Source organism: Caballeronia sp. LZ019 (assembly GCF_031450825.1).
Taxonomy (GTDB): domain Bacteria; phylum Pseudomonadota; class Gammaproteobacteria; order Burkholderiales; family Burkholderiaceae; genus Caballeronia.
This window is the reverse complement of the sequence record NZ_JARTVZ010000005.1, coordinates 227,979-343,061: the sequence shown is the minus strand read 5'-3', so window position 1 is coordinate 343,061 and position 115,083 is coordinate 227,979. Positions and strand designations below refer to the sequence as shown.

The window sequence follows — 115,083 nt, the reverse complement described above, 5'->3', positions numbered from 1 at the left end:
CCAGCGCCGCGCCGGCGAACGCGTAGCCGTCCATTGCGGAGTTGTCGAAAGCGGGGACATCGATGGGGGAAATAACGTCTTCCGCGAGCACGCGATCCAGCGCATCGAAGAGACCGACGCGCTCCACGCGCCCCTCCTGGCCCAGCGGCAGCGCCCATTGACGCACGATGTCCTGCGCTGCTTCGACGGGCAACGCGTTCGGATCGTAGTGGGCGACGCAACCGGTGAGTGGCTTCAACGTGATCATGAATCGGAGTGAGGCGCGACGAACGCGGGCGAGGGACTAGCGGCGAGGGTGCGAAAACAAGCGGGTGACGAGCGCGCAGCGATCCGTTCGGATTACCGACGCTCCAGCTCCGCTAGCTGGCGCAAATCATTGATATTGTAAAACGCACGGTCATCGTCAAATGGCACTTGCACCGCCTTGTGGCGTGCGTACCACGCACGCACTTTGCGCTCGCCGGATGCGAGCCAGGCGTCGAGATCGTCGGCGAGCGAGGCGCGCACGAGCGCGAAAACCGGATGCGCGACACGCTCGCCCGAAGGCTCCGTCGTCGCGGCATAGGCGATGTCGGCCTGCGCCCGATCGAGTGCGTCCGCGAGCAGGAGCCCGAGCCGTTCATCGACGAAAGGGGCATCGCACGGGGCCGTCAGCACGAATTCCGTCTGCGCGACACGCAGGCCCGCCGCGATTCCGGCGAGGGGGCCGGGATAATCGCCGAGCGTATCGGCGACGACGCGGGCATCGAACGGTGCGGCTAGCCGCTGATACGCCTCGATGCTGCGGTTCGCGCTGACGAGCATGGCGCCGGCTTGCGGCGCGATCCTGCGCAGCACGTGGAGCGCAAGCGGCTCACCGCGATACGACTGCATGCCCTTGTCGACGCCGCCCATGCGCGAGCCGCGTCCGCCCGCGAGAACGAGGCCGGTGATATCGGAGCGGGAAGCGCGGGCAGTCACGAGCGACGCATTCCTTCAGCCGCCGATGTACGACATTTCGACGCGCGGCCCGTCCTCCCGCATTGGCGCGGACGCGCTGCCGCGCAACTGCGAGTAGCGGTCGCCGCGCGCGTCCCAGATTCGCGCGATGGCGGTCGCGACCACTTTATCGCTCGCACCGCCGCGGATGAGTCCGCGCAAGTCGTGGCCGGTCGTCGCGAAGAGGCAAAGGTACAGCTTGCCTTCGGTCGACAGCCGCGCGCGCGTGCACGACCCGCAGAACGCGCGCGTCACGCTCGAAATAACGCCGATTTCGCCGCTGCCGTCGCGATAGCCCCAGCGCTGCGCCGTTTCGGCGGCCGTGTGCGCTTCGAGCGGCACGAGCGGAAAGTGCTCGGCGATGCGCTCGACGACTTCCGCCGATGGCAGCACTTCGTTCATGTTCCAGCCGTTGGACGCGCCGACATCCATGTATTCGATGAACCGCAGAATCGCGCCGCTTCCCTTGAAGTGCCGCGCCATCGGGACGATTTCCTGGTCGTTCGTGCCGCGCTTCACCACCATGTTGACCTTGACCGGCGCAAGCCCCACGGCCTGCGCGGCCGCGATGCCGTCGAGCACGTCGGCGACGGCGAAATCGGCGTCGTTCATGCGGCGAAAGAGGGCATCGTCGAGCGCGTCGAGACTGACCGTGACGCGCGACAAGCCCGCATCCTTCAGCGATTGCGCCTTGCGCGCAAGCAGCGAACCGTTGGTAGTCAGCGTGACGTCGAGCGGGCCGCCTTCCGGCGTGCGCAGCATCGCGAGGCGTTCGACCAGGAATTCGAGGTTCTTGCGAAGCAGCGGTTCGCCGCCCGTCAGCCTGATTTTCTCGACGCCGTGCGCGACGAACACGCGCGCGAGCCGTTCGATTTCCTCGAACGACAGCAGCGCGGAATGCGGAAGAAACGGGTAGTCCTTGTCGAACACTTCGCGGGGCATGCAATAGACGCAGCGGAAGTTGCACCGGTCCGTCACCGATATGCGCAAGTCGCGCAACGGGCGCGCGAGCGTGTCCGTCAGCACTCCGGAAGGCGACGACGCATCGCCGGTGTAGTCCGGAATCGCGCTGACATCGGCGAGGGGGATGATGCGTCGGGACATAAGGCGTGGTGACTCGGTTGGATCGATGCGGGAATCGCCTCATTTTAGCGGAAGCGCGCAAGCCGGGTCGGCGCCGCCCGCGATGCCGCGGCTCGGGCTTTCCATTAGCGATGCGCAAAAAAACGCCATCGACCGGAATCGATGGCGTTTCCACTACTGGTCGCGCAGCCGGCATTGCCGGCCACGCGCTTGCACTCACTGCGCGCTCTTGCCGGTTTCCACTTGCTGCATCGGCGCGGTGTCGAGCGGCGGAAGCGGCTTGCGCTGACGGGGCGCGCGCGCCGGCTGCGGCTCGCGCTCGGCTGCGGCGCTCGCTTCACGCAGTTTGTCCGCGTCCGTATTCACCCACACGAGGCCGGCGGTTTCGAGCATCGGCTTCAGCGCGTCGGTTCCGGTCGACGTTGTGGGCGTCGCGGGCGTCGCCGGCGTCGCCGGCGTTTCAGCCGTTGCTGCGGATACCGCCGTTGCCGCCGGCGTCGGTGCGACCGCTTCGGTTTTCACCGGTTCCGCTTCCATCGCGACGGGCTCGGCGCTCGGCGTCGCCGCCGCTGCCGGTTCGGCCTTGACCGGCTCGACAGCGGTTGCATCCGGCGTGCTGGCGATGGCCGCCGGCTTCAGCGGCTGCGACAGCTCGGCCGCTTCCGGCTCGGCTTCGGCGGCCGCCTGAGCGGGGACGGGCGCTTTCGCTTCGGTTTCCACCGGAGCGGGCGCGAACGGATCGGCGGGCTTCGTCTCCGAAACCGTCGGCGTCGGGCCGAACGGATTCTGGACTGCCGTTGCGGGCGCGGGCTTCGCGAAAATGTCCACTTCGGGAGCGGCGGCTTGCGGTGCTGCTGCTGCTTCGGGCTTGGCTTCAGGCTTGGCTTCGGCGTTCACTCCGGACGACTCGGCCTGCGCGGGCGGCACTTCTGCCGCGACCGGCGCGGGTTGCACCGGCTTCTCGTCGCGGGTTTCCGTGACCGGCTTGTCGACGGCGACCGGACGCGTTTCGCGACGAGCGGACGCTTCCTGCGCGGCTTCCGCGTCGAACACGCCGGCTTGCGCCGACATGCTGTCGACAGCGCCTTCCGCTTCGGCGACATCGGCGGCGTGGTTCACCGTCGTGCCTTCCTCGTCGCGATCGCGGCGGCCACCGCGACGGCCACGGCGACGACGGCGGCGTTCTTCGCCATCGCGCGCGGCGGCCTGATCGGCGGAAGCGGCGTCGATGCCTTGCTGCTCGGCATCGGCGTTGAACGGCGCTGCATCGACGATATCCGATTCGACCGGTTCCGACGGCGTCAGCGCCTCGACGGCTGCTTCGGGTTGCGGCTTGCGGCGCTCGCCGCGTTCCGGACGCTCGGCGCGCGGAGGACGTTCCGCACCTTCTGCACGTTCCGCGCGTTCGACGCGCTCACCGCGCTCCGCACGTTCGGGACGCTCCGCACGCTCGCGGCGTTCCGGACGCTCGGCGGCTTCCGGACGCGCTGCGCGCTCGGCATTGCGATCCTGTCCGCGTTCGCGGCTTTCACGCGGCTCGCGCGCTTCACGCGGCTCGCGGGTTTCGCGCGGCTCTCGGGCTTCGCGCGGTTCGCGCGCTTCACGGGGCTCTCGTGCTTCACGCGGCTCACGTGCTTCGCGCAGCTCGCGGCCTTCGCGCCCGCTGCGGACTTCGCGGTCTTCACGACGCGCACCCTGACGGCCCGCGCCATTGCCACCGGTCGCGGCGCCGGCGGTAGTCGCCGCTGCGCCCTCACGTCCCGCGCCGCCACGACGATTGCGATTGCGATCGCCACCGCCCGCGCGCTCGCCACGCTCGGCGCGTTCCGTGCGCTCACGTTGCGGACGCGCCGCCGGTTGCGCTTCGACCGGCGCCGGAACCGGCTTCGCTTCCGGCTGAATGCCGAACAGATTCTTGATCCAGCCGATGAACCCGCCGCTCGCCGAAACCGGCGCGGGCGCAGGGGCGGGAGCCACGGCTTCGACAGGCGCGGGCTTCACCGGCGCGCTCGGCGCCGGCTTCTCGGGCGTGATGCCCTTGACCGCCGCTTCCTGCTTCGGCTTCACTTCTTCGGTGCGCTTGCTGTAGCCGGTCTCGGATTCGAGCTCGCTCGCTGCTTCGACGGCCATCTTCCACGACGCGCGCGGCTCGTCGAGGCGGGCGTCGTCGTGACGCAGACGCTCAAGCTTGTAATGCGGCGTCTCGAGGTGCTTGTTCGGAATCAGCACGACGGCGACCTTGAAGCGCGACTCGATCTTGTTGATTTCCGAGCGCTTCTCGTTGAGCAGGAAGGCGGTCACTTCGACCGGCACCTGGCAGTGGATCGCCGCGGTGTTTTCCTTCATCGCTTCTTCCTGAATGATCCGCAGCACTTGCAGCGCGGACGATTCCGTATCGCGGATATGGCCCGTTCCGTTGCAGCGCGGGCAGGTCACGTGGCTGCCTTCCGACAACGCCGGACGCAGGCGCTGACGCGACAGTTCCATCAGGCCGAAGCGCGAAATCTTGCCCATCTGCACGCGTGCGCGGTCGTGCTTGAGCGCGTCTTTCAGGCGCTGCTCGACTTCGCGCTGGCTCTTCGCCGACTCCATGTCGATGAAGTCGATCACGATGAGACCGCCCAGATCGCGCAGGCGCAACTGGCGCGCGACTTCGTCGGCGGCTTCGAGATTGGTGCGGGTGGCGGTCTCTTCGATATCCGCGCCCTTGGTCGCGCGAGCCGAGTTCACGTCGATGGCGACGAGCGCCTCGGTGTGATCGATCACGATTGCGCCGCCCGACGGCAGCGGCACCGTGCGCGAGTACGCCGTTTCGATCTGATGCTCGATCTGGAAGCGCGAGAAGAGCGGCACGTCGTCGTGATAGCGCTTCACCTTCGAGAGGTTGTCGGGCATCACGATGTCCATGAAGGCGCGCGCCTGGTCATGGATCTCGGTCGTGTCGATGAGAATTTCGCCGATGTCCGGCTGGAAGTAATCGCGAATCGCGCGGATGACGAGGCTCGATTCGAGATAGATCAGCATCGGCTGGCCGGCGATGCCGCTCTGCGACGCGGCTTCGATCGCGCGCCACAGTTGCATCAGGTAGTTCAGGTCCCACTGGAGCTCTTCCGCCGAGCGGCCGATACCCGCCGTCCGCGCGATGATGCTCATGCCTTCCGGCAGGTCGAGCTGCGCCATGGTTTCGCGCAGTTCCTGCCGCTCGTCGCCCTCGATCCGGCGGGACACGCCGCCGCCGCGCGGGTTGTTCGGCATGAGGACGAGATAACGGCCGGCCAGCGAAATGAACGTGGTCAGCGCCGCGCCCTTGTTGCCGCGCTCTTCCTTCTCGACCTGAACGATGAGTTCCTGGCCTTCGCGCAGCGCGTCCTGAATGCGCGCGGAGCGCATGTCGACGCCATCGCGGAAATACTGGCGGGCGACTTCCTTGAACGGCAGGAAGCCGTGGCGATCTTCGCCGTAATTGACGAAGCACGCTTCGAGCGACGGCTCGATGCGGGTGACGACTCCCTTGTAGATGTTGCCCTTGCGCTGTTCGCGCCCGGCGGTTTCGATGTCGATATCGATGAGCTTCTGCCCATCGACGATGGCGACGCGGAGTTCTTCCTGCTGCGTCGCATTGAACAGCATGCGTTTCATTGAACGGCTCCAGTGCAGCTCTGCCGTCCCTCGTCTTGCGAATCGCCGCCGGTGAGTCGACATCGGGCGCGCGAAGCGGGAGGGCGTGCATGCCACGCTTATTGTGTGTTGTCACAAAGCACGCTGGAGCGGAACCTCTGGCGGGAGAATTGCCGAAAGCTGGCTGCGGCGCCGGAAAAGGGCGGCGCAGCCATGGGGCACATGCGACAACAGAGGCGCACAGGGCGATGCGGCCCGCGCGAGGATGACGGCGGCGCTGGGGGCTCCGCGTCTCAAAATGGACGCGCCGAACCCGCTGCGCTCTTGATACAGAGCCTTTTTTCCTCCCGACGGCAACCGCGACGCGAAGAGCGGCCGAGGCAGTCCCGCGCGAACCGGCGCGATGCTTCGTTGCCCATCTTCACCATCGCGGTCATGCCGCGCCGGCCGCCGCAGGCCAGGTGCTCCCGGCGGCTTGCCGTGTCTCGCCTCATGCGACGCTTATTTCGCCTCTCGCGCTTCGCCGGAATCAGCGCAGCAGCGGGTTGCGTCGTCAGTTGTTCGCAAACCGGCGAGCCGCGATGCGCCGTTTTCGCCCCATGCGCGATGGCAGGGCTGAATCGGGCGGGCGTCCGGTTATACGTCCGGACGCCAATCGCTTCTCGCCGATGAAATTCTTTTTGACCAGAAATCCGTTACCGTCGGCGATCGACCCGACCGAACGCGCCTGTGGGCTCCGTCCCTGCCGGTGATCTCGCCGTGCGTGCAACTCGTCGCTCTATTTTCCGGGCGAGCAACCGACCCTGGGCGCAAGTAAAATGATGATTTATTGCTTGCACCTGAACAGTCTGATCAATCGCGGTCACGGTATTCGTCTACCGCAACCTTTTCAGGCTGCTCGCAAATTATATTCAGAATGAATGAGTTAGGCAAAACATCCCATAAAAAGGTCGCAAGCGAGCAAGTGTCGATGATCGAAATCGACGAAACGGCCGCCGGTCAGCGCATCGACAACTTCCTTTTACGCGTCTGCAAAGGCGTCCCGAAGAGTCACATTTATCGCATTCTGCGCAGCGGGGAAGTGCGCGTGAACAAGGGCCGCATCGACGCCGCGTATCGCCTGGAACTGGGCGATCTCGTGCGCGTGCCGCCCATCCGCGTCGCGCAAGCCGATGAAACGCCGGTATCGTCGAATGCGCCCGCCGCCGAATTTCCGATTCTTTTCGAAGACGAGCATCTGATCGTCATCGACAAGCCGTCGGGCGTCGCGGTGCACGGCGGCAGCGGCGTCGCGTTCGGCGTCATCGAACAACTGCGCAACGCGCGGCCGCACGCGAAGTTCCTCGAACTCGTGCATCGGCTGGATCGCGAAACGTCGGGCGTGCTGATGCTCGCGAAAAAGCGCCTCGCGCTCGTTAATCTCCATGAGCAGATCCGCGAAAATCGCGTGGACAAGCGGTATTACGCGGCCGGACACGGCGACTGGCCGAGCGACTGGGGACGGCGGCGCATCGTGAAGGCGCCGCTGCACAAGTATGTCGCGGCGGACGGCGAGCGGCGCGTGCGAATCCAGGAAAACGGCCTGCCGTCGCACACGGTCTTCAACCTGATCGAGCGATGGGACGACTACGCCTGGGTCGAGGCCGAGCTCAAGACCGGGCGCACGCACCAGATTCGCGTGCACATGGCGAGCATCGGGCTGCCGATCGCGGGCGACGCCAAATACGGCGACTTCGCGCTGAACAAGGAACTTGCGCGGCCGAGCGCGAATCCGTCGCTCAAGCGCATGTTCCTGCACGCGTATCGCCTGAAAATCACGCATCCGGCGACGGGCGCACCGCTTCAATTCGAGGCGCCGCTTCCGGCGGAATGCCGGCGCTTCATCGAACAACTCAAAAACCGAGAGACATAAATGGCGCGGCAGCAATTCGATTTGATCGTATTCGACTGGGACGGCACACTCATGGATTCGACCGTCCATATCACGCGCAGCATTCAGGCGGCCTGCCGCGACCTGGGACTGCCCGTTCCCGCCGATGAATCCGCGAGCTATGTCATCGGCCTCGGCCTCAAGGACGCGCTGCAAATCTGCGCGCCGACGCTCGATCCGAAGGACTATCCGCGCCTTGCCGAGCGTTATCGCTTCCACTTCCTGACGACCGGCCAGCAGACCGAGCTTTTCACGGGCGTGCGCGAACTGCTGCAGGAGTTGCGCGACGAGGGGTATTTTCTCGCCGTCGCCACGGGCAAGAGCCGCGTCGGGCTCAACCGCGCGCTGGATCAGTCGCGGCTGACGAGCCTTTTCGACGGCACGCGCTGCGCGGACGAAACCTTCTCGAAGCCGCATCCGGCGATGCTGCACGAACTCACGCGCGAACTCGGGCAGGACCTGACGCGCACGGTGATGATCGGCGACACGACGCACGATCTGCAAATGGCGATCAACGCGGGCGCGGCGGGCGTGGGCGTCGCGTATGGGGCGCATCCGGCAGATTCGCTGACGGCGCTGCAGCCGCGCTTCTGCGCGGATAGCGTCGCGTCGCTGGCGGGCTGGCTGCGGGAGCACGCATGAGCGAATCTTTGCAGCCTGATCGCGAGGCGGTGCGCGTGTGCGCATCGGACGAACTGGTCGATGGCGGCGCGGGCGTGCGCGTCGGGGCGAAGGAGGCGAGCGGCGAAGCCGTGGTCTTCTTCGTGCGCTACGACGGCAAGCCGTACGGCTATCTGAACCGTTGCGCGCACGTGCCGATGGAACTGGACTGGAACGAGGGCCAGTTCTTCGAAAGCTCGGGCCTATACTTGATGTGCGCGACGCACGGCGCCATCTACGAGCCCGACAGCGGCAAGTGTGTCGGCGGACCGTGTCGCGGCGCGCGTCTTCGGCCCGTGAACGTCGAAGAGCGCGAGACGCCGGAAGGCCGCGCGGTCTTCTGGCTGCCGGACGACACGCTCCGCCCCGCCTGACTTTCTTCTTTCCATATTGACCATTGACGCGGCTGCACGCCCGGAAGACCACGCATGTCCGATAACCTTTCCCCCAACCCGCGCGGTGACGACCGCTGGGAACGCGACGCGCTCGAGCGAATCGCGCTCGCCGCCATTCGCGAACAACGCGCGGCGCGGCGCTGGCGCATCTTCTTTCGCTTCGTGTTTCTCGCGGTGATTCTTTTCATCGCGTGGGGCGTGTTCGATTTCACCGGCGATCACGTTTCGAAGACCGCGAAGCACACGGCGCTGATCGACCTGCAAGGCGAGATCTCCGCCAACAGCGACGCGAGCGCCGACAATATCGGGGCGGCGCTCGAAAGCGCCTTCGAGGACGAAGGCACCGCCGGCGTGATCCTGCGCATCAACAGCCCGGGCGGCAGTCCGGTGCAGGCAGGCATCGTCAATCGCGAGATCGGGCGCCTGCGCGCGAAGTATCCGAAGACGCCGCTTTACGTCGTCGTCGACGACATGTGCGCGTCGGGCGGTTATTACATTGCAGCGGCCGCGGATCGCATCTACGTCGATCGCGCGAGCATCGTCGGGTCGATCGGCGTGCTGATGGACGGCTTCGGCTTCACCGGCCTGATGAACAAGCTGGGCGTCGAGCGCCGCATGCATACATCGGGCGCGAACAAGGGCGCATTCGATCCGTTCTCGCCCGAGACGCCGCAGATGACCGCGCACGCGCAGGACATGCTGAACGCGATCCACGCGCAGTTCATCGACGCCGTGAAGCAGGGCCGCGGCAAGCGTCTGAAGGACGATCCGGACCTCTTCTCCGGCATGTTCTGGACGGGCGAGAAGAGCGTCGAACTCGGTCTCGCCGATGGCTTCGGCGACGCCAACTACGTCGCGCGGGAAGTCATCAAGCAGCCGGATATCGTCGATTACACGCAGAAGGAAAGCATCGGCGAACGCGTGGTGCGGCGCTTCGGGGCGTCCGTCGGCGATGCCGCCGTGCGCGCGCTGACGCTCGGCGGCAGATTGCAACTGCGCTGAGACTTACGACGCGAGCAGCAGGAAGATCGCCGGGCGCTTGTGCAGATCGGGCGCGGCGGCATTCTTCCAGTCCGCCGCCGTGCGCGTGACGATGGTTTCGCCCGGCAGCGTCAGATCGACCGCCACGGAAATGAGCGTCGACGGCGCGCAAGCGGCGATCAGCGTATCGAGCATCGCGCGATTGCGGTAAGGCGTCTCGATGAAGATTTGCGTCTGGTTCGCCTTGCGTGACAGCTGCTCCAGCTCACGCAGGCGCTTGCCGCGCTCGCCGGGATCGACCGGCAAATAGCCGTTGAACGCGAAGCTCTGGCCGTTCATGCCCGACGCCATCAGCGCGAGCAAAATGGAACTGGGACCGACGAACGGCACCACTTTCACGCCGCGTTGATGCGCGCGCCGCACGAGCAATGCGCCCGGATCGGCGACGGCGGGGCAGCCCGCTTCCGAAACCAGGCCGGCGTCCGCGCCCGCGAGGATCGGCGCGAGCAGCCTGTCGATCTCGGCAGGCGGCGTATTGACGTTCAGCTCGCGAATTTCGATTTCCTGAATCGGCCGCTCGGTGCCGACCTTCTTCAGAAACGCGCGCGTGGTCTTCGCGTTCTCGCCGATGTAATAACCGAGCGCGGCGGCGCGCGCGCGCACCGGCTCAGGCAAGACCTGCGCGAGCGCGTCGGCGTCGCCTTCGCCGAGCGTGTTCGGGATCAGATAGAGGACGCCGCTCATGCCGCCTCCAGCATCGGGAAACCGGCGGCGCGCAGCATTTTCGTCAGCGCGATGAGCGGCAGGCCGATGAGCGCGGTGGGGTCGTCGGACTCGATCGCATCGAGCAGCGCGATGCCGAGCCCCTCCGATTTCGCGCTCCCCGCGCAGTCGTACGGCGTTTCGGCGCGCAGGTAGGTTTCGATCTCGTCGTCGGTGTAGTCGCGAAAGCGCACCCGCGTAACGATGTCGGCGGATTGCACGCCGCCGGTGCGGGCGTCGAACACGCAAAGCGCGCTGTGAAAATCGACGGCGCGGGCGCGCATCGACCGAAGCTGCGCGACGGCGTTTTCGTGCGTGCCGGGCTTGCCGATCTGGCGGCCGTCGAACGTCGCAACCTGATCTGAACCGATCACGATCGCATCGGCCGTATCGCCGATGCGTTGCGCCGCCGCCCGCGCCTTCGCGATGGACAGCCGCACGGCCGTCGCCTCGGGCGTTTCGGCGGGGAGCGGAGTTTCGTCGATATCGGGCGACATGACGTCGAAGGGAATGCGCAGGCGTTCAAGCAACTCGCGCCGATAAGGCGAACTCGACGCGAGCACGAGACGCAGGGGGCGTTTCGGCGAAAGGGTAGGCGAATGGGTAGCCGGCATGAGCGGAATTAACGTAAAACGGAAAAAGCGGTCGGACGCCGATGCAACAGCGGCGCGCCCTTAAGTGTTTGACTCGAAAGAACAAAGCCTATATGATTTTGGGCTTTTCATCGGCTGGCGGGTAAGCCTTGCTCGAGCACCGGGATGGTTGCCCGGGTTGAGCGTTGCATGAAAGCTGTCTGAGTGTGGTCTGAGCGTTGCCTGACTGTTGCCTGAGCGTTGCCTATTCGGGCAAGCCAGGCCTGCCTTCCGGTTGCGGACAGTGCATACTGAGCGCCGCGGCATGTCTGGCGCACCCGTTACACCCGGCACGCCGGCAAACGAACCCACGCAAGATTAACGAACGGCATAGGCAGGAGCGCACATGACTCAGAATCCTGGCAAACCTGCGAGCCCCGCCGATCTGCGCGCGCTCGACCTTTACGACTTCGCCGAGAACAAGCGGCAGGCGGCGGGCGCGCTGCGTGTATCGCAGTTGCCGCGCATGTTAGCCGAAGTCCCGGCGGATGCGCCAGATCGCGACACGGTGTTCACCTGGCAGGGCGAGGGTTCGACCCAGCCGGAATTGCAGGACGACGGCACGGAAGCGCCGCAGCCGTATCTGCGCCTCGCGGTGCACGGTTCGGTGTGGCTCATGTGCCAGCGCTGTCTTACCCCGTATTCGCAACATCTCGACGTCGATGCGACGTATCGGATCGTCGCGACGGAGGAAGAGGCGGACGAATATCCGCTCGACGACGATGAAGTGGAAGTGATCGTCGGCTCGCGCCAGTTCGATCTCGTCGACTTGGTCGAAGAGGAGTTGTTGTTGTCGTTGCCGCTCGTGCCGAAGCACAGCGTCTGTCCGGAAGTGCACGAGAGCCTGCTCGCGGGCAGTGAGGACGACGAGGCGGCCGAGGGCGGCGAGAACGAAGTCGAGAAACCGAATCCGTTTGCCGTGCTGGAAAAGCTCAAGAAGAGCGATCCGGACGACAAGAAGCATTGATGTGGCGGTGCGGCGAAGCAATGGCCGCGCGGCGACCTCCCGCTTCAGGCGGTGGGCCAGACGGCCCGGAAGTTCCTTCGCGAACGCGAAGTTGGGCCTGTGTTAGAATTCGCAAAATTTTTCTGGAGTAATCATGGCAGTTCAGCAAAACAAGAAGTCGCCGTCGAAGCGCGGCATGCATCGTTCCCACGACTTCCTCCCGTCGGCTCCGCTGGCTGTCGAGCCGGGCACGGGTGAAGTGCATATGCGTCACCACGTGAGCCCGAACGGCTACTATCGTGGCAAGAAAGTCGTCAAGACGAAGAACGACTAAGCGTTCGTTCTACGCATTGCTGCATGCGCGCCACCGTTTTGCGGTCGTGCGCGCCTGGCATGCTTTGACACTTTCCCGGTATGACAAGAAGGCGGCATTTCACTGCCGCTTTTTTGTGCCTGAAATTCGTCGCTTTCCATGACCGTAAAGATAACCATTGACTGCATGGGAGGCGACCACGGTCCGGCCGTGACCGTTCCCGCCGCCGTCAATTTCGTGCGCTCGCATCCCGACGCGCACCTGATGCTCGTCGGCATCGAGCAGGCCATCCGTGCGCAGCTAAAGAAAGCCAAGGCGGTCGACGAGCCGCGGCTGACGGTGGTTCCCGCGACCGAGGTGGTCGCCATGGACGATCCCGTCGAAGTCGCGCTGCGCAAGAAGAAAGATTCGTCGATGCGCGTCGCGCTGAATCTCGTCAAGGACGGCGAGGCGCAGACCTGCATCTCCGCCGGCAACACGGGCGCGCTCATGGCCGTGTCGCGCTACGTGCTCAAGACGCTGTCGGGCATCGAGCGCCCGGCCATCGCGTTCGCGATGCCCAGCCAGAAGGGCTATACCACCGTGCTGGATCTGGGCGCGAACGTCAACTGCGAGCCCGAGCACCTGCTGCAGTTCGCGGAGATGGGGCACGCGCTCGTATCGGCCATCGAAGGCCGCGAGCGGCCGACCATCGGGCTGCTCAATATCGGCGAAGAAGTCATCAAGGGCAACGAGACCATCAAGCGCGCCGGCGAGCTGCTGCGCGCGAGCACGCTCAACTTCTACGGTAACGTGGAAGGCAACGACATCTATAAGGGCACCACGGATGTCGTCGTGTGCGATGGCTTCGTCGGCAACGTCGCGCTGAAGACCTCGGAAGGTCTTGCGAAGATGCTCTCCGACATGATCAAGGAAGAGTTCACGCGCTCGCTGTCGAGCAAGGTGATGGCGCTCGTCGCGATGCCCGTGCTCAAGCGCTTCCGCAAACGCGTCGATCCGGCGCAGTACAACGGCGCGGCGCTGCTCGGTTTGCGCGGCCTCGTGATCAAGAGTCACGGTTCGGCCGAGGCCTACGGTTTTGAGTGGGCGATCAAACGCGGGTATGATGCGGTCAAAAATGGCGTGCTCGAACGCCTGGTGCGTGCGATGGAAGAGAATGCTCAGCCCGCGCGCGACGCCGGACCGAGCGCAACGGCTCCCGATGCCGCCCGTCCCGCCGATTCAGCGGGCGGCGCGGCGACTCAGCCGAACTCCCTGCCAAACCCGCCGGACGCGTCCGGCACCGCGCTACCCACGAAGGCATAATGGCTCAATCCAATCTCTACGCTCGCGTGCTGGGCACCGGCAGCTATCTGCCGTCCGAGCGCATCACGAATCAGGCATTGGCGGATCGTCTCGCGACGCAAGGTGTCGAGACCAGCGATGAATGGATCGTCGCGCGCACGGGCATCCACGCGCGCCACTTCGCGGCCCCGGACCAGACGACGAGCGATCTCGCGCTGATCGCATCGCAGAAGGCGATCCAGGCTGCGGGCATCGATCCGCAGTCCATCGACCTGATCATCGTCGCGACGTCCACGCCGGACTTCGTGTTTCCCAGCACTGCCTGCCTGCTGCAGAACAAGCTCGGTATCAAAAACAACGGCGCGGCGTTCGACGTGCAGGCCGTGTGTTCGGGCTTCGCGTACGGCATGGCGACGGCGGACAGCTTCATTCGCAGCGGGATGCATCGCACGGCGCTCGTCGTCGGCGCGGAAACGTTCTCGCGCATTCTCGACTTCAAGGATCGCACCACTTGCGTGCTGTTCGGCGACGGCGCGGGCGCGGTCGTGCTCCAGGCATCGGAAGAGCCGGGCGTGCTGGCGAGCGCGTTGCACGCCGACGGCAGCTACGCGGACATCCTCTGCACGCCGGGCAACGTGAACGGCGGCGTCGTGGCGGGCAGCGCCTTCCTGCACATGGACGGCCAGGCGGTGTTCAAGCTCGCGGTCAACGTGCTGGAAAAGGTGGCCATCGAGGCGCTCCAGAAAGCGAAATTGACGCCGCAGGAGATCGACTGGCTGATTCCCCATCAGGCCAATATCCGCATCATGCAGAGCACCTGCCGCAAGCTGCACCTGCCGCAGGAGCGCATGGTGGTGACGGTCGGCGATCACGGCAATACATCGGCAGCGTCGATTCCGCTCGCACTCGACGTCGCGGTGCGCGACGGCCGCATCAAGCGCGGACAGAACGTGCTGATCGAAGGCGTGGGCGGCGGCTTCACGTGGGGCGCGTCGGTCTTCCGCTACTGATCGGTTCATCCATCCCCTCTACTCATTCGCAACTGATCCCCTTCACGACAGCCGCCGCGCGCCGCAGGAGCGCGCGGTTCGTGCGCAGGCCGTGAAGACATCCGGATCATTCCAATTCAACGAGGACGACATGAAATTCGCGTTCGTATTTCCGGGCCAGGGCTCGCAATCGATCGGGATGCTCAACGCATTCGCCGATCACGCCGTGGTGCGCGAAACGGTGCAACAGGCATCCGACGCGCTCGGCCAGGATCTCGGCAAGCTGATCGCCGAAGGCCCGGCGGAAGAACTCAATCTCACGACCAACACGCAGCCCGTCATGCTGACCGCCGCCTACGCGATCTATCGCGTGTGGCAGACGGAAACGGGTCTCGTGCCGGCGCTCGTCGCGGGCCATAGCCTCGGCGAATACACGGCGCTGGTCGCGGCGGGTGCGCTCGCGTTCTCCGATGCCGTTCCGCTCGTGCGCTTCCGTGCCCAGGCCATGCAGAACGCCGTCCCGGTCGGCGAGGGCGGGATGGCTGCAATCCTCGGTCTCGACGACGACACGGTGCGCGCGGTGTGCGCCGAGGCCGCGTCGGCCGGCGTGGTCGAAGCGGTCAACTTCAACGCGCCCGCGCAGGTGGTGATCGCCGGCGCGAAGGCCGCAGTCGAAAAGGCGTGTGAAGTGGCGAAGGCGAAAGGGGCAAAACGCGCGCTGCCGCTGCCCGTGTCGGCGCCGTTCCATTCGTCGCTGCTCAAACCCGCTTCGGACCAATTGCGGGAATATCTCGCCAACGTCGAGGTGAAGGCGCCGGCCATTCCGCTGATCAATAACGTCGATGTCGCGATCGTCTCCGATCCCGCCGCCATCAAGGACGCACTCGTGCGCCAGGCCGCAGGTCCGGTGCGCTGGGTCGAATGCGTGCAGGCGATGGCGCGCGAAGGCGTCACGCACGTCGTCGAATGCGGGCCGGGCAAGGTGCTCGCCGGGCTGACCAAGCGCATCGACGGCAACCTCGTCGGCGGCTCGATCTTCGATCCGACTTCGCTCGAGGAAACGCGCAAACTGATCGCTGGATAAGAGAGAGAACGACATGAACTTGGACAATCAGGTAGCGATCGTCACGGGCGCATCGCGTGGCATCGGGCGCGCGATCGCGCTCGAACTGGCGCGTCAGGGCGCGACGGTCATCGGCACCGCGACGAGCGAAAGCGGCGCGGCCGGCATCGGCGAAGCGCTGGCGCAGGCGGGCGGCAAGGGCCGCGGCGCGGTGCTGAACGTGAACGACGCGGCAGCCGCCGATGCGTTCATCGACGCAACCGTGAGGGAATTCGGCGGCCTGAACATCCTCGTGAACAACGCGGGCATCACGAAGGACCAGCTCGCCATGCGCATGAAGGACGACGAATTCGACGCCGTCATCGACACCAACCTGCGTGCAGTATTCCGTCTGTCGCGCGCCGTCCTGCGCCCGATGATGAAGGCGCGCGGCGGCCGCATCATCAACATCACCTCGGTGGTCGGCTCGTCGGGCAATCCCGGTCAGGCCAACTACGCGGCGGCGAAGGCCGGGGTCGCGGGCATGACGCGCGCGCTCGCACGCGAGATCGGCAGCCGCGGCATTACCGTGAACTGCATCGCGCCGGGCTTCATCGATACCGACATGACCAAGGTCCTGCCGGAAGAGCAGCGCACCGCGCTGACCGCGCAGATTCCGCTTGGCCGGCTCGGCAGCCCCGACGACATCGCACATGCGGTGGCCTTCCTGGCGTCGCCGTTCGCGGGCTATATCACGGGCACGACGCTGCACGTGAACGGCGGCATGTACATGTAATAGGCATTTCGCCGAAATTCGCTTAATATCCGCGCGGCAGACGGGCGCGCGAAATGCTTTCACGAGCATGCGCGCACGGTCGATAGCGCGACCGCAACACACGATGCAACCCGCCGCGAGCGCCTTGATGAAGCGCAGGAGGCGGTGGAGCACGGAACTGAAGCGCCGTATTTTGCGGGACCAAACCTGATAAAATGCGCGCACTCGTATTTTTGAACTTTTATTCCCTCGGAGGGTTGCATGGACAACATCGAACAGCGCGTGAAGAAGATCGTCGCCGAACAACTGGGCGTGGCTGAAGCCGAAATCAAGAACGAAGCATCGTTCGTGAACGATCTGGGCGCTGACTCGCTCGATACCGTTGAACTGGTGATGGCGCTGGAAGACGAGTTCGGCATGGAAATTCCCGATGAAGAGGCCGAAAAGATCACCACGGTTCAGCAAGCGATCGACTACGCTCGCGCGAACGTCAAGGCCTAAGGCCGGACGCGCCGGCGACTCGTCGCTCTTCAAGCTTGAAGCACCGTCGCTGCGAAAACCGATTCAACAGCCACAGGGCACACAGGGCGGTTTCCTGTGGCCGCTGTGGCTTTTGCTTTTCGTCATTCTATGGATAAGGGGTTACCGTGAGCCGTCGTCGAGTTGTTGTTACAGGCCTTGGGCTCATTTCGCCTGTCGGCAATACCGTTGCCGACGGCTGGGCCAATCTGGTGGCGGGCAAGTCCGGCATTGCCAATATCACGAAGTTCGATGCCACGAACTTCTCGACCCGTTTCGCGGGCGAGGTGAAGGGCTTCAACATCGAGGACTACATGCCCGCTAAGGAAGCGCGCCACATGGATACCTTCATCCATTACGGCTTCGCGGCGGGCGTCCAGGCCATGCAGGACAGCGGCCTCGAGATCACCGAAGAGAACGCGGAGCGCGTCGGCGTGGTGGTCGGCTCGGGCATCGGCGGCCTGCCGATGATCGAAGTCACCCAGACCGAACTGCTCAATCGCGGCCCGCGCCGCATCTCGCCGTTCTTCGTGCCGGCGTCGATCATCAACATGATTTCCGGTCATCTGTCGATCCGCTTCGGCCTCAAGGGGCCGAACCTGTCGATGGTCACGGCCTGCACGACCGGTCTGCACTGCATCGGTGAGGCGTCGCGTCTGATCGAATATGGCGACGCCGACGTGATGATCGCGGGCGGCGCGGAAGCAACGGTGTCCCCGCTCGGCATCGGCGGTTTCGCGGCGGCGCGCGCGCTCTCGCAGCGCAACGACGATCCGTCGACGGCCAGCCGTCCCTGGGACACGGATCGCGACGGCTTCGTGCTCGGCGAGGGCGCGGGCGTGATGGTGCTCGAAGAGTACGAGCACGCGAAGGCGCGCGGCGCGAAGATTTACGCGGAAGTGCTGGGCTACGGCATGAGCGGCGATGCGTACCACATGACCGCACCGCCCGAAGACGGCGACGGCGGCCGCCGCGCAATGGTCAACGCGCTGAAAAACGCGAAGGTCAACGCCGACCAGGTCAACTACGTGAACGCGCACGGCACGTCGACGCCGCTCGGCGACATCGCGGAGACCATCGGCATCAAGCGCGCGCTCGGCGACCATGCGAAGAGCGCTGTCGTGAACTCCACGAAGTCGATGACGGGCCACCTGCTCGGCGGCGCGGGCGGACTCGAATCGGTGTTTACGGTGCTCGCCGTGCACAACCAGATTTCGCCGCCGACCATCAACATCTTCAATCAGGACCCGCAGTGCGACCTGGACTACTGCGCGAACACCGCGCGGGAAATGAAGATCGATGTCGCGGTGAAGAACTCGTTCGGCTTCGGCGGCACGAACGGCTCGCTCATCTTCAAGCGTCATTGAGCGCCACGCGCTCGCCGGATCGGGGACCGTGATGACGGGCGCGCAGGAGCATCGGCCGCATCGGGAAGCAGGCACGCTGCCGCGCATCCCGATGCGGCCGTCTCGTTTTGTGCTCGCCGCGCTCGGTGTGTTCATCGCGGTGGCCGGCGCGGCGGTCTTCGAATGTGTCGCGGGGCGTTTCGGCGCATTCGATGGCGCCGTCGCGGCGCTCGTCGCGCTCGCGCTGCTCGGGGTGGCAGCGGCGCGCTGGCGGCGTCGGCAGCCGGTGGCGATCGCGCTGCACGCCGACGGCGTGACCGTCTGGGAACGCGCGGGCGGCACGCACTATCTCGCCATCGTCGGCTGTGCCCAGTGGAGCGGGCGGCTGCTGGCGCTGACCTTGTCCGCGGGGAAAGGCAGGCCGCGCACGCTGCTGGTCGCGGCGGACACCGTCGATTCCGACACCTTCCGCCAGCTTGCAGTACGCGCCCGCCGCGCCGCGAGCGCATACCTGTAAAGACTGTAACGGCGCATGAGCGTCGGGGATAACGCGAAGACGGTAACGCTACAATAGCCGTCCGCGAACAGCCCCCATGTCAAACGGATTCCCAGGTGAGCGAAAAAGAAATCGACCAAGTGCTGGTCGAGCGCGTGCAGAAGGGCGACAAAGCCGCGTTCGAACTGCTGGTCGCCAAATACCACCGCAAGATCATTCGACTGATCTCGCGCCTCGTGCGCGACCCCGCCGAGGTCGAGGACGTCGCCCAGGACGCCTTCATCAAGGCTTATCGCGCGCTGCCGCAATTCCGGGGCGAATCGGCCTTCTACACCTGGCTGTACCGCATCGCCGTCAATACGGCGAAGAACTACCTTGCCACGCAGGGCCGCCGCGCTCCCACTTCTACCGAAGCAGATGCCGAAGAGGCGGAAACTTTCTCCGACGCCGACCAACTAAGGGATATCAACACGCCCGAGTCGATGTTGATGAGCAAGCAGATCGCGGAAACGGTCAATGCTGCGATGGCGCTGCTGCCGGAAGAACTGCGCACCGCCATCACGCTCCGGGAAATCGAAGGGTTGAGCTACGAAGAAATCGCCGAGATGATGGATTGCCCCATCGGCACCGTCAGATCAAGAATTTTCCGTGCTCGCGAAGCCATTGCGGCAAAATTGCGTCCGTTGTTGGACACTCCCGAAGGCAAACGCTGGTAGGCGGCGAAATCCACGGGACAGGGACGCGATATCTGGGTTAGTTGGTGTCACTACGGGGTGGTATCACAGGATTGGGGAGCATCATGGGGTCGGTCTCGATGCAAGCGCACGGAAATTCGCAGACACATTCTCAGGCGGGCACGCGCGGCGAGCGCATGTCGGCGTTCGTCGACGGTGAATCGCTCGACGAGATTCAAAACATCAGCCAGTTCCTTGCGGGACTGACGAGCCAGGACCGCGCGGCGTGGTCCGACTATCACCTGATTGGCGACGCATTGCGCTCGGACGATCTCGCCGAAAGCCCGGTGCGCAGCAGCGCGTTCATGTCGGCGTTCTCCGCGCGTTTCGAAGCTGAAGCGCACGTGCTTGCGCCCGCAGCGCTTCCGGCGCAGAAGGCGCGCGGCGGCTTGCTGCGCCGGCGCGTCGTGCCGGCGTTCGCGGTAGCGGCGGCTGCGGCCACGCTGACGTGGATCGTCGTGCCGCAGTTGCAGGGCGTCGGCAGTCAGTCGGGTGCGCAGGTGGCGAGCGTCGCCCAGACGGAGCCGGTGCAGCGCGTCGCGCTCGCGTCGGTGCCGGCGGTGAGCACGGCGTCGCCGGTCGTGGAAGCGAACATCATCCGCGACGCGAATCTCGATCAATATCTCGAAGCGCATCAGCAGTTCTCGCAGCAGCCTGCGATGCCCGGCTCCATGCCTCTGATTCGCGCGGCCGTGACTTCGCAGGGCCAATAACCGAGGGCGAGTGTGCGGTTGAATAAAACTAGAACCTGGGGGCGGCTGCCGGCATTGATGTTGTGCGCAGCCGCATTGTTGTCGGCGGCATCGACTTCGTTTGCCGACACCGCCGACGCCGCACAGCGCAAGACCGCGGCCAGCCTGCTCAATCGCATCCACGAGGCGGCCCAGCAGCAGAACTACGAGGGCACCTTCGTCTATCAGCGCGGCACGACGGTGCAGTCGTCGCGGATCACGCACGTCGCCACGCGCGGCGACGGCGAATACGAATCCCTCGAAAGTCTCGACGGCGCACCGCGCCGCATGTTGCGCCACGACGACGACATGGTCACGTTCGTGCCGGAGCGCCATCTGCTCGTGATGGAGCATCGGCAGAGCCGCGACTCGTTCCCGTCGCTGCTCGCGACGAGCGGGGATCAGGTGCTGAACTACTACGAGCCGAAGCTGCTGGGTAACGACCGCGTGGCGGGCGTCGAAAGCCAGGTCATCGAGCTCGATCCGAAAGACGCGTATCGCTTCGCCTACAAGCTCTGGGCCGACGCGAAAACCGGTCTTCTGCTGCGTGCCCAGACGCTCGATCCGGACGGTCAGGTGCTGGAACAGCTTTCGTTCTCGCAAGTGCGCATCGGCGGGGCCATCGACAAGGCGGCGATTGCGAACGGCATGCGCAGCACGGCGGGCTGGACGATCGTGCGGCCGCCCGTGCAGCCGGTCGACATGGAAGCGCAGGGCTGGCAGATGAAGCCGAGCATTCCGGGCTTCAAAAAGATTCGCGAACTGCGCCGGCCGATGGCGTCGAGCCAGCAGGGCCAGGCGCCGATCCCCGTCGATCAGGCCGTGTTCTCCGACGGCCTCGCCGCCATTTCGGTGTTCGTCGAGCCGGTCGAGAAGAGTTCGCGCAAGGAAGGCGCGGGCAACAGCGGCGCGACGCATGTGCTCGTGAAGCGCCGTGGCGATTTCTGGATTACCTTGCTCGGCGAAGTGCCGCAAAGCACGTTGCAGCAATTTGCCTCTACCATAGAATACAAGCCTTCCCGGTAATCGAATCCCTCGCCTCCAGCCTATGAGCTACTACTCGCTGCGCAAGTTCATCGCGGCCGCGGCGCTCGCCGTGTGCCTGCCGCTCATCTCGCATACGGCGGCGGCGGCCCCGGCGGTGAACCTGCCGGATTTCACTGCGCTCGTCGACAGGGTCGGGCCTTCGGTCGTCAATATCCGCACGACCTCGCGTGTCGGCACTGCCAACGACTTGCGCGGTCTGCCGCCCGGCCTCGATGAAGGCGACATGTCCGAGTTCTTCCGCCGCTTCTTCGGTATCCCGATGCCCGGCCAGCCGCCACGCGGTGGTGGTGGCGGCGGTGGCGGCGGTGGAAGCGGCGGCGATCAGGGCAAGGGCGGCAGCCGCAGCCTTCCGCCGGATGACAGCCAGGACAATTCGGAACAGAGCAGCGGCGTCGGCTCGGGATTCATCCTGTCAACGGACGGCTATGTGATGACGAACGCGCACGTCGTCGATGACGCCGACACCATCTACGTCACGCTCACCGACAAGCGCGAGTTCAAGGCGCGGCTCGTCGGCGTCGACGAGCGCACCGACGTAGCGGTGGTCAAGATCAGTGCGTCGAGCCTGCCGGCCATCACCATCGGCGATTCGAACAAGGTGCGCGTCGGCGAATGGGTCCTCGCGATCGGCTCGCCGTTCGGCCTCGACAACACGGTGACGGCGGGCATCGTCAGCGCGAAAGGGCGCGACACGGGCGATTACCTGCCGTTCATCCAGACCGACGTCGCGGTGAATCCGGGCAACTCGGGCGGTCCGCTCATCAACATGGCGGGCGAAGTCATCGGCATCAATTCGCAGATCTATAGCCGCACCGGCGGTTTCATGGGCATCTCGTTCGCGATTCCGATCGACGAAGCGATGCGCGTGGCCGATCAGCTGAAGACGTCGGGCAAGGTCGTGCGCGGGCGCATCGCGGTGGCTATCGGCGAAGTGACGAAGGACGTCGCGGATTCGCTCGGCCTGCCGAAGGCGCAGGGCGCGCTCGTGAGCAGCGTCGAGTCGGGCGGTCCGGCGGACAAGGCGGGCATTCAGCCGGGCGACATCATCCTGAAGTTCAACGGAACGAACGTCGAGACGGCGACCGATCTGCCGCGCATGGTAGGCGACAGCAAGCCGGGCTCGAAGGCGACCGTCACGATCTGGCGCAAGGGTCAGTCGCGCGAACTGCCGATCACCATCGCCGAAATGCAGCCGGACAAGGTCGCGAAGGCCGAGCAGCGCCGCGCCCCGCAGCCGAAGGAGCGCGCAAGCAATTCGCTCGGGCTCGCGGTGAGTGATCTCTCCGCCGAGCAGAAGAAGGCGCTCAAGCTCACGAGCGGCGTGCTGGTCGACGCCGTCGAAGGACCGGCCGCGCGCGCGGGCTTCCAGAAGGGCGACATCATCATGCGCATCGGCGACACCGATATCACGAGCGCGAAGCAGTTCGAAGCGCTCGCGCAGAGCCTCGATGCGAGCAAGATGGTTGCGGTTCTCGTGCGTCGTGGCGACAACACGCAGTTCGTGCCGTTGCGCCCGCGCGTGCCGTCGCAGAAGTAACGCCCGACGATGAGTGAGAGGCACGGCGCGCCTTTCGTCCTGTACGGGCGCGCTTGGTGTCATCTGTGCGAGGAGATGCGCGCCGAACTGGAGCCGATCGCGGCGCGCTTCGGCGTGGCGATCGAGTGGATCGACATCGACGAAGACCCGCAGCTCGAAGCGCGTTACAACGAGCGCGTGCCGGTGCTGATGCTCGATGGCGTCGAGCTGTGCCATTACCGGCTGGACGGCGATGCCGTCCTTACGGTCTTGCAGAAACGCAGCCGTTGATCCGCCGAACGCCGAAAACGCCTGACCACCCCCCTTTTCGGCTAAAATGCAGAAGTTTTCCCCAAATTTTCAAGGCGTGCTCCGCGTGTGTGAGGGCGCGCCTTTTTCGCTTGATCGGCACTGAATGAATCATATTCGTAACTTCTCGATCATTGCGCACATCGATCACGGCAAGTCGACGCTCGCGGACCGCATCATCCAGTTGTGCGGCGGGCTGTCGGATCGTGAGATGGAAGCGCAGGTGCTCGACTCGATGGACCTGGAGCGCGAGCGCGGCATCACGATCAAGGCGCAGACGGCGGCGCTGACGTACAAGGCGCGCGACGGTCAGGTCTACAACCTCAATCTGATCGATACACCCGGACACGTCGACTTCTCGTACGAAGTCAGCCGCTCGCTGTCGGCATGCGAAGGCGCGCTGCTCGTCGTCGATGCGAGCCAGGGCGTCGAGGCGCAGACCGTCGCCAATTGCTATACGGCGATCGAACTCGGCGTCGAAGTCGTCCCGGTGCTGAACAAGATCGACCTGCCGGCTGCCAATCCCGAGAACGCGATTGCCGAAATCGAAGACGTGATCGGCATCGACGCGACCGACGCCGTTCATTGCAGCGCGAAGACGGGGCTCGGCGTCGAGGACGTGCTGGAATCGCTAATTGCGAAAGTGCCGCCGCCCAAGGGCGATCCGGACGCGCCGGTGCAGGCGCTGATCATCGACTCGTGGTTCGACAACTACGTCGGCGTCGTGATGCTCGTGCGTATCGTCAACGGCACGCTCAAGCCGAAGGACAAGATCAAGATGATGGCGACCGGCGCGCAATACCCGGTCGAGCATCTGGGCGTGTTCGCGCCGAAGTCGACCAACCTCTCGCAGTTGTCGGCGGGGCAGGTGGGATTCGTCATCGCGGGCATCAAGGAGCTGACGGCCGCCAAGGTCGGCGATACGGTCACCGTCGCGAATCGGCCGGCGCAGGAGCCGTTGCCGGGCTTCAAGGAAGTGAAGCCGCAGGTGTTCGCGGGCCTCTACCCGGTCGAAGCGAACCAGTACGACGCACTGCGCGAATCGCTCGAGAAGCTGAAGCTGAACGACGCCTCGCTGCAGTTCGAGCCGGAAGTCTCGCAGGCGCTCGGCTTCGGCTTCCGTTGCGGCTTCCTCGGCCTGCTGCACATGGAAATCGTGCAGGAGCGGCTCGAGCGCGAGTTCGACATGGACCTCATCACCACGGCCCCGACGGTGATTTACGAGGTCGTGCAGCGCGACGGCACGACCATCTCCGTCGAAAATCCGGCGAAGATGCCGGAGCCGTCCAAGATCGAGGAAGTGCGCGAGCCGATCGTCACCGTGAACCTCTACATGCCGCAAGAGTATGTGGGCTCGGTCATCACGCTGTGTACGAACAAGCGCGGCTCGCAGATCAACATGCAGTATCACGGCCGCCAGGTGCAGCTTACCTACGAAATTCCGATGGCGGAAATCGTGCTCGATTTCTTCGATCGCCTGAAGTCCACGTCGCGCGGCTATGCGTCGATGGACTACGAGTTCAAGGAATATCGCGCGGCGGATGTGGTGAAGGTCAACATGCTCATCAACGGCGACAAGGTCGATGCGCTCTCCGTCATCGTCCATCGTTCGCAAAGCCAGCATCGCGGCCGCGAAGTCGCCTCGAAGATGCGCGAGTTGATTCCGCGCCAGATGTACGACGTGGCCATCCAGGCGACCATCGGCTCGAACATCATCGCGCGCGAGAACATCAAGGCGCTTCGCAAGAACGTGCTCGCGAAGTGTTACGGCGGCGACATTACCCGCAAGAAGAAGCTGCTCGAGAAGCAGAAGGCGGGCAAGAAGCGCATGAAGCAGGTCGGATCGGTCGAGATTCCGCAGGAAGCCTTCCTCGCAATCCTGCGCGTGGACGAATAATGTCCGCGCGCCGCGAGGCGCAGAACAACAACAACCGACGATAACAACCGGAAGCGTTTGATGAATTTCGCACTGATTCTCTTGATCCTCGTCCTCGTGACGGGTATTGCATGGGTGCTCGACAAACTGGTCTTTCTGCCGGGACGCCGCCGCGCGGCGGATGCCGCAGTCGCCGAGTTCGACCGCCAGCAGGAACGCGTCGGCGAGCGCTTCGCCGACGAAAACGCGGCCGAAACGCGCGCGCGTCTGCGCGGCGAGCGGCTGCGCCAGCCGTGGTGGCTCGAATACACGGCTAGCTTCTTCCCTGTGATTCTCGCGGTGTTCGTGGTGCGCTCGTTCATCGTGGAGCCGTTCAAGATTCCCTCCGGCTCGATGGTGCCGACGCTGCTCGTCGGCGACTTCATTCTGGTGAACAAGTACGAGTACGGCCTGCGTCTGCCGATCACCAACACGAAGCTGACCGAGGGCAAGCCGCTCACGCGCGGCGACGTGGTGGTGTTCCGCTATCCGAAGGACGAGTCGGTCGACTACATCAAGCGCGTGATCGGCCTGCCGGGCGATACCGTTGCCTATGAGAACAAGCATCTGACCATCAACGGCAAGCCGGTGCCGGAAGCGGCGCAGCCCGACTATTTCGACGACGAGCGCATCGGCTATGCAAAGCAGTTCGTCGAAGATCTCGACGGCCGCAAGAACGCCATCCTCAACAATCCGCAAGTGCCCCCGTTCGTCGTCGGCGCGGACGATTTCCCGTACCGCGACAACTGCGTCTACAACGCGCAAGGCGTGACCTGCAAGGTGCCGCCGGGCCATTACTTCATGATGGGCGACAACCGCGACAACAGCGCCGACAGCCGCTACTGGGGCTTCGTCCCGGACAAGAACATCGTCGGACGCGCGTTCTTCATCTGGATGAACTTCAGCAACCTGAAGCGCATCGGCTCGTTCCAGTGATGCTTCGCGTGCGCCGCCGTCACTGCGCCGGCGCGCGCTTCGAAACGGCGTGAAGAAGCGCGGCTAACACCGTCTCGCCATGCGTTTTCCCGGCCCGCCGGGCGGAATCAGCCGCCTTGGCGGGCGCGTTATACTCTGTCCATGCCATCTTCTCCGTTGGAAAGCCGGCTGCGGTACGAATTTCGCAATGCGGAATTGCTGCGCCAGGCGATGACCCACCGCAGTCACAGCGCCACGCACAACGAACGGCTCGAATTTCTCGGCGATTCCGTTCTCAATTGCGTGGTGGCTGCGCTTTTGTTCCAGCGATTCGGCAAGCTCGACGAAGGCGATCTGTCGCGCGTCCGGGCGAATCTCGTCAAACAGCAGTCGCTTTATGAAATCGCTCAGGCGCTGAACGTCTCCGAAGGGCTGCGTCTCGGCGAAGGCGAACTGCGCAGCGGCGGTTTCCGCCGCCCGTCGATTCTCGCGGATACCCTCGAAGCCATCTTCGGCGCCATCTTTCTCGACGGCGGTTTCGACGCCGCGCACACCGTCATCAAGCGTCTGTACACGCCGGTGCTCGATCACATCGATCCGCGCACCATCGGCAAGGACGCGAAAACGCTGCTGCAGGAATATCTGCAGGGCCACAAGATCGCGCTGCCCACTTATACGGTCGTGGCGACGCACGGCGCGGCTCACAACCAGCAATTCGAAGTCGAATGCTCGGTACCGAAGCTCGACGTGAAAGTGTCGGGCTCGGGCGCGAGCCGTCGCGCGGCGGAACAGGCTGCGGCAAAGACGGCGCTCGACCAGGTGATGGCCGCTGCGCCGACGCTCGGCGTGAAACCGAAGCGCAAGGGCGCGCGAGCGGCGAAGCTCGCCCAGGCGGACGTGATGCCGAGCGGTATCGGCGTGCAGGCCGCGCTCGATCTGCGCTCGCCGGACCGGCGCGAGCGGGAACGGGAACGCCCGCGCAGTCATGCGGCGGACGAGCCGCACGACACCGCGCCGCTGGCCGTGATCCGCGCGACGCATGTCGAACCGTCCGCCGGCGCGTATGCTGCCGCCGACAAGCCGGAGCGGCACCTGATCCATCGTCCCGAAAAGGCGGAGAAGGCGGAAAAAGCGGCGAAGAGCGAAGCGGCTGAGGCATCCGCCGAGCGCGACGAGTCCGACACGAACAGCGGCGCGAGCGCCGACGCACCGGCCAGCCGCGTCGTGCGCGCCGCCGACGCCGGCCACTGACGCGCGCACGCGCATCGCGTCTCACGCTCGAGACGCCAACGAATCCAGGCTGCACAACACTATGAACGCTCCCACATCTTCCGGTTTCCGCTGCGGCATGGTCGCTATCGTCGGCAGGCCGAACGTCGGCAAATCGACGCTCATGAACGCGCTCGTCGGCCAGAAGGTGAGCATCACGTCGCGCAAGGCGCAGACGACGCGCCACCGCATCACCGGCATCAACACGATCGACGACGCGCAGTACGTCTTCGTCGATACCCCCGGCTTCCAGACGCGCCACAGCGGCGCGCTGAACCGCTCGCTGAATCGCGCGGTGACGTCGACGCTGACATCGGTCGATGCGATCCTCTTCGTGATCGAAGCCGGCCGCTTCGGCCCCGACGATCAGAAAGTGCTCGACCTCATTCCGACCGGCACGCCCACGCTGCTGATCGCCAACAAGCTCGACCGCGTCGGCGACAAGGATTCGCTCTTTCCGTTCATGCAGCAGATGTCCGCCTTGCGCGACTTCCGCGAGATTGTGCCGCTGTCGGCGAAGCACCCGGAAGACATCAAGCGCCTGATGTCGGTCGTGAAGCCGTATCTGCCGGAAGGCGAGCCGATCTACGGCGAAGACGACCTGACGGACCGCAGCGAGCGCTTCCTCGCTGCGGAAATCCTGCGCGAGAAAGTGTTCCGCTGGACCGGCGACGAGTTGCCGTACACGAGCACGGTGCTTATCGACAAGTTCGAGACCGAAGGCCGCCTGCGCCGCGTGTTCGCGACCATTCTCGTCAACCGGGACACCCACAAGGCGATGATCATCGGCCAGAAGGGCGCGAAGCTGAAGCAGATCAGCACCGAGGCGCGGCTCGACATGGAGAAGCTGTTCGACGGCCCCGTGTACCTCGAAACCTTCGTGAAGGTGAAGAGCGGCTGGGCTGACAACGAAGCTGGCTTGCGCGCCTACGGCTACGAATGACGCATGGACCGAACTCATGGACGCCGGCACCCGCGACGCGTGGATGACACCGCCCGCCGACAGTCGTCCTGACGACGACTTCGACGCCAGCGAGCGGCCCGTTCCCAAGCGCCGCCGGGCGGCTGCGTCCCCGACCGGCAGCGCGGCCAGGGCGAAACCGCGCGCCGCGCCGCGCTCAGATTTTCGCGTGAGCGAGCAGCCGGGCTTCGTGCTGCATAGCTATCCCTACCGCGAGACGAGTCTCGTCATCGATGTCTTCTCGCGCGATCACGGCCGCATCGCGCTCGTCGCGAAGGGCGCGAAGCGTCCGCATTCGGCGCTGCGCGGCGTGCTGCAGACGTTTCAGCCGCTCGGGCTCTCGTGGACGGGCAAGGGCGAAGTCCGCACGCTGACCACGGCGGAATGGGTCGGCGGCATGCTGCCTCTGACCGGCGACGCGCTTCTCTGCGGTTTCTACGTCAACGAACTGCTCGTGAAGTTCTGCGCGCGCGAGGACCCGCATCCGGCGCTCTTCAATCATTACGTGCTGACGCTTTCGCGCCTCGCGCACGGCGAACCGGCCGTGCAGGTGCTGCGCTCCTTCGAGCGCGTGCTGTTGCGCGAAACGGGCTATGCGATGGCGCTCACGCGCACGGTCACGCGTGAGAGCGTGGTCGCGGAAGGCCGCTACATGTTCGATCCCGAGCGCGGCGTGCTCGACGCGTCCGATGATCTTCCCGCGCAATGGCCGGTGATCGCCGGGCAGACGCTGATCGACATGGAGCGCGACGACTACAGCAGCGGCCAGACCGCCGTGCAGAGCAAGACGCTGATGCGCTTCCTGCTCAATTACCACCTGGGCGGCGCGCCGCTCGCCACCCGTCAGATTCTGATCGACCTGCAAAACCTATGAGCTTCTTTCTCTCATCGCCCGCGAGCGTGATCGATCTGGGCGTGAATATCGATCACGTCGCCACGTTGCGCAATGCGCGCGGCACGTCCTATCCCGATCCGATCCGCGCCGCGCTCGCCGCCGAGGAAGCAGGCGCCGACGCGATCACGCTGCATCTACGCGAGGATCGCCGTCATATCGTCGATGCCGATGTGCGCGCGCTGCGTCCGCTTCTCAAAACGCGCATGAATCTCGAATGCGCGGTGACGCGCGAAATGCTCGACATCGCGTGCGACATCCGGCCTCAGGATGTCTGCCTCGTGCCGGAAAAGCGTGCGGAACTGACGACCGAAGGCGGTCTCGACGTCGCCGGCCAGTTCGAAGCGGTGAAGGCCGCGTGCAGGCAATTGGCCGATGCGGGCATCCGCGTGTCGCTGTTCATCGATCCGGACGAGACCCAGATTCGCGCGGCGAAGGAAGCGCTCGCGCCGGTCATCGAACTGCATACGGGCCGCTATGCCGAAGCCCACGACGAAGCGGGGCAGCAGCGCGAGTTCGAACGCGTCGCGACGAGCGTCGATTTCGGCAATGCGCTCGGCCTCAAGGTCAATGCCGGCCACGGCCTGCACTATACGAACGTGCAGCCGATCGCAGCGCTCGATGGCATCGTCGAACTGAACATCGGCCATGCGATCGTCGCGCACGCGATCTTCGCCGGCTGGGACAACGCGGTGCGCGAGATGAAGGCGATCATGGTCGCATCGCGGCTCGCGTCGCAAACGAAACGCTGAGCGCGGCATCATGGCGATCTACGGAATCGGCACGGATCTCGTGCAAGTCAGCCGCGTCGCGGCGGTCATGGAGCGCACCAAAGGGCGCTTCGCCGAGAAGGTACTCGGCCCCGACGAACTGCGCATCTATCACGCACGCCGCGCGCGCTCCGAAGTGCGCGGTCTCGCGTTCCTTGCGACACGCTTTTCCGCGAAGGAATCGTTCTCGAAGGCGATCGGCCTCGGCATGCGCTGGCCGATGACCTGGCGCGCGCTGCAAACGCTCAACGAGCCGAGCGGCAAGCCGATGGTCGTGGCGTCGGGCGAACTGGCCGAATGGCTCGCGCAACGCGGCATCACCGCGCAAGTCACCGTCACCGACGAGCGCGACTATGCGGTGACCTTCGTCGTCGCCGAAGTCGCGGACAAGGCGTGACACCAATCAACCACGATAAGAACATCCATTGAATTCGATGAAACGCACTCCCGGCCCCGTCATGCTCGACGTCGCCGGCACGACGCTCTCCGACGCGGATATCGAGCGCATCTCGCATCCGATGACCGGCGGCGTGATTCTCTTCAAGCGCCACTTCGAGGACCGCGCGCAACTCGTTGCGCTGACCGATGCGATCCGCGCGGTGCGCGACGACATCCTGATCGCCGTCGATCACGAAGGCGGACGCGTGCAGCGCTTCCGCACCGATGGTTTCACGGTGCTGCCCGCGCCGGCCACGCTCGGCGCGTTGTGGGACCGGGACGTTCTCGCGGCCACCAGAGCGGCGACCGCTTTCGGCTATGTACTCGCGTCGGAATTGCGCGCGTGCGGCATCGACATGAGCTTCACGCCGGTGCTCGATCTCGAGTACGGCCAGTCGCAGGTGATCGGCGATCGCGCATTGCACAGCGATCCTCGCGTCGTGACGATGCTCGCGAAGAGCCTGAATCACGGCCTCGCGCTCGCGGGCATGGCGAACTGCGGCAAGCACTTCCCGGGGCACGGCTTCGCATCGGCGGATTCGCATGTCGCGCTGCCCACCGACGATCGCCCGCTCGACGACATTCTCGCCGCCGATGTGCGCCCCTACGACTGGCTCGGGCTGTCGCTCGCGTCGGTGATTCCGGCGCACGTGATCTACACGCAAGTCAACGACAAGCCCGCAGGCTTCTCGCGCATCTGGCTGCAGGACATCCTGCGGGGCAAGCTGGGCTTCAACGGCGCGATTTTCAGCGACGACCTTTCGATGGAAGCCGCGCGCGCGGGCGGCACGCTCACCGAAGCCGCGACTGCCGCGCTGACGGCGGGCTGCGACATGGTGCTGATCTGCAATCAGCCGGAAGAGGCTGGCAAGGTGCTGGAGCAACTCCGCTTCACGCCGGCGAAGGCATCGCAACAGCGCATCTCGCGCATGCGTGCGCGCGGCAAGGCGTTGCGCTGGAGCAAGCTGCAGAATCAGGCGGAGTACTGGGCGGCGCGGGAACTGGTCGCAAGCGCGTTGAGATGAACTCCGCGGGACGAAAAAAAACGCCACGGCATTTCGAATGCCGTGGCGTTTTTCAATCGACCGCACAACTTACGATTCGAGCTTCATCCGCTGCAGCTTGTTATAGAGCGTCTTCGGGCTGATGCCGAGCAGCGTCGCCGCGCGATGCCGCGTCCCGCCGACCGCTTCGAGCGTCGCGCGAATCAGCATGTCTTCGACGTCCGCCAGCGCGGTGCCGACGGTCACCTGCACGCTGCTGCCGTTCAGGCCGCGTCCGCCGGGGCCGCCTTGCTCGTCGGCACGGAGCGTTTCGATGGTTTCGCCCGATGCGTGATACGCGCGCCGCACGCGATCCCGCATTTCGCGCACGTTGCCGGGCCAGTCGTTCGCGATGCACTCGCGCAGGAACGACGGGCTGATGCGCTTCGGCGATCCGCTCGTGATCCCGGCGATGTGATTTTCGCGATTGAGTTCATCGACGAATTGCTCCGCCATCAGCGCGATGTCGTCGTCGCGTTCGCGCAGCGGCGGCAGCATGATCGACGATGCCGATAGTCGCTGGAACAGGTCCTCGCGCAGCGCGCCGCTCGTCACCGCGTCGCGTGCGGGCGTACGGGACGATGCGATCAGGCGGAAGTCCGTCATGATGCGGTTGCTGCCGCCGACGCGCATGAACGTCTGCGAATCGAGCGCGCGCAGCAACGCTTCCTGCTGCGCGGCGGGCAGGGAATCGATCTGATCGAGAAAGAGCGTGCCGCCGCCCGATTGCTCGAGCAGGCCCGGCTCGCGGTTCTCCGCGCCGGCGAACGCATTGCGCTCGTGGCCGAAGAGAATGCTTTCCATCGAACGCTGGGTGCCGTCGGTGCGCGCGGTCGAGCAGTCGAAACTGACGAACGGTCCCTTGCGGCGGCGGCTCAACTGGTGAATCGTGCGCGCGGCCAGCTTCTTGCCCGTGCCCGGCTCCCCACAGATGAGCACGGCGGCTTCGGTCGGCGCGGTATGTTCGATCTGATCGTAGACGTGCTGCATGACCGCGCTGCGGCCGAGCATGTCGCCGAAGTGGCCCAGTTCGCGCAGCGTCGAGCGCAGCGACTGCACCTCCTCCGTCAGCTCGTAGGGACGCGGAATCCGTGCGAGGAGGCTGCGCAGGCGCGGGATGTTCACCGGCTTCAGCAGGTAATCCCAGATGCCGTGCCGCAAGCCTTCGATCGCGCTTTCGACCGTCGCGTTGCCGGTCATCACGATGACGGGCAGCGCGCCGTCAGGCGGTTGCGAGGGCAGGCTCGGCAGCAGGTCGAGCCCGCTGCCGTCGGGCAGGTTCAGGTCGATCAGCACGACATCGGGAATGAAGCGCGTCAGCGCGGCGCGCGCTTCGGCGAGCGTGGTCGCGGTATCGACGGAAAAGCCGTCCGCCGACAGGATCGCGGACAGGCCGGACAGGCTATTGGGATCGTCTTCGACAATCAGTGCGTGTGGCATGGCAGACACAACGTATCAAAAGAGACTGTAATTGCCGTTGCAGCATGCGTCGCCGGGCAAAGGCGACGCTTGGAACTCGGGCGCTCGTGGGCGGGCTGCGGCGCCTTGTCGTGCTCGATGGCGCGGCGCGTTGGGTCCCGCTGCGGTTTGTTCTTGTCCTGCGCTTGAATTTCGACTACTGCGTCATTGCGGCTTGATGTGCAGATCGTTGCTGATGGATTGCACGCCCGACACGCTGCGGGTTACGGCGACGGCCTTCTGAATCTGTTCCTCCGAATTCACGTTACCGGACAACTGAACGACACCGCGATACGTCGCCACGCTCACCGCGAGCGACTTCAATCCCGGATCGGCGAGAAGCGCCGCTTTCACACGCGCGGTCACCGAAGCGTCCGACGCGTAATCCGCGGACGACTCACCGCCCGACGTGGACTGGCATCCCGGCATCGAAGCGAAGGCGGGCAATGCGAACGCCGCGACGATGATCCATCGGCCAGCGCGGGAACGCTGAGTTTGCATCTCGTGACATCTTCAGTCGGGATGTGCGGATCGAGCAGAAATCGTGCCAATTCGTCAGACGGTGCGCGCGCGGGGCGTGGTGTCGCATGTAACGCAACAAAAACAGTCACATAGAATGGATGCGAGGCCGGCTTGCTACACAAACTGTTTGCTTGCAAGCGGTAAAGTTTGCCTGAATTTGTCAAAAAATTCATGCAAAAGAAAAAGCGCCCGCGATGGGGCGCTTTTATCTAAGCGTGGACAGGCGGTTCCGTAACCGCCGTCCGCCGCCGGCGTGGCCGGCGTAAGGCTTACGCGATTGCCTGCTTTAGGCGCGGCTGCGGTATTCGTTCGTGCGCGTGTCGATTTCGATCTTGTCGCCGATGTTGCAGAAGAGCGGCACTTGCAATTCGAAGCCGGTGTTCAGCTTTGCGGTCTTCAGCACCTTGCCCGACGACGTATCGCCCTTGACGGCCGGTTCCGTGTAGACGATCTCGCGAACCAGCGTGGTCGGCAGTTCGACCGAAATGGCCTTCTCGTTGTAGAACACGACTTCGCACGCCATGCCGTCTTCGAGATAGTTGAGCGCGTCGCCCATCATTTCTGCTTCGACTTCGTACTGGTTGTAGTCGGCGTCCATGAAGACGTACATCGGATCGGCGAAGTACGAGTACGTCACTTCCTTGCGGTCGAGCACGACGACGTCGAACTTGTCGTCGGCCTTGTAGACCGTTTCCATGCCGGCATTGGTCAGCAGGTTCTTGAACTTCATCTTCACGACCGCTGCGTTACGGCCGGACTTGTTGTATTCGGCACGCTGCACCACCATGGCATCGCTGCCGATCATGACGACGTTGCCGACGCGGAGTTCTTGTGCGGTCTTCATAAAAACTGGGTCCTTACGATTGAATTTGGCTTGAGTGTTGCCGTGGATTGCTGATCTGCGGATTGGATCGATTCGGGCGGAGCGCCGTGCGTAGTCAGTGAAATTTGGCCCGCGCTCGGATAACCGCTTATTTTAACTGAGTTTTTGCTTATTTGGCCAGCCGGCGGGCGTGGCTTCAGCCGCCCATGCGTGCGGCCACGTGCGCGACGAGGTTGCCCGCCAGATCGCCGACGCCCGCCAGTTCGTCGGCCCATTGCGAAGCGCGCGCCGCGAATTCGCCCCGATGCCGCCAGAAATCCGCCCAGTCGGGCGTTCCCGCGCCGTTCCACGTGTGCCAGAAGCGATCGATCGCAGCGCGCGCCGTCGGCGAGAGTCCGCTCGTGTAGTGGGCGAGGGCGGCATCGAGTTTCGGGAGATGCGCGTCGTCGGCTTGCGGGTAGATGTGCCACACGAACGGTTTGCGCGCCCATTGCGCGCGCACGAACGAGTCTTCGCCGCGCACGAAGTTGATGTCGGCGGCCCACAGCAGTTCGTCGAAACGCGGCTGCTCGACGAAACCGAGCGCATGCGCCTGCAACGCGCCCGCATGCGCCGATGTCCCTGCGGCGAACTTCGGCAGGCCGAAGAAGCGCGCGACCGCGCCCGAAATGCGGCCTCCCGGCACGAGCAGCACGACCGGCGAAGTGCCATCGCGCCACTGCGCGAGCAGCGCATCGACGGCGGGGTTCTCGTAGGCGAAAAGCGAAATCACCGTCGATGCCGCCTCCGGCCGCTCGATGCCGACGCGCTCGCGCCACCACGCCGCGGCATCGAAACGTTCGCGGGCCGCATCGAGCCCGCGCTCCTTCAGCACGCCGCCCGTGCCCGCGCCGAGACCGGGGAAGAAGAAGCTCTTCTCGAGCGGAAAGCGCGGATGCGGCGACGGCCGCATGTGGAAGTCCGCAACCCAGTCTTCGCCGCTCAGATATTCGAGGTTGACCCAGACGGGCTTCGGCGCGCGACGCGCCATCGCGGCGACATAGGCATGGGGGATCTCACAGGCGAACGCTTCGATGACGACATCGGCGATAGCGAGCGCGTCGCCCGCATGCGCCGGCTCGCGCCAGTGCTCGATGACGACGCCCGCCGCTTCTTGCCGCGCGCGCGACGCATCGACGGCGGGACACAGCGCGTGGAAAGCGGTGAGATCGTCGACGAACAGCCGCACGCGCCAGCCGTGCTCCGCGCGCAACTGACGCGCGAGCCGCCAGCACACGCCGATATCGCCGAAGTTGTCAACGACCGCGCAGAAGATATCGCAGGCGAGTTCCTGGCCTGCTTGATGCGACAGGGGCGTGGACATGGCGGCATGAGCGGCGGCGAGACCGCGTCGTAATGTTCTAAACTGGCGATTCTAAGACACCGTCCGCCGCACGGTGCGCCGCCTCCCTTGTCCCTTCCGCGCATCGTCACGATATTCGCTGCATGACTCCGACCGACGCCCCCGACCCGACTTTCGACCCGAAGAAGACGCTCGCGCAGTTGCCGCATCTGCCCGGCGTGTACCGCTATTACGACGGCGACGGCGCCGTGCTTTACGTCGGCAAGGCGCGCAACCTGAAGAAGCGCGTGTCGAGCTACTTCACGAAGACCCTGCATTCGCCGCGCATCGCGATGATGGTCACGCGCATCCGCAAGATCGAGACGACCGTCACGCGTTCCGAAGCCGAGGCGCTGCTGCTCGAAAACAATCTGATCAAGGCGCTCGCGCCGCGCTACAACATTCTCTTTCGCGACGACAAGTCGTATCCGTTCCTCAAGCTGACCGGGCACGCGTTTCCGCGCATGGCGTACTACCGCGGCGCGGTCGACAAGAAGAACCAGTACTTCGGGCCGTTTCCGAGCGCGTGGGCGGTGCGCGAGAGCATCCACATCCTGCAGCGCGTGTTCCAGCTGCGCACGTGCGAAGACTCGGTGTTCAGCAATCGCACGCGTCCGTGTCTGCTGCATCAGATCGGGCGATGCACCGCGCCGTGCACCGGCCTCATCAGCGAGGAGGATTACGCGCGCGATGTGTCGAACGCGTCGCGCTTTCTGCTCGGCCGGCAGGGCGAAGTGATGAAGGAGCTGGAAGAGAAGATGCATGCCTTCGCGGCCGAGCTCAAGTTCGAACAGGCGGCGGCGGTGCGCAATCAGATGAGCTCGCTGTCGACGGTGCTGCATCAGCAGGCCATCGAGGTCGGCGGCGAGAGCGATGTCGATATCCTCGCGGTCGTCGCGCTGGGCGGCAAGGTATGCGTGAATCTGGCGATGGTGCGCGGCGGGCGCCATCTCGGCGACAAGGCGTATTTTCCGGCGCACGTGGAAAGCGCGATGCCGCTCGCCGAGGACGACGACGAAGCGGGCCTCGAAGACGACGAAGCCGTCGAAGCGGACGTGCAGGCACTCGTCGATGTACCCGCGCCGGAATTCGAAGCGATCGCGCACGCCGCGAGAGAAGAGGCAGCGGCGCAAGAGGGCGTGCCTTCGACAGAAGGCGATGCCGGCGCGGCGAGCGTCGAGGCCCAACTGGACGTCGAGGACCAGACCGAACCCGCCGTGCGCGAAGGCGCGCTCGAATCCGAAGTGCTGGAAGCGTTCATGGCGCAGCACTACATCGGCAACCGCGTGCCGCCGGTGCTCGTCGTGAGCCATGCGCCGGCGAGCCGCGAGCTCGTCGATCTGCTGATCGAACAGGCCGGGCACAAGGTCACGCTGCTGCGCCAGCCGCAAGGTCAGAAGCGCGTGTGGCTGTCGATGGCCGAGCAGAACGCGAAGCTCGCGCTCGCGCGTCTCCTGTCGGAGCAGGGCTCGCAGCAGGCGCGCACGCGCTCGCTCGCGGAAACGCTCGGGCTCGACATGGACGACCTCGCGCTGATGCGCATCGAGTGCTTCGACATCAGTCATACGATGGGCGAAGCGACGCAGGCGTCGTGCGTGGTGTATCACCATCACAAGATGCAGTCGGGCGAATATCGGCGCTACAACATCACCGGCATCACGCCCGGCGACGATTACGCCGCAATGCGCCAGGTGCTCACGCGCCGCTACGAAAAGATGGTCGCGCAGGCGGCGGCGAACGCGAACGAGGAAGCCGCGACGATGCAGCCCGACGCCGCCGCCGATCCCAACGTCACGCCCGATGCCGCGCCGGCCCTGGCCGCGGGCGGCACGCTGCCGAACATCGTGCTCATCGACGGCGGCAAGGGGCAGGTGGAAATCGCGCGGCAGGTTTTCTCGGAACTCGGGCTCGATCACGGCATGCTGGTGGGCGTCGCGAAGGGCGAGGGGCGCAAGGTCGGCCTCGAAACGCTCATCTTCGCGGACGGCCGTCCCGCGCTGGAGCTCGGCAAGGAAAGCGCGGCGCTGATGCTGGTCGCGCAAATCCGCGATGAAGCGCACCGTTTCGCCATCACCGGCATGCGGGCGAAGCGGGCGAAAGCGCGTCAGACATCGCGGCTGGAGGAACTCGAAGGCGTGGGCGCGAAGCGGCGTCAGCGCTTGTTGTCGCGGTTCGGCGGACTGCGGGGCGTGCAGGCGGCGAGCGTCGAGGACCTGGCGAGCGTGGAGGGCATATCGCTTGCGCTTGCGCAGCAGATTTACCGGCAGTTGCATTGACGGGAAACCCCGTCGCGCGGGTTGCGGCAGGCCGCGCGGTTGCATGAGCACGCGCCTTGTGAGCGTCGGATCGACGCGGCACAATGGCGCCTCCCACACCTCTCGCACTCGATCTCACTTTCGCCCATGCCGTTCAATCTACCGATCTTCCTGACGTGGCTGCGAATCGTGCTGATTCCGCTCGTCGTGGGCGTGTTTTATCTGCCGGACATGATGTTGAGCCTCGAGCATCGCAACCTGCTTGCGATGATCATCTTCGTGCTCGCGGCGCTCACCGATTGGTTCGACGGTTTCCTCGCGCGCAAGCTCGATCAGACGTCGGCGTTCGGTGCGTTTCTCGACCCCGTCGCCGACAAGCTGATGGTCACCGCCGCGCTGCTCGTGCTCGTGCAGAGCGCGCGGCTCAACGCGGTGATCGCCCTCGTGATCGTCGGACGCGAGATCACCATATCGGCGCTGCGTGAATGGATGGCGCAGATCGGCGCATCGAAGAGCGTCGCGGTAAATTCGCTCGGCAAGTTCAAGACGGTCTGCCAGATGATCGCCATCCCCATGCTGCTGTTCTACGGCCGCCTGAATATCCCAGGCACGCAATGGGTGCTCGATTCACGCGTGTGGGGCTTGTGGCTCATCAACGTGGCGGCGTTTCTCACCGTCTGGTCGATGTTCTACTACATGAAGCTCGCCTGGCCGCAGATTCGCGAGCGCGGCGGCATGCGGTGAAACGGTCGCGAGGAGAAGCGCAAAAAATTGCGTCGAAGCCGAAAAAACCGCAGACAAAACAGTTGACAGGTCGCTTTGGCTTCTACATAATCTCGTTTCTCTGATGCGCGACGCGAAGCAGTAACAAAGCGAAGCGAATCAGGCAAGCAGTCAATGCGGGAGTAGCTCAGTTGGTAGAGCGCAACCTTGCCAAGGTTGAGGTCGCGAGTTCGAGACTCGTCTCCCGCTCCAGTTTCAGAATTTCGGTGTGAGCAGCGCGAGCCGAATGGGTGGCGAAGCGGCATCGGAATAGCAGTAGCAGCGCAGGATATGCGGGAGTAGCTCAGTTGGTAGAGCGCAACCTTGCCAAGGTTGAGGTCGCGAGTTCGAGACTCGTCTCCCGCTCCAGTCAAAGGGGAAGCAACGCTTCCCTTTTTGTTTGGTAGTCTGGCCGGCTTTGATCGGCCAGCAAGCCACACCGCTTTTGGCGCGATAGCAAAGCGGTTATGCAGCGGCCTGCAAAGCCGTTTAGACCGGTTCGACTCCGGTTCGCGCCTCCACTTAAAAAGCCCTGACTTGTCAGGGCTTTTTCTTTTTCCGCGGCGTTTTGCTCGCGCTGCCTCGCGGCATAATTGCGGCACGCCGCAAGGCCCCCGATTCCTACAACGATGACCACCCAACTCTCCGACCTTGAATGGCGCTGGAAGCGCTTCGATGATCTGATCACCGCGGAGGTCTACGACATGCTCGCCGCACGCAGCGCGGTGTTCGTCGTCGAGCAGAACTGCGTTTATGGCGATATCGACGGGCTCGATGTCGATGCGTGGCATCTTCTGGCATACGGACAAGGCGAACCGCGCCCGAAACTCGCCGGCTATCTGCGCGTGCTGCTGCCGGGCCATCCGGATGAAAACGAGAAGGACGTCCGCATTGGCCGCGTGCTGACCACCGCCGGCTTTCGCGGCATGAAGCTCGGTAACGCGATGCTGCAGCGCGCGCTCGAAGAAATTCTCAAACAATGGCCCGACCAGCCGATTAGCCTGCATGCGCAGGCCCATTTGCAGCGCTTCTACGGCGCGTTCGGATTCGTCGCATCGTCGGGGGTGCATGACGAGGACGGCATCCCGCACGTGTGGATGCGCCGTCCCGGCTTCGACTCCTGACGCAGCCGCGCGCGCGCAGACAGCCGCAGCCAGTGACGCAGCGCGATCAGCGCGCCGACCACGCTCATCATCGAGCCGGGAATCCATAGCAAGAGTCCGCCGATCTGCTGATCGCGCATCGGCGTGATCCAGGTGAAGGCGCGGCCGCAAATCGAATAGATCGGATACAGCTCGTGCGGCGTGAAGAAGATGAACGCGCCGAGGACGATCTGCGGCGGAATTGCGGCAATCACGACGAGAATGCGTCAACCGGGCGCGAGCCGCGCGGGCGGCGCGGGACGCGGATCGAGCACGAGCCACCAGAAGAGCAGGCCGTCGATCACCATGCTCCAGTTCATCACGCGATAGAGGCGGTAATCGAGCATCGCCTTGAAGTGAATCGGCGATAGCAGCCAGAAGTAGATCAGCCCGACGAAAAGCGTCACCGCGACGAGCGGATTGAACACGATATCGAACGTCACGCGAGCGACGCGCGTCCGCCCGGCCGGACGCAGCCAGCGCCGCCGCCATTCGAACGGCACGCCCGCGCGCAGCGCCGCGCCCGGATACGACAGCGCGATCAGAAACGGCCCGAGGTGATGCAGCACCAGATGCTGCAGCCGGTGCATGAAAAACTCGTGCTCGAAGAAGTAATCGAGCCGCGTATGCAGCGCCACGTACAGCGCGCTCAGCCCAAGCCAGAATGCGATGCGGCGCGATACCGATACCCGCGCATGCCCCGCGCCGCGCGCAAAAAGCACGGCGGCGATGAGTATCGCGGCCACGACCGTCGGCGACGGCTCCCAGGGTTCGAGCCAGTAAAGCAGCGTCGTCATCGTCACGCGTCCTTCGCGTGGATGATGCGGCGCAGATCGGCGGCGATCGCGTCGATCGAATCGCGGTCCGTGGCGAGCAGGCGCGCGCGGCCGTCGCGATCGAAGATATAGACCGCCGAGCTGTGCGTCACTTCATACGCGCCGTTCGGATCGCGCTTTTCCATCTGATACGCCACGCGATACCGCTGCGCGACGGCCTCGATCGCGCGATCGCCACCCGTGAGGCCGACTGCGTGGCGGTCGTCGAACGCGCGGACGTATGCGTGCAGGAGCGCGGGCGTATCGCGGGCGGGATCGACGGAAACGAACACGACGCGCGCCGCGTCTGCATCCGGCCCGAGCTGCCGGAGCACCTGCATCAGACGCGCCATCGTTTCGGGACAGACATCGGGGCAGTGCGTGTAGCCGAAAAAGACGAGCGTCGCGCGGCCGGCGAACGAACGGCCGGTGACGTGCGCGCCGGTGTCGTCGGTGAGCGAGAAGTTCAGATCGGGCAGGTGGCCGGACACGTCGGTCAGACGCCACGGCTCGGCCGGACGCGAGCACCCGGCGAGCGCACACAACGAAATAAGCGCGGTGAGAACGCGCCAGCGGCTCGCGCGCAGGAACGGCAAAGTGGGGAACGAAGCGTGCATCGGAAGTGGTCGGAGCGGCGTGCGGCGGGGGTTTGAAGGCAGGAACATCTATCGCAAAATACACGCCTTCGAGGCCGTAGGTGGCGCATCATCTACCTTGCGGCTTATTTTTGAGACGATTTGCCGCATACTTCAGGCTCGCCGAAAGCCGGACGCACGCATCCGTAAGTCGAGCGGCTCCGCAATCGAAAGCCGACGCACATAACATGCGCGCCTTCGGCGTCGGCCCCGCCGCGACGAAGCAAGCCACGAGGCAAACCACAGGCCAAAGATCGATGCAAATTCTTCCCGATTCTCTGTCTCTTGCCGAGACCGCGTTCTTCTTCGATTTCGACGGCACGCTCGTTGAACTCGCCTCCACGCCCGACGGCATCTTCGTGCCGCGTTCGGTGCCCGACATCCTTGCATCGCTGCGGCGCGCGACCAATAACGCGGTCGCGGTCGTGTCGGGGCGCGGCATCGACAATATCGATTCGTTCCTGCAGATACCCGATCTGCCCGTCGCCGGGATGCACGGCGCGGAGCGGCGCGACGCCAACGGCGACGTGCAGCGCATCGGCTTCCACGACGAGCGGCTCTTGCGCATGGAGCACGTGCTCGAAGGCGTGGTCAACGCGAATCCGGGCATGCTGCTCGAAATCAAGGGCGCGGCGCTCGCGCTGCATTACCGGAATGCGCCCGAGCGCGAGCCGACCGCGCGCGCGGCCACCGAGCGTCTCGTCGCGGAATACGCCGATGCCTACGTGCTTCAGCCGGGCAAGATGGTGTACGAAATCAAGCCGAAGGGCGTCAACAAGGGCCGCGCGTTGCGTGCATTCATGGCCGAGCCGCCGTTCACGGGACGAAAGCCTGTCTTCATCGGCGACGATCTCACCGACGAGAAAGGCTTCGCGGTCGTCAACGAATTCGATGGCCTGTCGATCAAGGTCGGCGCGGGCGAAACCGTGGCGCGGGCGCGCATCGAATCGGTGGAACTGCTGCTCGACTGGCTCCAGGTGATCGCGGGCACGGCAGGGAAGCACGCCTGATGGGCCGCCTGATCATCGTGTCGAACCGGGTTGCGCCGATCTCGGAAGGCGGCCCGGCGGCGGGCGGGCTCGCGGTCGGCGTCTATGACGCGCTCAAGGAAACCGGCGGCGTGTGGTTCGGCTGGAGCGGCGACGTGCTGGCTGCGCCGCCCGAGGCGATCACGCTGGAAGAGCAGGGGCCGGTGACGTTCGCGACCATCGGTCTCGCGCGCCGCGATTATGACCAGTATTACCGCGGCTTTTCGAACGCGACGCTGTGGCCGGCGTTTCACTATCGCCCGGATCTGATCGAATTCGATCCCGAAGAATACGACGGCTATTGCCGCGTGAACCGCTGGCTCGCCGCGCAGCTCGTGCCGCTGCTCAGGCCCGACGACGTCATCTGGGTGCACGACTATCACCTGATTCCGTTCGCTCAGGCGTTGCGCGAACTGGGCGTGACGAACCGCATCGGCTTCTTCCTGCACATCCCGTTTCCGGCGTCGCAGATTCTGTTGAGCGTGCCGCGTCATCGAGAATTGATCGAGGCGCTGTGCGCGTTCGATCTGCTCGGCTTCCAGACCAGCCCCGACCTGCATGCGTTCTGCGATTACATCGAGACCGAAGCGGGCGGCGCGCTCATCCGGCACACGACGAAGCCGGTGGAAGTTCGCGCGTTCGGCAAGGTGCTGAAGGCGGCGGCGTATCCGATCGGCGTGTATCCCGATGAGGTCCGCGCGCTGGCGAAAGACGGCGAAAGCGGCCGCGACGTGCAGACCGTGAAGGCGACGCTGCACGAACGCAAGCTCGTGATGAGCGTCGATCGGCTCGATTATTCGAAGGGACTGGTCGAGCGTTTCCGGGCGTTCGAGCGCCTGATGGAGCACGATCCGCAGCAGCGCAACAACGTGTCGTTCCTGCAGATCGCGCCGCCGACGCGCTCGGACGTCAACGCCTACCGCGATATCCGGCTGCAACTGGAAGCGGAGTCCGGCCGCATCAACGGTCGATACGCCGAGCTCGACTGGACGCCGATCCGCTATATCCATCGCCAGTACGAGCGGCCGGTGCTCGCTGCGTTGTTCCGCGAGGCGCATGTCGGTTTCGTCACGCCGCTGCGTGACGGCATGAATCTGGTCGCCAAGGAGTACGTGTCGGCGCAGGACCCGGACGATCCCGGCGTACTCGTGCTGTCGCAATTCGCGGGCGCGGCGCGGGAACTGAAGGCGGCGTTGATCGTGAATCCGCTCGATATCGACGGCATGGCGGAAGCGCTCGCCACTGCGCTGGCGATGCCGCTCGACGAGCGGCGCGCGAGACATCGCGACATGTATGCGCTGCTGCGGGACAACAACGTGTCGGTGTGGCGCGATAACTTCCTGCGCGATCTGAAGGCGCGCTGAGCGCGTAAAAAAGCCGCGTTTCCTTTCAGGAAACGCGGCTCGATCTCGCTTTGCTTTCCTTACGCCGGCTGCTTGTGCGGCGTCGCGACGATCGAGGGCAGCTTGCCGTGCTGCTTCGCCAGCAACTCCCGATACAGCCCCGGACGTTCGCGCAGTTCTTGCGGCGAGCCGTCGTCGATGACCTTGCCCGCGCTCATCACGATAATGCGATCGAAGTTCTGCAGTGTCAACAGACGGTGCGCAATCGCGATGACCGTGCGGCCGACCATCAGCCGGTCGAGCGCCTGCTGAATCGCTTCTTCCGATGCGCTGTCGAGCGCCGAGGTCGCCTCGTCGAGCAGCAGGATCGGCGCGTTCTTGAGAATGGCGCGCGCAATCGCGATGCGTTGCCGCTGCCCGCCCGACAGCTTCACGCCGCGATCGCCGACGATCGTATCGAAGCCTTCCGGCATCGCTTCGATGAAGTCCGTGCAGCGCGCCTCGCGCGCGGCGGCGAGCACTTCCTCGCGGCTCGCATCGGGACGTCCGTACGCGATGTTCTCGAACACCGTGCGATGGAACAGCGAAATGTCCTGCGGCACCAGCGCAATCGCGTGGCGCAGGCTGTCCTGCGTGATCGCGGCGATATCCTGCCCGTCGATCTTGATGCTGCCCTTCTGTGTCTCGTAAAAACGCTGCAGCAGCGCGAGGACGGTCGATTTGCCCGCGCCCGACTTGCCGATCAGACCGACGCGCTGACCCGGCTCGATATGCAGATGGAAGTTGTCGAGAATCGGGCGGCGGCGCGGATAGGCGAACGTGATGCCTTCGAAATCGACGCGCCCGCCCTGCGGCACGAGTTCCGTCGCGTCTGAGCGATCCGGCATGCCGTGCGGTTCCAGCAACGTCTGCACGGCTTCGGCGAGGCGCGCGACGTGCTGCGTCACATCGACGAGAGCGACGGCGAGATCGCGCGTGCCGTGCAGGATGGTGAAGCCGAGCGAGCTGACGAGCACGATATCGCCCGAGGTCGCGCGGCCTTGCGACCACAGCCACAGGGCCCAGCCGAGGAGGCCAGCCGACAGAATCGCCGTCACGACCGCGTGAAAGAGGCGCAGCTTTTCAAGGTACAGCAGGCTTTGCTGACGCGCGACCATCTCGGCCTTCACGGTCGAGCCGAAGCGCTTCTGCTCGCGGAACGTCATGCCGAACGCGCGCACGAGCGACATGTTGCCGATCACGTCAACGAGCTCGCCGTCCACCGAGGCGGCCTTCGACGCGAAACTGTGATGCCGCGCCGAACCGCGCTTGGCGAGCCGATACAGGATGAACGCGAGCACCAGCGAGCAGCACATCAGCCCGGCGGCCATCAGCGGGTTCACCGCGACGATCATCACGATCGCGCCCAGCACCGCGATACAGGGCGGCAGGACGTTCCACGCCATCACGTTTTCGGACGTGTAGATGGCGTTCGATGTCGCCGTGATGCGGCTCGCGAGCATACCCGGCTGCTTTTCGGAGAAGTACGTGGGCGAGTGGCCGGAGAGATAGGAGAAGAGGTCCTTGCGCAAGTCGCCGGTGACGATCACGAACACGTGCGCGCCGACCCAGCCGCCGACCCGCCAGAGCAGGTTGTCGGCGGCGATCAGCCCGACCAGGATCATGAAGGCGCCCCAGAGCGGACCGGGATGGCCGCGCCCCTGGCCGAGCACGTCGATCAGATGCTTGATCGCGTATTGCGATGCGAGCGCGCAACCGACCGCGGCGAAAACGCTGCAAAGCACGATGGCATGGGCGACCGGATGCCGGCGGATGTAGCGCATCAGGAACGCGAGCGGGCGATTCGCGTAGCTCGCGAGCTTCGCGTTGTGCGCGTTACGCTGGGAGACGGTGAGTTGGTCCAATGGTCTTTTTTGGTCGTAAAGCGGTTGAGCGTGTGTTGCGTCTTCGGGCGATGCCATTCACATCACGTCTGTCCGATGCGCTGGACATCGAACCCGGCGACGACGCGCCGTCTCCACTGGCTGAATTGTAGCCAGTAACCGGAAAGGCGAACGTCATTCAGGCAAACGATGCGCGGCCCGTTCCGCCGGCTCTGCATCGAACAGTCGTTCATTCAGCCGGCGAGGCGGCGGCGCTGCGTCGATAGACGGCCGCACACGACCTTGGGCTTGGGCGCGCATTGTAAGCACAACGCGCGCATTTTTGCGATGGAGCGTGGCCGGACGCGGAATTCATCCACTGGAGGCCCGCGCTCGTGACCGGAGGCGCCTTCACGACAACGGGGAGAAAGCACGCGTCGCGCCAGCGTCTTGCTCGAAGCCGCCGCGCCGGGCGCGCGCGAAGCGGCTCCGGTGCGTGACCGAAGCACGTGCTCCAATGTAGAACAACCTTAATAAACAGGGGTTTGCAAAGTGTTTCCCCCGTGTAACAAGGTAAATAAGTTGAAATGCACCGCCTATTTGCGCCGTCGCAAGCTCCATAATGCGCCCCAGCTTCTCACCGGCTTTTGAACAAGCCGATAGCACGAAAATATTCGACAGCTTTCTGTAGGAAGCCGTCAACCTGCCGGGAGGAAGCGCGTTATTTCCATGCGTGGCGCTTTTTGAGATATGGTCTCGGACCTGCCCTGTTCCGAGTCGCGCCAAGCAGTGATCGGCGACCCCCGCTTCTTTCACTCGAGCACCAGCTTTCACGCCGCGGCGACTGCGCAGTGACTGCTTTCGCCCGAGGCGAGCGATTCGCTCCCGACGTCAACACGACAGCAGTACTTTGCCTGATCTTTCATTAGGAGTTTCACGACAATGCGAATCGCTCAAATCGCGCCCCTCCACGAGGCTGTTCCGCCGAAGCTGTATGGCGGCACGGAACGCGTGGTGTCATATCTGACCGAGGCACTCGTCGAGGCCGGACACGACGTCACGCTCTTCGCGAGCGGTGATTCGCAAACGTCCGCGAAGCTCGAAGCTTTCTGGCCGCAGGCGTTGCGTCTCGATCCGACGATCCGCGACACGATGGCTCCGCACATGCTGCTGCTCGAGGAAGTCCGCCGCCGCGCCGACGAATTCGACGTGCTGCATTTCCACATCGACTATTACCCGTTCTCGCTGTTCGCGCGCCAGCCGGTGCCGTTCCTGACGACGATGCACGGCCGCCTCGACCTGCCCGAGCTCCAGCCGATCTTCCGCACGTTCAACGACGTGCCGGTCGTGTCGATTTCGGACAACCAGCGCCAGCCGCTGCCGCAGGCGAACTGGCTGTCAACGGTGTATCACGGCCTGCCGGAAAACCTGCTGACGCCGATCCCGAACGTGAAGCCGGGCTATCTCGCATTCCTCGGCCGCATTTCGCCGGAAAAGCGCGTCAACCGGGCGATTCGCATCGCGCAGGCCGCGGGCATGAAAATCAAGATCGCCGCCAAGCTCGACAAGGCCGATCGCGCCTACTACGAAGAAGAGATCAAGCCGCTCTTCGCGCTGCCGCACGTCGAGTACATCGGCGAAATCAGCGAAGCCGAGAAGACCGAGTTCCTGGGCAACGCGCACGCGCTGCTGTTCCCGATCGACTGGCCGGAGCCCTTCGGTCTCGTGATGATCGAGGCGATGGCCTGCGGCACGCCGGTCATCGCGTTCAATCGCGGCTCGGTGCCGGAAGTGATCGAGAACGGCGTGTCGGGCTTCGTCGTGGAAGACGAGTTGTCGGCGATCGCCGCGGTGAAGCGTCTCGACACGCTGTCGCGCGCCAAGGTGCGTGAAGCGTTCGAAACGCGCTTCTCGTCGAAGGTCATGGCTGCGCGCTACGTGCAGAACTACGAGGAACTGCTGCGCCAGAAGCGCCGCACGGTTCTGCGCGAAGCCAACGCCTGAGCGTCGTTGCATCGCCCGTGCCGCAGCGATGCGGCATGACCGACGCCCCGCGTGCCGCAAGGTGCGCGGGGCGTTGTGCTGTCGGCACAGTCAAGTGGCAAATTGGAGCGCGGGGCCGCGTTCGCGTTGCGAAACCTCTGACGACATCCGCAATCTCCCTATAATGACCGGGCTTCGCGAGGCGAAGCGCATGGCCGCCCGACGGCGTGCATCATGTATCGATGGCAATCAATTGCATGGGACCGAATGCGGCGCAAGAACGCCCGCGCCGGTCGAGAGGAGCGCACGTTTTGGCGAGAACCAGGCAAACCAGCGCGGCGCCGGCACCGGGCGCAGGCACCGTTTTCGCGCTGCGGGCGATCGGAGTCGTACTTGCGGCGCGATGGGCGTTCTCCATGTCGCAGATGGGCTATTTGTCCTCGCTGCGCGCAATGACATCATCGCCGTGGGCGTGCCTCAACCTGGTGCTCATTTTTCTGCTGATTGTCCTGCCGGGCGCGAAGGCGCGCATGGACCGGCCGCTGCATCCGCTGCCGCAATGGCTTCGGCAGGCGCTGCGCTTTATCGCGCTGCTCACGTTCGGATTCGCGGTGTTCTCGGTCGGCGCGTTCGTCTGGACGGCGGGCTGGCGGCGGTTCTTGCATGCGCTCGCCGAGACCAACGGCTGGATGGCCGTCGGCCCGGCGCTGTATGCAGTCGTGATGTGGATCTGCCGCCCGCGCGCGCTGTGGCGCACGAACATCGCGGCGAGGCGCTTCGCCATCGGCCGATACGCCATTTCCCTCGATCCCGTCACCCGCACCGCGATGGTCTGGGCCGAGAGCCGCAAGCTCGGCCAATACGACGCGCGCGAGCTTTCGGTCAAATGGCCGACGCCGCCTGACACCCGCGCCGCATCGTCCCCGACGATACTGACGCCATCGACGCAGCCGGCTGCGCCGTCGGTGCAAGGGAACGGCATCGCGCGGCGAGGCTGGTTCACACGCCGTCCGAAAGTCGAGTTGCTCTGGGATTCGCCCGCCGCTGCCGGGCACAACCGCACGACGGTGTTTCGCGCGCCGCTCGCCACCGAAGGCGATCGCAGCGCGGCGCGTGCGCTGGATAGCACCCTGCATCAGGTTTGATGCCGTTGTAGCGAGCAGGTCTTTCTTGTCGATCGTGGGAGGAAAGGATGCTGATACGCTGGTTGCTTGCCGCACTTCATCTGCTTGCTTTCGGCTTCGCGCTCGGTTCGGTGCTCGGGCGTGCGCGCGCGTTGCGGAGGCTCGACGCCGTGCAGTCGGTGCAGGCGAACGCAACGCGTCTGCGCGACGTGTTCCGCTCCGACTCCGTGTGGGGCGTGACGGCAATCGTGCTGATCGTGACGGGCGTGATGCGCGCGTTCGGCGGCTTCGAGAAGGGCGGCGCGTACTACCTGCATGAGCCTCTCTTTCACTTGAAGATGACCGCGCTGGTGGCGATCCTGCTGATCGAAGTGTCGCCGATGCTCGCGCTGATCCGCTGGCGTATGGCGCTCGCGCAGGGCGGGGCGATCGACTTGACGCGCGCGCGGCGCTTCGCATGGATGAGCGACGTGCAAGCGGCGCTTGTCATCATGATGGTGATTGCGGCGAGCGGAATGGCGCGCGGCGTGTGGGCGCATTGAAGCGAACGTGGCCGACAAATGAAAAGGGCCCGAGTCGTGAGACTCGGGCCCTTTGATCTTCGGTGTCTTGGCTTTACCAGCACCAGAATCCTGGTGGGTAGTACTGGGATCGAACCAGTGACCCCTGCCGTGTGAAGGCAGTGCTCTACCGCTGAGCTAACCACCCGAAGAGATTGAGATTATGTCAGGACTATCGCTCTTCGTAAAGCCGTTCTTTAAGAAAAAGCGAAAAATTATGCGGCGACGGCATCAGGCTCAGTTTCGGCCGCTTCGATGCGCCACACGCTCGTGCCTTTGACCGCCTTGTCGAGATCGTTAAGGACGGCTTCGTGTGCAGCGAGTTCGTCGGTCGTCGCAGCGATCACCGGCAGATCGAGATCGTCGAGCGAAATGCGCGGCGCGTCGCTCGCGCCTTCGAGCTGCGCTTCGCCCAGCATGTCGATGACGAGGCTTTCCTGGCCGCGCGTCATCGCCAGATAGACTTCGGCGAGCAGTTCCGAGTCCAGCAGCGCGCCGTGCAGCGTGCGATGTGCATTGCTGATGCCGAAGCGGTCGCACAGCGCATCCAGCGAATTGCGCTTGCCGGGGAACATCTGCTTTGCGTGTACGAGCGAATCGATCACCCCCGCGCACATCTCCGTGACCTTCGGCAGTCCGAGCAGCGCGAACTCCATGTCGAGGAAGCCGATGTCGAACGGCGCGTTGTGGATGATCAACTCGGCGCCCGTGATGAAATCGCGCAACTCGGCGGCGATCTCGGCGAACTTCGGCTTGTCGCTCAGGAATTCGGTCGTGAGACCGTGCACGGCGAGCGCGCCCGGGTCGCTATCGCGCTCGGGATTCACGTAGAAATGCAGGTTGTTCCCGGTCAGCCGGCGATTCACGAGCTCGACACAGCCGATTTCGATGATCCTGTCGCCCGTGCGAGCGTTCAGGCCGGTGGTTTCCGTGTCCAGTATCAGTTGGCGCATGAGATGTCTTTGTCGGTGCGTACGTTCAGCTGTCGGCAAGCGATGTCACGCCGCGATTGGCGAGCGCATCGGCGCGTTCATTCTCCGGATGGCCCGCGTGACCTTTCACCCAGCGCCATTCGATCTGGTGCTGCGCGACGAGCGCATCAAGCCGCTTCCAGAGATCGGCATTCTTGACGGGCGTTCTGGCGGCGGTCATCCAGTTCTTCTTCTTCCAGCCGTGTATCCACTCGCTGATGCCTTTCTGCACATATTGGGAGTCGGTGTGGATCACGGCATGGCACGGGCGTTTGAGCGCTTCGAGCGCGGCGATTACGGCCATCAGCTCCATGCGATTGTTGGTCGTGGCGGCTTCTCCGCCGAACAGCTCCTTTTCCAGCGAGCCAAAACGGAGCAGGGCGCCCCATCCGCCGGGGCCGGGATTGCCTTTGCAGGCGCCGTCCGTATAGATGTCGATTACTTTCGTCGATGCGGATTCTTCAGTCATCAATGCTCGTTGCGAGTGTGCGGGGCGGCGACGGGCGCGAGGCCGGGCGCGAGCGCAGGCTTCTTCAGCTTGGCGGGACCGATGAGCCGCATGCCGCGCACGCGCTTCACTGCGGTAATCATGTAAGCCGCGCCGAAGATGGGCCACCAGCGGTCGCCGGCAGGCTCCATGAACTGATAGCGCTGCAGCCATTTATCGGTGAGAAGCGGCGGACGATAGCAGCCAAACCGCCCGCGTTCAAGGTCGAATCCGAGCAGCTTGATCCAGTCCTTGATACGCGTGAACGCGATCATCTCGTGCGCGGCGGGCACGAACGGCCGTCCCGCCACCTTGCCGAGCGATTGTCGCGCCCCCCACAGGCTCAATGAATTGAACCCGAGAATAATCAACTGGCCCTCGGCCACGAGCACGCGCTCCGCTTCGCGCAGAAGCCGGTGCGGATCACGCGAGAACTCCAGCGTATGCGGCAGCACGAGCAGATCGACGCTCTGCGCCTCGAACGGCAGGTCGAGCAGGTCGCACCAGACGGTGCTGCGGCCGTCCGGCGCGCTCGCGGCCGGCAGCGCACTGACGCCGTGGCCGGCGGCATGCGGCAGCGTGTACGGCGCGCTCGCGCCGCTTTCCGAATCGAGCACGAGCGCGCGACCCGTCATGCGGTTCTCGCGCAGCGCATCGAGTTGCGGCATGCCGAGCTGAAGCGCGTGATAGCCGAAAATGTCCGACACCACGCGATCGAGCTGCGCCTGCTCCCATTCGAGCACGTAGCGCCCCGGCGCGGAGTTCGTCCAGGCGGGCCAGTCTATAATCGCTCGGTCAGACATGTTCGGATGCCGCGTAGATGATCGCCATGGATTCACTTGCTGAAGATTCGTCCAAACGCACGCCCAAGCCGGTGCTGGAATACGTGCCCGTCCCGGCGTTCGAAGACAATTACATCTGGATCCTGTCGGATTCGCGCGATGCCGTCGTCATCGACCCGGGCGACGCCGCGCCCGTCGAAGCGTATCTCGCCGAACGCGGCTGGCGGCTGACCGCTATTTTACTCACGCACCATCATCACGACCATGTCGGCGGCGTGAAAGCGCTGCTCGATAGCCGAACGGCAGAGGGCGGCGTACCCGTCTACGGCCCGGCCGGCGAGCGCATCGAGTCTGTGACGGCGCGGCTTTCCGGCGGCGATACGGTGCGCATCGCGCAACCCGCGCTCGAATTGTCGGTCATCGACGTGCCAGGTCACACGGCGGGGCATATCGCTTATTTCCAGCAAGCCGATGCGCGCGGCACGCCGCATCTATTCTGCGGCGATACGCTCTTCGCAAGCGGCTGCGGGCGTCTTTTCGAAGGCACGCCGCAGCAGATGCTCGCTTCGCTCGATTCGCTCGCCGCGCTTCCCGACGACACGCAGGTGCATTGCGCGCACGAGTACACGCTGTCGAACATCCGCTTTGCGCGCGCCTGCGAACCGGAGAGCGCCGCGCTCGCCCGCTGGAACGACGAAGCGCAGACCTTGCGCGCCGCCGGCAAGCCCACGTTGCCGACGACGATCGCTCACGAGAAGGCCGTCAATCCGTTCTTGCGCGTCAACGAGCCGGCAATTCAAGCCACGCTTTCTGCTCAGTCCGGCACGCCGGTCACGGACCGGCTCGACGCATTCCGCGTGATGCGCGGCTGGAAAGACAAGTTCCGCTGAACGCCCGATTTCGCGCAGAACTTCATCCGATACATTGGAAACGGCGTTAGATACAAGATTTTGCAGGGGTTTTGCGCGCATTCTTATTGACGTCCTAGGTGCGGTTCCGTACTATCGGCTCCAAATTTCCAAGCCTCACTTTTTGGAAGCAAAGACGTTCATGCGACTAACACTGAGTGCGCTATCCGTCCTGATGCTGGCCGCCTGCGCCAGTCGGGGACCGACAGCGCCCGCCTCGAGTACCACCTCCGCCACTCCCACCGCCGCCTCGCAGCAAGAAGTCGCCGACACCATTCGCCGCACCGCAGCCGCCAAGGAAACCATCAACGTCAACAAGACGCCCGTCACCTCGCTCGCGGGGTCGGCCGACTTGTGGAGCCGCATCCGCAGCGGCTTTCAGATTCCAGATCTGCAAAGCGACCTCGTCGACATGCAGGCTAACTGGTATGCGCAGCGGCCCGACTACGTCCAGCGCATGACGACGCGTTCGCAGAAGTACCTGTATCACATCGTCGAGGAACTCGAGCAGCGCCATATGCCGACCGAACTGGCGCTGCTGCCGTTCATCGAATCGGCGTTCAACCCGCAGGCGCTGTCGGTGGCCAAGGCGGCGGGCATGTGGCAGTTCGTGCCCGGCACCGGACGCGACTACAACCTCAAGCAGAACATGTGGCAGGACGAGCGGCGTGACGTGCTGGCGTCAACGAGCGCCGCGCTCGATTACCTTTCGCGTCTGCACGACATGTTCGGCGACTGGCATCTCGCGCTCGCCGCATACAACTGGGGCGAGGGCAACGTGCAGCGCGCCATCGCGCGCAACGAAGCGGCCGGCCTGCCGACCGACTACGAAAGCCTGCGCATGCCCAACGAAACGCGCAACTACGTGCCGAAGCTGCAGGCGGTCAAGAACATCGTGGCCAATCCGCAGCAATATGGACTCGCGTTGCCGGATATCCCGAATCACCCGTACTTCGTGACCGTCACGACGGCGCGCGACATCGACGTGACCATGGCCGCGAAGCTCGCCGGCATGAGCGTCGAGGAATTCCGCTCGCTGAATCCGTCGTTCGCCAAGCCGGTCATTCTCGGTGCGACGAACCCGCAGATTCTCCTGCCGTTCGACAACGCCGCTACTTTCCAGCGCAACCTCGGTTCGTACACCGGCGCGCTGTCGTCGTGGACCACGTACACGGTGACGGAGCGGGCGCGTCCTGCGGCCATCGCTGAAAAGATCGGCGTCGACGCGGACACGCTCATGTCCGTCAACCGCATTCCGGCGGGCATGCGTCTGAAGCCGGGATCGACCATCGTCGTGCCGCGCACCGATGACGACGACGAAGACATCAGCGCGGATGTCGCCGCCAACGCTATCCTCGCCGTCGAACGCGACGTGCCGGACACGCGCAAGATGGCCATCCGCGTGCGCCGCAAGCAGACCATCGCCACGCTCGCGGATCGGTACAACGTATCGGTGGCGCAGGTAAAAGCATGGAATCGCACGAGTCGCGACGTTTTCCTGCCGGGGCAGGTCGTCGTGCTGCACGTGCCGTATGGCCGTCCGGTCCCGGCTGAGCCGGGTCCGGTGCGCGTTGAAACCGTGGCGGCGTCGAGCCGTGCGTCGGGCGGCGTGAAGAAGATCGGCACGCGCGTGACGGCGAAAACGCCTCATGGCAAGGCGCCGGGCCATACGCTGACGCGTGTGTCGGCGTCCGGTGGCGCATCGAAAGCGGCCCACAGCAAGCCTGCCGCGCCGAAAGCAACGAAGACCTCGGCCACGCACGCCAGCAGCGCCAAGAGCAAGAAGTAAGCATCAACGGCTTGCCATGCTGCGTTATTCCACGCCGTCACCAAGGTGACGGTGTTTTCATTTGGCGGCACGGTTAAACTGGCAATCCAGAAGAATTAAGCAGGCAATGAATCGCATGCCGTCCTCCGTTCGTCTCCGCGTCTTTCTGCTGTTCGCCGCCGGATACTTCGTCTCGTACGTATTCCGGGGCGTCAATCTCGGCTTCGCTCCGCTGATCACGCACGACCTCGGCCTGTCTGCCGCCGACCTCGGCTTGCTGACGTCGCTGTACTTCATCGGCTTCGCCGTGGCGCAGATTCCTGTCGGCGTGATGCTCGACCATTTCGGGCCACGGCCGGTGACGGCCGGCATGCTCTTGTTCGCGGCGGCTGGAATCTGGGTTTTCGGGGCTTCGCACGGACTGGCCGGCCTGATGGCGGGGCGCTTGCTGATCGGCGTCGGGGTTTCGGTTTGCCTGAGCGCGGCGTTCAAGGCGTCGGCGCAGCATTTTCCCGTCGCGCGGCTGCCGCTCATCAACGGCTTTACGATGGCGGTCGGCGGACTGGGCGGCGTCGTGGTCGGCTCTCCGCTTGCCTCGCTGCTGCATGTCGCGAGCTGGCGGCAGGTTTGCGTGGGCCTCGGCGTCTTCACGATCGCCGTCGCGGCGGCCATCGTCCTGTTCGCGCCGCGCACCGCGGACACTCGCCATCAGGCCGATGTCGTCAGCCAGTTCAAGGGTACGTGGCACATTTTGAAGAGCGCGGCGTTCTGGAAGATCGGTTCTTTCTCGGTCGTGACGCAAGGCGTGTTCTACGCGATGCAATCGCTGTGGATTCGTCCCTATCTGCTGGATGTCATGGGCCTCACGCCCGCGCACGCTGCCGCGCTCGTCTCGGTGCTCGGTTTCGCGATGATGTTCGGCTGCGTCGGTTTCGGCGCGGCGGCGCGCGGGATGGAGCGGCGGGGCGTCACGGTGTACGCCTTCTGCGGTGCCGGAATGGCGCTGTACGTCGCCGTCCAGTTGCTGATGGTCCTGCGCGTGCCGTTGCCGCCAGCGGTGTTGCTTGCGGCTTACGGCATCTTCGGCGGCACCGGGATTCTCAGTTACGCGGTCATGGCCGAGCACTTTCCTTCGCATATGATCGGCCGCGCGAGCACGACGCTCACGCTCGTAATCTTCTTGCTGATCTTCGGGTTTCAGGTCGGTATCGGCGCGATGCTTTCGTTGTGGCCGACCGAGAACGGTCATTTTCCGGCGATCGCGCATCAGACCGTGTGGGCGGTGTTGATCGCGTTGCAGGCGGCGAGCGCCGTGTGGTACATGCTGCCGAGCCGGGCGCTTCGAAAGACCGAGCGGACCGCGTCGTAAGCCTCGTCGAGGAACCGCTCCCGGCATCGACCGCAAGCGGACAATTCCCGAAATATGGCCAAACCGTTGACTTCGCGCTATAATTCGAAGGTTTGAGCATATCAACCCGCACCCTAGCGCCTACCTCCCATTCCCCGTCGTTCGCTGCGCCTGGCAGCGCGCGCCGCACGCCGCCGATCGTCCGCTTCGATACTCCGCTTGCCGCGCGCAAGTGGGCCGCTTCGAGCCACGATGCCCGCCTGTGAGCCGCCGCCATCGTGCTAAGGAAAGCCGTGCTCCGCGAGCGCGGTCCCAAGCCTGAATTTCGGACAGACAGGTCGGTAACAGGGTGTTCCCCAAGGAGCTTCCCGTGTTGCCGTCATTCTCCCCCGCATTACTCGCACTTGCCGACGGCACGGTCTTTCGTGGTCATTCCATCGGCGCGGCCGGTTCGACGATCGGCGAAGTGGTGTTCAACACCGCCATCACCGGCTATCAGGAAATCCTGACGGATCCGAGCTATGCCCGCCAGATCGTCACGCTGACGTATCCGCATATCGGCAATGTCGGCGTGAACGCCGAAGACGTCGAAGCCACCAAAGTCCATGCCGCCGGTCTCATCATCCGAGACCTGCCGGTGCTGGCCTCGAACTTCCGGTCCGAGCAGACCCTTTCCGATTATCTGAAGGCGCAGGGCGTCGTCGGCATTGCGGGCCTCGACACACGCAAACTCACGCGCGTGCTGCGCGACAAGGGTGCGCAGAACGGCTGCATTCTCGCCGGCAGCGACGACGAAGCCGAAGCGCTGCGTCTCGCGCGCTCGTTCCCCGGACTCGCCGGCATGGACCTCGCGAAAGTCGTGTCCACGCAGGAGCGTTACGAGTGGACCCAAAGCGAATGGCGCCTCGGCAGCGGCTATGGCGAGCAGAAGTCGCCTGAATTCCGCGTCGTCGCATTCGATTACGGCGTCAAGTACAACATTCTTCGCATGCTGGCCGAGCGCGGCTGCCACGTCACGGTGCTGCCGGCGCAGGCCAGCGCCGCCGATGCGCTCGCGCTCAATCCGGACGGCATCTTCCTGTCGAATGGCCCCGGCGATCCGGAACCGTGCGACTACGCCATCCGCGCGACGCGCGAATTCATCGAGCGCGGCATTCCGACGTTCGGCATCTGCCTCGGGCATCAGATCATGGGCCTTGCCGTCGGCGCCAGGACGACCAAGATGAAGACCGGCCACCACGGCGCGAATCATCCGGTGAAGGACATGGAAGACGGCCGCGTGGTCATTACGTCGCAGAATCACGGCTTCGCGGTCGACGCGGCCACGCTGCCCGCGAACGCGAAGGTCACGCATGTCTCGCTCTTCGACGGCACGCTGCAAGGCTTCGCGCTGACCGACAAGCCGGCGTTCTGCTTCCAGGGCCATCCGGAAGCGTCGCCGGGGCCGCACGACATCGCGTATCTGTTCGACCGCTTCATCAAGCTGATGAAGTCGGCGAAGGTCGCTGCCTGATAACGAACAGAAACCGTAAATAGACATCGAGAGCAGTTATGCCGAAGCGCACAGACATCAAGAGCATCCTCATTATCGGCGCGGGCCCGATCATCATCGGCCAGGCGTGCGAGTTCGACTATTCGGGCGCGCAGGCGTGCAAGGCGCTGCGTGAGGAAGGCTACAAGGTCATCCTCGTCAACAGCAATCCGGCGACGATCATGACCGACCCGAACACGGCGGACGTGACCTACATCGAGCCGATCTCATGGGAAGTGGTCGAGCGCATCATCGCGAAGGAGCGTCCGGACGCGATCCTGCCGACCATGGGCGGCCAGACCGCGCTGAACTGCGCGCTCGACCTGTTCCATCACGGCGTGCTGGCGAAGTACAACGTCGAACTGATCGGCGCGTCGCCGGAAGCCATCGACAAGGCAGAAGACCGCCAGAAGTTCAAGGACGCGATGACGAAGATCGGCCTCGGTTCGGCCAAGTCGGGCATCGCGCATTCGATGGAAGAAGCGCTCGCCGTGCAGGCGCAGATCGCCGAGGCAACGGGCAGCGGCGGTTATCCGACCGTGATTCGTCCTTCGTTCACGCTCGGCGGCTCCGGCGGCGGCATCGCCTATAACAAGGAAGAGTTCGAAGAAATCTGCCGCCGCGGTCTCGATCTTTCGCCGACGCGCGAACTGCTGATCGAAGAATCCCTGCTCGGCTGGAAAGAGTACGAGATGGAAGTCGTCCGCGATAAGAAGGACAACTGCATCATCGTGTGCTCGATCGAGAACCTTGACCCGATGGGCGTCCATACCGGCGATTCCATCACCGTCGCGCCTGCGCAGACGCTGACCGACAAGGAGTATCAGGTTCTGCGCAATGCGTCGCTCGCGGTGCTGCGCGAAATCGGCGTGGATACGGGCGGCTCCAACGTTCAATTCGCGATCAATCCGAAGGACGGCCGTATGGTCGTCATCGAGATGAATCCGCGTGTGTCGCGTTCGTCGGCGCTGGCATCGAAGGCAACCGGTTTCCCGATCGCGAAGGTCGCGGCGAAGCTCGCCTGCGGCTACACGCTCGACGAACTCAAGAACGAAATCACCGGCGGACAGACGCCGGCATCGTTCGAGCCGACCATCGACTATGTCGTGACGAAGGTGCCGCGCTTCGCCTTCGAGAAATTCCGCGAAGCCGATTCGCGCCTGACCACGCAGATGAAATCCGTCGGCGAAGTGATGGCGATGGGCCGCACGTTCCAGGAGTCGTTCCAGAAGGCGCTGCGCGGGCTGGAAGTCGGCGTCGACGGGCTCGATGAAAAGACCACGAGCCGCGACGAAGTCATCCGCGAGATCGGGGAGCCGGGTCCCGACCGCATCTGGTATCTCGGCGATGCGTTCCGCCTCGGTCTCACGCAAGAGGAAATCTTCGAAGAGACGTCGATCGATCCGTGGTTTCTCGCGCAGATCGAACAGATCATCCTGAAGGAAAAGGCGCTCGAAGGCCGCACGCTCGAGAGCCTGAGCCGCGACGAACTGCTGTATCTGAAGCGCAGCGGTTTCTCCGACCGGCGCCTCGCGAAGTTGACCGGCTCGAACCAGGCCGACGTGCGCAAGAAGCGTCACGCGCTGCACGTGCGCCCGGTGTACAAGCGCGTCGATACCTGCGCGGCCGAATTCGCGACGAAGACCGCGTACATGTACTCGACGTATGAAGAAGAGTGCGAAGCGAATCCGACGGACAAAAAGAAGATCATGGTGCTCGGCGGCGGGCCGAACCGGATCGGGCAGGGCATCGAGTTCGACTACTGCTGCGTGCACGCCGCGCTGGCCATGCGCGAAGACGGCTATGAAACCATCATGGTCAACTGCAATCCGGAAACCGTATCGACCGACTACGACACGTCGGATCGCCTGTACTTCGAATCGCTGACGCTGGAAGACGTGCTGGAAATCGTCGATCTGGAAAAGCCGGTCGGCGTGATCGTGCAATACGGCGGCCAGACGCCGCTCAAGCTCGCGCTCGACCTCGAGGCGAATGGCGTGCCGATCATCGGTACGTCGCCGGACATGATCGACGCAGCCGAAGATCGTGAGCGCTTCCAGAAGCTGCTGAAGGACCTCGACCTCCGCCAGCCGCCGAACCGCACCGCGCGCGCCGAGGAAGAAGCGCTCGCACTGGCCGACGAAATCGGCTATCCGCTGGTCGTGCGTCCGTCGTACGTGCTCGGCGGCCGCGCGATGGAAATCGTCCATGAGCCGCGCGACCTCGAACGTTACATGCGCGAGGCGGTGAAGGTATCGAACGATTCGCCGGTGCTACTGGACCGCTTCCTGAACGATGCGATCGAATGCGATGTCAACTGCATCTCGGACGGCGAGGCCGTGTTCATCGGCGGTGTGATGGAGCACATCGAACAGGCGGGCGTGCATTCCGGCGATTCGGCCTGTTCGCTGCCGCCGTACTCGCTGTCGAAGGAAACCGTTGACGAGCTGAAGCGTCAGACCGCCGCAATGGCGAAGGCGCTGAACGTGGTCGGTCTGATGAACGTGCAGTTCGCGATCCAGCAGGTTCCGCAGGACGATGGCTCGAAGAAGGATGTCATCTACGTGCTCGAAGTGAACCCGCGCGCATCGCGCACGGTGCCTTACGTGTCGAAGGCGACGAGCCTGCCGCTCGCGAAGATCGCCGCACGCGCGATGGTCGGCCAGACGCTCGCGCAGCAGGGCGTGACCAAGGAAGTCGTGCCGCCGTACTTCAGCGTGAAGGAGGCTGTGTTCCCGTTCATCAAGTTCCCGGCGGTCGATCCTGTGCTCGGGCCGGAGATGCGTTCGACCGGCGAGGTGATGGGCGTTGGCCGGACGTTCGGCGAAGCGCTTTTCAAGTCGCAGCTGGCAGCGGGTTCGCGCCTGCCGGAATCGGGCACCGTGCTCATCACCGTGATGGACGCCGACAAGCCGAAGGCCGTCGAAGTGGCGAGCATGCTGCACGAGCTCGGCTACCCGATCGTCGCGACGAAGGGCACGGCGGCGGCCATCGCGGCAGCGGGCGTGCCGGTGAAGGTCGTCAACAAGGTGAAGGACGGCCGGCCGCATATCGTCGACATGATCAAGAACGGCGAGATCGCGCTCGTCTTCACGACCGTCGACGAAACCCGCGCGGCCATCGCGGATTCGCGTTCCATCCGCATGAGCGCGCAGGCCAACAAGGTCACGTACTACACGACCATGTCCGGCGCGCGCGCGGCGGTCGAGGGCCTGCGTTACCTGCGCGATTTGGAAGTCTATGATTTACAAGGCTTGCATGCTCGCCTAAACTAAGGCTTCGATTACTGGTCCAAGCATCACGAGCCGCGGTTAAGCGGCGTCTCCTCGGTTTCGGGAGATGCGCTTAACCGCGGTAATTTTTTGAAGTTTTTGTTTCTGGGTTGTCTATGAGCACGATTCCCTTGACGAAGCGCGGCGCGGAGTTGCTGCGCGACGAATTGCAACGCCTGAAGGCTGTCGAGCGTCCGGCGGTCATCAACGCGATCGCGGAAGCGCGCGCGCAGGGCGATCTGTCCGAAAACGCGGAATACGACGCCGCGAAGGAAAAGCAGGGGTTCATCGAGGGCCGCATCGCGGAAATCGAATCCAAGCTGGCCGCCGCGCAGGTGATCGACCCGACAACGGTCGACGCCGATGGCCGTGTCGTGTTCGGCGCAACGGTGGAACTGGAAGACCTCGAATCGGGCGATACCGTCACCTATCAGATCGTTGGCGACGACGAAGCGGATATCGACCACGGCCTCATTTCGGTCAGCTCGCCGATCGCGCGGGCGCTCATTTCGAAGTCGGAAGGCGATGTCGCGTCGGTGCAGGCGCCGGGCGGCGCGCGCGAGTACGAAATTATCGCGGTTCGCTACGTCTGATGGCGCACCGGCTCTTTCGCATCGTCACGATGATCTGGGTCGGCAGCCTGCTGACCCTCGGCCTCGTCGCCGCGCCCGTTCTCTTCTCGATGCTCGACCGCGCGGCGGCCGGATCGGTCGCGGCGCAGTATTTCCGCATCGAGGCGTTCGTCGGCGTGGTGAGTGCGCTGATCCTGATCCTGATCGGCAATCGCTTCGTGAAAAGCGGGATTGCCGACTACAAGCGCGTGCGGTGGATTGTCGCGGTAATGCTCGGCTGCGTGCTCTTCGGCTACTTCGCGTTGCAGCCGTTCATGGAATCGCTGCGAGTGGCCGCGCAGGAAACGGGCGTCGCGCTGGCCGACTCGCCGTATGCGAAGCAGTTCGGCATTTTGCATGGCGTGTCGAGCGCCATCTATCTGATTCAGTGCCTGTTCGGCGTTGCGCTGGTGTGGCGCCTGCCGGGCAACGCGCCGACCGCCATCGTGCCGAAGAACAAGTCGGCGAAGATGGCCGCCAAGCGCGCGCGAAGCTAAATCCGGGTTCGTCGATGGCGCGCGGACGGTTCGTCAGAGCCCGCGCCCCATCGATCACTTCACGCTTTGATGCTGGCGCTTGGAACTGGCCTGACGCTTTTTGGCGCGCTTGACGTTGCCGCCCGCCGTCACGCGCTCGTTGCCAAGCACTTTCAGCGTCTGTTTTTTCGGCTTCTTGAAGGCGGGGGCATCGCGCGAAATCTTCACGGCCTTGACGATGCGCGGCGCGCGACCCTTGGCGGGACGCTCGGCAGCTTCTCCAGCGCTCGGCGGCATCGTGCTGCGCGTGCGTTCGCCGCGGCTTTTGGCGGGCGCTCCGCCTTCCGGTCGCCAGATCACGAGCAGTTTGCCGATGTGCTGAATCGGCGCGGCGTTCAGGCGATCGCAGATTTCGTCGTAGATTGCGACGCGGGCTTCGCGTTCGTCGCCGAACACGCGGATCTTGATCAGCTGGTGCGCATCCAGGTGCACGCCGATTTCCTTCAGCACGGCGTCCGTCAGACCCTCCGCGCCGACGAGCACGACGGGCTTGAGCGCGTGGGCCTGGGAGCGCAAGTCGGAGCGCTGGGCAGGGGAAAGTTCAAGTGCTGGCATGAGAAATTTGGGACTCGACTAAAATGGGCGGCGCTCGATGCGCGCTTCATGAGCGCTTTCATGGGCGCTTGGCGCCAGGCGGCATGCTGAAACGCGAAGGGCGGAAAAAGCCCGTACCGGAGCGATCTGGCGCAGCGTGCCTGGACGCCGCGCAAACAAAATAGGCCGGATACGCGATTGCCAGGCGCATGGGAGCACCCGCGGAAACGTTCCGGCCGACAAGACGCGTATTATCCGCTAAAAGCATCGCGCGTTGCAGCAAGATTGCCGCGCAATCGTCACAGTACACGCATCCGCGCCACGTCCGGCGCGCAACAGCAACCCTTCGGACAAGCGCGCGACGCGCGCAGCATGAGTTCAGCTTGAATGGCAAAGAATCGCTTTAATCAGTCGTGGTTGCATGACCACATCAACGATCCCTATGTGAAGATGGCGCAGCGCGAGGGCTATCGCGCGCGCGCGGCGTACAAGCTGAAGGAGATCGACGAGCAGGACAAGCTCATCCGGCCCGGTCAGGTGATCGTCGATCTGGGTTCGACGCCCGGAAGCTGGAGCCAGTATGCGCGCAACAAGCTCGCGCAGGGTTCGAAGCGCGACGCGCAGCGGGAAGGCGGCATCGACGGCACGATTATCGCGCTCGATATCCTGCCGATGGAGCCGATCGCGGACGTCACGTTCATCCAGGGCGACTTTCGTGAAGACACGGTACTGGCGCAACTCGATGAAATCGTCGGCGAGCGCCAGGTAGACCTTGTAATCTCCGACATGGCCCCCAACCTGTCCGGCGTGGCAAGTGCGGATGCGGCGCGGATCGAGCATCTTTGCGATCTGGCGCTGGAATTTGCGCAAAACCACCTGAAACCGGAAGGTGCGCTGCTAGTCAAATGTTTTCATGGCAGCGGTTATAGCCAGATCGTCGAGAAGTTCAAGCACCAGTTCAAAGTGGTGGCGCCGCGCAAGCCCAAGGCCTCTCGCGACAAGTCGTCCGAGACTTTTATTCTCGGGCGGCGGCTCAAACATCCGGCTGCGGGACCCGTTTAGACTGCCTCGGCGAAAATCGGCGATATTTTCACCGAATATGCCGAAAAAAGACCATCTGCCGCTATTTAAGCGGTAGTTAAACCTTATGGCAGGGGTTAGCGGTCTGGATTAGAATGCTTTGGTGGCGCTGCAAGGTTTATGTAGGCGCCCGTCTATGAGTGAGGAGTGGTGCTTTGAACAACAATATGTTCTCTAAAGCGGCAGTGTGGCTCGTGATCGCACTGGTGCTGTTTACGGTGTTCAAGCAGTTCGATAAGCCCCGCGTCCAGGAAGGCGTGTCGTATTCGCAGTTCATGGACGACGCGAAGAACGGCAAAGTCAAGAACGTCACCGTTCAGGGCCGCAATCTCACGGTCACTCCGAACGACGGCCAGAAATACCAGATCGTCTCCCCGGGCGACATCTGGATGGTCGGCGATCTGATGAAATACGGCGTTCAGGTCAGCGGCAAGGCTGACGATGAACCGAACGCGCTCGTCTCCGCGCTGTACTACCTCGGGCCGACCATCCTGATCATCGGCTTCTGGTTCTACATGATGAGGCAGATGCAGGGCGGCGGCAAAGGCGGGGCGTTTTCGTTCGGCAAGTCGCGGGCGCGGCTGATCGACGAGAACAACAACGCAATCAATTTCACCGACGTAGCCGGTTGCGACGAAGCGAAGGAAGAAGTCTCCGAACTGGTCGACTTCCTGCGTGACCCGCAGAAATTCCAGAAGCTCGGCGGTCGCATCCCGCGTGGCGTGCTGCTGGTCGGCCCTCCGGGTACGGGTAAGACGCTGCTGGCTCGCGCCATCGCCGGCGAGGCGAAGGTGCCGTTCTTCAGCATTTCGGGTTCGGACTTCGTGGAAATGTTCGTCGGCGTGGGCGCGGCTCGCGTTCGCGACATGTTCGAGCAGGCGAAGAAGCATGCGCCGTGTATCGTGTTCATCGACGAAATCGACGCGGTCGGCCGTCATCGCGGCGCCGGCATGGGCGGCGGTAACGACGAGCGCGAGCAGACGCTGAACCAGATGCTTGTCGAAATGGATGGCTTCGAGGCGAACTCCGGCGTCATCGTCATCGCCGCGACCAACCGTTCGGACGTGCTGGACAAGGCGCTGCTGCGTCCGGGCCGTTTCGACCGCCAGGTGTACGTCGGTCTGCCGGATATCCGTGGCCGCGAGCACATCATGAAGGTGCACCTGCGCAAGGTGCCGATCGCGAACGACGTCGACGCATCGGTCATCGCGCGCGGCACACCGGGCTTCTCGGGCGCGGACCTCGCGAACCTCGTCAACGAAGCGGCGCTGTTCGCGGCGCGTCGGGGCAAGCGCATCGTCGAGATGCAGGACTTCGAAGACGCGAAGGACAAGATCTTTATGGGTCCGGAGCGCAAGTCGGCTGTGATGCGCGAAGAAGAGCGTCGCAACACGGCGTATCACGAGTCGGGACACGCGGTGGTGGCGAAGCTGCTGCCGCATGCCGACCCGGTGCACAAGGTCACGATTATGCCGCGAGGCTGGGCTTTGGGCGTGACGTGGCAGTTGCCGGAGCATGATCGCGTGAACCTGTATCGCGACAAGATGCTGGAAGAAATTGCCATCCTGTTCGGCGGCCGTGCGGCGGAAGAAGTATTCATGAACTCGATGTCGACCGGTGCTTCGAACGACTTCGAGCGCGCGACGAAGATGGCGCGCGACATGGTGACGCGTTACGGCATGTCGGACGTCCTCGGCACGATGGTGTACGTCGATACCGAAGAGAACGGCATGTTCGGCAAGATGGGCGCGAAGTCGGTTTCGGAAGCCACGCAGCAGAAGGTCGACGCGGAAATCCGCCGAATCCTCGACGAACAGTACGCGCTCGCTCGCAAGCTGCTGGAAGACAACCGCGACAAGGTCGAAGCCATGACCAAGGCGCTGCTCGAATGGGAAACCATCGACGCGGACCAGATCAGCGACATCATGGCGGATCGTCCGCCGCGTCCGCCGAAGAACCTGCCGCCGCCGTCCGGCGACACGCCCTCGGGCGGCAATAGCGGCAACGAGGTGAAACCGGGCAACGCAACAGCGCCGGCATAACTTCTCCGAGTCTGACAATGGGCCGGTGTGCAACGCACGCCGGCCCATTTTTGCTTTGAGGCTCGCGTTTCGTCACTTGCTTTGCAGGCATCGCTTGACTACACCTTCCCGACACCCCGTCTCCTCGCAGCCGCTGCGGTGCGGCCGCTTCACGCTCAGCTTCGACCGTCCGCTGGTGATGGGCATTCTCAACGTCACGCCGGACTCGTTCTCCGATGGCGGGCGCTTCCTGTCCCGCGACGCCGCGCTTGCGCGTGCCGAACAGATGATCGCCGATGGCGCCGACATGATCGACATCGGCGGCGAATCGACGCGTCCCGGCGCGCCCCCCGTGCCGCTCGCCGACGAACTGGCGCGTGTGGTTCCGATCGTCGAGGCGCTGCGTGCGGTTTCTGTCCCGCTATCCGTCGATACCTATAAGCCCGCCGTGATGCGCGCCGCGCTCGATGCCGGCGCGGACATGATCAACGACATCTGGGGTTTCCGTCAGGACGGCGCAATCGATGCCGTGAAGGACAGGCAATGCGGCCTGTGCGTGATGCACATGCTCGGCGAGCCGCGCACGATGCAACTCCACGAGCCGGTCTACGAGGACGTCGTCGCTTCCGTGCGCGATTTCTTCGCCGAACGTGTCTCGGCCCTGAACGCCGCAGGCGTAGCGGCGGACCGCATCAGCCTCGATCCCGGCTACGGTTTCGGAAAGACCATCGGGCATAATTACGCGCTACTTGCCGAACTCACCGCGACGTTGCCAGCGGGCACGCTTTTCCCGTTGCTCGCCGGCATGTCGCGCAAGTCGATGCTGGGCGGCGTAACCGGGCGTGGGGCGGGTGAACGCCTGGCTGCGAGCCTCGCGGCGGCGGTATGCGCGGCGGAGCGCGGCGCGGCGATCATCCGCGTTCACGACGTCGCCGAAACCGTCGACGCGCTGAAAGTCTGGCAGGCCACCAAAGACGCAGCCCTTCGCGGGCATCATTGAAAACCGGCTTCGAATCTGGCAGAACTGCCGCGCAGGCGCTCGCTGGCAGCGTAGTCAACATACACCGCGGACCACAACAGGCGCCAAAAGTCCGCGCGGAGGGTCAAACAACGATGGCACGACGATACTTTGGAACTGACGGCATCCGTGGGCGCGTCGGCGCGGCCCCGATCACGCCGGACTTCGTCCTCAAGCTCGGCTACGCCGCCGGCAAGGTGCTTGCCGGCGCGGACCGGTCGCCGCAGAAGGGCAACCGGCCGACGGTGCTGATCGGCAAGGACACGCGGGTTTCGGGTTACATGCTCGAAGCCGCGCTCGAATCCGGCTTTTCGGCTGCGGGCGTCGACGTGATGCTGGCCGGCCCGATGCCGACGCCGGGCGTCGCGTATCTGACGCGGGCGCTGCGGCTCGCGGCGGGCGTGGTGATCAGCGCGTCGCACAATCCGTACGACGACAACGGCATCAAGTTCTTCTCCGCCGACGGCAACAAGCTCCCCGACGAAGTCGAACTGCAGATCGAAGCGCAGCTCGAGCAGCCGATGGAATGTGCGCCGTCCGAGCGTCTCGGCAAGGCGCGCCGTCTCGACGACGCGGGCGGCCGCTACATCGAGTTCTGCAAGAGCACGTTCCCCGCGAGCTTCGACCTTCGCGGCGTGAAGATCGTGCTGGACTGCGCGCACGGCGCCGCGTACGACGTCGCGCCGCACGTGTTCCACGAACTGGGCGCGGAAGTCGTGTCCATCGGCGTGTCGCCGAATGGCTTCAACATCAACGACGGCGTCGGCGCCACCGCGCCCGATGCGCTCGTGCGCGCGGTAAAGGAGCACGGCGCGGATATCGGCATCGCGCTGGATGGCGACGCGGATCGCCTGCAGGTCGTCGATTCGACCGGCCGTCTCTACAACGGCGACGAGTTGCTCTACGTGCTGGTGAAGGACCGCATCGCGACGCACGGCAAGGTCGAAGGCGCGGTCGGCACGCTGATGACCAACATGGCGGTCGAAGTAGCGCTGCAAGAGGCGGGCGTGCAGTTCGTGCGCGCCGCGGTCGGCGACCGCTACGTGCTCGAGAAATTGCGCGAACACGGCTGGCAGCTCGGCGCGGAAGGCTCCGGCCACATTCTGTCGCTCGACAGGCATTCGACCGGCGACGGCATCGTCTCCGCGCTCCTCGTGCTCGCGGCGGTCAAGCGGAGCGGCAAGTCGATCGCCGACCTGCTCGACGGCGTGAGCCTCTTCCCGCAAAAGCTGATCAACGTGCGCATGAGTCCCGGCGCGGACTGGAAAAAGAGCGACGAAATTCGCCGCGCGGTCGAACAGGCCGAGCGGGCGCTCGAGTCGCACGGGCGCGTGCTGATCCGCGCATCCGGCACGGAGCCGGTGTTGCGCGTGATGGTGGAAGCCGCCGCCCAGCAGGACGCGATCCGGCACGCGGAAACGATTGCGCAAGTCGTCAGGGACGTGACTGCGTAGCGTTCGACGCGATCCAGGCAGATCCAGACAAAGCGGGCTTCGGCCCGCTTTTTTCATGTCCGCGCGCGCCCGGCAAGTGACCGCTCGATCGACTTTCAGGCCGTAAGTTCACTGTCACGCAGGCATCACGAAACGTCATATTACTGTCACAGAGTCCGCCTATATTTCGCCGTGTCGTACACACGCTCACAACTCTGGAGGTCTCATGAAATTGATGCACACCGCGCTGGCTGCCGTGATTGGCGCAATGTTCGCCATCTCTGCGCAAGCGGCCGATATCACCGGCGCGGGCAGTACCTTCGCAGCTCCGATCTACACCAAGTGGGCAGACGCTTATCAGAAAAGCGGCGGCGGCAAGGTCAACTACCAGGGCATCGGTTCCTCGGGCGGCATCAAGCAGATCGTCGCCAAGACCGTGGATTTCGCCGGCTCGGATGCTCCGCTGAAGGACGACCAGCTCGCGAAGGACGGCCTCTTCCAGTTTCCGACGGTGGTCGGCGGCGTGGTGCCGGTCATCAACGTGCCCGGCGTGAAGGCGGGCGAAGTCATCCTGTCGGGCGAAGTGCTCGGCGACATCTATCTCGGCAAGATCAAGAAGTGGAACGACCCGGCAATCGCCGCGCTCAATCCGAAGGTCAAGCTGCCGGATACGGACATTGCCGTCGTGCGCCGCGCGGACGGCTCGGGCACGAGCTTCATCTGGACGAACTATCTGTCGAAGGTGAACGCCGAGTGGAAGTCGAAGGTCGGCGAAGGTTCGACGGTCAACTGGCCGACCGGCACGGGCGGCAAGGGCAACGACGGCGTCGCGGCTTTCGTGCAGCGTCTGCCGGGCGCGATCGGCTACGTCGAATGGGCGTACGCGAAGCAGAACAAGATGACCTACGTCGGCATGAAGAATTCGGCGGGCACGGTCGTCGAGCCGGAAACGAAGACGTTCAAGGCGGCCGCTGCTGGCGCGGACTGGTCGAAGTCGTTCTACCAGATCCTAACCAACGAGCAGGGCAAGGACGCATGGCCGATCGTCGGCGCGACCTTCGTGTTGCTGCACTCAACGCAAGACAAGGCGGCGCAGGGCACCGAGACGCTGAAGTTCTTCGACTGGGCGTTCAAGAACGGCGGTCAGGCGGCGAACGATCTCGATTACATCTCGCTGCCGGAGTCGGTCGTGGCGGAAATCCGCTCGCAATGGAAGGCGAAGGTGAAGGACGCGGCGGGCAAGCCGGTCGCGGAGTAAGCAGTACGCGGAGTTTGAAACTGTCCTAAGCTGCACAGGCGGGACGGCAGCAACACCAAGCCGCGCGGCGCGCTAGAAGCCGCCGCGCGGTCTGACACGCAGCGTAACCAAGGCTCCCATGTCGGACATCAACCTCGCGTCGGCACCCCCGGCGGCGCACGCGCAGCGCGCCCCCGGCCGCATCGGCGACATCGTTTTCGGCGGCATCACGCGGCTCGCAGCCGTGGTGACGCTGCTTCTCCTCGGCGGCATCATCGTCTCGCTGATCGTCGCGTCGATGCCGACCATTGAAAAATTCGGGCTCAGCTTTCTGTGGCGCGCCGACTGGGATCCGCCCAGCGACAGCTTCGGCGCGCTCGTGCCGATTTACGGCACCATCGCCACGTCGATCATCGCGCTCATCATCGCCGTGCCGGTGAGCTTCGGCATCGCGCTCTTCCTGACGGAACTGTCGCCCACGTGGCTGCGCCGGCCGCTCGGCGTGGCGATCGAACTGCTCGCGGCGATCCCTTCGATCGTCTACGGCATGTGGGGCCTGCTCGTGTTCGCGCCGATCTTCGCGAAATACTTCGAGAAGCCGCTCGGCGCGCTGCTCGGCGGCGTGCCGCTGATCGGCGCGCTGTTCCAGGGGCCGCCCATCGGCATCGGCATCCTGTGCGCAGGCGTCATCCTCGCGATCATGATCATCCCGTACATCGCCTCGGTGATGCGCGACGTGTTCGAAGTCACGCCCGTGCTGCTGAAGGAATCGGCATACGGCATCGGCTGCACGACGTGGGAGGTGATGTGGAAAATCGTGTTGCCTTACACGCGCGCCGGTGTGATCGGCGGCGTCATGCTCGGTCTCGGGCGCGCGCTCGGCGAGACGATGGCCGTGACCTTCGTGATCGGCAACACGAATCTGCTCGATAACGTGTCGCTGTTTTCGCCGGGCAACAGCATCACGTCCGCGCTCGCCAACGAGTTCGCGGAAGCGAGCCCCGGCCTGCACACATCGGCGCTGATGGAGCTCGGCCTGATTCTTTTCGTCATCACGTTCTTCGTGCTCGCGCTCTCGAAGCTGATGCTCTTGCGCATGGAACGCGGGGAGGGTGCGAAGTGAACCGTCCCGCTACGTTCGATCAGGACCACGACCGCGTGCAGGCGACGCGCATGAAACTGCAGCGCCGCCGTCGCGGCACCAATGCGATTGCGCTGACGCTGTCGCTCGCGGCGATGGCCTTCGGCCTCGTGTGGCTCGTGTGGATTCTCTTCACGACGCTGAAGCTCGGCGTCTCCGGCTTGTCGATGGATCTCTTCACGCAATCGACGCCCCCGCCGAACACCGATGGCGGCGGTCTCGCGAACGCGATCGTCGGCAGTCTGATGCTCGTCGTGCTCGCGACATGCGTCGGCACGCCGCTCGGCATCCTCGCGGGCGTCTATCTCGCGGAATACGGGCAAAAGCGCTGGCTCGCGAACATCACGCGCTTCATCAACGACATCCTGCTGTCCGCGCCGTCGATCGTCGTGGGCCTCTTCGTGTATGCGCTCGTCGTCGCGAAGATGGGGCGTTTCTCCGGCTGGGCGGGCGTGATCGCGCTGGCGCTGCTGCAGATTCCGATCGTCATCCGCACGACCGAGAACATGCTGAAGCTCGTGCCGAACGCATTGCGCGAAGCGGCGTTCGCGCTCGGCACGCCGAAGTGGAAGATGGTGATGTCGATCACGCTGAAGGCATCGGTGGGCGGCATCGTCACCGGTGTGCTGCTGGCGGTGGCGCGCATCGCCGGGGAAACCGCGCCGCTTCTTTTCACGGCGTTGTCGAACCAGTTTTTCTCGATGGACATGAATCAGCCGGTGGCCAATCTGCCGGTGACGATCTACAAGTTCGCAATGAGTCCGTTCCCGCAATGGCAAGTGCTCGCGTGGGCCGGTGTGTTCCTGATTACGCTCGGCGTGCTGGGTCTGAATATCCTGGCGCGTGCGATCTTCACGAAGAAATAAGGGCGGAGTGATTCCATGAATCTGGTCGAAAGTGGTGTCAACCACCTTGAATCGCAGACTCGCAACGCGAGCATCGAACGCGGTCCGGCACCCGGCAGCGTGCGCCCGGCGCACGCTTCGCAGCCCGCCGATTCCATCAAGCCGAAGATCGAGGTCAACAATCTCAACTTCTTCTACAACAAGTATCACGCGCTGAAGAACATCAACCTGCGCATTCCCGAAAAGAAGGTGACGGCGTTCATCGGTCCGTCCGGATGCGGCAAGTCCACGCTTCTTCGCACGTTCAACAAGATGTACGCGCTCTATCCGGAGCAGCGCGCGGAAGGCGAGATTCTGATGGACGGCGCGAACCTGCTCGAGACCACGCGCGACATCTCGCTCTTGCGCGCGCGCATCGGCATGGTGTTCCAGAAGCCGACGCCGTTTCCCATGTCCATCTACGACAACATCGCGTTCGGCGTGAAGATGTTCGAGCAACTGTCGCGCTCGGAGATGGACGACCGCGTCGAATGGGCGCTCACGAAGGCCGCGCTCTGGACCGAAGTGAAGGACAAGCTGCAGCAGAGCGGCTACGGTCTGTCGGGCGGGCAGCAACAGCGTCTGTGCATTGCGCGCGGCATCGCGATTCGTCCGGAAGTGCTGTTGCTCGACGAACCCTGTTCCGCGCTCGATCCGATCTCGACGGGCCGCATCGAAGAGTTGATCGCGGAGTTGAAGAACGACTACACGGTCGTGATCGTCACCCACAACATGCAGCAGGCGGCGCGCTGCTCGGACTACACTGCCTATATGTACCTTGGTGAACTGATCGAGTTCGGCGATACCGAGAAGATCTTCATCAAGCCCGCCCGCAAAGAGACGGAAGACTACATCACGGGCCGGTTCGGCTAAAAGGAATAGAGGAGCAGAGCATGTCCGATAAACATCTGTCGAGCCAGTTCGACGCCGATCTCAATGCGGTATCGTCGAAAGTGCTGCAAATGGGCGGTCTCGTGGAGTCGCAAATCATTGCGGCGATGCATGCGCTGAATGAGTTCGATATTCAGGTCGCCGATCAGGTGATTGCCGCCGAAACGCGCCTCAACATGATGGAAGTTGAAATCGACGAGGAGTGCAGCAACATCATCGCGCGCCGCCAGCCGGCCGCACGCGACCTGCGCCTGCTCATGGCGATCTCGAAGACCATCACGAATCTCGAACGCGCCGGCGACGAAGCCGAAAAGATCGCCAAGCGCGTGAAGCGCATCAACGAGGACGGCGCGGGACGCACGGTGAATATCGCGGAAATTAAGCTGTCGGGCGAAATGGCGGTGTCCATTCTGCGCCGCGCGCTCGATGCCTTCGCGCGCCTCGACACGGTCGCCGCCGCGCAGATCGTCCGCGACGACAAGGCCATCGACGAAGAATTCCGCGCCTTCGTGCGCAAGCTCGTCACCTACATGATGGAGGATCCGCGCACCATTTCGGCGGGCCTCGATTACCTGTTCATCGCGAAAGCGGTGGAGCGCATCGGCGATCACGCAAAGAACATCGCCGAGTTCATCATCTATATCGTGAAGGGGACCGACGTGCGCCATATCTCGCGCGACCAGCTCGAACGCGAAGCGCTCAGCTAATCCTCCTTCCACTTCCAGCAAAGGTCAAAGAGGTGCCGATGCCCAGCAGTATCCTCGTCGTCGAAGACGAACCCGCGATCTCCGAACTCATCGCGGTGAACCTGCAACATGCGGGACATTGCCCGATTCGCGCGTACAACGCCGAGCAGGCGCAGAACCTCATCAGCGACGTGCTGCCCGATCTCGTGCTGCTCGACTGGATGCTGCCGGGCAAGTCCGGTGTCACGTTCGCGCGCGAGCTGCGCAATCACGAACGCACGAAGCATATCCCGATCATCATGCTGACCGCGCGCGGCGACGAGCAGGACAAGGTGCTCGGGCTCGAAATCGGTGCGGACGATTACGTCACGAAGCCTTTCTCGCCGAAGGAACTGATGGCGCGCATCAAGGCGGTGCTGCGCCGGCGCGCGCCGCAATTGACCGAAGACGTGGTCGCGATCAACGGCCTGCGGCTCGACCCGGCGACGCATCGCGTGGCCGCGAGTCATTCGGGCAACGACATCAAGCTCGATCTCGGCCCGACCGAATTCCGCCTGCTGCACTTCTTCATGACGCATCCTGAACGCGTGCACAGCCGTACGCAACTGCTCGATCAGGTTTGGGGCGATCACGTGTTCGTCGAAGAACGAACAGTCGATGTGCATATCAAGCGCCTGCGGGCCGCGCTCAAGCCCGCCGGTTGCGATGCTATGATCGAAACGGTGCGCGGCAGCGGCTATCGGCTGGCGAAGGGCGCGTGAAATCGGCGCATCCATTCGCAGTCACTGATCGAACGACAACATGAACATCATCTGGACGCGGTCCATCGTGTCCCTCGCCCTGCTGGCCGCGATCAGCGCCGCCATCGGCGCATTCGCAGGCGTCTCGGCGGCGCTCGGGTTCGCGGTGTTCATGCTGGTCGTGCAGACGCTCTTCAGCACGTTCCACACGCAGCGTCTATGGCGCCTGCTCGAAGCGCCGGTGTACGGCGAAGTGCCCAGCGCGCTCGGCATCTGGGGTGAAATCTACTATCGCCTGCACAAGCTCGCAAAGCGCTGGCACGCACAAGTGCGGCAGGTCGAGCAGCAGCATTCGCGCTTCATCCAGGCGATCCAGGCGTCGCCCAACGGCGTTGCAATGCTCGACGACCACGATCAGATCGAGTGGTGCAACGCCATCGCCGAGACGCACTTCGGGCTCGATGCAAAGCGCGACATGCGTCAGCACATCACGCATCTCGTGCGTCAGCCGGACTTCATCCGCTATCTGAATTCGCATCATTACGAGCAGATGCTGATCATGCGCGGCATGGGCGAAAACCGGCAGCGGACCATCTCCGTGCAGGTGTTTCCTTATGGCGAGCATCGCAAGCTGATTCTCACGCAGGACATCACCGAACTCGAGCGCACCGATTCCATGCGCCGCGATTTCGTCGCGAACGTATCGCACGAACTGAAGACGCCTTTGACGGTGCTGGCGGGCTTTCTGGAAACGCTGCGCGATCTGCCGCTCGACGAAACCGATCGCCGGCGCTATCTCGACATGATGGACAACCAGGCGACGCGCATGCAGAACATCGTGCGCGACCTGCTCGTGCTTGCGAATCTCGAAGGCGATATCCATCCCCCGAGCGACGACCTGCTCGACATGCGCGCCGTGCTCCGTCATCTGGAGAACGATGCGAACAATCTGTCGGGCGGGCATCATCGCATTGCCTTTCATGTGGACGATGCAGTGACGGTGGCCGGCGCGGAGACGGAAGTGGTCAGCGCGCTCGGCAATCTGGTGACGAACGCCGTGCGTTATACGCCCGAAGGCGGCGCAATCGATGTGACCTGGCAGCGTGAGAACGATCGCGCCATGTTCATCGTGCGCGACAGCGGGCCGGGTATCGCCGCGGAACATATTCCGCGTCTGACGGAGCGTTTTTACCGCATCGACCGCAGCCGTTCTCGCGATACCGGCGGCACCGGACTGGGCCTCGCCATCGTTAAGCATGTGCTGCAACGGCATCACGCCGAACTCGACGTGAAGAGTGAAGTGGGGCGGGGCAGCACGTTCATCGTGCGCTTTCCCGCATCGCGCACCGCGTTGAGGAAATCGCTGGCGGCGTGAGCCGCTTCGTCCCTTCGGCTCAGGATCAGGTTCAGGCTCAGGAGCAGAACTTCGCGAGCAGGCCCAATTGCGCGTTGCGAATGGCTTTGCCGGAGCGGCGCTTGCGATAGTGCCCGTCGCTTTGCATGACCCATGCGGACTGATTGTCGCCGAGACACACCGACAAACCCTCGGCGATCACGCGGCGCTTGAGACGCCTGTCGCGAATCGGAAAGGCGACTTCGACGCGACGAAAGAAGTTGCGGTCCATCCAGTCGGCGCTCGACAGGTACACGTCTTCCTTGCCGTTCGCATAGAAATAGAAGATGCGATGATGCTCGAGAAAGCGCCCGACGATGGATCTGACCGTGATGTTCTCCGAAAGATCTTCGACGCCCGGCTTGAGCGAACACACGCCGCGCACGATCAGATCGATCTTCACGCCCGCATGCGATGCCTCGTAAAGCGCGGCGATCACGGTCGGTTCGAGCAGCGCATTCATCTTCGCGACGATGCGCGCGCGGCGGCCGGCACGCGCATGCTCGGCTTCGGCGCGGATCGCGTCGATGAGCTTCGCATGCAGCGTGAACGGCGACTGCCAGAGCTGATTCAGCGTGATCTCGCCGCCGATGCCCGTCAGCTGCTGAAAGACGTGATGCACGTCCTCGCACAACTGCTGATCGGCGGTCATCAGGCCGAAGTCGGTATAGAGACGCGCCGTGCGTGGATGATAGTTGCCCGTGCCGAGATGCGCGTAACGCTTGAGCACGGTCTTGCCGTTCTTCGATACGCGCCGCACGATCAGCATCATCTTGGCGTGACACTTGTGACCCACGACGCCATACACCACATGCGCGCCGACTGCTTCCAGTTGCGACGCCCAGTTGATGTTCGTCTCCTCGTCGAAGCGCGCGAGCAGTTCGACGACCACGGTCACTTCCTTGCCGTTGCGCGCGGCCTGCATGAGCGCGTCCATCAGCGGGGAATCGGTTCCCGTGCGATAGATGGTCTGCTTGATCGCGACCACTTGCGGATCTTTCGCGGCCTGCAGCAGCAGCTCCAGCACCGGCTGAAAACTCTCGTACGGATGATGCAGCAGGATATCGCCCTGATCGATGACATCGAAGAGATGCGTCGCATTGGCGATCGTCTTCGGCACCGACGGAATGTGCGGCACGAACTTCAGGTCCGGGCGGTCCACCATTTCGGGCAGCTGCATGAGCCGCACGAGATTGACCGGACCGTTCACGCGATAACAATCCCGCGCGTTCAGTTGGCTTTCATCGAGCAGGCGGCGGATCAGATGCGGTGGCGTTTCCGCCGATACTTCGAGCCGCACCGCATTGCCGAGATGCCGCGCCGGCAATTCGCCCTGGAGCGCGACGCGCAGATTCGTGATTTCGTCTTCATCGACAAAAAGCTCGCTGTTGCGCGTGATGCGAAACTGATTGCAGTTGCGCACGAGGAGATGCGGAAACAGTTCGCTCACGAAGCGCTGCATGAACGAGCTCAGCAGCACGAAGCCATGCGGATAACCCGACAGCGCTTCCGGCATCCGCACGAGGCGCGGCAGCGCGCGCGGCGCCTGCACGATGCCCATCATCGCCTGGCGGCCGAACGCGTCCGTGCCTTCCAGTTCGACGACGAAGTTGAGGCTCTTGTTCAGCACGCGCGGAAACGGATGCGCGGGATCGAGGCCGATCGGCGTCAGCACCGGCAGCAGTTCGTTCAGGAAATATTCGCGCGCCCACGCGGTCTGCTGCTCGGTCCAGCTTTCGACGCCATGAAAATAGATGCCTTCCATTTCCAGCGCGGGCAGCACGATGTCGTGCAGCATCGCGTATTGTTGATGCACGAGGCGTTGCGCGCGTTCGGACACGAGATCGTAGACGTGTTGCAGCGACATGCCGTCCGGCGAGAGTGAGCCGGGGTTGTCGCGCATCTGTTCCTGGAGCCCGGCCATGCGGACTTCGAAGAACTCGTCGAGATTGCTGCTGGTGATGCAAAGAAAGCGCAGGCGTTCCAGCAAGGGCACCGAAGTATCGGCCGCTTGCGCGAGTACCCGCTCGTTGAAACCTAGAATGCCGAGTTCACGGTTAAAGAGCGGATAGTGTATCGGCATCGGCTGTGAGGAAAGGGTCTCGATCGGATGGGCACAAGAACGCTCAGATAATCTCACAGTAAGATGGCTTTTTTGTGACAGAACGATTGTCACAAATTCTACTCACATTGCGAATAGCGTCGCTAGCACAGGCGCGCGTTCCCGGATCCGTCGCCTCGCGCGGCATGGAATAGAATTCGTGCGCTGCAGCAGTGCGGCTGCGTTCCCCACTTCACGATTCCTGGATCTCCGATGGTCACTCATCCTCATCTCCTCGCCGCCGTCGACCTCGGATCGAACAGTTTCCGGCTGATCGTCGGACGCGTCGAGGAAACGCCTGCGGGCAGCCAGATCTATCAGGTCGACGCTTTGCGCGAACCGGTGCGGCTCGCGGCGGGGCTGTCGCGCGACAAGATGCTCGACCGCGCGTCGCAATTGCGCGGCTGGGACGCGCTCAAGCGCTTCGGCGAACGTCTGCGCGACTTTAATCCGGATCAGGTGCGCGCGGTTGCCACGAACACGCTGCGCGTCGCGAAGAACGCGCACGACTTTCTCGTCGAAGCGGAGAACGCGCTGGGTTTTCCGATCGAAGTGATCGCGGGCCGCGAGGAGGCGCGCCTCATTTATGCCGGCGCGGCGCATTCGGTGCCGGCGAGCACGGGCAAGCGCCTCGTCGTGGATATCGGCGGGGGATCGACGGAATTCATCATCGGCTCGCACTACACGCCGATTCACATGGAAAGCCTCTATATCGGCTGTGTGAGTCATAGCCGCCAGTTCTTCCCGGCCGGCAATGTCGACGAATTCACGATGCGACAGGCCGAGCTCGCCGCCAAGCGCGAAATCCAGATCATCTCGCGCGAGTACAAGCAGACCGGCTGGGATCAGGCGATCGGTTCATCCGGCACGGCGCGCGCGCTCGCCGAACTGGTCGAAGCGAACGGCTTCAACGACACGCAATACACGCACGGCATTTCACGCGGCGGCCTCGAGCGCCTGAAGCGCGCGCTGATCAAGGCGGAGAACGTGAACCGCCTGAAGCTCGTCGCGCTGAAGCCCGACCGCATTCCGGTGCTGGCGGGCGGGCTGTCGATCATGCTCGGGGTGTTCGAGGAACTGGGCATCGAGTATGTCGATACCACCGACGGCGCGTTGCGTCTAGGCGTGCTGTACGACCTGCTCGGCCGCTCGCAGCACCAGGACATGCGCACGGTGACGGTCGAAGGCTTCAAGCGCCGGTATGGCGTCGATGCCGCGCAGGCCGGGCGCATCGGCGATCTCGCGATCAGCTTCTACGATCAGCTCGGCGAACCGGATGCGGAGCGTCGGCAGGAGAATCGCATGTTCCTCGCGTGGGCGGCGTCGCTGCACGAGATCGGCTTGTCGATCGCACATAGCGCGTACCACAAGCACTCGGCGTATATCGCGAGCAATGCGGACATGCCCGGCTTCTCGCGCACCGATCAGGCACGGCTCGCGGCGCTCGTGCTCGGCCACGCGGGCAAGCTCGGCAAGCTCGCGCAGGCGAGGGACGTTGACTGGACGCTGCTCTTTTGCCTGCGCCTTGCGGCTTTGCTGTCGCGGCGCCGGACGGACGTGGGGCTGCCGGGCATCGAGGTGAGGGCGGCGGCGGGCGGCTTCGAAGTGCGTCTGCCGAGCCAGTGGGTGACCAATAACCCGCTTACCGATTACAGCCTCGTTCAGGAAGCGATGGAGTGGGAGAAGATCGGCCGCCCGTATCGCGTGGTCTATACGGGCGAATGAGCGGCCTGCTATTGGGCTTCGGCTTCGGCTTCGGCTTCGGCTTCCGTTTCGGTTTCAGCGCGCGGCATCGCCGATGAAGTGCCGCGCGTAACGCGCGTTGATCTCCGACAGGCGGAACAGCGTCAGAAAATCTGCCGTGTTGAAGTCGGGGTCCCACGCGGGCGCGCCGCAAATCTTCGCGCCGAGACGCAGATAGCCTTTGACGAGCGGCGGCGCGTTGACGGCGGCGCCGGTGCGCAAGTCATCCACCGGCAGCGGCGTATGCGGGAACGCGCGGTATTCGGGCGCGGTGAGCGCGCCGGCGGATAGCGAGTAATACAGATTCGCCGCGTAATGACCGCCGTCATTCATGCCGACGCTCGCGCAGCCGAGCATCGTCTCGTAGCCGTTCTGCATCATGTAGGCGGCGAGTCCGCCCCATAGCGACATGATGACCGCGCCGCTGCGGTAGTCGGCGTGCACGCAGGAGCGTCCCACTTCCACGAGCTTCGGGCGCAGATGCGCGAGGCGCGAGACATCGAATTCGCTTTCCGCGTAAAGCCGTCCGATGCGCGCCGCCTGATGCGGCGGCAGCACGCGATACGTGCCGACTACTTTGAGCGTGTCGAGATCGCGCACGAGCAGGTGATCGCAGTAGGCGTCGAATTCGTCGACATCGAGGCCGCTGCGGCCGGGCAGACGCGCCCCCATTTCTTCCGAGAACACGCGATAGCGCAGGCGTTGGGCTTCACGCAGCGCGTCGTCGGAACGCGCCCACGCGACTTGCAGGCGATGCTGGCTGGTGACGGTTTCGGCGATGCGCGGAAGATGGCGGCGCGAACGGACGGGCGTCGGCAGATCTTGCATGGGCGTTCCTCGGCAGGACGTGGCTTGAAGTCCTCGCCAATGTAGTAACGCCCGGTGACGCTCGCATGGCTTTGCAATGACGTTTCGATGAAACGACACACGCGTGCCGCGTGGTCCGCCGCGTGGTCCGCTACAGCATGTCCGGATTCATCACCGCACGCAGGACGATGTGCCCGTCGCCGCCGCGCGTGCGCCCCTGGAACCACCAGATGCCGGTTTTCTTGATCGACCACTCCGCTTCCTGCCCGGTCATCAGCAAGGCGGCAACGCGCCCGAGCGTGGGCTGGTGCCCGACGATCACGACCGTGCCGGCAGCCCGTTCCGGCCAGCCGGCGGCATCGAGCGCGTGCTGGGCGGTCTTGCCCGGCGCGAGGTCATCGACGACGCGATAACGGTCGCCGAATGCCTCGACGGTCTGGATGGTGCGCGTCGCCGGGCTGGCGAGGAAGAGGGCGTCATCGTCGATACGCGCCTTCAGCCACTTCGCGATGCCCTGCGCCTGCTTGCGGCCGCGCGGCGTCAGTTGGCGCGCGAGGTCGCTCGATGCCTGATCTTCGGCTTCGGCGTGACGCCAGAGAATGAGGTTCATCGATCGTCTCCGTGAGGGGGTCGTGTGCCTTCGACCTTGCGTAGAACGATACGTGCCAGGGCTGCATTGCGGTTGTCGATCATCGACGCTACAATACGCGGCTTGTCGGAGCGTAGCGCAGCCTGGTAGCGCATCTGATTTGGGATCAGAGGGTCGAAGGTTCGAATCCTTTCGCTCCGACCACGAAACAAACGAAGGGGTTACAAGTCACGGCTTGTAACCCCTTTGTCTTTTCGACACTCGCCAAGAGGCCTCATGCCGCGCCACGTTCTTTCCGTCGCCTTCGTTCTCGTTGCGCTCGCGTTGTCCGCATGCGCCGATTCCTCCGCTCACCGCAAGCATCCGCCGCAGGACCCGCCCGACTATCAGGGCGTGCCGACCGATATGCGTCCGCCGTCGATGCTGATCGCGCCGTCGCAGCCGGAATAACAAAGACCGTTTCGGCTCGATGACCGAATCGGTCATCGCTACTTGACGAAAGCCTCTAGCTGCCGCTCAAGCGAAATTTTTTCCGCGCGGTTAAGATCGGACACCTTGTTGCAAATGGGTTCCGCCATGAATCTGCTGTGGGTTTTCGCTGCCGTCGCACCTGTCGCGATCGCTTCGCTCGTGGCGTTCGCCGCGCGTATCGATCCGTTGTCGGGGCACTGGCGAACGCGGGCACGCGAGCGCCGCGACGGCGGGCCATCGGACGCGTGAGACCGCGCGCGTCACTGCTTGCAGCGAATCACCATCGAACGATTCTTGATGTTCGCGCCGAAGATGCCCGCGACCGATCCGCCCGCTGTCGCGCCGTTATCCGCGTCTTTCGAGACGACGTCATAGCCGTACGCGCCGCATACTTCGCCCGCCTGCTTGTAGCACGCCGCCCAGCTCGTGCTGGCGTCGCTGCCGCTGCAGTTGATCGCGAAGCCGGTATCGCCCGAGGGCAGGTAAGTCATGGTCGCGTTGTGGGCGCAGCCGCCCAGCGTGGCGACCGAAGCTGCAGCGGCAAACACTGCGGACATCGCGGCTGCATTCGTCTTCTTCGTCGATCTCATCCATCTTCCTCGCAACGCCGTCACGCTTTTCAGCGCGGCGGCAGGTAGCGCGACGGGTCCGTCGAGCGGCCCATGTAGCGCACTTCGAAATGCAGCATCGTGCGATCGCTGTCCGTGTCGCCCATTTCGGCGATCTGTTGCCCCTGCTGCACGGTCTGACCTTCCTTGACCAGCAGCGTCCTGTTGTGGGCGTAGGCGGTGAGATAGTCGTCGTTATGCTTCACGATCAACATGTTTCCATAGCCGCGCAAGCCGTTGCCCGCATAGACGACGTTGCCCGCGGCCGCCGCGACGACCGGCGTGCCGGCCGCATTCGCGATGTCGATGCCCTTCGAGTTCTTGCCGTCGAAGCCGCGAATCACCGTGCCCTGCGCGGGCCAGGACAACGACATGGCGGGCGCCGGCGCGCTGGATGCGCGCGCGTCGGCGGAGGCGTCGCTCTTCGCGGTGCTGCGACCGCCGGAGCCGCTCGGGCTGCCCGCGGACGCCGCGCTGCCCGCGGGCGGCTCGACGCGCAGCACTTGCCCGACCTCGATCGCATCCGGGTTCGCGAGCGTGTTCCAGCGCGCGATGTTCCTGACCGACGTGCGATTCTCACGCGCGATCTTGTACAGCGTATCGCCCCGCTGCACCCGATAAAACCCCGGCGCGACCGGCCCTGACCCGCAGGCGGCGAGCACAGCGGTGAGCAACGCGCAGACGAACAGTTGACTTCTCTTACGCAAAACCTGACCTCGCAAAGCGTCGCCGGACAGCAGCTGGCCCGGCGGATCGAAACGCAGGATTCTACCGTTTCGGGTTCCGTCCGACAGAAGGGGCATTGCTTTGCTTGCGTCTTACTCCGTCGGCGTGACCACGAGTCTCAGCAACGCCGATTCCGTCTTGCCCGGCGCGAGCCAGCGCAGGCCGCGCCCGTTGTGGATGGCGTCGGGCAGGCCGATCCACGGTTCGACGCAATAGAAGTCCGAATCGGCCGATTCGGTCCATGTCGTGACGGCGTACCAGGGCACCGAGTCCGGCTGATGCAGCTCGAAGCTGACGACACGTTTCAGGCCGGGCGTCACGAGGCGCACCGGCTCGTCGGACGGTCCCGTCAGGCAGTGGAAGCAATCGATGATGCTGTCGTCGCTGAGCGCGTAACGCGGTGCGCCGGGCTGCGCGTCGGTGATCGAACCGTCCGGCTGCTGCCGTCGCCGTTCGCTGCGCGGCAGCTCGACGCTGCTTTCGCCGCGCTGCCCGTGCGGAAGATGAAAGTAGAAGTGATGCCCGGTGTAGTACGGCAACGCGACCTCGCCGGGATTCGACGTGGTCAGCTCGACTTCCAGCGTCGTCGCATCGACGATGCGGTACGCCGCTTCGAAGCGAAACGCGAACGGGTAGCCATCGCGGGTGGCGTCGCTATCGACGAGGGTCATGCGCAACCCGTGGCCGTCGGCATCGCGCGTGGCGGAGAAGGGCAGGTTGCGCGCGAAGCCGTGGGTCGGCAGCGAATGCACGACGCCCTCCGCATCGCGCCATTTGCCGATCTCGCCATCGACGAAATGCCGGCCGAGGAAAGGGAACAGCAGCGGATTGCCGCCGCGGATTTTCGCGGCGTTCGACCAGGCGGCGTCATCGAGCGGATCGGGCCAGTGGATGACCGGCTCGCCGCCGACGCGCCAAGTCATGAGCCGGCCGCCCGCGTTGGGCGCAAGCTGGATGACGGCGCCGTCGCGCTCGATTTCGATGATGTCTTTCTCGGATGACATGGTGGCAACGCACTCCGTCTGAGGCGGCGCGCGGCTTGAATGGGGAGCCGGCGACTGGTTACGGGATTCGCCGATTCTGCCTCGCTTTTTGATGCGGAGAAACCCTCTGCGGGAAATTGCGACTGTCGAAGGCAATTGCAATGTGTTGTTATATCCTCCGAATGTTGGGAATCAGACGGACAGGAGTCGGTATGGATCTGGCGATGGCGATGGGTGTCGCGATGTTCGGCCTCTTCGGCGCGAGCACGGCAATCTTTCTGTACAAGCTCAAGGGCTGACGGATCACGCAGGGTTTGGCGCTGTTCTTTCGGTTTCCTTTGTATTTGCTTGCGGATGTTTTCTCTTTCGCCGACGGTTAGCTGTCGGCGTCTTCTTGTGTGCGCGTAGCGCTTGGCGCTCCCTAAGCCCCTAGGCATAATCGGTCCCGGCTTGCGCGCCGCACCATTCCTCTTTCCTCTTCCGCCACGCTTTTCGAATCGGCAAACGGCTGCGAAGCGGCTGCGGCGCGTCCTCTTTTCTCTTCACGACAAGGACCGTCGCGTGACTCTCTGGTTTCTCGTTTTTCTCAGTGTGCTTCAGGGCGTGACCGAACTCTTTCCGGTCAGCAGTCTGGGCCATACGTTGCTCGTGCCCGGCGTCATCGGCATGCATATCGATAAACATGCGCCGCAGTTGCTGCCGTTTCTCGTCGCGCTGCATCTCGGCACGGCTATCGCGCTGCTCTGGTATTTCCGCAAGCGCTGGGTTGCGCTGATCGGCGGCTGGTTCGCGTCGGTCGGCGGTCGCCGGAACGAGGACGGCCACATGATGTGGGCGCTCATCATCGGTACGATTCCGACGGGCATCGTGGGCCTCGTGCTGGAGAAACGGCTCGAGGCGATCTTTCACGACTTGCGGATCGTCGCGGCGGCGCTGATCGTCAATGGCGTGCTGTTGTGGCTGGGCGATCGCTTGCAGCGCAACCGCGCGTCGCGTGCGCCGGAGAAGCTGACGTTCAGGCAGGCGTTTCTCGTGGGGCTGGCGCAAATCGGCGCGCTGATTCCGGGCTTTTCCCGCAGCGGGCTGACGATGATCGCAGGCGTCGGCGCGGGGCTCACGGCGGAAGCAGCGGCGGAGTTTTCGTTTTTGCTGGGCACGCCGATCATCTTCGCGGCGGGCGTGCTCGAGCTGCCGAAGCTCTTTCACGCGCCGGGCCAATTGGCCGATGCGCTGCTGGGCGGCGTGCTGACGGGCATCGCGGCGTATCTGAGCGTGCGGTTCCTGATGCGCTACTTCGAAGGCCACGGCAAGCTGGCTTCGTTCGGCGTGTACTGCGTGATCGCGGGCGTGTTCTTTCTCGGCTGGTTCATGACGCACGGACAGCCCGTGTGATGACGGCTAGACGCGCGGCAGGGCGGATGAGGTAAAATCCCGGGTTCTCTGCTGCGCCATACCCGCCCTTAGCTCAGTTGGATAGAGCAACGGCCTTCTAAGCCGTAGGTCACACGTTCGAATCGTGTAGGGCGGGCCATTTAAATCAATGGCTTACGCCAATTTCTCCGGTTTCGTCACTTTTCTGTTCTGGTCGTGTAACCGCCCTGTAACCCGATTTCGTCAATACGAATCTCACGACGCAATCGGGCAGCAGGAAGCCCGCGTGCTACTGGAACCCGAGGTCTCCAGCTAACCTTAGTTTGGTCGCGCGTGGCTTAGCGATAGTTCCGCCGACACAACGCGCATAGACGTCGTCACAAGAAGTGCGTACTAGCCGAACCCGGTTTCCTCCTGATAGTGCCCACCACCCACAGTCGCTATAGCGGCGATAATAAATGCTGACAAGCTATCTCGCTGCTCTTTCCCCCAACTACCTTCTCCTGGATGAAGCGGAAACGCACCAATGCTGGGTAGGCGAGTGGCATCACGGTATTGAGGATCGGCATGGCGAACAAAAAGCCTGAGATTCGCATCAATCGACGGATATAGAACGTAACTGCCTCTAGTCCCAAGCAATGCGTCTCGATAAACATGCATCTTTTCTAAATCTTCGGTTTTTGCACGCTCAAACTTGGTGAACTCGCGAAACGTTCGCTTATCGACTCGATATTTTGCGTCGAAGTGTAACCAGTGTTTCTGGTTACCTTGTGAAAGAGCAATGCTGATATCCGGCAAGAACCCAAGGGAGTATGAGCCGCTCCAGTCATCCCCGGACCCAGTCATCGATCTGAACTCTTTGTTGTAGTATAGCTCTATCGCAACCTGCGCACTGGAATGGCCGTGAGTCCAATTTCCGATTGCCTTCCCGCCGACTTTTATACCTGTGCGGAAATCCGCGATGTCAAATATGTTTTCCAGCGACTCGTCTTCGGGTTTGCCGCAAACTACGTTCAAAATCTTCATCATTTGGATGCAGCACCATATCTGGTACAAATGCCATACAGGTTTTAGCTCGCCGCTTAAGTCATCTGAACCCATCACCGCGCGTGCCAGCGTTGCTTCTAATCCGAAGCTTGAAGTCGCCTCAGAAAAGTCTCGATAACCGATTCGCTGCTGCATTATCATCGAGTACGGAACGAGCTTGCTCTCCGAGACGTTCTTCCAAAGACTCGAAGAAAGCGCGCCTGAAATATAGTCACTTGCAGACGCCAGGTCTTGTCTAAGCGCGTCCGCGCCTTCGCCAAGCTTGTTTGAAATGGCATCGATGCTGCCGATCAGCTTACTGAGGAACGACTTCACATACTGATTCTCCGGAATATCAAAGGTGAGTACGGGCTCGGTCACAGGTACCTTGGAAGGCGTGTATCCAAGAAACCGATTCGCCAACGGGCCGCCGCGAACCCACTCTAATGAAAGCGGGTTAGATGCGACTTCTACCAGATCAATGAAGCTAGCGAACGCAATGTTTTCTACTCGTCTCGATTGTCGATTTCGGTATGCGGGTTTTGATGTAATCTGATCGATTGCAAAGGCGAAGCGACCGTCTCGCAATAGCCGACGAAGGTGAAAAGCAAATATTATCGGTGATTCGTCCGCTTCGCCGCTGGCCAACAAACCTACTTCAGTCGGAGCGTCCAACTGAAAGATTACCTTATCGCAAAGCGCCGCAAGTTCGCTTAGGATGCCAAAAAGATTTGCTTCGTCAGTAAGCTTCTCGGTAAGCACGGAAAGAAGAAGCTTCATCTCGCCAGCCTGCTCATGAAGCGAAAAGTCAGCTACCCCAGCGTAATTTTTTAAGTTGATTCGGCCGGTGACGCGGAGCTTTCCCTGGTCGACGCTCGACCATGCAGACGCCGCATTCAACGAGATGAAACCCGCAAGTTTATTGTTACGGAAAGGGTATTGTCCGCGAATCGCCTTCAATTCCCGTTTGAACTGTGCAAGGTCTTTATTTAAGATAATCGAGAAATCGTAGTCAGTATTTTCAACCAAGCGAAGGGAATGCAAAAGAGAATTCTCTGAATCCGATGGTTCGGCGTAATACAGTTTGGCCTGAGAGGAATCTTCATCTTCCGCAGGAACTCCGTACACACCGGCTTCTAACTCAACCCTGAAATCATCTTCGTAGAAACGAAGTGTATTCGGAGATATCACGACTTCCGCCCCTGGGGCCGTGATCTTGACCTTTGCGAGCCGTTTCACTTTACTTTTCTCAACTAAAGAAGCTGACGGCACCCAGTGGACCAAGCCCAGCTCGCATGGCTTCCAACTTCTGTTTCGTCGCAGTCAGCTGGGTCAACTCGTCCAGAGCCAGCAACTGGTCGATTACTCTCCCTAACTGCGCCCGGTTGCCATTGAACTTGGGAAGAATCTTCTGCATCAGTAGTCGATCTCTAATTGCCGTCGGCGACGCAAAACCGGCGGGCGCGCCAGGAAACATGGCGATTTTTTCCGACACTGAGATATACCGCCTGATCTCCTTCGTAACCCGCGGACCGAATTTGAACGCGCCCGAGCGCTCGAATACTGCATCGAGAAACCCGCCTAACGCCGAATCCATCGTTGCGGAGTGGATTGTCAGGTCGGTGAGCAATTGGGCGATCTCGGTGGCCGGTAAGGTTAGCTCGTCTTCGGCTGGAATTGCGTAAGTCGCACCATGCTGGGAGGGCGCTTCACAGCTAACTTCGATGACGAAGGCGCGGTCGAGCACCTTTGGCGAGAAGCTATGAGTCGTTTCATCGACGTTCACTGTGCCGACAATGAACACATTGGGCGAGAGGAATAACCCTCCTTTCTTGACAGCCGCTTCCGCCATATTCGCCAAGTCGGAATCAAGCAAACCACTGCGAAGCATAAGCTGCAGCGTGTCCCGATCAATTACAGGCTCGGGAGTTTCCGTTGCCGAAGTCTCCATAATTGACAAGAACCGCGAGAAATACATCTCCACATACGACAAATTCATCTCATCTAAAATGATGAAGAACGGAACGCCGCGGTATGTGTCGTAGTTCGCGCGTAATAGGACTTCAATGACCGGAGTCCAAGCGTAATACTCGCCGTCTGTCCCAAACGGATTCTTATATCCTAACAAATGCCGTCCGTCTGTCCATCCAGCCTCGACCGAGATAAAAGCGTGATTCGTGCGACGGTCTACACCTTTAGGAGTAAGCGCGGAGACGAGCTGTCGGATACCTGTGGTTTTACCGGTACCAGAAGCACCGCATAGGATAACAAACGGCTTTGCAGCGAGAGCAGCGACAAGCCGTGCGCTGACGGACACATCTGTATCAGGTAGCACCATCGGGGGTAAGACCGACACCTGAACTACACGTCCTTCAAGCCACGATTCGAACTGTTCCGGGCTAAGTCCAAGTGCGTCGTGAAACTGATAGTGGAAGCATTGTTCGTAGAATGTTCGCAGAAACTCGTCTCCTGGGGGCGGTTCGCGCCATCCGGTTTGTTCTAGTTTCTTCGCAATAACTTTCTTTGCCAAAGGGCCGATTCGCATATCCGAGAAAACTGTTGCCATCGAATAATCGACGTATGCGGCTCCAGGTCGATAGGCGCAAATTCCGAACGATTGCATGGTGTAGGCGATATTCGTGTACGCCTTATCGTTGCCGAAATCATCTCTGCGCAACGTTCCTCGCATTTCTCCCGTCTTCGATTTGGCGAAAATGCCGATGAGCTGGTTATGGCTGTAGAGAATAGCGATGAAGGTCAGTGCTCGAACTTGAGGTTCATCAAACGACCGGACCTCGTCCCACACCTCGGGTAACTCATTCGTGATTGGATTGCCAGAGAGCATGTTGAAAATCTGGGAGCGGTCCAGATTGATTCCAGCATGTACACCGTGAATGTTGGCTAGAATTTCGTGTCGCGGATGCTTGATAATGACATCCGCAATCTTCTGATACCCGTTCTTGGTTAGCGAGACTGTAAGATTACTCAAACCCGACATCTGTGCACCCCCGAATGCTTACTCACGTTTTCTTCTTTGGTTATTTCGATTCTAAAGCTTTTTGGCAATTATGAGAGATTCTTCGACCTGCCGTGAATGATCGCTACGCCTACCCATCGTTTTATGGTCGTGTCCTGTTCTATTGAACCAAACCTGATATGAAGTTCCAAATGCCGATGTGGCTAGGTCAATGAGATTTTCAATCGTTATCATGCCGGTGTTGGAATAGCTCAGCACAAGATCGCTCTCGCTCGCTTTCACGCCTTCGAACATCTCCCGGAATGCGCCTTGTACCTGACTTCTGATACAGAACGGAGATTGATGGCGGTCGTTACGATAGCGGCCCTTAACCAAACGCTCCCCTTTTACTTGCAAGACAGGGTAGTCGTACTTCACGAGAGTTTCCATTGCATGATAGAAGCGGCTGTAGTGGACAAACGCGTAAGGAGGGTCCGCATACACAATCGACCGCGGTGACGACCTCAAGCAATCGACATAATCCATTGAGACAAGCTCGTGACCTCGATCGACGACATTAGCGAGATTCCACTTCAGTAATGGGCCAAATTTCCGCTGAAATACAGAAGGGACCGATGCCTTGCGATAGCGACTTATATCAAGCATGGACGTTTCGTCTTTCGCGTCTCGATACTGGGCGTAGTGCCCGGTGCCCTGACTGGAGTAAGCCATGGCATGGAGAAGGCACGTCAGGCCAAAATTAAAGTCGGCTAATTCAATTTTGTTATCGTCCAATAACTCATCGAGAACTTGCCGAATCGCGTCTATCCAAATGCACTGCTCCGCGCTCCACCAAGTCCCAGCATAGACCCTACTGAACAAATGATGACTTGAGTCGAATTCCTCATAAATAAGTTCTCGATTTCGCGCCTCGATTTCGTTGAACTGTTCCAGTGAGCATGAGTCGGGGTACCGCATGTTAGGTGAAAGCGCAGCGACATTATCCGTAGCAATGCGGCTAGCGCGCTCGACAATGTCGAACGCACCGATCTTTTCAGCTCGTTTGAGGTATGTACTCGCTATAACCGCCGAATATTCCTGGATATCGTTCGAGATAATCCTATTTCGATGGCCAAAGCCGCCTGACACTGCTCCTGCGCCGGCAAAAAGGTCTACTATTGGTTTGTTCAGGTGGTCAAGTGCGGAGAACCCTGCTCCCAGAAAATCAAGGATGGCGGCCTTCGAGCCCATGTACTTGATCACTTGAGGATAGGCTCGCGGCACGTACTCGCCAGGGCGGACGTCGCGCGGCAACGTTGAATCCTCCGTAGCCAAAGCGACATGTGTATCGGCTAGATGCTCCATTCGTTCCCTGTGTGATCGTACGTGTTTAACGCGCGCAATTTTACCGTACAGGAATCTTGTTCAACAGGGAATGTTTGTGGCCGCGGACCTAGCATCGCTGTGCCGCAAACGGAAGGCCGCTTCCGGCGGTTCCGTCGGTCCGTTATTGCGGTAGGCCGTACCCCTGACGAATGTCCGTTCCGAGGCAAGGGACCCACTGGCCGCTTTCCGGAGATGAGTTTGAAGAACGGACCGACGCAGCGCGACCCTGTCCGCACCTTCCATCGGGCGCGACCTCGACGTCCGCTCCAGGGTGCAGCGCGAAGCTTTGTATGTTCATCGTTCGGTTGAACCGCCGACGGCGCTGGCCTGTTTTTGCGCTGTCGCTGTAGACGTCCAAGTGACTCGTCCCGGGTTGCACGACTGCATAAACTCGTGCCACCCAGCATTTCGATGCGAAAAACATGTAGCGATCGCCGCGCGCGGCGCATTAATGATGCTTCTCTGGTCTGGCGCTATGACGTTTTGCTAGCCCGTCAAACAGAGCAAAGCCCTGATCTAGTTCGTCGGCGGTCACCCGTCCATTCAGGATAGCGGAATTTGTAACGTCTTGCCCCAGTAAAAATCCAAATCTGATCGCGATTTGAGTTTCATCGTGCAATCGGTAGTTTTCCGGCATTAGGTCTTCTGGGAGGTCATCGTGGATATATTTCTGCAGCTCATTGAATCGGCAATGAGACTGTCCGCCAGCGGCTTGATTGAAGGTGCCCCCGAAGTTGAAGAAACCTTCCATTGTAATGGTCAAACACGTCTGCAATTAGATTGATTCTTATGGCCATCGTCGGACCAGATTTGACGATAGTAGGCACCATGCCTTGATTGGCCGCGTAGCGTCGAGGAATTTAGTGATTTCCTTCAGAGAATCCGCCAGTGCATCCTCGCTTTGGAGCGAGCTGGAATTTAGTTTTAATATTTAAGCAGCAAGATTCGGGTAGGATTGAGTCGGTCCACGGGGACAACGCTGTTGTATCAAGAAGCGCACGCCTTCTTCCTCTTCCAACAGTACAGGCTTGCTTAAAATCTTCTAAATATAATCGCTCTGCACTTACGGCCGGTTCGCTAGAAGCCCCAACGGCTTCAGATATGCATTGACGGCGACGTCCTTATATTCGTTGCGTTCGGCTTTTGATGCTCTTGGGAACGAATCATACTGCTAACTTCCAGAGTATTCGCGCGACGAATGATGTTCGCTTTCATCACGTAACGGATGTTATCTCGGTCTTTGGGCATGCGCCGTCTTTCTCATTGGCGGCAAAGGGACGATCAGAAGACCTTCAAGCGACGGGATTGCGAACTGCTTGGCGACTGCTAGTGGCCGATTGCGTGATGTCGTCAATGGCCGTTCTGAGATGCGCCAGCTTGCAACTTCCGGATTCGACTGTCTGACAGCTTCGGCGGTGAGTCTGATCGGAATTGTCCCGAGCCGACCGTTGCGCTTTTTCTCACGTTGGAAGTTCGTGCAGAAAGTCCAGAGCTAAGCGAACGAAAACGAGATAGCTCGGAGCTAAGCTAACGAGCGGTCCGAAGTTAGACGGGCAGCGTCGCCCTGGTGACACACGCTTCGCCGTCACCGCGATTGAGATTGCGAAAAAGGACAACGTCCTTCGTTCCAACGGTGCAGCGCATGGAATTCGCCGCTGAACCAAGATAGCGCAAATAAGGTGCGCCACATCGGCGTGTTTCCCGTCGCTTCAGGTTTCCGCATCGACCAGAAGCACGACTCGCCTCCTCGTAGCGGTCCACGAAGACCTCGATGACTTGCAGTCGAGATTGTTTTCCCGCTTATTAGTTGGTTGAGGGCAGCTTGGATTGCTGTAACTCGGAGCCGCGGCTTGACTGACCGACGCTCGTGCAAGAGCCACAGAAGCGAGGTTTGCGCGGCCCGGCCCACGGAGTGGCGGTGATGTTGCCGGTGTTGACCCCGCGTCGATGCCGCCAATCGGGTGAACGTCGATATCCCGAACGAGCCGTCGCCTTTGCAGTGAAGATGACGACTTGCTCACCCGTCTCCGCGCGCATTGTTTCGGTGTAGATACGGCCGTGCCAGCAGCACGCCTTGGATAGGTCAAAGATTGTTCGCGAAGTACATTCATCGAACGTTTCCTCCCGCGCGCCGCCGCGCCGTTTCTTAGTCCACCCGTGCGGGCTTACCGCATGTCCACGCTACGTGGCCCGAAGAACGCTCTGGTGTTGCGCGTGCGGCCCGTGAGTCGCGCGCGGATATAGCGGCGCATCGGTTCTTCGTAGAACTGGAACACGACCACGCTAAAGGCCACAGTGAAGACAATCGCAATCCAGCCATTGCCACGGTCAAACCCTGCGAGAATCGCGAGCAGCAGGATAGGCAGATGCACCAGGTACAGCGAATAGCTCGCTTCGCCCAAGCGCACGAGCCAGCGCGCATTGAGGATGCCAAAAACCGGGCCTTCGAGCAGCGCGAGGCCGAGAATCAGCAGCGCGAAGAACGGCGCTTGCAGGTAGAAGACCGGGAAGTATTTCGGGAACGTCGCCGGTTGCCACACACCGAAGACAGCCAGCCCCGCGAGCGCGAGCGTGACCATCGCCATCGCCTTCATTTGCGACGGCGCGCTGTGCTCGCGGCTTGACTGGAAGACGAACGCCGCGCCCATGCCGAGGATGAATTCAGGGATGCGCAGCACCGGGAACATGAAGACGAGAAAGGCGCTGCGGGCGACGTTGACGTGCGAGAGCAGCACGTAATCGGCGACGCCCTGCGCGAGCCAGACGACCGCGCAGATCGCGAGAATGGCCCGGATGCCGACGGCGTTGAGCTTGCTCAGAATCCAAGGGAACATGGCGTAGAAGAACGCTTCGCACGCGACGCTTTCAGACGGGCCGTTCCACGGCTGATTGATCGCCGCGAACGGGAACCACGCACTGATAAGCACGATTTGCGCGACGAGACTCAGCGCGAGCGCGAGCGGCACGTGTTCCTTGAGCGTGAAGAAGTCCGCCATGCGTTCGGTGTCGTGCGTGTAGAGCAACACGGCGACGGTCGGCACGCAAAGCACCAGCCCCAGCAGGATGACCGGATAGATGCGCGCGAAGCGAGCGACGTAGAAAGGGCGGGAGCCGGTCGAGCCGATTTGGGAGCGGTACGTGTAGGCGAGGATGAAGCCCGACAGCACGAAGAACATCGACACGGCGGAGCGCCCGCCGTCCATGAAGTCGAATACCGACTTTGGAAGGTTTAGCAAACCGCGCTCACTGAAATGCGAAAGCACCACGGTCAGCGCCGCGATGAATCGAATGCTCGTGAGCGCAGGCAGTGCGCCCCCGCTTTGGTTTTTGTTCTTCATGTCTGGCCTCTCGCAGGCGGTTTTTGGTTTGTTATGTAGGCGGTTACAGAAGTTCGCAAGGACGGAAAGTATCAAGGACTGTCATTCACCGATGTTCCACAAACCACACAAGCGCAGAAATTCACACGTAAGGTCTGGTCAGCCATTCCGAAGGTCATAGCCGCGTTTCCTTTGGTCGAGTATCGTCATCGGCCAGCGCACCGCCCGCCTGCGCATCGCGCTCCCTAAAGAACTCGATGAACTTCGCAGGCGAGATTGCGTTTCCGCTTTTCAGTTCGTTGAGGGCGGCTTCGACTGCCTGTAGCTTCGCCAGCTTCTTTCGCAACGGCGCGACGCCCGCTGCAAGGCGTTCGACGGCGGCGAGAACCGGCGCGCCGCCCGGCATGTCCAAAAACTCTGGGCGAGCGGCGAACTTCGCAAACCGCGACGAGACGTCACCTGCGTCGTCCAGCACGCGGGCAAGCTCTTCTTCCGTCGCGTTTGTTTGTCGGGCCGTCTCGATGAGCAACGAAGTCATCTGACCGATGAAAGCTCTCACGAGATTTTCGGTTCCGCGCAACAGGGCGTGCTCACGGACGACCCGCGAGTCCGGCTCCATGCTCGGGCTCAATCCGAGCAACCAATCGGTCGAGACGGCGTACACTTCCGCCGCTTGCTTGAGAAACCGCCAGTCGGAGGGCGTCGGACGTACGCCGCTTTCGATTTGGCTCAATTGGGAGCTGTTCGCGTAGCCAAATTCCCGTGCCGCTTCCACGGCCATCATGCCCTGCGTGACGCGCGCTTGGATGAGCCGATATCGGAGCGCTTCGAGTTCTTCGGGCTTGGCGCGGTTGCGTTTGAACCGCTCAAGCGGCTTCCTCAGAACGATTTCACGCTGCGCTTGGGTGAAGCCACGCTCGTGCGGATTCTCTTTGAGGGTATCGTCCTCGCGCATGTCGATTTGCTAGTAGGTGATAGTGAGAGTCCCCAGCTTCAACTCGAAAATTCGTCGCATCGGTCGCCGTTTTCCTCAATCCAGCCGAGCCGGAGAGGCAGACACGCGGGCCGAAAATTCTGGTCGTCCGGGCCGCCGGAATGCTCATTTACTTTTGGCTTCCGCAAGGCGGAGTACGTTCTCAAGTCGAACCGTCAAACGCTCCAGGCGGTCCAACTGGCTGAGACGCTGGGATGATCGACTGGCACGCCATCTCTCATCGGAAGCGCGCCGAAAGATGGTGCTTTCGGCTGCGCCGTAACAACGTGCCAGCATCTTGGCCGGTGCACCCTCCCGATACTGGCGTTCAATAGCCGTCCATTCGAGCGGCGTCAGGCGCTTGCCCATTGCGCCTCCGTTTAGAAGTCAAGCGACTTCAAAAGCTCTTCGCCGAGCGAATCTGGGTCATAGAACGGCCCCGATGCGTCGTAAGCCTTCAGGCGCGCAAGCCGGTCACGTTTGGCTTCTGCGTCGTTTCGCCACTCCACAAGGTCGTCGTGCGTGGGAGAGGGCTCGATCTTCGCGAGGGTGCGCGCGTCAACGCCTTTCTCACGAAGTCGTTCCATGTACTGCTTGCGGGCGGCATCGAAGCGGTGAATGGAGGTTTCAAGTGCCGCGATTTTGCCGGGCAGTTCGAGGATTTCGCGCGAAACGCGATAGGGGACGCGACCGCTCTTTTTGCGCTCCACGGCAGCCGCCTCGACGAGCGCAGATTGTGCGGCGCGCGCGTCGGCAATGAGAGTGTCCACGTGCTTGCAGTCACTTTCGAGCACGTCAACGACGTCGCCTTCGCCGCTCATCGAGCGAACGACTGCATCGTGCAAGAGCGCCACGTGCGCGACGCTTGCCAATTTACCGTGACGCTCCCGCAAACGCGCCACGGAAAGCGCGATGGCGCGGTCACGGAGTGCCGCGATAAAGGCAGTTTTGAGTTCGGAATCGTCGGAAAAGGCGCGTGTGATGGAATGCATGATTTCATTGCATGAGGGATGGGAAGCCCATCGTCTCATCGATCGTCAACTATCCCGCGCCCGGCTTTCCCAATGCAAATGTGCAATCTGAAATCCAGTTGACCGGCGGGTTCGGAATGGAGTACTCGCGCGCATGCGCGCACGCACCCGCGCGCTCCGTGTCGGAATATTCCATTGTCTTCGATGTTCGAATCTTCGCTGAGCCTTGCAGCGCTCGGCCTCGCGGGATTTTCGATGCATTAACTCGCGCCGCCCTCACTGATCGGCTTGAGCCAATGTGAGAAGCCATCGCACGGACCCAACTTCGGCTATTTGCATTTGGCCCAAAGCGTACGGTCGAGCGCATCGGGACACTTGTCATTTCTCTCCCTCGCGCGCTCGCGCGCAGATGGCGTATAAAAATTCCTGTGTTTCGCCGCCTAGCCCGGCTCATCGTTGAAGCGCCGCGCGATTCGTTGCTGTCCGAGCGGCGTGATTCGCGGCCATGATATCGATGCCGGGCCCCGTCTGACGACAAATCCGAGTCCGATCGCTTCGTCGTTCGCTTGCCAATTGCCGTGGGCGTCGCGAGCTAGCCAGTCCGCACGCTCAAGCCAGCGGAACAGTGCCGTGCGCGACATGCCGATTTCGCGCGCGGAGTTCGTCACGCTCTTGCATCCTTCGAAGCGTTCACGCGCAATACGGGCCGCTTCCTCGCGAGTGGCGGCGTCACTCGCCTGAGCTTGGGCAAGAGCCGCCTCCATGCGTACCGTGGGCAGCGTCATGCCACTGGCCCGCATCAGGCGCGCAAAGCGGCGTGCAGTTCGCTCTGCGTGGCCCTTCTTAAGCGTACTCATAAGGGTTCTCCGCGCACGGCGGCGCGGACTCTTTCATTCGCCCGCAGGCGGGTCAGCGCATTGCCGGGCGAGCCGGACTGCGCGGCACGATACACGGCGTCACGATGTTCGATGGCGGCGCGCATTGCATGAGCGCGGTCAAGTGCTCCAAGCGTGGTTGGAACGGCGGCGACGATTTGTTTCTTGTTCACGATTTCTTAACGACGTTAGTTTTCCTAATTCATTGGAACTGCTCTAAGCTCTCGAAACGGCTTTTGCAGACTTCGAGGCCACTTGGTGCTACCTACCCATTCCCCCGTTCATTCAAAGCTAGCCAGGACGCCATTTGCTGCGGTTCCGGCGATTCTCTGGCTAGTGCTGCTTGCCCGTCACGTTAAAGACCGCCTGACGAGCGATGGTCAGCTTGCTCAACGGAACCTTTCCCGCCGCGTTCTCGTCCGCGATGATGCGGTATGCCCATTTGAGGTTTCCGCCATTGGAGACATTTTTTATGACTTGGGATGCACCCAATTCGTCAAGGCGCTGGCGTCCGAACTCGCGCGTCGATTCGACAGCGCTCGGCCCTTGCAGCGCAGGTACGCGCGTGGGCACAGGCTGAACGTTTCCGCGTTCGAGAACCTTCTTCAGCGCGCTTTCGAAGCGCGGTTTGAGCGCCGCGAAGGTCTGCGCGAGCATGTCGAATTCGCCGACCTTCGCCGCCGCCCAAAAGATTGCAGGGTGCGACCACTGGTCTTTGCCGTGCTGACGAGCGTGTATTTGCTCGACGGCTTCGTGCAGCGCCGCGTCAACATCGATAGCAGGCTTGCAGACCTTCAGGAACTCAGCAAGCGACGGCGGCCAGTCGTATGCCTTGCGGCAGGCGCGGAGTGCGTCTGAAATCATCGGCGTGGTGACTCCCTCTTCATCGAACGCTTCAGCCCACGCGTCGCGCCAGTTCGCGATTGCGTACTCGTTGGAGAACGCGGCGCGCCAGCGATTCGGATACATGCCGTCGAGGCGGTTGAACAAATGGTCCATCAGCGAGACTCCAAGCTTAGGGTGAATCTCGTGCCACGCGCTGTGGTTAGACGTCAATAAAATCGAGTTCGTCATTGGATTGAAGGCGGTTGCGGTTGATGTGAGCGACGGGGTCAAACTTTTGCGAGCGATCGGTAGCGGGTGCGGTGCGGGCGTTCTTCGCGACAAAACCTGCCTCGAAGCCCGCCCACCCTTTGCGGGCCGAGATTGCGACCGCCTGCGCGGGTGTGATGCCCGCCTTCTGCGCTTCTTCGCGCGTCCCTTTCCAGGCCGTACGCGTGAGCGGCAAGCGCTTCTGCTTGCGCACGGCAAGCCAGTCGATTGCATGCTGGCGGTCCACGCCTTCAGCGACAAGCTCATCGACTCCAACGAACGCTTTGCGCGCATCGTCGCCCTTGGGCGACTTGGTTTTGCGCGTCCCTAACGGTTCCTTGATGGTTAACTGATGGTTCATGGTGGATAGGGTGTCACCCATGCTAGCCGTCTCGCGCATGGGTGCTAGCCGTCCCGCGCATCCATGCGACCCGTCTCGCGCATCCATGCAAGGGGTCGCATCCGCGCTAGGGGTGTCATCCATACAAGCCGTCTCGATGCTCGGCGAAAGCGAGTTGTCGTCAGCGCGCGGACGCTCGCGATATGTGGCGGAACGCTCGAAATGCTGCGCAATCTTGGCTAGCACTGGGAGCTTGCTGAGCTTCGTGACATTGAGGCGATACTGGCGCGTCGTACCCGGCGCGCCGCCGAAGGGGTTTCCCACAACCGCGACGTAATCCCGGCCAATAAGACCGTGCAGTACGCGGCGCGCTTGGCTTTCGCTGACGCGCATCTTTGCGGCGAGAAGGGCGATAGACGGGTACAGGCTGCTCCCGTCGTCGGCGCACCAGTCCGCAAGCAACAGCATGCAGAGCAGGTCGCTACCGCCATCAGGGAAGCGGTCGGAGACAAGGTTCATGGCGCGAATGCTCACGTCGCCCCTCCCTGCGACATGCGCGCCGCTGCAATGGCCGTTGGCGACAGGCGATAGCGCGCAATCGGACGCTTCGTACCCGCGTGCGAAACCGGCTCCGAAATCACCGGCCAGCCAAGTTCGCGCAGGCGGTGAGCTTCAGCGGCCAGACGCCAGGAGGCTTTGAAATCCGGCTGAGAGACGCGCTCGCCGCGCAGCAGAATGACCAGAAGAACGTAGGTCACCGTGTGCGGACTCGGCCAGACAGCGGAAGCGGCGGGATTGCCAAACATCTCGCCTTGGCGCTCGTCGGGATTGCGATGCTTAGCCATTAGCACCACCGTTCAACAGCGCTTGCAGGTCGGAAACCTTCCACGCTAAACGACCGTTGATGCGGACGGGGCGAATGGGGCCGTTTTCGAGACAGGCCCACTTGCGGAGGGTTTGCGGCTTGCGGTTGATTGCGGCGGCGGCTTCGTCCGTGGGCAGGACTGAGGGCAAGTCTCCGCGCTGCATCAAAGAATTAGTCATGTGCATCTGAAACCTCATCTGTCGTTAGAACAGACTCAATTTCAGAATCGGGCTATACGCCTATCAATCAATCAACGCGCCGCCCGCAAAGCCATGTCTGGCTTGGGTTTCGCCGCTATTTTGAATCGGCGCAGTGAATCGGCGTAGCGTTGATTCAGCGCACCGATTCAATTTTCCGGGCATTTCGCCCGTTTTTCGCCCGTCCGCCTGTCATGCCATCCGGAATGGCCTTATAGACAGTGTCCGGGGAAAGGTAGCCGCCGCGCTCGCTCCGGTAGCCTTTTTCTTGCATTTCGGACGCGATGAATTTCGAAATCGCAGTCCCGGTCAAAAGCTCGCCAGCGGCGTATATCTCCCGCGCGCGCCGTGCGATATACGCATGCACCGATGCTTTATCGTTCACTCCGATTTTCAGGGGCGCGGCTCGGTCGCCCGTCTCCACATCGGTTGCGCTTGCAACGTCATCGGATGCAGCGTCAGGGGGAGTACCGGTGGCCGTCGTCTCCATGTCTGCCGGGCTGTCCTGCGCCTCGTTAGCGCCTGCAACGCCGCCATGCTCTATGTGCTCATACTCGCTCACCGCTTTCTCCAGCGCCTGTTCATACAAGGTTTTATGGCCCTCGTATCGCTTGGCCTGGATGAACACGACATCATCATGGCGACACTCGTAGCTCGCTAGGACGCTCAGTTCCAAAGGTGTGTCGAGGTCAGCGGGTGTGCCAACGATTTCTGCAATACGCGCAAGTGTCTTCACTGAAACGCTTGCGTGCCGTTCGCGCTCGCGGTCGAGATCGGCGATGTAGCGCGATATATACCGGTTGGGTGGTTCCTTCGAGTCGTCCCGCGTGTTTTTTGGCAGGGAGGAATTCGCAATCCGGTTGACCAACTCACCCACGGTGATGCACCGTTCATTCTTTCCGAGGTTCACGACGACACTAGGCTTCATACGTTGCATCAAATGAAATCGGCACCGCCCACTCTGGGATGCAGGATGCCGCGGTTGGTAGGGTGAGCTATGCGCAGCTTGAGATCGTCAGGCGGCGGTCACAGCTTCAGCACGCGCTCGTCTTGCGAAAGAGCGAATTCGATACCGGCCTGTTCGAGCATCCACGCTTCGATGCGGTCGTGCCATACACGCAGCAAATCGAGCGGGCGGCGGCGGTAATGTTTCTCGGCAATCGCGGACGGACGGTGCCCTTGAAGCTGCGCTACTACTCCAACAGGACATTCCACCCATTCGGACAACGTGCCGAAAGAGCGGCGCAGGCCGTGGAGGCTCACATGAGGCAGTCCGGCGGCGGCCAGAGCCTTGTTGTGAGCAATGCGTGGTTCGGCAAGCTTTCCATCCGCGGCGCGGGGACTGGAGAAAACCCAGTCGGATGGTTTCCACTCTTTGCCTTCTGCTGTCATTTTTGCGAGGGCACGCACGTTCGGCGGCGTATCGTTCAGCCGCTTCAATTCGCGCAGCAGAGATGCCGTGTACGGCGTCAAGGGAATGACGCGCGAACCTTCTACCTTGTCGGCAATCGACAGCGAGCGCCATCTGAAATCCACATCATCCCAACGAAGCGCGGCCAGTTCCTCGCGCCGCGCGCCGGTCAATAACAGCGACTGCAAGTAGGCACATATGACCGGGTTGCCGATCTTAAGGACGGCGGTGAACCATGCTTGTAGCTGTTCGCGTTGCAGGCAGTCGTCTTTTGCATTGGTGCGGGGCACGGCGTTGCGCACGGCGCGGGCGTTGTATGCGTTCGGTGCAATCAGTCCCGCGTATGTCGGCTTGTCGTCGCACCAGCGGATGAACGCGCGCAGCTTGCGGTAACTTTGTTCGGCGTTCGTCGGGCGCGTCTGGGCTTCAGTTTCCAACCATTCGGAGACGCAATCCGCAGTCAAGTGAGACAGCTTCAGCGGCATCAATGCGGCCAGCGGTCCCGCGACCGTCACCCCTTTTCCGCGCTTCTTAAGCTCGCCGCCCGCGTGGGCTAACTTCTCATGGTCGGAGTGATGGCGCTCGCTCCATTTGCTTTTGTTCGCGATGAGAAACTCGGTCCAAGCCTCGCTCACCGTCACGTCCTTTCGGCGCGCTTCGATACGGCGTTGCTCGGCGGCGGCGCGCTGCTCGGCGGCATCCTCGCGGGGGTCCTTGCCAGAATCAACAAGGCGTTTCAGGCGGCGTGCTTCGTCCCGTGCGGCGTCGATGCCCCAATCCTTCGGGTCGCCAATCGAAACGCGCACCGTGCCGCCGTTCAGCTTGCCTTGCCAGATATAGGTGCGAGCGCCTGCCGCTGTGGCGCGCAGGCCAAGACCAGATGCGCCACGGTCCCAAAGAAACGCCTGAGACTTGCCAGTGGGGCAGCTATGCCCGCTGACTCGCACCGCCGTGAAATTGACCTTCGCCATTGCGTATCCCATCGGTTGGTCGGGTTACATGAGTTTCCATGTAACCGCCATGTAACCCGACTATGGCAATTCCTGTCAACTTGAATCAACGGCCTAATGTAACCGAAATCGCTCTACGTGCCGGTTCGCAGGGGTTTGACGGCTTTTTGGAAATCTTCATCAACGCCGGTCAATACGCACTTGTTCGGCCTTCTAAGCCGTAGGTCACACGTTCGAATCGTGTAGGGCGGGCCAATATCAGCAAGCGTTGCGGTGTCTTGCGCCGTGGCTCTCTTCACTTCTTGGCTTCATGCCATCGTCCTGTTTGTTGCAAACCGCCGGCTCGCTATTCAAATGGCGATTCTTACGGGCGATACTGCCGCCGGTTCTTCCCTCGGTCTTACTCATTCGTTGACGCCGGAAAGCCGATTCCGCATCCATTCAGACCGGCTTTTTACAGCCCCGATTGAAACGGGCGCGGGCGTTCATTGTGTAACCCGACCGGGAGCAATCGGTACACGAATCTTCGTCGTGAAGGGCATTCGACTTTCGGAATAACTCACTGGCGCCGCGTCGCTATTCGAATCACTATGTTGTTCAAGTACAGAACAACCGATGGAGATGCGGCGAGTGTTTCACCTTGGTCCCTACTATGGCGGCTACCATGACAACCCGGTGTACCTGCCGCTGTTCTGGCCGAGCCTGAACCAGTCACTCCATCTGAGCGTCCAGCATCCCGGCATGTTCGATCCGGCGCGTCATTATGCATTTGGCACGGATCGGCATTTCACGGAGATCACCGCTGATGAGGTCGAGGACATCACTCAGGCGATGAAGATTGCTCGGGTTGCATTTCTCGAAGGCATAGAGATGCTTTTGCTGACGTGCGAGGACGATGCGTTTCGTTCGATACTTGCGCGCTCCGATGAATCGTTCCCGGAATGGGTATGGAGCGAAAAGCGGCACATTATTCAGGCCGTCTGTGACGAGATCAAGAAGGGTCGATTGGTGTTCGTGCCGAAGCGTGACGACTTGCGCGCCTGCGTCGAGGCGATGCAGAAACGCCGACGGGAGCGGCCCGCGCCCGTCGCGCGAACCGAACGGCTCGATCCTCGGCCTTGCGCACAGCGGATGTACGGCAAGACGCCACGCGTGCCGCAGAATGTCCGTATGGCATTCGACGCGCCAGCCCCCGCAGCACTTGATGACGCGCAGCCGTTCGAGTATCCCTCCGGCTCGGCGGACGGCGGTGCATTCCAGATTGCCTCGCAGCTGACAAAGACGCCTAATGTCGGGGATGCGGGAACCTGGTACACGAATCCTGGCAGCGGACAGATGCGCTTGTACGGCGATGCCGGCGCGCCAGTGATCGACCTTGATTTCGACCATGTACATAATGGTCTTCGTCCACACGCTCATAACTGGAACAGCGGTGTAAGAGACGGTGGTGACGATGTTGTGCCGTTCAGTCCCTGGAACCCCTGACATGCAATTCGATTCAAGTCCTATCGCCCGGTATCACTCCTTTCATGACTGGTACTTATGCGGAGTATCCGCCGACATGTTCCAGGCAGTTGTCGAACTAAAAGTGATGTTCGACAACCGGAAGGATCGCGCACGGATCGTATTCAAAGGAGCGACGCGTTGCCTGCTTACCGACTTTCTGATCCAGAACATCATCTATTCGGTCGAAGTGCTTTCCGATTTCAGTTCTCGGGAATTCCAGCAGGCTCGCTCGAGTTTGGACAGTTCATATCCGTGGGGGCGGGACAAACCACCGAAGGCCATCGCCTCGGTTAGTGCTTCAATTGGTGCGGACCTTCTGATCGAGTTCGATTCGCTAGAGGTCCATGCTGAATGGTAAGAGCTGCGATGGGCGCGTTACGCTTGCGCCACACGTTGCGCCATTCACACTGGATCTAGTGACACGCGGCCCGACTGCGGCGCTCGTCTTCAACGAGGACACGCACTAGCTATGGCTTGCACGGTCTATCGCGACGGAAGTGCAAGGCGCGGTCAATCGACAGGCCGCGCGAGGCTTCGCTATGAGCCTGTCGTTGAGTGTTCAAAACCGCAGCGCCGCGTCGGGCAACGATGAACTACACGCCGGATGGATGGCATCGCTGCATGAACTGGGCATGCGCTTACCCGGCGGTGAGCGGCAGTGTTCGTTCGACCTGGTTCATCCGGTAGATTGGCCGGCGACGGAGCACCGCGACAAGCAGTCATCCGGCAACCACTGGCCCGCTTCCTGCCACACCCTTCCCACACACCCCCGCAACTCGCAATACCGATCCACCCCGGTGCACCCATGCATCGCGATGAAGCGCCATGCACCGTCCGCACCGTCGAACGAGGGCGATCTTGAACAATCGGGCATACGAAACGAGTTCGTCCCAAAGCGCGCTATGGAATCGCAAGCGGCTGCGCATGGCTGCCGATTCGCGTCGCGTGCTCGTCGCTCTCACCGAACGCGCGCTCGGCGAATCGCTCGTCTCGCTCTTCGACCTCAAGGGCTTCCCGTCGCAATACGCCCCGGACGCGTCATCGCTCAAGCGCAGCATCGGTGAATGGCGTCCGCATGCGGTGTTCGTCGATACGCGCATCGGCGGCTGCGGCAACTATGCGCTCGTGCGCGATCTGCGCAACAGCCACGACGACGCCGACCGCCTCATCATCGCGATGAGCGGCTTCCTGCCCGAAGAACCGCTCGCGCATCTGCGGGAAGCGGGCTACGACGGCCATTGCCGACGGCCTTGTCCCGTATGGCAGATGACCGATATCCTCGACGACTTCTTCGCGAGCCATCTCGTGCGCTGAAAGCACGCGCCAAAAGCGAAGCGGGCCGCACTCAGAGATAGCGGCCCGCTGCATCGGCAAGACAACTTACTGTGCGAAGTCGAGCGCGTTCGTCAGATCGCCCATCGGCTTGCCGCCGTTCGCGGTCAGCGCCGCGTCGCGGGCGGCGATGCCCGGCAGCGTCGGCAGCGAATAGCGCTTCGTGATGAACCGCAGGATCGACGTCGTATCGTACTGCGTATGATCGACGAATCCCTTCTTCGCATACGGCGACACGATCAGCGCCGGAATGCGTGTACCCGGGCCCCAGCGATCGCCCTTCGGCGGCGCGACGTGATCCCAGAAGCCGCCGTTTTCATCGTACGTCACGATCACGACCATGTTCTTCCACTGCGGACTGTTCTGCAGGTGCGTGATGAGATCCGCGATGTGCTGATCGCCCGATGCCACATCCGTATAACCGGCGTGCTCGTTCAGGTTGCCCTGCGGCTTGTAGAACGACACTTGCGGCAGCGTGCCCGCGTCGATCGCCTTGATGAACTCGGCGCCGTTCGTGCCGCCATCGAGCAGGTGCTGCGCGCGATTGGCCGTACCCGGCGCGAGATCGGCAAAGTAGTTGAACGGCTGATGATGCGTCTGAAAGTTCGGCACCGTATTCGGCGCACCGCCGATGACCGAGCGGTTCGCCAGCGCCGCGCCCCATGAGCCGCCATACCACGCCCAGCTCACGCCCGCTTTGTTGAGCAGGTCGCCAATGTGCGTCGATGTCTGCGGCGGCAGCGTCGTCGCGGCGGACGGATCGGCGAGCGTCGCATCGCCGCCCGATGCCGGCGCGTTGCCGCTCGGCTGGTACGGCGGCTGCATCGTGTTGACCGCGTAGAAATCGGGCGTGAGGTTGCCCGAGTTCACGTACTTCGGTGCGCCGCCGAGCGCCGACGCCGGACTATTCGATGCGAGCGTCAGCGATACGCCATCCGCATTGACGACCGAGATCGAGCCCTTCGCCACGCTCTTGTCGGCGTTCGGATACGTCGGCGTGCAGGCGCAGACGAGCCACTGGTGATTCAGGAACGAGCCGCCGAACGCGCCCATGAAGAAGTTGTCGGCGAGCGTGTATTGTTGCGCGACCTTCCACAGCGGCAGCTTCGCAGGCGGCGTGCTGTAGTGGCCCATCACGAGGCCGCCGGAATCGGCCCATGCGGCGAACTTGTCGTTCTTGCCGCCATCGATCTGCATCTGGTTCTCGTAGAAGCGGTGATACAGGTCGCGCGTCGTGACGGAAAGCGGCGTGTTGAAGCCGTTCGGATCGTCGATCGCGAAGGGCGCGTTCGGCAGATTGGCCGTCATCGCTTCGCCGATCGCGGGCGTCACGCCCGTCGCGGTCAGGCCCGACCAGATCTTCGGCAAGGTCGGCAACACGCTGCCGTCGCGATCCAACTGTTGCGCGCTCGCGGCCGTCACGTTCTGCAAGCCATTCGCGCCGGGAAAGCCGCCATAGAGATTGTCGAAGCTGCGGTTCTCCGCATAAATCACGACGACGTTCTTCACCGATCCGATGTCGTCGCTGCGATGACCGTCGCCGCCGCATGCGTACAGTCCGAATGCCAGCGCCGAGGCGATCGGCGCCGCGCAAACGAGTTTCTTGTTCATTAGGCTCTCTCTTGTGTTGGGGAGCCGGCGCATGACGTGAGTCCGTCGTATCGACGAAGCATTTGCCCGCCGGCGTGCGCAGTGTGCCGCCGCTCTTTTACGCCGGTATGTAAAGGCGCTTTCGGCGATGTAATGTTCGCTTGACAGTTCGCCGATATGACGCAAGCGTGGCTTGTCACATAAAGGAAACACGAACGACATACGCTGCGGCATCTTCGATTACCGTCATCACGTCCATGCCTTCGATGCGTTCTTCGTTCGTTGTGTGCGCCATCACGCTCGGTGCCTTGTCCGCGGCATTGAGCGGGTGCGATTCGCGAGAGGCCAATGCAGCAACGAACCCGCCGACGCAAGCGCAATCGCGCGCCGAAGTCTTCGCGCATGTGAAGATGATGTCGTCGATCGGCGAGAAGCTGTTCTCCGATCCCGCGTTGTCGGGGTCGGGCAAGCTCGCGTGTGCGTCGTGTCATAGTCCGGGCCATGCGTTCGGCCCGCCCAATGCGCTGTCCGTGCAACTCGGCGGCAGCGACCTGCATCGGTCCGGCTTTCGGGCAGTGCCGTCGCTCAGGTATCTGCAATCGGTGCCGCAGTTCAGCGAGCATTTCCACGACTCGGACGACGAAGGCGACGAAAGCGTCGATGCCGGCCCGACCGGCGGCCTCACGTGGGATGGCCGCGTCGATCACGGGTCGGATCAGGCGCGCATCCCGTTGCTGTCGTCGTTCGAGATGGGCAGCACGCCCGCGAAGGTGGCGCAGGCGGTGAAGGCATCGGCTTATGCGGACGATTTCCGTCGGGCGTTCGGCCCGAATGTCCTCGATAGCAGCGACAAGACGTTCGCGGCCGTGCTCGCATCGCTCGAAGCATTCGAACAGACGCCGCAGAACTTCTTTCCCTACACGAGCAAATACGATGCGTTCCTCGCCGGCCGCGCGAAGCTCAACGATGCCGAGTTGCACGGGCTGCAGCTTTTCAACGACGAGAAGAAGGGCAACTGCGCGGCGTGCCATATCGGCCAGCGCGCGAAGGACGGCTCACCGCCGCAGTTCAGCGACTTCGGGCTGATCGCGATCGGCGTGCCGCGCAATCGCGCGTTGCCGGTCAACCAGGATCAGCGGTTCCACGATCTCGGCGCCTGCGGTCCCGAGCGCACGGACCTGAAGGGACGCGACGAGTTCTGCGGCCTCTTCCGCACGCCGTCGCTGCGCAACGTCGCGACACGCAAGACGTTCTTCCATAACGGCATCTATCATTCGCTCGACGACGTCGTGCGCTTCTACGCGCAGCGCGATACGAATCCCGAGAGGTTCTATCCCGTATCGAAGAAGGGCGTCGTGCGGAAGTTCGACGACCTGCCGCGCCGCTATTGGGACAACATCAATACGGAGCCGCCGTTCGATCGCAAGCGTGGCGACAAACCCGCACTCGACGATGCCGAGATCAGGGATGTCGTCGCGTTCCTCGGCACGCTCACCGACGGCTACGATCCCGCGAAAGACAAGGACTCGCAAAAGGGCACGGCGGTGCAGGACATGAGGGCCGCTGCCGACTGAGACGCCCGGGGCCTGACGCGAAAGCGCCTCATGCTATCCTCGTTGCGTTCCTGCGGCCCGCCCGCCGGACGATTCCGCAACGAGGAGATTCTTTCATGCCGATTCATCATCGAGCGCTTGCTCAAGCCTGCATCCGGACGATCGCGGCCGCCGCGCTCGCTGTATCGAGCGCAGGTGCATTCGCCGCCAACCTGGGCTTTCTGAACAACACGCCGATCACCTACATGAAGCAGCGCGATCTGCAGGCCCTCAACAAGGCCGCGCAGGTTGCGCTCGACACCAAGAAGGACGGCGAATCGCTCGACTGGAACAACGAGGGCGCGGGCAATCCGGTGCCGATCAACGGCACGGTGACGCCGCACGAGACCTTCGAAGCGGACGGCCTGCAATGCCGCAAGATCACGCTCGTCGCGCACGCGAAGGGGCAGACGCAGACCTGGACGCCGACGACCTGCAAGCAGGCCGACGGCAAGTGGAAGCTGAAGAAGCAATGACCACGACGGAAGCCCTGACGCGATGACCGGCCGCACCGTATCGTGCGGCGTGGTCATGCTGAACGCACACGGCGATGTCCTGCTGTGCCACGCCACCGAAACCACGCATTGGGACGTGCCGAAGGGCCAGGCCGATCCCCGCGAGAGCCCGCGTGACGCCGCGTTGCGCGAACTCGTCGAGGAGACGGGCATCGTGCTGTCACCGGAACGGCTCACGCATCTTAAGGATCTGGGCCGCTTCGTCTATCGGCGCGACAAGGACCTGCATCTGTTCGCCGTGCGCGTGAACGACGACGAAGTCGATCTCGCGAAGTGCGTGTGCGAATCGTATTTCCCGCGTTATGGCGACGGCACGATGATCCCGGAAATGGACGCGTACCGCTGGGTGAGCCCCGCCGACGTCAACCGCTTCGCGAGCCGCAGCCTTGCGCGGCTCTTTCAGACCACGCTATCGCTTGCCGAGCTGAACGAAGCGCTCGACTGAACCGGTCTCGCGCGCGGCGGTTCAGTCGATCGTGCGGTCGTTCGGGTTGGCGAAGAGCGCCTTCATCTCCGCCGACATCGGGAATTGCAGGTTGATGCCGGCCGGCGGAATCGGCTGCATGAACCACGCTTCGTAGAGCTTCGTGGCTTCGCCGGAGCGCTGCATGTGGGCAATCACGTCATCGACGATGCGCTTGAACACGGGATCGCCCTTGCGCATCATGCAGCCATACGCTTCGTTCGCAAGCGATTCGCCCGTCACCGCGTATTCGTGGCGCGCCGCGCCCTGCTCGGCGATCTGCCCGTAAAGCAGCGGATCGTCCATCACGAACGCAACGGCGCGATCGTGCTTGAGCGCCGCGAAACCTTCGGCGTGATCGCGCGCGCTGATGATGCGCAGGTTGAGTTTCCGGTCCATCGTCATTTGCCGAAGGATGCGCTCATCGGACGTGCCCGCGGTCGTCGCGACGGTCTTGCCGGCGAGATCGGCGTAATCGCGAATGCCCGACTTGCGTTTCACCGCCATGCGGATGCCGTACTGAAAGAAGCTGTTCGAGAACGCGACGAGCGGATCGCGTTCCGCGAGATGCGCGGTCGAGCCGCATTCGAGATCGACCTGATTGTTGACCACGTAGGAGATGCGGTTCGCGGACGTGACGACCACGTGCTTCACTGCGAGATTCGGCATCTTGAGCCGCTGCTTGACCTCGTCAACCACCTTGAGCGCGATCGCATATGAGTAGCCCGTCGGCTGCTGCTTCACCATGTAGGAGAACGGAATCGACGATTCGCGCGCGCCCAGCACGATCGCCCCGTTCTCGGCAATCTTGCGCAGCGTGGCCGATGGCGGCATCTGATCGACGAGCGCCTGCGCCGATGAAATCTCCGCAGCGGTGGCGGCATGAACGGGAAGCGTCGCGAACGAGAGGGCGGTTGCGATTGCCCACGAAATGCGATGCGTTAGCAACGGGTGATGCGGCAGCTTCATGATGTTCCTCGTTTGAAGCGGCGGGGTCTTGCTCGACTTCGTTGCAGCGAGCGGACGCCGCATGGCCGTGCGGCGTCCTTCCGGCGATGCGGCCGGTGTCAGGTCCTCAGGCCGGCTTGCCCCAGCTGTCGCGCAGGCTGACGATGCGGTTGAACACCGGCTTGCCCGGCTGCGAATCCACGCGATCCGCGACGAAATAGCCGTGCCGCTCGAACTGGAAGCGGTCCTCGGGCAGCGCCTCGCGGGCGCTCGGTTCGAGATACGCGTTCACGACGCGCTTCGATTCGGGGTTGAGCGCATCCAGAAACTCCGCGCCGCCCGCGCCGGGCTGCGGCTCCTTGAACAGGCGGTCATAGATGCGCACTTCGGCGGCATAGGCCGTGGCCGCGCTGACCCAGTGGATCGTGCCCTTGACCTTGTACGCGTTGGCGCCTTCGGTGCCCGATTTGCTGTCCGGAAAGTAGTTGCAGTGGACGGCGATCACGTTGCCGTTTTCGTCCTTGTCCGCGCCGGTGCATTCGACGACGAAGCCGTATTTCAGGCGCACCTTGTTGCCGGGAAAGAGGCGGAAGTAGCCCTTCGGCGGCGTTTCCTGGAAGTCTTCACGCTCGATCCACAGCTCGCGCGAGAACGGGAACGTGCGGGTGCCGCGATCCGCGTGATGCGGATGCACCGGCGCGCTGCACTCGTCGGTCTGGCCTTCCGGATAGTTATCGATGATGAGCTTGAGCGGGTCGAGCACGGCGATGGCGCGCGGCGCTTTCTCGTCGAGATCGTCGCGCAGCGCGCCTTCGAGGATGCTCATGTCGATCCACGAATCGACCTTCGTCACGCCGACACGCTCCACCATCAGCCGGATGCTTTCGGGCGTGAAGCCGCGCCGCCGCACGCCGACGATGGTCGGCATGCGCGGATCGTCCCAGCCTTCGACGTGGTTCTCCTGCACGAGCTGCAGCAGCTTGCGCTTGCTGGTGATCGCGTAGGTAAGGTTGAGCCGCGAGAACTCGATTTGCTGCGGCAACGGACGCACGAACACGCCGTCATTCGCGAGTTGCGCGAGGAACCAGTCGTAGAGCGGGCGATGATCTTCGAATTCGAGCGTACAGAGCGAATGCGTGATGTTTTCGAGCGCATCCGATACGCAGTGCGCGTAGTCGTACATCGGGTAAATGCACCACTTGTCGCCCGTGCGGTAGTGATGCGCGAAGCGGATGCGGTAGATCACCGGATCGCGCATGTTGAAGTTGGGCGACGCCATGTCGATCTTCGCGCGCAGCACGTGTTCGCCTTCCTTGAACTCGCCGGCCTTCATGCGGCGGAAGAGATCGAGATTCTCTTCGGGCGTGCGGTTGCGATACGGCGAGTTGATGCCGGCTTCGGTGGCCGAGCCGCGCGTCGCGCGCATTTCTTCCGCGCTCTGGCTGTCAACGTAGGCCTGGCCTTTTTCGATGAGCTTCTCGGCGAATTCGTACAGCTTGTCGTAGTAGTCGCTCGCGAAGTACTTGTGCTCGCGGCCGTCCTTGTTCCAGTCGAAGCCGAGCCACTTGACGGCATCGATGATGGAATCGACGTATTCGACGCTTTCCTTTTCGGGATTCGTGTCGTCGAAACGCAGATGGCAGACGCCGCCGTAGTCCGCGGCCAGTCCGAAGTTCACGCAGATGCTCTTCGCATGGCCGATGTGCAGATAGCCGTTCGGCTCGGGCGGAAAGCGCGTTTCGACGCGCTGCGCCCATTTGCCGGAGCGGTTGTCGTCTTCGATGATGTTGCGGATGAAATTGGATGGCGCCGGGGCGTCGTTGCGATCGGTGTTCATGCGAAAAAGAGTGCCAACGTGTTGCTGCGTGGGGAATCGGTTCGGGAAACGTTCCTCGCGGCCGGAACGCGTTCGAATGCGTTGAATATCGGGACGATTCTACCTTACGCAACCGTGCCGGGCTTGCTTGCGGCGTCGGCTGCGGGAGGGTGCACGCGTCGATCGTAACGACGGTAACGGGACGTAAATCGGCTTGTGGGCGGCGTTCGGGAAATTTTATGATCGCCTCGCCACGTGCGATTCCGGCGGCTTATGAAGGGCCGGGCGCAGGACACAAGACATCACAACGACAACAGAAGGATTCGACCATGAAGAAGATCGCCACTACGACCATGAAGCTCGCGGCTGCGGCCGCCCTCGTTTCGAGCCTCGCAGCGTGCTCGGGATTGTCGCGCCAGCAGGCCCACGCGGCTATCGGCGCGGGCGCGGGCGGCGCGCTCGGCTATGTGCTGACGGGCGGGCCCGTGGGGACTATCGCCGGAGCGGCGGCGGGCGGGCTGATCGGGGCGGGGACGCGGTAAGTCGCGCGATATCGATGCGCTCCGGCATCCAGCAACGCCAGCGCATCTTCCAAAGCCTCAAATCACCTTCCCCTCCCGCAACTGCGCGATCCGCCCCTCGTCATACCCCAGCACGCCGGAAAGCACGCTGACCGTGTGTTCTCCGAGCATCGGCGGATGCGTGCGCGCTTCGGGCGGCGTCGCGCTCATCTTGATCGGATTCGCGACGAGCTTCACCGCGCCCGCTTCCGGATGCGGCAAATCGATCTGCATCTCACGCGCGATCACCTGCGGATCGTCGAACACTTCGCCGAGATCGTTGATCGGCCCGCAAGGCACGCCCGCCGCTTCCAGCGCCGCGAGCCATTCGTGCTTGCCGCGCGTGCGGACCATGTCCGCAAGGATCGGCACGAGCGCATCGCGATTGCGCACGCGCGACGGATTCGCCGCGAAGCGCGCATCGTCGGCGAGTTCGGCCCGTCCGCCGGCTTCCACGAACTTGCGGAACTGGCCATCGTTGCCCACGGCGACGATGATCCATCCATCGCTCGCCTGAAACGTCTGATACGGCACGATGTTCGGATGCGCGTTGCCCCAGCGCACCGGCGGCTTGCCGCTCGCCAGAAAGTTCGTGTTCATGTTGGCGAGCATCGCGACCTGCACATCGAGCAGCGCCATATCGATGTATTGCCCTTCGCCCGTCCGGTCGCGATGCGCGAGCGCCGCGAGCACGCCGACCGTCGCATACATGCCGGTCATCAGGTCCGCAATCGCGACGCCGGCTTTCTGCGGCCCGCCGCCCGGCTGGCCGTCGCGCTCGCCGGTGATGCTCATGAATCCGCCGATGCCCTGGATGATGAAGTCATAGCCCGCCCGCTGCGCATACGGCCCGGTCTGCCCGAAGCCCGTCACCGAGCAATAGACGATGTCCGGCTTCACGCGCTTGAGCGACTCGTAGTCGAGCCCGTACTTCTTCAGTTGACCCACCTTGTAGTTCTCGAGCACGACATCGCTGTGCGCAGCCAGTTCGCGGACGATCTGCTGCCCCTGCGGCGTGGCGATGTCAACCGTCACCGAACGCTTGTTGCGGTTCGCCGCGAGGTAATACGCGGCTTCGCGGGTGTCGTCGCCATCGGGGGTCTTCAGGTACGGCGGACCCCAGTGGCGGGTGTCGTCGCCGGCTTGCGGCCGCTCGATCTTGATGACGTCCGCGCCGAGGTCGCTCAGCGTCTGGGCGCACCACGGACCCGCCAGCACGCGGGTCAGGTCCAGTACGCGGATGTGGCTTAGGGCTCCCACAGGCTTTGTCTCCGGTTTTTTGAAGGCTCGACGTTCCTCGAACGGGCCAGGTGCAAGCTTAACGCAGCAGCGTCGCCGGGCGCGGTGGCGACGGGCCGATCCCGTATAATCAAAAACTTACTTTTAGTCTTGCCGAAAGGCCCCGATACGGCCTCCGGAAAGGCTTCGTCAGAAAACCAGCAGAACGCAAAAAGCCCCGTACGCCATGAAAGCCGCCGAAATACGCGAGAAATTCCTGAAGTTTTTCGAATCGAAGGGTCACACGATCGTCCGCTCGTCGAGCCTCGTGCCGGGCAACGACCCGACGCTGCTTTTCACCAACTCGGGCATGGTCCAGTTCAAGGACGTGTTCCTCGGCGCGGAGTCGCGGCCCTATTCGCGCGCGACCACCGCGCAGCGCAGCGTGCGTGCGGGCGGCAAGCACAACGACCTCGAGAACGTCGGCTACACCGCGCGTCATCACACGTTCTTCGAGATGCTCGGCAACTTCTCGTTCGGCGACTACTTTAAGCGCGACGCCATCCATTATTGCTGGGAGCTGTTGACGAAGGTCTACATGCTGCCGGCCGAAAAGCTCACCGTCACCGTTTATCAGGAAGACGACGAAGCCTTCGACATCTGGGCGAAGGAAATCGGCGTGCCGGTCGAGCGCATCATCCGTATCGGCGACAACAAGGGCGCGCGCTACGCCTCCGACAACTTCTGGCAGATGGCCGACACCGGCCCGTGCGGTCCGTGCTCCGAAGTGTTTTACGACCACGGCCCGGAAATCTGGGGCGGCCCGCCGGGGTCTCCCGAAGAAGACGGCGACCGCTTCATCGAGATCTGGAATCTCGTGTTCATGCAGTTCAACCGCGACGCCCAGGGCAACATGACGCCGCTGCCCAAGCAGTGCGTCGATACCGGCATGGGTCTCGAACGCCTCGCGGCAGTGCTGCAGCACGTGCACAGCAACTACGAGATCGATCTGTTCCAGACGCTCATCAAGGCCGCCGCGCGCGAAACGAATACCCCCGACTTCAAAAACAACTCGCTCAAGGTCATCGCCGACCATATCCGCGCGTGCTCGTTCCTGATCGTCAACGGCGTGATCCCCGGCAACGAAGGCCGCGGCTATGTGCTGCGCCGTATCGTGCGCCGCGCGATCCGCCACGGCTACAAGCTCGGCAAGAAGGGCGCGTTCTTCCACAAGCTCGTGGCGGACCTCGTCGCTGAAATGGGCGCGGCGTATCCCGAACTGACGGACGCCCAGCAGCGCGTCACCGATGTGCTCCGTCAGGAAGAAGAGCGCTTCTTCGAGACGATCGAGCACGGCATGTCGATCCTCGAAGGCGAACTCGCTGAACTCGAGAAGCAGGGCGTGAAGCAACTGGACGGCGAACTCGCGTTCAAGCTGCACGACACGTACGGCTTCCCGCTCGACCTGACAGCGGACGTGTGCCGCGAGCGCGGCGTCACCGTCAACGAACCCGCGTTCGACGACGCGATGGCCCGCCAGCGCGACCAGGCTCGCGCGGCCGGCAAGTTCAAGCTCGCGGCGGGGCTGGAATACTCCGGCGCGAAGACCACGTTCCACGGTTACGAGAAGGACATTTTCGACGACGCGAAGATCGTCGCGATTTATGTCGAAGGCGCATCGGTTCAGCAGGCGGAAGCAGGACAACAAGCGGTCGTCGTGCTGGATCACACGCCGTTTTACGCGGAATCCGGCGGTCAGGCGGGCGATCAGGGCGTGCTCGTCAATGCCGCGACGCGCTTCGAAGTCGCCGACACGCTGAAGGTGCAAGCCGATGTCGTCGGCCATCACGGCACGGTCGCTCAAGGCACGCTCAAGGTCGGCGACGTCGTGAAGGCGCAGATCGACGCCATCCGCCGCGCCCGCACCGCGCGCAATCACTCGGCCACGCACCTGATGCACAAGGCGCTGCGCGAAGTGCTCGGCGGCCACGTGCAGCAAAAAGGCTCGCTCGTCGATGCCGACAAGACCCGCTTCGACTTCGCGCACAACGCGCCGATGACGGACGACGAAATTCGCCGCGTCGAGGAAATCGTCAATGCGGAAATCATCGCGAATGCGCCGGGCGTGGTTCGCGTGATGCCCTACGACGAAGCGGTGAAGGGCGGCGCAATGGCGCTCTTCGGCGAGAAGTACGGCGACATTGTGCGCGTGCTCGACCTCGGCTTCTCGCGCGAACTGTGCGGCGGCACGCATGTGCAGCGCACCGGCGACATCGGCTTCTTCAAGATCGTGATGGAAGGCGGCGTGGCGGCGGGCATTCGCCGCGTCGAAGCCATCACCGGCGACAACGCCGTGCGCTACGTGCAGGAACTCGACGCGCGCATCAACGCCGCCGCGAACGTGCTGAAGGCGCAGCCCGCCGAACTGACGCAGCGCATCGCGCAGGTTCAGGAGCACGTGAAGTCGCTGGAGAAGGAACTGTCCGCGCTCAAGTCGAAGCTGGCGTCGAGCCAGGGCGATGAACTCGTCTCCCAAGCCGTCAACATTGCCGGCGTGCAGGTTCTCGCCGCGCAACTCGAGGGCGCCGACGTGAAGACGCTGCGCGAAACCGTCAACAAGCTGAAGGACAAGCTGAAGAGCGCGGCTATCGTGCTCGCTTCGGTCAACGGCGGCAAGGTCAGCCTGATCGCGGGCGTCACGCCGGATGCATCGAAGAAGGTGAAGGCGGGCGAACTCGTCAACTTCGTCGCGCAGCAAGTGGGCGGCAAGGGCGGCGGACGTCCCGACATGGCGCAAGCAGGCGGCACGGAACCGTCGAAGCTGCCGGCGGCGCTCGCCGGCGTGACGGGCTGGGTGCAGCAGCAGCTCTGAGCATCGCTCAAGCGTCGAGCGCAATGAAGCGGCCCGGTCGGCTTACGTCAACCGGGCCGTTTTCATTACAGCTTGTCAGGCACATCGCGTGCAAGTCGTGCTTCATCACCAACGACGAAAGGAGATGAACCATGAATCGCAAGATCGCATCGATGCTGCTCGCCGCCACGATGATCACCGCAACCGGGGCGGCGCAAGCGAAGGGCTGCCTCGAAGGCGCGGCGGTAGGCGGCGTCGCGGGTCACGTGGCCGGCAAGCACGGCACGGCGGGCGCGGTCGGCGGCTGCGCGATCGGCCATCACGAAGCGAACAAGAAGGAGAAGAAGGCGCAGCAAGCCGCGGCGGCAAGCGCTCCGGCAGCGAAGTAACACTGACAGGCAGCGCGGTCCCATGCAGCGTGACCGCGCCGCCAACCGCTAGAATGGCCGGCAATTCCCGGCGCGAGCCTCACCCATGCGCCTGAGTCAACAGCCATCACAGCGATCCCATGACAGCGCCCACGCATCTCACGCAGCACTTCGCTTCCGACAACTACGCCGGCATTTGTCCCGAAGCGCTCGCCGCGCTATCGAGGCCAACACGAGCGGCCACGAACCCGCATATGGCGACGATTCCTGGACCGCGCGCGTCTGCGACCGCATCCGCGAGCTGTTCCAGAC

107 protein-coding genes, 6 tRNA genes and 2 pseudogenes (2 of these 115 running past the window's edge) are annotated in these 115,083 nt (G+C 62.9%); 71 read left to right on the top strand and 44 right to left on the bottom strand.

Features of this window, described 5'->3' with window-relative positions; all coding sequences use genetic code 11:
• The 4 genes from glp to P9255_RS14980 form a co-directional block, all read right to left on the bottom strand.
• Positions 1-247, bottom strand: the 5' portion of a protein-coding gene (gene glp, locus P9255_RS14995; protein ID WP_309764373.1) for a gephyrin-like molybdotransferase Glp. The gene continues 1,058 nt to the left of window position 1, outside the view; the window shows 247 of its 1,305 coding nt (coding positions 1-247); the start codon lies at positions 245-247; its stop codon lies off the left edge, out of view.
• Positions 248-339: 92 nt separating this feature from the next.
• On the bottom strand, positions 340-894 hold the full coding sequence (gene mobA, locus P9255_RS14990) for a molybdenum cofactor guanylyltransferase MobA (RefSeq protein ID WP_309790758.1): 555 nt from the start codon (positions 892-894) through the stop codon (positions 340-342).
• 81 nt (positions 895-975) lie between these two features.
• Positions 976-2,082 carry a GTP 3',8-cyclase MoaA gene (gene moaA, locus P9255_RS14985; protein WP_309789975.1) on the bottom strand — a complete coding sequence of 369 codons (1,107 nt, stop codon included), beginning with the start codon at positions 2,080-2,082 and terminating at the stop codon, positions 976-978.
• Between the two features lie 195 nt (positions 2,083-2,277).
• Entirely contained in the window at positions 2,278-5,700 is a 3,423-nt protein-coding gene (locus tag P9255_RS14980) for an Rne/Rng family ribonuclease (RefSeq protein WP_309764375.1), read from the bottom strand.
• Between the two features lie 895 nt (positions 5,701-6,595).
• Between P9255_RS14980 and P9255_RS14975 the strand changes: the two genes are divergently transcribed.
• Genes P9255_RS14975 through P9255_RS14960 form a run of 4 tightly spaced genes read left to right on the top strand, consistent with a single transcriptional unit; the run spans position 6,596 to position 9,666 of the window.
• Positions 6,596-7,591, top strand: a complete 996-nt coding sequence (locus P9255_RS14975; RefSeq protein WP_309789974.1) for an RluA family pseudouridine synthase — start codon at positions 6,596-6,598, stop codon at positions 7,589-7,591.
• Positions 7,592-8,251, top strand: coding sequence for an HAD-IA family hydrolase (locus P9255_RS14970; protein WP_309764377.1), 660 nt, complete (start codon positions 7,592-7,594; stop codon positions 8,249-8,251).
• Positions 8,248-8,643 (top strand): Rieske 2Fe-2S domain-containing protein, encoded by a 396-nt coding sequence (locus tag P9255_RS14965; protein WP_309764378.1) that lies wholly within the window; start codon positions 8,248-8,250, stop codon positions 8,641-8,643. Before P9255_RS14970 ends, P9255_RS14965 begins: the two co-directional genes overlap by 4 nt.
• 54 nt (positions 8,644-8,697) lie before the next feature.
• Entirely contained in the window at positions 8,698-9,666 is a 969-nt protein-coding gene (locus P9255_RS14960; protein ID WP_309764379.1) for a S49 family peptidase, read from the top strand.
• Positions 9,667-9,669: 3 nt separating this feature from the next.
• Here the strand turns inward: P9255_RS14960 and P9255_RS14955 are convergent, their stop codons facing one another.
• Both P9255_RS14955 and P9255_RS14950 read right to left on the bottom strand, forming a co-directional pair.
• On the bottom strand, positions 9,670-10,389 hold the full coding sequence (locus tag P9255_RS14955) for an SAM-dependent methyltransferase (RefSeq protein WP_309764380.1): 720 nt from the start codon (positions 10,387-10,389) through the stop codon (positions 9,670-9,672).
• Positions 10,386-11,021 carry a Maf-like protein gene (locus tag P9255_RS14950; RefSeq protein WP_309764381.1) on the bottom strand — a complete coding sequence of 212 codons (636 nt, stop codon included), beginning with the start codon at positions 11,019-11,021 and terminating at the stop codon, positions 10,386-10,388. Before P9255_RS14950 ends, P9255_RS14955 begins: the two co-directional genes overlap by 4 nt.
• Before the next feature lie 364 nt (positions 11,022-11,385).
• On the opposite strand from P9255_RS14950, the gene P9255_RS14945 reads away from it, so the two are divergent.
• The 22 genes from P9255_RS14945 to nagZ all read left to right on the top strand — a co-directional run bounded on the left by P9255_RS14945 (position 11,386) and on the right by nagZ (position 31,271).
• Positions 11,386-12,006: a YceD family protein gene (locus P9255_RS14945; protein WP_309764382.1), complete on the top strand. Its 621-nt coding sequence runs from the start codon at positions 11,386-11,388 to the stop codon at positions 12,004-12,006.
• A gap of 133 nt (positions 12,007-12,139) precedes the next feature.
• Positions 12,140-12,319, top strand: coding sequence for a 50S ribosomal protein L32 (gene rpmF / locus P9255_RS14940; RefSeq protein WP_309764383.1), 180 nt, complete (start codon positions 12,140-12,142; stop codon positions 12,317-12,319).
• A gap of 138 nt (positions 12,320-12,457) precedes the next feature.
• Positions 12,458-13,603: a phosphate acyltransferase PlsX gene (gene plsX, locus P9255_RS14935; protein WP_309789973.1), complete on the top strand. Its 1,146-nt coding sequence runs from the start codon at positions 12,458-12,460 to the stop codon at positions 13,601-13,603.
• A complete protein-coding gene (locus tag P9255_RS14930; RefSeq protein ID WP_309764385.1) occupies positions 13,603-14,592 on the top strand; it encodes a beta-ketoacyl-ACP synthase III in 990 nt (329 codons plus the stop codon). Before plsX ends, P9255_RS14930 begins: the two co-directional genes overlap by 1 nt.
• A gap of 130 nt (positions 14,593-14,722) precedes the next feature.
• Positions 14,723-15,655, top strand: a complete 933-nt coding sequence (gene fabD, locus P9255_RS14925; protein ID WP_309789972.1) for an ACP S-malonyltransferase — start codon at positions 14,723-14,725, stop codon at positions 15,653-15,655.
• Positions 15,656-15,668: 13 nt separating this feature from the next.
• Complete coding sequence (gene fabG, locus P9255_RS14920; protein ID WP_309764387.1) at positions 15,669-16,409, top strand: 3-oxoacyl-ACP reductase FabG; 741 nt, start codon at positions 15,669-15,671, stop codon at positions 16,407-16,409.
• Between the two features lie 240 nt (positions 16,410-16,649).
• Entirely contained in the window at positions 16,650-16,889 is a 240-nt protein-coding gene (acpP, locus tag P9255_RS14915) for an acyl carrier protein (RefSeq protein ID WP_004197638.1), read from the top strand.
• Between the two features lie 146 nt (positions 16,890-17,035).
• Positions 17,036-18,274: a beta-ketoacyl-ACP synthase II gene (fabF, locus tag P9255_RS14910; RefSeq protein ID WP_309764388.1), complete on the top strand. Its 1,239-nt coding sequence runs from the start codon at positions 17,036-17,038 to the stop codon at positions 18,272-18,274.
• Between the two features lie 31 nt (positions 18,275-18,305).
• Entirely contained in the window at positions 18,306-18,770 is a 465-nt protein-coding gene (locus P9255_RS14905) for a protein YgfX (protein WP_309789971.1), read from the top strand.
• 95 nt (positions 18,771-18,865) lie between these two features.
• Positions 18,866-19,465 carry an RNA polymerase sigma factor RpoE gene (rpoE, locus tag P9255_RS14900; protein WP_277184115.1) on the top strand — a complete coding sequence of 200 codons (600 nt, stop codon included), beginning with the start codon at positions 18,866-18,868 and terminating at the stop codon, positions 19,463-19,465.
• An 83-nt stretch (positions 19,466-19,548) separates the two neighbouring features.
• Positions 19,549-20,196, top strand: coding sequence for a sigma-E factor negative regulatory protein (locus P9255_RS14895; RefSeq protein WP_309764390.1), 648 nt, complete (start codon positions 19,549-19,551; stop codon positions 20,194-20,196).
• 57 nt (positions 20,197-20,253) lie between these two features.
• A complete protein-coding gene (locus P9255_RS14890) occupies positions 20,254-21,240 on the top strand; it encodes a MucB/RseB C-terminal domain-containing protein (protein ID WP_309790757.1) in 987 nt (328 codons plus the stop codon).
• Positions 21,241-21,262: 22 nt separating this feature from the next.
• Positions 21,263-22,798, top strand: coding sequence for a DegQ family serine endoprotease (locus P9255_RS14885; RefSeq protein WP_309764391.1), 1,536 nt, complete (start codon positions 21,263-21,265; stop codon positions 22,796-22,798).
• A gap of 9 nt (positions 22,799-22,807) precedes the next feature.
• Positions 22,808-23,068: a glutaredoxin family protein gene (locus tag P9255_RS14880; protein ID WP_309764393.1), complete on the top strand. Its 261-nt coding sequence runs from the start codon at positions 22,808-22,810 to the stop codon at positions 23,066-23,068.
• Between the two features lie 124 nt (positions 23,069-23,192).
• Positions 23,193-24,983 carry a translation elongation factor 4 gene (gene lepA / locus P9255_RS14875; protein ID WP_309789970.1) on the top strand — a complete coding sequence of 597 codons (1,791 nt, stop codon included), beginning with the start codon at positions 23,193-23,195 and terminating at the stop codon, positions 24,981-24,983.
• A 60-nt stretch (positions 24,984-25,043) separates the two neighbouring features.
• Positions 25,044-25,937 carry a signal peptidase I gene (gene lepB, locus P9255_RS14870; protein WP_309789969.1) on the top strand — a complete coding sequence of 298 codons (894 nt, stop codon included), beginning with the start codon at positions 25,044-25,046 and terminating at the stop codon, positions 25,935-25,937.
• Positions 25,938-26,078: 141 nt separating this feature from the next.
• On the top strand, positions 26,079-27,167 hold the full coding sequence (gene rnc, locus P9255_RS14865; protein ID WP_309764396.1) for a ribonuclease III: 1,089 nt from the start codon (positions 26,079-26,081) through the stop codon (positions 27,165-27,167).
• Positions 27,168-27,228: 61 nt separating this feature from the next.
• Positions 27,229-28,128, top strand: coding sequence for a GTPase Era (gene era / locus P9255_RS14860; protein ID WP_309789968.1), 900 nt, complete (start codon positions 27,229-27,231; stop codon positions 28,126-28,128).
• Positions 28,129-28,144: 16 nt separating this feature from the next.
• On the top strand, positions 28,145-29,020 hold the full coding sequence (gene recO, locus P9255_RS14855) for a DNA repair protein RecO (protein ID WP_309789967.1): 876 nt from the start codon (positions 28,145-28,147) through the stop codon (positions 29,018-29,020).
• The gene (pdxJ, locus tag P9255_RS14850; protein WP_309789966.1) at positions 29,017-29,790 is read left to right on the top strand and encodes a pyridoxine 5'-phosphate synthase; all 774 of its coding nucleotides are present in this window, start codon (positions 29,017-29,019) and stop codon (positions 29,788-29,790) included. The genes recO and pdxJ overlap by 4 nt, the downstream gene beginning before the upstream one ends.
• 10 nt (positions 29,791-29,800) lie before the next feature.
• Positions 29,801-30,205, top strand: coding sequence for a holo-ACP synthase (gene acpS, locus P9255_RS14845; protein ID WP_309764400.1), 405 nt, complete (start codon positions 29,801-29,803; stop codon positions 30,203-30,205).
• A 37-nt stretch (positions 30,206-30,242) separates the two neighbouring features.
• Positions 30,243-31,271, top strand: a complete 1,029-nt coding sequence (gene nagZ, locus P9255_RS14840) for a beta-N-acetylhexosaminidase (RefSeq protein WP_309789965.1) — start codon at positions 30,243-30,245, stop codon at positions 31,269-31,271.
• Between the two features lie 69 nt (positions 31,272-31,340).
• Here the strand turns inward: nagZ and P9255_RS14835 are convergent, their stop codons facing one another.
• The 4 genes from P9255_RS14835 to earP form a co-directional block, all read right to left on the bottom strand.
• Positions 31,341-32,729 (bottom strand): sigma-54 dependent transcriptional regulator, encoded by a 1,389-nt coding sequence (locus P9255_RS14835; protein ID WP_309764402.1) that lies wholly within the window; start codon positions 32,727-32,729, stop codon positions 31,341-31,343.
• Positions 32,730-32,912: 183 nt separating this feature from the next.
• Positions 32,913-33,248, bottom strand: a complete 336-nt coding sequence (locus P9255_RS14830) for a BON domain-containing protein (RefSeq protein WP_309764403.1) — start codon at positions 33,246-33,248, stop codon at positions 32,913-32,915.
• A gap of 307 nt (positions 33,249-33,555) precedes the next feature.
• On the bottom strand, positions 33,556-34,113 hold the full coding sequence (gene efp, locus P9255_RS14825) for an elongation factor P (protein ID WP_309764404.1): 558 nt from the start codon (positions 34,111-34,113) through the stop codon (positions 33,556-33,558).
• A gap of 175 nt (positions 34,114-34,288) precedes the next feature.
• The gene (gene earP, locus P9255_RS14820) at positions 34,289-35,455 is read right to left on the bottom strand and encodes an elongation factor P maturation arginine rhamnosyltransferase EarP (protein ID WP_309789964.1); all 1,167 of its coding nucleotides are present in this window, start codon (positions 35,453-35,455) and stop codon (positions 34,289-34,291) included.
• A gap of 122 nt (positions 35,456-35,577) precedes the next feature.
• On the opposite strand from earP, the gene uvrC reads away from it, so the two are divergent.
• From uvrC to P9255_RS14790, 6 genes are all read left to right on the top strand, one after another.
• On the top strand, positions 35,578-37,749 hold the full coding sequence (gene uvrC / locus P9255_RS14815; protein ID WP_309764406.1) for an excinuclease ABC subunit UvrC: 2,172 nt from the start codon (positions 35,578-35,580) through the stop codon (positions 37,747-37,749).
• 126 nt (positions 37,750-37,875) lie between these two features.
• Positions 37,876-38,472 (top strand): CDP-diacylglycerol--glycerol-3-phosphate 3-phosphatidyltransferase, encoded by a 597-nt coding sequence (gene pgsA, locus P9255_RS14810; RefSeq protein WP_309764407.1) that lies wholly within the window; start codon positions 37,876-37,878, stop codon positions 38,470-38,472.
• Between the two features lie 155 nt (positions 38,473-38,627).
• Positions 38,628-38,703 (top strand) — tRNA-Gly (locus P9255_RS14805).
• An 80-nt stretch (positions 38,704-38,783) separates the two neighbouring features.
• A tRNA-Gly gene (locus tag P9255_RS14800) sits at positions 38,784-38,859 on the top strand.
• 78 nt (positions 38,860-38,937) lie between these two features.
• Positions 38,938-39,011 (top strand) — tRNA-Cys (locus tag P9255_RS14795).
• A gap of 108 nt (positions 39,012-39,119) precedes the next feature.
• A complete protein-coding gene (locus P9255_RS14790; RefSeq protein ID WP_309789963.1) occupies positions 39,120-39,614 on the top strand; it encodes a GNAT family N-acetyltransferase in 495 nt (164 codons plus the stop codon).
• On the opposite strand, the pseudogene P9255_RS14785 reads toward P9255_RS14790, so the two are convergent.
• A pseudogene (locus P9255_RS14785) lies at positions 39,521-40,429 on the bottom strand (cytochrome c oxidase assembly protein). The gene P9255_RS14790 and the pseudogene P9255_RS14785 overlap by 94 nt on opposite strands.
• A gap of 2 nt (positions 40,430-40,431) precedes the next feature.
• Positions 40,432-41,064, bottom strand: coding sequence for an SCO family protein (locus P9255_RS14780; protein ID WP_309789962.1), 633 nt, complete (start codon positions 41,062-41,064; stop codon positions 40,432-40,434).
• A 275-nt stretch (positions 41,065-41,339) separates the two neighbouring features.
• Here P9255_RS14780 and otsB point away from each other — a divergent pair, with 275 nt between their 5' ends.
• Both otsB and otsA read left to right on the top strand, forming a co-directional pair.
• A complete protein-coding gene (gene otsB, locus P9255_RS14775; RefSeq protein ID WP_309789961.1) occupies positions 41,340-42,092 on the top strand; it encodes a trehalose-phosphatase in 753 nt (250 codons plus the stop codon).
• Positions 42,092-43,474: an alpha,alpha-trehalose-phosphate synthase (UDP-forming) gene (gene otsA / locus P9255_RS14770; RefSeq protein WP_309789960.1), complete on the top strand. Its 1,383-nt coding sequence runs from the start codon at positions 42,092-42,094 to the stop codon at positions 43,472-43,474. Before otsB ends, otsA begins: the two co-directional genes overlap by 1 nt.
• Before the next feature lie 59 nt (positions 43,475-43,533).
• Here the strand turns inward: otsA and P9255_RS14765 are convergent, their stop codons facing one another.
• Positions 43,534-45,414 carry an ABC transporter ATP-binding protein gene (locus tag P9255_RS14765; RefSeq protein ID WP_309789959.1) on the bottom strand — a complete coding sequence of 627 codons (1,881 nt, stop codon included), beginning with the start codon at positions 45,412-45,414 and terminating at the stop codon, positions 43,534-43,536.
• Between the two features lie 843 nt (positions 45,415-46,257).
• On the opposite strand from P9255_RS14765, the gene P9255_RS14760 reads away from it, so the two are divergent.
• The 3 genes from P9255_RS14760 to P9255_RS14750 all read left to right on the top strand — a co-directional run bounded on the left by P9255_RS14760 (position 46,258) and on the right by P9255_RS14750 (position 48,964).
• Positions 46,258-47,319 (top strand): glycosyltransferase family 4 protein, encoded by a 1,062-nt coding sequence (locus P9255_RS14760; RefSeq protein WP_309789958.1) that lies wholly within the window; start codon positions 46,258-46,260, stop codon positions 47,317-47,319.
• A gap of 290 nt (positions 47,320-47,609) precedes the next feature.
• Positions 47,610-48,443: a hypothetical protein gene (locus P9255_RS14755; RefSeq protein WP_309789957.1), complete on the top strand. Its 834-nt coding sequence runs from the start codon at positions 47,610-47,612 to the stop codon at positions 48,441-48,443.
• Positions 48,444-48,490: 47 nt separating this feature from the next.
• A complete protein-coding gene (locus tag P9255_RS14750; protein WP_309764416.1) occupies positions 48,491-48,964 on the top strand; it encodes a DUF2214 family protein in 474 nt (157 codons plus the stop codon).
• A 91-nt stretch (positions 48,965-49,055) separates the two neighbouring features.
• On the opposite strand, the gene P9255_RS14745 is transcribed toward P9255_RS14750, so the two are convergent.
• The 4 genes from P9255_RS14745 to P9255_RS14730 form a co-directional block, all read right to left on the bottom strand.
• Positions 49,056-49,130: transfer RNA gene (locus P9255_RS14745), tRNA-Val, on the bottom strand.
• Between the two features lie 67 nt (positions 49,131-49,197).
• Positions 49,198-49,935 (bottom strand): DNA polymerase III subunit epsilon, encoded by a 738-nt coding sequence (gene dnaQ / locus P9255_RS14740; protein ID WP_309789956.1) that lies wholly within the window; start codon positions 49,933-49,935, stop codon positions 49,198-49,200.
• Positions 49,936-49,960: 25 nt separating this feature from the next.
• Positions 49,961-50,422, bottom strand: a complete 462-nt coding sequence (gene rnhA, locus P9255_RS14735; RefSeq protein WP_309764418.1) for a ribonuclease HI — start codon at positions 50,420-50,422, stop codon at positions 49,961-49,963.
• Complete coding sequence (locus P9255_RS14730) at positions 50,422-51,243, bottom strand: methyltransferase domain-containing protein (RefSeq protein ID WP_309764419.1); 822 nt, start codon at positions 51,241-51,243, stop codon at positions 50,422-50,424. The genes rnhA and P9255_RS14730 overlap by 1 nt, the downstream gene beginning before the upstream one ends.
• Positions 51,244-51,260: 17 nt before the next feature.
• Here P9255_RS14730 and gloB point away from each other — a divergent pair, with 17 nt between their 5' ends.
• The 7 genes from gloB to P9255_RS14695 all read left to right on the top strand — a co-directional run bounded on the left by gloB (position 51,261) and on the right by P9255_RS14695 (position 61,157).
• Entirely contained in the window at positions 51,261-52,112 is an 852-nt protein-coding gene (gloB, locus tag P9255_RS14725; protein ID WP_309789955.1) for a hydroxyacylglutathione hydrolase, read from the top strand.
• A 160-nt stretch (positions 52,113-52,272) separates the two neighbouring features.
• A complete protein-coding gene (locus tag P9255_RS14720) occupies positions 52,273-53,919 on the top strand; it encodes a transglycosylase SLT domain-containing protein (protein ID WP_309789954.1) in 1,647 nt (548 codons plus the stop codon).
• A gap of 115 nt (positions 53,920-54,034) precedes the next feature.
• A complete protein-coding gene (locus tag P9255_RS14715; protein WP_309764422.1) occupies positions 54,035-55,267 on the top strand; it encodes an MFS transporter in 1,233 nt (410 codons plus the stop codon).
• 349 nt (positions 55,268-55,616) lie between these two features.
• On the top strand, positions 55,617-56,759 hold the full coding sequence (gene carA / locus P9255_RS14710) for a glutamine-hydrolyzing carbamoyl-phosphate synthase small subunit (RefSeq protein ID WP_309764423.1): 1,143 nt from the start codon (positions 55,617-55,619) through the stop codon (positions 56,757-56,759).
• Positions 56,760-56,797: 38 nt separating this feature from the next.
• Positions 56,798-60,052 carry a carbamoyl-phosphate synthase large subunit gene (gene carB / locus P9255_RS14705; protein ID WP_309789953.1) on the top strand — a complete coding sequence of 1,085 codons (3,255 nt, stop codon included), beginning with the start codon at positions 56,798-56,800 and terminating at the stop codon, positions 60,050-60,052.
• A gap of 113 nt (positions 60,053-60,165) precedes the next feature.
• Complete coding sequence (gene greA, locus P9255_RS14700; RefSeq protein ID WP_309764425.1) at positions 60,166-60,642, top strand: transcription elongation factor GreA; 477 nt, start codon at positions 60,166-60,168, stop codon at positions 60,640-60,642.
• Positions 60,642-61,157: a DUF4149 domain-containing protein gene (locus P9255_RS14695; protein WP_309789952.1), complete on the top strand. Its 516-nt coding sequence runs from the start codon at positions 60,642-60,644 to the stop codon at positions 61,155-61,157. Before greA ends, P9255_RS14695 begins: the two co-directional genes overlap by 1 nt.
• A 54-nt stretch (positions 61,158-61,211) precedes the next feature.
• Here P9255_RS14695 and P9255_RS14690 read toward each other — a convergent pair whose 3' ends face one another.
• A complete protein-coding gene (locus P9255_RS14690; RefSeq protein ID WP_309764427.1) occupies positions 61,212-61,751 on the bottom strand; it encodes a YhbY family RNA-binding protein in 540 nt (179 codons plus the stop codon).
• 366 nt (positions 61,752-62,117) lie between these two features.
• Between P9255_RS14690 and P9255_RS14685 the strand changes: the two genes are divergently transcribed.
• The 11 genes from P9255_RS14685 to phoR all read left to right on the top strand — a co-directional run bounded on the left by P9255_RS14685 (position 62,118) and on the right by phoR (position 74,236).
• Positions 62,118-62,792 carry an RlmE family RNA methyltransferase gene (locus tag P9255_RS14685; RefSeq protein WP_309764428.1) on the top strand — a complete coding sequence of 225 codons (675 nt, stop codon included), beginning with the start codon at positions 62,118-62,120 and terminating at the stop codon, positions 62,790-62,792.
• 173 nt (positions 62,793-62,965) lie between these two features.
• Positions 62,966-64,852 (top strand): ATP-dependent zinc metalloprotease FtsH, encoded by a 1,887-nt coding sequence (ftsH, locus tag P9255_RS14680; RefSeq protein WP_309764429.1) that lies wholly within the window; start codon positions 62,966-62,968, stop codon positions 64,850-64,852.
• 178 nt (positions 64,853-65,030) lie between these two features.
• A complete protein-coding gene (gene folP / locus P9255_RS14675; RefSeq protein ID WP_309790756.1) occupies positions 65,031-65,831 on the top strand; it encodes a dihydropteroate synthase in 801 nt (266 codons plus the stop codon).
• A 113-nt stretch (positions 65,832-65,944) separates the two neighbouring features.
• Positions 65,945-67,303 carry a phosphoglucosamine mutase gene (gene glmM, locus P9255_RS14670; RefSeq protein WP_309789951.1) on the top strand — a complete coding sequence of 453 codons (1,359 nt, stop codon included), beginning with the start codon at positions 65,945-65,947 and terminating at the stop codon, positions 67,301-67,303.
• Between the two features lie 205 nt (positions 67,304-67,508).
• Positions 67,509-68,540, top strand: coding sequence for a phosphate ABC transporter substrate-binding protein PstS (pstS, locus tag P9255_RS14665; protein ID WP_309789950.1), 1,032 nt, complete (start codon positions 67,509-67,511; stop codon positions 68,538-68,540).
• A 118-nt stretch (positions 68,541-68,658) separates the two neighbouring features.
• Positions 68,659-69,642, top strand: a complete 984-nt coding sequence (gene pstC, locus P9255_RS14660) for a phosphate ABC transporter permease PstC (protein ID WP_309764432.1) — start codon at positions 68,659-68,661, stop codon at positions 69,640-69,642.
• 50 nt (positions 69,643-69,692) lie between these two features.
• Entirely contained in the window at positions 69,693-70,526 is an 834-nt protein-coding gene (pstA, locus tag P9255_RS14655) for a phosphate ABC transporter permease PstA (RefSeq protein ID WP_309765428.1), read from the top strand.
• Between the two features lie 15 nt (positions 70,527-70,541).
• Positions 70,542-71,417 (top strand): phosphate ABC transporter ATP-binding protein PstB, encoded by an 876-nt coding sequence (pstB, locus tag P9255_RS14650; protein ID WP_309764433.1) that lies wholly within the window; start codon positions 70,542-70,544, stop codon positions 71,415-71,417.
• A gap of 20 nt (positions 71,418-71,437) precedes the next feature.
• Positions 71,438-72,142, top strand: coding sequence for a phosphate signaling complex protein PhoU (gene phoU / locus P9255_RS14645; RefSeq protein ID WP_309764434.1), 705 nt, complete (start codon positions 71,438-71,440; stop codon positions 72,140-72,142).
• 38 nt (positions 72,143-72,180) lie between these two features.
• Positions 72,181-72,882, top strand: coding sequence for a phosphate regulon transcriptional regulator PhoB (phoB, locus tag P9255_RS14640; protein WP_244794381.1), 702 nt, complete (start codon positions 72,181-72,183; stop codon positions 72,880-72,882).
• 40 nt (positions 72,883-72,922) lie between these two features.
• Positions 72,923-74,236: a phosphate regulon sensor histidine kinase PhoR gene (gene phoR / locus P9255_RS14635; RefSeq protein ID WP_309789949.1), complete on the top strand. Its 1,314-nt coding sequence runs from the start codon at positions 72,923-72,925 to the stop codon at positions 74,234-74,236.
• Between the two features lie 37 nt (positions 74,237-74,273).
• Here the strand turns inward: phoR and ppk1 are convergent, their stop codons facing one another.
• Positions 74,274-76,337, bottom strand: coding sequence for a polyphosphate kinase 1 (gene ppk1, locus P9255_RS14630; protein WP_309764436.1), 2,064 nt, complete (start codon positions 76,335-76,337; stop codon positions 74,274-74,276).
• A gap of 231 nt (positions 76,338-76,568) precedes the next feature.
• Between ppk1 and ppx the strand changes: the two genes are divergently transcribed.
• A complete protein-coding gene (ppx, locus tag P9255_RS14625; RefSeq protein ID WP_309789948.1) occupies positions 76,569-78,080 on the top strand; it encodes an exopolyphosphatase in 1,512 nt (503 codons plus the stop codon).
• Between the two features lie 54 nt (positions 78,081-78,134).
• Here the strand turns inward: ppx and P9255_RS14620 are convergent, their stop codons facing one another.
• Complete coding sequence (locus P9255_RS14620) at positions 78,135-78,926, bottom strand: GNAT family N-acyltransferase (RefSeq protein ID WP_309789947.1); 792 nt, start codon at positions 78,924-78,926, stop codon at positions 78,135-78,137.
• Positions 78,927-79,056: 130 nt separating this feature from the next.
• Positions 79,057-79,515, bottom strand: a complete 459-nt coding sequence (locus tag P9255_RS14615) for a histidine phosphatase family protein (protein ID WP_309789946.1) — start codon at positions 79,513-79,515, stop codon at positions 79,057-79,059.
• 106 nt (positions 79,516-79,621) lie between these two features.
• Here P9255_RS14615 and P9255_RS14610 point away from each other — a divergent pair.
• The 3 genes from P9255_RS14610 (at position 79,622) to P9255_RS14600 (ending at position 80,214) form a co-directional block, all read left to right on the top strand.
• A tRNA-Pro gene (locus P9255_RS14610) sits at positions 79,622-79,698 on the top strand.
• A gap of 72 nt (positions 79,699-79,770) precedes the next feature.
• Entirely contained in the window at positions 79,771-79,944 is a 174-nt protein-coding gene (locus P9255_RS14605; RefSeq protein ID WP_309789944.1) for a hypothetical protein, read from the top strand.
• 126 nt (positions 79,945-80,070) lie between these two features.
• A complete protein-coding gene (locus tag P9255_RS14600) occupies positions 80,071-80,214 on the top strand; it encodes a hypothetical protein (RefSeq protein WP_309764441.1) in 144 nt (47 codons plus the stop codon).
• Between the two features lie 11 nt (positions 80,215-80,225).
• On the opposite strand, the gene P9255_RS14595 is transcribed toward P9255_RS14600, so the two are convergent.
• The 3 genes from P9255_RS14595 to P9255_RS14585 all read right to left on the bottom strand — a co-directional run bounded on the left by P9255_RS14595 (position 80,226) and on the right by P9255_RS14585 (position 82,303).
• Positions 80,226-80,522 (bottom strand): hypothetical protein, encoded by a 297-nt coding sequence (locus tag P9255_RS14595; RefSeq protein ID WP_404980435.1) that lies wholly within the window; start codon positions 80,520-80,522, stop codon positions 80,226-80,228.
• Between the two features lie 62 nt (positions 80,523-80,584).
• Positions 80,585-81,280 (bottom strand): peptidoglycan DD-metalloendopeptidase family protein, encoded by a 696-nt coding sequence (locus P9255_RS14590; RefSeq protein WP_309789943.1) that lies wholly within the window; start codon positions 81,278-81,280, stop codon positions 80,585-80,587.
• A 111-nt stretch (positions 81,281-81,391) separates the two neighbouring features.
• Entirely contained in the window at positions 81,392-82,303 is a 912-nt protein-coding gene (locus P9255_RS14585) for an aldose epimerase (RefSeq protein ID WP_309789942.1), read from the bottom strand.
• A gap of 540 nt (positions 82,304-82,843) precedes the next feature.
• Between P9255_RS14585 and P9255_RS14580 the strand changes: the two genes are divergently transcribed.
• Both P9255_RS14580 and P9255_RS14575 read left to right on the top strand, forming a co-directional pair.
• Positions 82,844-83,674, top strand: coding sequence for an undecaprenyl-diphosphate phosphatase (locus tag P9255_RS14580; protein ID WP_309789941.1), 831 nt, complete (start codon positions 82,844-82,846; stop codon positions 83,672-83,674).
• Between the two features lie 62 nt (positions 83,675-83,736).
• Positions 83,737-83,813: transfer RNA gene (locus P9255_RS14575), tRNA-Arg, on the top strand.
• Positions 83,814-84,046: 233 nt separating this feature from the next.
• Here P9255_RS14575 and P9255_RS14570 read toward each other — a convergent pair.
• From P9255_RS14570 to P9255_RS14495, 16 genes are all read right to left on the bottom strand, one after another.
• Positions 84,047-85,963 carry a DUF2357 domain-containing protein gene (locus tag P9255_RS14570; protein WP_309789940.1) on the bottom strand — a complete coding sequence of 639 codons (1,917 nt, stop codon included), beginning with the start codon at positions 85,961-85,963 and terminating at the stop codon, positions 84,047-84,049.
• On the bottom strand, positions 85,929-87,677 hold the full coding sequence (locus P9255_RS14565; RefSeq protein ID WP_309789939.1) for a hypothetical protein: 1,749 nt from the start codon (positions 87,675-87,677) through the stop codon (positions 85,929-85,931). The genes P9255_RS14570 and P9255_RS14565 overlap by 35 nt, the downstream gene beginning before the upstream one ends.
• A gap of 51 nt (positions 87,678-87,728) precedes the next feature.
• Positions 87,729-89,000, bottom strand: a complete 1,272-nt coding sequence (locus tag P9255_RS14560) for a DNA adenine methylase (RefSeq protein ID WP_309789937.1) — start codon at positions 88,998-89,000, stop codon at positions 87,729-87,731.
• Between the two features lie 469 nt (positions 89,001-89,469).
• Positions 89,470-89,772 (bottom strand): hypothetical protein, encoded by a 303-nt coding sequence (locus P9255_RS14555; RefSeq protein WP_309789936.1) that lies wholly within the window; start codon positions 89,770-89,772, stop codon positions 89,470-89,472.
• 1,414 nt (positions 89,773-91,186) lie between these two features.
• Positions 91,187-92,359 (bottom strand): acyltransferase, encoded by a 1,173-nt coding sequence (locus P9255_RS14550; protein ID WP_309789935.1) that lies wholly within the window; start codon positions 92,357-92,359, stop codon positions 91,187-91,189.
• Positions 92,360-92,513: 154 nt separating this feature from the next.
• Positions 92,514-93,293 carry an XRE family transcriptional regulator gene (locus P9255_RS14545; protein WP_309789934.1) on the bottom strand — a complete coding sequence of 260 codons (780 nt, stop codon included), beginning with the start codon at positions 93,291-93,293 and terminating at the stop codon, positions 92,514-92,516.
• 144 nt (positions 93,294-93,437) lie between these two features.
• Entirely contained in the window at positions 93,438-93,680 is a 243-nt protein-coding gene (locus tag P9255_RS14540) for a hypothetical protein (protein ID WP_309789933.1), read from the bottom strand.
• Between the two features lie 11 nt (positions 93,681-93,691).
• Positions 93,692-94,303, bottom strand: coding sequence for a hypothetical protein (locus P9255_RS14535; protein ID WP_309789932.1), 612 nt, complete (start codon positions 94,301-94,303; stop codon positions 93,692-93,694).
• Between the two features lie 419 nt (positions 94,304-94,722).
• Positions 94,723-95,139, bottom strand: coding sequence for a phage antirepressor KilAC domain-containing protein (locus P9255_RS14530; protein ID WP_309789931.1), 417 nt, complete (start codon positions 95,137-95,139; stop codon positions 94,723-94,725).
• Positions 95,136-95,330: a hypothetical protein gene (locus P9255_RS14525; protein ID WP_309789930.1), complete on the bottom strand. Its 195-nt coding sequence runs from the start codon at positions 95,328-95,330 to the stop codon at positions 95,136-95,138. Before P9255_RS14525 ends, P9255_RS14530 begins: the two co-directional genes overlap by 4 nt.
• A gap of 160 nt (positions 95,331-95,490) precedes the next feature.
• Complete coding sequence (locus tag P9255_RS14520; RefSeq protein WP_309789929.1) at positions 95,491-96,273, bottom strand: replication protein P; 783 nt, start codon at positions 96,271-96,273, stop codon at positions 95,491-95,493.
• On the bottom strand, positions 96,203-97,123 hold the full coding sequence (locus P9255_RS14515) for a hypothetical protein (protein WP_309789928.1): 921 nt from the start codon (positions 97,121-97,123) through the stop codon (positions 96,203-96,205). Before P9255_RS14515 ends, P9255_RS14520 begins: the two co-directional genes overlap by 71 nt.
• Positions 97,120-97,434 carry a hypothetical protein gene (locus tag P9255_RS14510; protein ID WP_309789927.1) on the bottom strand — a complete coding sequence of 105 codons (315 nt, stop codon included), beginning with the start codon at positions 97,432-97,434 and terminating at the stop codon, positions 97,120-97,122. The genes P9255_RS14515 and P9255_RS14510 overlap by 4 nt, the downstream gene beginning before the upstream one ends.
• Complete coding sequence (locus P9255_RS14505; protein ID WP_404980338.1) at positions 97,427-97,639, bottom strand: DNA-binding protein; 213 nt, start codon at positions 97,637-97,639, stop codon at positions 97,427-97,429. The genes P9255_RS14510 and P9255_RS14505 overlap by 8 nt, the downstream gene beginning before the upstream one ends.
• A gap of 148 nt (positions 97,640-97,787) precedes the next feature.
• Positions 97,788-98,588 (bottom strand): hypothetical protein, encoded by an 801-nt coding sequence (locus P9255_RS14500; RefSeq protein ID WP_309789925.1) that lies wholly within the window; start codon positions 98,586-98,588, stop codon positions 97,788-97,790.
• A gap of 89 nt (positions 98,589-98,677) precedes the next feature.
• Positions 98,678-100,033 (bottom strand): integrase family protein, encoded by a 1,356-nt coding sequence (locus tag P9255_RS14495; RefSeq protein ID WP_309789924.1) that lies wholly within the window; start codon positions 100,031-100,033, stop codon positions 98,678-98,680.
• A gap of 609 nt (positions 100,034-100,642) precedes the next feature.
• Between P9255_RS14495 and P9255_RS14490 the strand changes: the two genes are divergently transcribed.
• The 3 genes from P9255_RS14490 to P9255_RS14480 all read left to right on the top strand — a co-directional run bounded on the left by P9255_RS14490 (position 100,643) and on the right by P9255_RS14480 (position 102,832).
• Positions 100,643-101,497: a hypothetical protein gene (locus tag P9255_RS14490; protein WP_309789923.1), complete on the top strand. Its 855-nt coding sequence runs from the start codon at positions 100,643-100,645 to the stop codon at positions 101,495-101,497.
• A gap of 1 nt (position 101,498) precedes the next feature.
• Positions 101,499-101,876 (top strand): hypothetical protein, encoded by a 378-nt coding sequence (locus P9255_RS14485; protein WP_309789922.1) that lies wholly within the window; start codon positions 101,499-101,501, stop codon positions 101,874-101,876.
• A gap of 500 nt (positions 101,877-102,376) precedes the next feature.
• A complete protein-coding gene (locus tag P9255_RS14480) occupies positions 102,377-102,832 on the top strand; it encodes a hypothetical protein (RefSeq protein ID WP_309789921.1) in 456 nt (151 codons plus the stop codon).
• Positions 102,833-102,898: 66 nt separating this feature from the next.
• On the opposite strand, the gene P9255_RS14475 is transcribed toward P9255_RS14480, so the two are convergent.
• Positions 102,899-104,461: an acid phosphatase gene (locus P9255_RS14475; RefSeq protein ID WP_309789920.1), complete on the bottom strand. Its 1,563-nt coding sequence runs from the start codon at positions 104,459-104,461 to the stop codon at positions 102,899-102,901.
• Positions 104,462-104,697: 236 nt separating this feature from the next.
• Here P9255_RS14475 and P9255_RS14470 point away from each other — a divergent pair, with 236 nt between their 5' ends.
• The 3 genes from P9255_RS14470 (at position 104,698) to P9255_RS14460 (ending at position 106,992) form a co-directional block, all read left to right on the top strand.
• Positions 104,698-106,014, top strand: coding sequence for a cytochrome c peroxidase (locus P9255_RS14470; protein WP_309789919.1), 1,317 nt, complete (start codon positions 104,698-104,700; stop codon positions 106,012-106,014).
• Between the two features lie 95 nt (positions 106,015-106,109).
• Entirely contained in the window at positions 106,110-106,508 is a 399-nt protein-coding gene (locus P9255_RS14465; protein ID WP_309764452.1) for an RT0821/Lpp0805 family surface protein, read from the top strand.
• 22 nt (positions 106,509-106,530) lie between these two features.
• A complete protein-coding gene (locus P9255_RS14460) occupies positions 106,531-106,992 on the top strand; it encodes an NUDIX hydrolase (protein ID WP_309789917.1) in 462 nt (153 codons plus the stop codon).
• A gap of 21 nt (positions 106,993-107,013) precedes the next feature.
• Here P9255_RS14460 and P9255_RS14455 read toward each other — a convergent pair whose 3' ends face one another.
• Both P9255_RS14455 and P9255_RS14450 read right to left on the bottom strand, forming a co-directional pair.
• Positions 107,014-107,979, bottom strand: coding sequence for a transporter substrate-binding domain-containing protein (locus P9255_RS14455; RefSeq protein ID WP_309789916.1), 966 nt, complete (start codon positions 107,977-107,979; stop codon positions 107,014-107,016).
• Between the two features lie 106 nt (positions 107,980-108,085).
• Positions 108,086-109,795 carry a glutamine--tRNA ligase/YqeY domain fusion protein gene (locus P9255_RS14450; protein ID WP_309789915.1) on the bottom strand — a complete coding sequence of 570 codons (1,710 nt, stop codon included), beginning with the start codon at positions 109,793-109,795 and terminating at the stop codon, positions 108,086-108,088.
• A 308-nt stretch (positions 109,796-110,103) separates the two neighbouring features.
• Here P9255_RS14450 and P9255_RS14445 point away from each other — a divergent pair, with 308 nt between their 5' ends.
• Positions 110,104-110,316, top strand: coding sequence for an ornithine carbamoyltransferase (locus tag P9255_RS14445; protein ID WP_309789912.1), 213 nt, complete (start codon positions 110,104-110,106; stop codon positions 110,314-110,316).
• 57 nt (positions 110,317-110,373) lie between these two features.
• On the opposite strand, the gene P9255_RS14440 is transcribed toward P9255_RS14445, so the two are convergent.
• The gene (locus P9255_RS14440) at positions 110,374-111,594 is read right to left on the bottom strand and encodes a CaiB/BaiF CoA-transferase family protein (protein WP_309789911.1); all 1,221 of its coding nucleotides are present in this window, start codon (positions 111,592-111,594) and stop codon (positions 110,374-110,376) included.
• A 205-nt stretch (positions 111,595-111,799) separates the two neighbouring features.
• Between P9255_RS14440 and alaS the strand changes: the two genes are divergently transcribed.
• The 3 genes and pseudogenes from alaS to P9255_RS14425 form a co-directional block, all read left to right on the top strand.
• Complete coding sequence (alaS, locus tag P9255_RS14435) at positions 111,800-114,424, top strand: alanine--tRNA ligase (RefSeq protein ID WP_309789910.1); 2,625 nt, start codon at positions 111,800-111,802, stop codon at positions 114,422-114,424.
• Between the two features lie 131 nt (positions 114,425-114,555).
• Positions 114,556-114,792, top strand: a complete 237-nt coding sequence (locus P9255_RS14430; protein WP_309764458.1) for a hypothetical protein — start codon at positions 114,556-114,558, stop codon at positions 114,790-114,792.
• A gap of 119 nt (positions 114,793-114,911) precedes the next feature.
• A pseudogene (locus P9255_RS14425) lies at positions 114,912-115,083 on the top strand (threonine aldolase family protein) (it continues 880 nt past the right edge of the window).

Coding starts and splice junctions, on each gene's coding strand:
- P9255_RS14620 (WP_309789947.1), bottom strand. CDS start 78,926: ATGCAAGATCTGCCGACGCCCGTCCGTTCGCGCCGCCATCTTCCGCGC.
- phoB (WP_244794381.1), top strand. CDS start 72,181: ATGCCCAGCAGTATCCTCGTCGTCGAAGACGAACCCGCGATCTCCGAA.
- glmM (WP_309789951.1), top strand. CDS start 65,945: ATGGCACGACGATACTTTGGAACTGACGGCATCCGTGGGCGCGTCGGC.
- uvrC (WP_309764406.1), top strand. CDS start 35,578: ATGACTCCGACCGACGCCCCCGACCCGACTTTCGACCCGAAGAAGACG.
- P9255_RS14600 (WP_309764441.1), top strand. CDS start 80,071: ATGAATCTGCTGTGGGTTTTCGCTGCCGTCGCACCTGTCGCGATCGCT.
- P9255_RS14615 (WP_309789946.1), bottom strand. CDS start 79,515: ATGAACCTCATTCTCTGGCGTCACGCCGAAGCCGAAGATCAGGCATCG.
- P9255_RS14450 (WP_309789915.1), bottom strand. CDS start 109,795: ATGAACACCGATCGCAACGACGCCCCGGCGCCATCCAATTTCATCCGC.
- rnc (WP_309764396.1), top strand. CDS start 26,079: ATGCCATCTTCTCCGTTGGAAAGCCGGCTGCGGTACGAATTTCGCAAT.
- lepA (WP_309789970.1), top strand. CDS start 23,193: ATGAATCATATTCGTAACTTCTCGATCATTGCGCACATCGATCACGGC.
- P9255_RS14540 (WP_309789933.1), bottom strand. CDS start 93,680: ATGGGCAAGCGCCTGACGCCGCTCGAATGGACGGCTATTGAACGCCAG.
- P9255_RS14595 (WP_404980435.1), bottom strand. CDS start 80,522: ATGTCCGCAGTGTTTGCCGCTGCAGCTTCGGTCGCCACGCTGGGCGGC.
- greA (WP_309764425.1), top strand. CDS start 60,166: ATGAGCACGATTCCCTTGACGAAGCGCGGCGCGGAGTTGCTGCGCGAC.
- ppx (WP_309789948.1), top strand. CDS start 76,569: ATGGTCACTCATCCTCATCTCCTCGCCGCCGTCGACCTCGGATCGAAC.
- P9255_RS14950 (WP_309764381.1), bottom strand. CDS start 11,021: ATGCCGGCTACCCATTCGCCTACCCTTTCGCCGAAACGCCCCCTGCGT.
- P9255_RS14445 (WP_309789912.1), top strand. CDS start 110,104: ATGAAGAAGATCGCCACTACGACCATGAAGCTCGCGGCTGCGGCCGCC.
- P9255_RS14565 (WP_309789939.1), bottom strand. CDS start 87,677: ATGTCGGGTTTGAGTAATCTTACAGTCTCGCTAACCAAGAACGGGTAT.
- gloB (WP_309789955.1), top strand. CDS start 51,261: ATGATCGCCATGGATTCACTTGCTGAAGATTCGTCCAAACGCACGCCC.
- recO (WP_309789967.1), top strand. CDS start 28,145: ATGGACGCCGGCACCCGCGACGCGTGGATGACACCGCCCGCCGACAGT.
- alaS (WP_309789910.1), top strand. CDS start 111,800: ATGAAAGCCGCCGAAATACGCGAGAAATTCCTGAAGTTTTTCGAATCG.
- fabD (WP_309789972.1), top strand. CDS start 14,723: ATGAAATTCGCGTTCGTATTTCCGGGCCAGGGCTCGCAATCGATCGGG.
- efp (WP_309764404.1), bottom strand. CDS start 34,113: ATGAAGACCGCACAAGAACTCCGCGTCGGCAACGTCGTCATGATCGGC.
- moaA (WP_309789975.1), bottom strand. CDS start 2,082: ATGTCCCGACGCATCATCCCCCTCGCCGATGTCAGCGCGATTCCGGAC.
- plsX (WP_309789973.1), top strand. CDS start 12,458: ATGACCGTAAAGATAACCATTGACTGCATGGGAGGCGACCACGGTCCG.
- P9255_RS14980 (WP_309764375.1), bottom strand. CDS start 5,700: ATGAAACGCATGCTGTTCAATGCGACGCAGCAGGAAGAACTCCGCGTC.
- P9255_RS14780 (WP_309789962.1), bottom strand. CDS start 41,064: ATGCACGCTTCGTTCCCCACTTTGCCGTTCCTGCGCGCGAGCCGCTGG.
- P9255_RS14890 (WP_309790757.1), top strand. CDS start 20,254: ATGTTGTGCGCAGCCGCATTGTTGTCGGCGGCATCGACTTCGTTTGCC.
- P9255_RS14470 (WP_309789919.1), top strand. CDS start 104,698: ATGCCTTCGATGCGTTCTTCGTTCGTTGTGTGCGCCATCACGCTCGGT.
- P9255_RS14505 (WP_404980338.1), bottom strand. CDS start 97,639: ATGCACATGACTAATTCTTTGATGCAGCGCGGAGACTTGCCCTCAGTC.
- P9255_RS14905 (WP_309789971.1), top strand. CDS start 18,306: ATGACGGGCGCGCAGGAGCATCGGCCGCATCGGGAAGCAGGCACGCTG.
- pdxJ (WP_309789966.1), top strand. CDS start 29,017: ATGAGCTTCTTTCTCTCATCGCCCGCGAGCGTGATCGATCTGGGCGTG.
- P9255_RS14965 (WP_309764378.1), top strand. CDS start 8,248: ATGAGCGAATCTTTGCAGCCTGATCGCGAGGCGGTGCGCGTGTGCGCA.
- P9255_RS14970 (WP_309764377.1), top strand. CDS start 7,592: ATGGCGCGGCAGCAATTCGATTTGATCGTATTCGACTGGGACGGCACA.
- fabG (WP_309764387.1), top strand. CDS start 15,669: ATGAACTTGGACAATCAGGTAGCGATCGTCACGGGCGCATCGCGTGGC.
- nagZ (WP_309789965.1), top strand. CDS start 30,243: ATGAAACGCACTCCCGGCCCCGTCATGCTCGACGTCGCCGGCACGACG.
- pstC (WP_309764432.1), top strand. CDS start 68,659: ATGTCGGACATCAACCTCGCGTCGGCACCCCCGGCGGCGCACGCGCAG.
- P9255_RS14475 (WP_309789920.1), bottom strand. CDS start 104,461: ATGAACAAGAAACTCGTTTGCGCGGCGCCGATCGCCTCGGCGCTGGCA.
- P9255_RS14555 (WP_309789936.1), bottom strand. CDS start 89,772: ATGGAAGGTTTCTTCAACTTCGGGGGCACCTTCAATCAAGCCGCTGGC.
- P9255_RS14685 (WP_309764428.1), top strand. CDS start 62,118: ATGGCAAAGAATCGCTTTAATCAGTCGTGGTTGCATGACCACATCAAC.
- acpS (WP_309764400.1), top strand. CDS start 29,801: ATGGCGATCTACGGAATCGGCACGGATCTCGTGCAAGTCAGCCGCGTC.
- folP (WP_309790756.1), top strand. CDS start 65,031: ATGGGCATTCTCAACGTCACGCCGGACTCGTTCTCCGATGGCGGGCGC.
- P9255_RS14880 (WP_309764393.1), top strand. CDS start 22,808: ATGAGTGAGAGGCACGGCGCGCCTTTCGTCCTGTACGGGCGCGCTTGG.
- P9255_RS14695 (WP_309789952.1), top strand. CDS start 60,642: ATGGCGCACCGGCTCTTTCGCATCGTCACGATGATCTGGGTCGGCAGC.
- P9255_RS14605 (WP_309789944.1), top strand. CDS start 79,771: ATGCCGCGCCACGTTCTTTCCGTCGCCTTCGTTCTCGTTGCGCTCGCG.
- P9255_RS14455 (WP_309789916.1), bottom strand. CDS start 107,979: ATGAAGCTGCCGCATCACCCGTTGCTAACGCATCGCATTTCGTGGGCA.
- mobA (WP_309790758.1), bottom strand. CDS start 894: ATGGGCGGCGTCGACAAGGGCATGCAGTCGTATCGCGGTGAGCCGCTT.
- P9255_RS14760 (WP_309789958.1), top strand. CDS start 46,258: ATGCGAATCGCTCAAATCGCGCCCCTCCACGAGGCTGTTCCGCCGAAG.
- P9255_RS14545 (WP_309789934.1), bottom strand. CDS start 93,293: ATGCGCGAGGACGATACCCTCAAAGAGAATCCGCACGAGCGTGGCTTC.
- rpmF (WP_309764383.1), top strand. CDS start 12,140: ATGGCAGTTCAGCAAAACAAGAAGTCGCCGTCGAAGCGCGGCATGCAT.
- dnaQ (WP_309789956.1), bottom strand. CDS start 49,935: ATGCGCCAACTGATACTGGACACGGAAACCACCGGCCTGAACGCTCGC.
- carB (WP_309789953.1), top strand. CDS start 56,798: ATGCCGAAGCGCACAGACATCAAGAGCATCCTCATTATCGGCGCGGGC.
- P9255_RS14885 (WP_309764391.1), top strand. CDS start 21,263: ATGAGCTACTACTCGCTGCGCAAGTTCATCGCGGCCGCGGCGCTCGCC.
- P9255_RS14500 (WP_309789925.1), bottom strand. CDS start 98,588: ATGCAACGTATGAAGCCTAGTGTCGTCGTGAACCTCGGAAAGAATGAA.
- phoR (WP_309789949.1), top strand. CDS start 72,923: ATGAACATCATCTGGACGCGGTCCATCGTGTCCCTCGCCCTGCTGGCC.
- rnhA (WP_309764418.1), bottom strand. CDS start 50,422: ATGACTGAAGAATCCGCATCGACGAAAGTAATCGACATCTATACGGAC.
- P9255_RS14930 (WP_309764385.1), top strand. CDS start 13,603: ATGGCTCAATCCAATCTCTACGCTCGCGTGCTGGGCACCGGCAGCTAT.
- P9255_RS14585 (WP_309789942.1), bottom strand. CDS start 82,303: ATGTCATCCGAGAAAGACATCATCGAAATCGAGCGCGACGGCGCCGTC.
- P9255_RS14720 (WP_309789954.1), top strand. CDS start 52,273: ATGCGACTAACACTGAGTGCGCTATCCGTCCTGATGCTGGCCGCCTGC.
- otsA (WP_309789960.1), top strand. CDS start 42,092: ATGGGCCGCCTGATCATCGTGTCGAACCGGGTTGCGCCGATCTCGGAA.
- P9255_RS14535 (WP_309789932.1), bottom strand. CDS start 94,303: ATGCATTCCATCACACGCGCCTTTTCCGACGATTCCGAACTCAAAACT.
- earP (WP_309789964.1), bottom strand. CDS start 35,455: ATGTCCACGCCCCTGTCGCATCAAGCAGGCCAGGAACTCGCCTGCGAT.
- P9255_RS14955 (WP_309764380.1), bottom strand. CDS start 10,389: ATGAGCGGCGTCCTCTATCTGATCCCGAACACGCTCGGCGAAGGCGAC.
- pgsA (WP_309764407.1), top strand. CDS start 37,876: ATGCCGTTCAATCTACCGATCTTCCTGACGTGGCTGCGAATCGTGCTG.
- P9255_RS14510 (WP_309789927.1), bottom strand. CDS start 97,434: ATGGCTAAGCATCGCAATCCCGACGAGCGCCAAGGCGAGATGTTTGGC.
- era (WP_309789968.1), top strand. CDS start 27,229: ATGAACGCTCCCACATCTTCCGGTTTCCGCTGCGGCATGGTCGCTATC.
- P9255_RS14945 (WP_309764382.1), top strand. CDS start 11,386: ATGACTCAGAATCCTGGCAAACCTGCGAGCCCCGCCGATCTGCGCGCG.
- P9255_RS14715 (WP_309764422.1), top strand. CDS start 54,035: ATGCCGTCCTCCGTTCGTCTCCGCGTCTTTCTGCTGTTCGCCGCCGGA.
- P9255_RS14730 (WP_309764419.1), bottom strand. CDS start 51,243: ATGTCTGACCGAGCGATTATAGACTGGCCCGCCTGGACGAACTCCGCG.
- P9255_RS14790 (WP_309789963.1), top strand. CDS start 39,120: ATGACCACCCAACTCTCCGACCTTGAATGGCGCTGGAAGCGCTTCGAT.
- P9255_RS14960 (WP_309764379.1), top strand. CDS start 8,698: ATGTCCGATAACCTTTCCCCCAACCCGCGCGGTGACGACCGCTGGGAA.
- pstB (WP_309764433.1), top strand. CDS start 70,542: ATGAATCTGGTCGAAAGTGGTGTCAACCACCTTGAATCGCAGACTCGC.
- ppk1 (WP_309764436.1), bottom strand. CDS start 76,337: ATGCCGATACACTATCCGCTCTTTAACCGTGAACTCGGCATTCTAGGT.
- P9255_RS14895 (WP_309764390.1), top strand. CDS start 19,549: ATGGGGTCGGTCTCGATGCAAGCGCACGGAAATTCGCAGACACATTCT.
- pstA (WP_309765428.1), top strand. CDS start 69,693: ATGAAACTGCAGCGCCGCCGTCGCGGCACCAATGCGATTGCGCTGACG.
- P9255_RS14975 (WP_309789974.1), top strand. CDS start 6,596: ATGAATGAGTTAGGCAAAACATCCCATAAAAAGGTCGCAAGCGAGCAA.
- lepB (WP_309789969.1), top strand. CDS start 25,044: ATGAATTTCGCACTGATTCTCTTGATCCTCGTCCTCGTGACGGGTATT.
- P9255_RS14690 (WP_309764427.1), bottom strand. CDS start 61,751: ATGCCAGCACTTGAACTTTCCCCTGCCCAGCGCTCCGACTTGCGCTCC.
- P9255_RS14765 (WP_309789959.1), bottom strand. CDS start 45,414: ATGGCATCGCCCGAAGACGCAACACACGCTCAACCGCTTTACGACCAA.
- phoU (WP_309764434.1), top strand. CDS start 71,438: ATGTCCGATAAACATCTGTCGAGCCAGTTCGACGCCGATCTCAATGCG.
- P9255_RS14560 (WP_309789937.1), bottom strand. CDS start 89,000: ATGGAGCATCTAGCCGATACACATGTCGCTTTGGCTACGGAGGATTCA.
- P9255_RS14835 (WP_309764402.1), bottom strand. CDS start 32,729: ATGCCACACGCACTGATTGTCGAAGACGATCCCAATAGCCTGTCCGGC.
- P9255_RS14550 (WP_309789935.1), bottom strand. CDS start 92,359: ATGAAGAACAAAAACCAAAGCGGGGGCGCACTGCCTGCGCTCACGAGC.
- P9255_RS14460 (WP_309789917.1), top strand. CDS start 106,531: ATGACCGGCCGCACCGTATCGTGCGGCGTGGTCATGCTGAACGCACAC.
- P9255_RS14495 (WP_309789924.1), bottom strand. CDS start 100,033: ATGGCGAAGGTCAATTTCACGGCGGTGCGAGTCAGCGGGCATAGCTGC.
- P9255_RS14430 (WP_309764458.1), top strand. CDS start 114,556: ATGAATCGCAAGATCGCATCGATGCTGCTCGCCGCCACGATGATCACC.
- P9255_RS14485 (WP_309789922.1), top strand. CDS start 101,499: ATGCAATTCGATTCAAGTCCTATCGCCCGGTATCACTCCTTTCATGAC.
- P9255_RS14750 (WP_309764416.1), top strand. CDS start 48,491: ATGCTGATACGCTGGTTGCTTGCCGCACTTCATCTGCTTGCTTTCGGC.
- P9255_RS14830 (WP_309764403.1), bottom strand. CDS start 33,248: ATGCAAACTCAGCGTTCCCGCGCTGGCCGATGGATCATCGTCGCGGCG.
- acpP (WP_004197638.1), top strand. CDS start 16,650: ATGGACAACATCGAACAGCGCGTGAAGAAGATCGTCGCCGAACAACTG.
- pstS (WP_309789950.1), top strand. CDS start 67,509: ATGAAATTGATGCACACCGCGCTGGCTGCCGTGATTGGCGCAATGTTC.
- P9255_RS14465 (WP_309764452.1), top strand. CDS start 106,110: ATGCCGATTCATCATCGAGCGCTTGCTCAAGCCTGCATCCGGACGATC.
- otsB (WP_309789961.1), top strand. CDS start 41,340: ATGCAAATTCTTCCCGATTCTCTGTCTCTTGCCGAGACCGCGTTCTTC.
- P9255_RS14530 (WP_309789931.1), bottom strand. CDS start 95,139: ATGAGTACGCTTAAGAAGGGCCACGCAGAGCGAACTGCACGCCGCTTT.